This is a genomic window from Aeromonas ichthyocola (assembly GCF_046087985.1).
Classification (GTDB): domain Bacteria; phylum Pseudomonadota; class Gammaproteobacteria; order Enterobacterales; family Aeromonadaceae; genus Aeromonas; species Aeromonas rivipollensis.
In genome coordinates this window covers 458,185-573,527 of record NZ_JBJSWH010000002.1, presented here as the reverse complement: position 1 = coordinate 573,527, position 115,343 = coordinate 458,185, and the positions used below count along the sequence as shown (strand labels likewise).

The window sequence follows — 115,343 nt, the reverse complement described above, 5'->3', positions numbered from 1 at the left end:
GGAATGGGGAACTTGTGTCCTCATGCCATCACCCTTAATCAATAACACACACACATCGACACCTGTACCGGGGTGCCCCTTTGGGGTCGGTTACATGGGATGTGTGGAGGCCTAACCCCAATACAGAGGTATAAAATGGCTAAAGTTTCTATGCGCGACATGCTGCAAGCCGGCGTTCACTTCGGTCACCAGACTCGTTACTGGAACCCGAAAATGAAGTCCTACATCTTCGGCGCCCGCAGCAAGGTTCACATCATCAACTTGGAAAAAACCGTTCCGATGTTTGACGATGCCATGAACTTCATCAGCTCCGTAGCTGCCAAGAAGGGCAAGGTCCTGTTTGTAGGTACCAAGCGTGCCGCGTCTGAAGCCGTAAAAGAAGCCGCTGAGCGTTGCGACCAGTTCTATGTTAACCACCGCTGGCTGGGCGGCATGCTGACCAACTGGAAAACCGTTCGTCAGTCCATCAAGCGCCTGAAAGATCTGGAAACCCAGAGCCAGGACGGTACCTTCGACAAGCTGACCAAGAAAGAGGCGCTGATGCGTACTCGCGAAATGGACAAGCTGGAGAAGAGCCTGGGTGGTATCAAGAACATGGGCGGCCTGCCTGACGTTCTGTTCGTTGTCGATGCCGACCACGAGCACATCGCTATCAAAGAAGCCAATAACCTGGGTATCCCGGTAGTTTCCATCGTTGATACCAACTCCAACCCGGACGGCGTTGACTATGTCATCCCGGGTAACGACGACGCTATCCGTGCCGTACAGCTGTACCTGAATGCTGCTGCTGACACCGTACTGGAAGCTCGCGCTCAGGACATCGTTGTTCAAGCCGAACAAGATGGCTTCGTTGAAGCTGAGTAATTGATAAGGACTGTAAAGCCCTTATTAACCAAGCTGATGTAATTGGTTAGCAGGGGCCCTTGTGGCCCCTGTTTCTTGTCAATTCAAGACCGAGGATACTGGACATGGCTAACGTTACTGCCGCCCTGGTAAAAGAACTGCGCGAGCGCACTGCCGCTGGCATGATGGATTGCAAAAAAGCGCTGGAAGAAGCCGCTGGTGACATCGAGCTGGCAATCGAGAACATGCGCAAATCCGGTCAGGCCAAGGCCGCCAAGAAAGCGGGCCGTATCGCCGCTGAAGGCGTGATCTTCGCCCGTACCGAAGGCAACATTGCCGCCATGATCGAGCTGAACAGCGAAACCGACTTCGTCGCCAAAGACGCCAGCTTCATGGCCATGGGCCAGAAGATCGCCGACATCGCCGCGACCCAGAAAATTGCTGACATCGACGCCCTGAAGGCCGCCGATTTCGGTAACGGTGAGTCCGTCGAGCTGACCATCACCAACCTGATCGCCAAGATCGGTGAGAACATGAACCTGCGTCGCGTGATGCTGGTTGAAGGTGACAACCTGGGTACCTACGTACACGGTTCCCGTATCGGTGTTATCACCAAGCTGACCGGCGGTACTGCCGACCTGGCCAAAGATCTGGCCATGCACGTCGCTGCCAACAGCCCGCAGTTCGTCAAGCCTGAAGACGTGTCTGCTGAAGTCGTTGCCAAAGAGCGCGAAATTCAGATCGACATCGCCATCAACTCCGGCAAGCCGAAAGACATCGCCGAGAAGATGGTTGAAGGCCGCATGAAGAAGTTCACCGGTGAGGTTTCCCTGACTGGTCAACCCTTCGTGAAGGACCCGTCCATCACTGTGGCTGAGCTGCTGAAGAAAGAAGGCGCTGACGTTGTTTCCTTCACCCGTTTCGAAGTGGGCGAAGGCATCGAGAAGCAAGAGACCGATTTCGCGGCTGAAGTTGCAGCCCAGATCGCGGCCGCTCAGAAGGCTTAATCGAACCGGTTTTTCCGTTTCCCCAGACCGCGACTTATGTCGCGGTCTTTATATGACCAGGAATCAGTGACATGAGTACCAATCCCAAGCCTGCATACAGACGTGTTCTTCTGAAGTTGAGTGGTGAAGCCCTGCAAGGATCCGAGGGTTTTGGCATTGATCCAGCGGTGCTGGAGCGGATGGCCCAAGAGATCAAAGAGCTGGTTGAGCTGGGTGTTCAGGTCGGTCTGGTCATTGGCGGCGGCAACCTGTTCCGTGGTGCCGGTCTTGCCAAGGCGGGCATGAACCGCGTGGTGGGTGACCACATGGGCATGCTGGCGACCGTCATGAACGGCCTGGCCATGCGTGATGCCCTGCATCGTGCTTATGTGAATGCCCGTCTGATGTCTGCCATCTCCCTGCAGGGTGTCTGCGATTCCTACAGCTGGGCCGAGGCCATCAGCCAGCTGCGTGCCGGCAAGGTGGTGATCTTCTCCGCCGGTACCGGTAACCCCTTCTTCACCACCGACTCCGCAGCCTGCCTGCGCGGCATCGAGATCGAAGCCGACGTGGTGCTCAAGGCCACCAAGGTCGATGGTGTGTTCACCGATGATCCGGTCAAGAACCCGGATGCAGTGCTCTATCAAGAACTGAGTTATGATGAAGTTCTTGAAAAAGAACTCAAAGTGATGGATCTTGCTGCTTTTACCCTGGCCCGCGACCACGATCTGCCGATCCGGGTGTTCAACATGAACAAACCGGGTGCATTGCGTCGGGTTATCATGGGTGAGCCGGAAGGTACCCTGATCCACCACGTCAGCAAGTAAGACAAGCCTGAGCCGCCTGGCGCGCTTGTCCATTACGCCAGTAAACAAGATAGATACGGGCCGCATGCCGGCTCGTTCGCCAAAAGGAAAACCACTGTGATCAACGAGATTAAAAACGACGCCAAGGACCGCATGGCCAAGAGCGTAGAATCGCTCAAGACCCAGATGTCCAAGATCCGTACCGGCCGTGCTCATCCGAGCCTGCTCGACGGTATCCAGGTTGAGTATTACGGTGCCGCCACTCCTCTGAAACAGTTGGCTAACGTAGTGGCAGAAGATGCCCGCACCCTGTCCATCTCCATCTTCGATCGCTCCATGATCCAGGCGGTGGAAAAAGCCATCCTGACCTCCGATCTGGGCCTGAACCCGTCCAGCAATGGCCAGACTCTGCGCGTCCCCTTGCCTGCGCTGACCGAAGAGCGTCGCCGCGATCTGACCAAGATAGTCCGTGCCGAAGCCGAAGGTGCCCGGGTTGCCGTGCGCAACATCCGTCGCGATGCCAACGCAGACCTGAAGGCGCTGCTGAAGGACAAGGAGATCTCCGAGGACGACGACCGTCGTGCCCAGGAAGAGATCCAGAAACTGACCGACGCCTTCGTCAAGCTGGTGGATGACGCCCTGGCCGCGAAGGAAAAGGAGCTAATGGAAATCTAAGCCTCCGACAGGTATATTACGAGCGCCGTGTAGTGCCCCTGCACGGCGCTTTTGTCTTTGTGGGAGAAATGAATGTCGCTTTTGGCAGCGCTAGGCGATAGCGCCAGCTCGTCCTTGCCTCGTCACGTCGCCATCATCATGGATGGCAATGGTCGCTGGGCTCAGAACCGTGGCAAGATGCGGGTCTCTGGCCACAAGGCGGGCGTGAAATCCGTGCGTGAGGCCGTGGCCTTTGCCGCCCGTGCCAAGATGGAGGCGCTGACCCTGTTCGCGTTCTCCAGTGAGAACTGGCGCCGCCCGGAAGGGGAGGTCAATGCCCTGATGGAGCTGTTCATGACGGTGCTTGGCCGCGAGGTGAACAAGTTGCACAGCAATGGCATCCGGCTCAAGGTGATCGGCGATACCGCCCGTTTCAGTGAACGGCTGCAGGCCAAGATCGCCAAGGCCGAGGCCCTGACCGCCGGCAACCAGGGACTCACCCTCAACATCGCCGCCAACTATGGCGGTCAATGGGACATAGCCCAGGCGGCCCGCAGGCTGGCTCGCGCCGTGGCAGCGGGCGAGCTGGATGCAGAGGCGGTCGATGAAGAGGCACTGGCACGTCAGGTCTGCATGGCCGATCTGCCTCCGGTGGATCTGCTGATCCGTACCGGCGGGGATCATCGCATCAGCAATTTTGTGTTATGGCAGCTTGCTTATGCCGAGCTCTATTTTACCCCGGTCTTGTGGCCCGACTTTGACGAGGCCGAGTTCAGCGGGGCAGTTGCCTCCTTCGTTGCTCGCGAGCGTCGCTTCGGGTGTACGGGTGAACAGATACGGGAATTGATCGCCGCGCAACAGACCGGCTAAACCCCGCTCCCAAGAGAGAGGTTTCTTTTGCTAAAACAACGAATTATTACCGCATTACTGTTAGTACCCCTGGTGTTGGGGGCACTGTTTTTCCTGCCATTGAAATTCTTTGCCCTGCTCGCTGCCCTGGTCTTTCTGCTGGCCAGCCGTGAGTGGAGCGCCTTCGTCTCTGCCCAGCCGCAACAATGGTTGCCGCTGGTGTTCTGCCTGTTGCTCGGTGCCAGCCTGTTCTGGGTACCGGTAGAGCAACTCTGGATCCCCCAGCTGCATCCGCTGGTGATGGGCGTGCTCTGGACAGCCATCAGCTGGTGGCTGCTCGGGCTGCTGCTGGTGCTGCGCTACCCCCGCAGCGCCAGGCTGTGGAAAGAGTCCGTCTGGCTCAAGTCCCTGTTCGGTCTGGTGACCCTGGTGCCCTTCTTCTGGTCTCTGGTGGCCATCCGTGGGTACAACTTCTATCACGACCCCATGATGGGGGCCTGGATCCTGCTGTTCGTGATGGGCCTGGTCTGGGCGGCAGATTCTGGCGCGTATTTTTTCGGCAAGGCGTTCGGCAAGCACAAGCTGGCCCCGGCCGTCAGCCCGGGTAAAACCATAGAGGGCATGCTGGGCGGCCTCTTTACCGCCAGCGTGCTGGCCATAGGCGTGACCTGGTTCATGGGCTTCGTGCCTGCCAAGATGGGGGTGGTGCTGCTCTGCTCCCTGCTGGCGGTGCTGGCGTCCGTGCTCGGCGATTTGACCGAGAGCATGTTCAAGCGGGAGGCCGGTATCAAGGATTCCGGCACCCTGCTGCCGGGTCACGGCGGCATCCTCGATCGCATCGACAGCCTGACGGCGGCGCTGCCCGTCTTCCTGCTCAGCTATCTGCTACTCGGTCAGGAGTTCTGATGCGCAATCTGGTCATTCTGGGAGCCTCCGGCTCCATCGGTCAGAGTACCCTCAAGGTGCTGCGGCAGAACCCGGGGCGCTGGCAGGTGCTGGCGCTGACCGCGGCTCGCAGCGTGGATGCCATGGTGCGGGACTGTCTCGAATTCTCCCCTCGTTTCGCCGTCATGGTGGATGAGAGCGCCGCCAGCAATCTGGCCGGTCGCCTCAAGACCCACGGCTGCGCCACCCGGGTACTCTCTGGTCAGGCTGCCCTGTGCGAAGTGGCCGCTCACCCTGACGCCCACAGCGTCATGGCGGCCATCGTCGGTGCGGCGGGTCTGGCACCCACCATGGCCGCCGTGCGTGCCGGCAAGCGGATCCTGCTGGCCAACAAGGAGGCCCTGGTGATGTCCGGCGCCTTCTTCATGGAGGCGGTGCGCCACCATGGGGCCGAGCTGCTGCCCATCGACAGCGAACACAATGCGATCTTCCAGTGCCTGCCCGAGGCCATTCAGCGCGAGCCTGGCTTCTGCGATCTGGCCGGGGCGGGCATCAGCAAGATACTGCTTACCGGCTCAGGGGGCCCCTTCCGCTATACCGACATCGACGAGCTGGCCAGAGTCACGCCGGCCCAGGCGGTGGCGCACCCCAACTGGTCCATGGGGGCCAAGATCTCGGTGGACTCCGCCACCATGATCAACAAGGGGTTGGAATACATAGAGGCGCGCTGGCTGTTCAACGCCCTCCCTGAGCAGATCCAGGTGGTGATCCACCCCCAGTCGGTGATCCACTCCATGGTGCAGTACAAGGACGGTTCAGTGCTGGCCCAGCTCGGCAACCCGGACATGTGTACCCCCATCGCCCACGCGCTGGCTTATCCCAATCGCATCCCCTCCAGTGTGGAACCTTTGGATTTCTTCAGTGTCGGAGAGTTCAGCTTTATCCGGCCTGATTACGATCGCTATCCCTGTCTGGCGCTGGCCATCAATGCCTGCCAGAAGGGACAAGCGGCGACCACTGCGCTCAATGCGGCCAACGAGGAGGCGGTTGCCGCCTTCCTGGCCGGGCGCATCGGCTTTATGGATATTGCCCGGTCAACGAGACCGTGATGCTGGCGCTGGAGAGCAGTGCCGTCAGCTCGCTCGATGATCTGTTTGCTGCCTGGACGGTGCGGCTGATGAGTGCCCGTGCTCACACCTTGATTGAGGAGCTTGGCTGATGGGCGGTGTGTTGTGGAATATCGGTGCCTTTGTTGTCGCCCTGGGCCTGCTGGTCGCGGTGCACGAGTTTGGCCACTTCTGGGTGGCCCGTCGTTGCGGTGTCAAGGTTGAGCGCTTCTCCATCGGTTTTGGCAAGGCGATCTGGCGCCGGATGGGCAAAGATGGCACCGAATATGTGCTGGCGCTGATCCCGCTCGGCGGCTACGTCAAGATGCTGGATGGCCGGGTCGATGAACTCAAGCCCGGTGACGAGCAGTATGCCTTCAACCACAAGAGTGTCTGGGCAAGGATGGCCATTGTCGCCGCAGGCCCCATGGCCAACTTCGTCTTTGCCCTGTTTGCCCTCTGGCTGATGTTTATCATCGGGGTGCCGAGCGTCAAGCCGGTGATCGGTGAGGTGCGTCCTGCCTCCATCGTGGCCGAGGCGGGTGTGCTGCCCGGCATGGAGATTGTCGGGGTCGGCGATGAGCAGACCGGTGACTGGGAGAGCGTCACCTACGCCCTTATCAGCCATCTGGGTGATGATGCGGTGACTCTCAAGGTGCAGGCACCCGCCAGCTATGCCACCGACAAAACCTTGTCGCTGACCGGCTGGACCTTCGATCCGGATAAAGAGTCGCCCATCGGCAGCTTGGGAATTGTCCCCTGAGTGGCAAAGTGCTGCCAGTCGTGGCTGCCGTGGTGGCCAAGAGTGCCAGTGAAAAGGCGGGGCTGCAGGTCGGTGACCGTATCAAGCGGGTCGGCGAGCAGCCTATTACCGCGTGGGCCCAGTTTGTCGAGCTGGTGCAGCAGGCACCGGGCAACCCCTGCAAGTGGTGGTGAGCGCAACAACAGTGATCTCAACGTGACCCTGACCCCGGATAGCCGCAAGGTGCAGGGCAAGCTGGTCGGTTTCGTCGGCTTGTCGCCGCAACTGGTTCCATTACCGGATGAGTATCGAGTTCTGTTACAGTATGGGCCTTTGCAAGCCCTGTGGCATGGGGTCCAGAAGACCTGGAGCCTGATCACGCTGACCTTCGACATGATCGGCAAGCTGATCGGTGGCATCGTCTCCCTGGACAACCTGAGCGGCCCCATCTCCATCGCCAAGGGGGCTGGCAGCAGCGCAGATTACGGGTTGGTCTATTTCCTCGGTTTCCTGGCGCTCATCAGCGTCAACCTGGGGATCATCAATCTGTTCCCCCTGCCGGTGCTGGATGGGGGCCATTTGGTCTACTTCCTCATCGAGGCAGTCACCGGCAAGCCGGTACCAGAAAAAATTCAGGAAATTGGGTTCAGGATAGGCGCCGCCATTCTGATGTTACTGATGGGCATTGCGCTGTTTAATGATTTCGCTCGCCTCTGAGGCTAGAGCATCAACAAGGACACATAAGAACAAAATGGCTGTTAAAAAAGCATTGGTGTTGAGTTGCCTGCTGGGAGCCAGCTTCCTGGCTCAGGCGGCCCCTGCCTCTTTTGTGGTGCAAGACATTCAGGTCGAGGGTCTGCAGCGGGTGACCCTGGGCGCCGCCCTGTTGAATCTGCCGGTCCGGGTCGGTGACTCCGTGGACTCGGTGGCCCTGGCCAACGCCATCAAGAAGCTCTATGCCTCCGGCAACTTCGAGGACGTCAAGGTCTATCGTGACGGCCAGGTGCTGCAAGTCGTGGTGAAGGAACGCCCGACCATCTCCAGCATCGAGTTTTCCGGCAACAAGGACATCAAGGAGGAGCAGCTGACCCAGAGCCTGGAGTCCTCCGGCATCCGCGTCGGTGATCCCCTGGATCGCACCGTGCTGAGCTCCCTCGAGAAGGGACTGGAAGATTTCTACTACGGCGTGGGCAAGTACTCCGCCAAGGTCAAGGCCATAGTCACCCCGCTGCCTCGCAACCGGGTCGACCTCAAGTTCACCTTCGTGGAAGGGGAAGCGGCCAAGATCCAGCAGATCAACATAGTCGGCAACCAGGTGTTCCCGGAAGAGAAACTGCTGGCCCAGCTCTCCTTGAAGGACGACGTGCCCTGGTGGAACTTCACCGGCGATCAGCGCTATCAGAAGCAGAAGCTGGCCGGTGACATCGAAGTGCTGCGCTCCTACTACATGGACCGCGGCTACATACGTTTCGCTCAGGAGTCCACCCAGGTTTCCATGACCCCGGACAAGAAGGGCGTCTACGTCACCCTGAACATCAAGGAAGGGGATCAGTACAAGGTCTCCGGCGTGCAGCTCAAGGGCGATCTCATCGACCGTGGCGGCGATATGAAGGGGCTCATCCCCATAGAGGCGGGCAGCGTCTACTCCGCCAGCCAGGTGACCCACACCGAAGAGGTGCTCTCCAAGTTCCTCGGCCGTTATGGCTATGCCTACCCCAAAGTGGTCACCTTCCCCCAGGTCAATGACCAGACCAAGGAAGTGGAGCTGATCGTCAACATAGAGCCGGGCCCCCGTGTCTATGTGCGCAACATCAACTTCAGCGGCAACGTCACCACCAAGGACGAAGTGCTGCGTCGCGAGATGCGTCAGATGGAAGGCACCTGGCTCTCCTCCGACAACGTCGAGCAGTCCAAGACCCGTCTCAACCGCCTCGGCTTCTTCGAGACCGCGGAAGTGGATACCAAGCGGGTGGCGGGGAGCGACGATCAGGTCGATCTCGACTTCAAGGTCAAGGAGCAACCGGCAGGTTCCATCAACGCCGGCATCGGCTACGGTACCGAGTCTGGTCTGAGCCTGCAGGCGGGCCTGCAGCAAGACAACTTCATGGGGACCGGCAAGAAGATCGGCATCAATGCCAGCACCAACGACTACTCGAAGAACATCGATCTCAGCTACAACGATCCCTACTTCACCGTCGATGGCGTCAGCCTGGGCGGCCGCCTCTACTACAACAAGTTCAGCGCGGCCGATGCCAACATAGTCGACTACGAAAACACCACCATAGGCTTCCGCCTCTCCAGTGGTTTCCCGGTCAACGAGAACAACCGTCTCGACTTCAGCCTCGGCTACGAGAACAACAAGCTGTCCCAGCCCAACCCCTATGTGCAGGTGGATGAGTTCTGGAAGGTGTACCAGGCCAACCTGGACGGCGACAACCGCATGGTGTTCAACACTGTGGATGTCACCGCCGGCTGGACCCGTTCCACCCTCAACAAGGGTCAGTTCCCGACAGCGGGTGACCGTCAGCGGGTGAACGCCAAGGTGACTGTGCCTGGCATGGATTTGCAGTACTTCAAGCTCAACGCCGAAGACTCCCATTACTTCCCGTTTGATGCGGACCACCAGTGGGTCATGCTGGCCAAGGCCCGCGCCTCTTACGGCAATGGCTATGGCAGCAACGGTGACTACGACCACGTGCTGCCCTTCTTCGAGAACTACTATGCCGGTGGCTTCGATACCCTGCGCGGCTTCAAGAGCAACACAGTCGGTCCTAAGGCGCTCTACTACTACAACCTGGGCGGTAACGACGTGATCCAGGGCACCGACAGCTCTGTGGGGGGCAATGCCCTGGCGGTGGCCTCCCTCGAGATGATAGTGCCGACGCCGTTCGCGTCTGAAAGCTACCAGCCCCAGCTGCGGACCAGCTTCTTCATCGATGCCGGTACAGTGTGGGACACCACCTTCGAATATGGTCAGTACCAGAACCGTTGCTTCAGTGGCTGTAACTATCTGATGGACTATTCTGACCCCACCAATATCCGGATGTCGGCGGGTCTGTCACTGCAGTGGCTCTCCCCCATGGGCCCCCTGGTGTTCGTGATTGCACAACCGCTCAAGAAATACGAAGGGGACGATACCGAAGTCTTCTCCTTCAACATCGGCCGTACCTTCTAAGGGCGCGGACGCTCCCCCACTTCGGTGGGGGTATTCAATGATGGGACGCGCAGCTTGCGTGCCTCACCAGGTAACAAGCCGGTCCCAGAGATCGCTTGCACAATCAGGTAAATCAGGTAGCCCTCAACCGAGGGACCAAGGAGTAAGTGTGAATAAAGCGTTGAAAGTAGCTGGTTTGAGTTTTGCACTGATGGCTGCCGGTATGGGCTCCGCCTGGGCTGAGACCAAGATCGCCGTGGTAGACATGGGCGAAGTCTTCCAAAAGCTGCCCCAGCGTGAAGCCGTGGCCAAAAAGCTGAAGGGTGAGTTCGAGCCGCGCATGCGCGAGCTGCAGAAACTGGAATCCGACGGTCAGGCTCTGGTCGAGAAGTTCAAGAAGGACGAAGCCTTCATGAGCAACGAGCAGAAGAAGCAGAACCAGGAGAAGCTGGCCAAGCTGCAGATGGAGTTCAACCAGAAGCGTCAGGCGTTCGAGCAGGACAACGGCCGTCGTCAGGCTGAAGAGCGCAACAAGATCCTGACCAAGGTACAGGCTGCCATCGACTCCATCGCCAAGAGCAATGGCTATGATCTGGTGCTGGAGCGCAATGCTGCTCCCTATGCCGCCAGCAAGCTGGACATCTCCAGCCAGGTTATCTCTCAGGTAAGCAAGAGCAACTAATTGATGGCATTCACTCTCGCACAGCTGGCCCAGCAACTGGGGGCCGAGGTCCATGGGGATGGGACCCGGGAAATCCGCAAGGTAGCGACACTGGAAAAAGCCGGGGAGGGGGAGATTGCCTTCCTGTCCAACAAGAAGTACCGGCATTTCCTGGAGCAGAGCAAGGCGACTGCCGTGCTCATCACTGAGGCGGACCTGCCGTTTTGCCCCACCAATGCCCTGGTGCTCAAAGATCCCTATGTGGGGTTTGCCCGGGTAGCCCAACTGCTGGACACCACACCGCAGCCGGCCACGGATATACATCCGAGTGCCGTCATAGCGGCGGATGTGCAACTGGGCGAGAGAGTGGCCATCGGCGCCAATGCGGTCATCGAATCCGGCGTCGTGCTGGGGGATGATGTCCGCATAGGTCCGGGCTGTTTCGTTGGCAAGAATACCCGACTGGGAGCACGCTCCCGGTTGTGGGCCAACGTCACCCTGTATCATAACGTGACCCTGGGCACGGACTGTCTGGTGCAAGCCGGCACCGTGATCGGGGCCGACGGTTTCGGTTATGCCAACGAGCGTGGCGAGTGGATCAAGATCCCCCAGCTCGGCGGCGTGACCATAGGCAACCGGGTGGAAATCGGTGCCTGCACCACCATAGACCGCGGTGCCCTGGAAGACACCCGCATCGCGGACAACGTCATCATCGACAACCAGTGCCAGATCGCCCACAACGTCGAGATTGGCTACGGCACCGCCGTGGCGGGCTCGACCGTGATGGCCGGTAGTCTCAAGGTCGGCAAATACTGTATCATTGGCGGCGCTTCCGTCTTTAACGGGCACATGGAGATCTGCGACCAGGCCACCGTCACCGGTATGGCCATGGTGATGCGACCCATTACCGAGCCCGGCATCTACTCTTCCGGCATCCCCCTGCAAACCAATAAAGAGTGGCGCAAGACCGCCGCCCGGGTGATGCGTATCGAAGAGATGCACAAGCGGTTGAGCCGACTTGAGAAAAAGCTGGATCAAGAATAATCACGATTGGTATAGGGTACTGTTTTGACTACTGAAAAGAAAAGCCTGGGGATCCAGGAAATCATGGATCTGCTGCCCCACCGTTATCCGTTCCTGATGGTGGACAAGGTGGAAAATTACGAGATCAGCGATGAGCGCAAGACCCTGCGCGCCATCAAGAACGTCTCGTTCAACGAGCCGATCTTCCAGGGGCACTTCCCGGCCAAGCCGGTGTTCCCCGGTGTGCTGATCCTGGAGGCCATGGCCCAGGCGACCGGTATCCTGGCCTTTACCATGGTGGGCAAGCCGTCCCCCAATGAGCTCTATTACTTCGCCTCCATCGACAATGCCCGCTTCAAGCGTCCGGTCGGCCCTGGCGATCAGCTGGTGCTCGACGTAGAGTTCCTGAAGGAGCGTCGCGGCATCGCCAAGTTCACCGGCGTTGCCACCGTCGACGGTGAAGTGGTCTGTACCGCCGAACTGATGTGCGCCAAACGCGAGGTGTAACCGTGATTGACCAGACTGCCATCATCCACGATACCGCCATCGTCCATGAGTCTGCCGTGATCGGCAAAGGGGTTGAAATCGGCCCCTTTACCGTCATTGGTGCCGAGGTGGAGATAGGTGACGACACCTGGGTGGGTTCCCACGTGGTGATCAAGGGCCCGACCAAGATCGGCCGTGGCAACAAGATCTTCCAGCACACCTCCATAGGTGAGGATTGCCAGGACAAGAAGTACGCCGGTGAGCGCACCTTCCTCGAGATCGGCGACAACAACGTGTTTCGTGAGAATTGCACAGTGCACCGCGGCACCACCCAGGATCAGAGCCTGACCAAGGTGGGCAGCGGCAACCTCTTCATGGTCAACGTCCACGTGGCCCACGACTGCATGATCGGTGACAACTGCATCTTCGCCAACAACGCGACCCTGGCGGGCCACGTTCACATCGGTGACTTCGTGATCTTCGGCGGTCTGTCTGCCATTCACCAGTTCGGCCGCGTAGGCTCCCACGCCTTCGTCGGTGGCTGCGCCGCCCTGAACAAGGATGTGCCGCCCTACGTGATGGCCGCCGGCAACTACGCCAAGCCATTCGGGGTCAACTCCGAAGGGCTGCGTCGTCGTGGCTTCAGCGCGGAAGCCATTTCGGCCGTCAAGCGTGCCTACAAGGAGATCTTCCGCTCCGGCAAGACCATTGAAGAGGTGCTGCCGGTACTGAGCGAGATGGCGGCTACCGAGCCGGCCGTCCAGCTCTATGTGGATTTCCTCAAGGGCAACGAGCGCGGGATCATCCGTGCCTAAGCCTATCCGCATCGGCATAGTCGCCGGAGAGACCTCCGGCGACATCCTGGCTGCCGGTCTGGTGCGCGAGCTGCTGGCTCGCTATCCCGATGCCCAGTTCGAAGGGATCGCCGGGCCGCGGATGCAGGCCCTGGGCGTCAAGGCCCTGTTCGAGATGGAAGAGCTTTCCGTCATGGGCATCAGCGAGGTGCTGGGGCGTCTGCCCCGGATCCTCCAGGTACGCCGCGAGCTGCTGCGCCACTTTATTGCCAATCCTCCTGACATCTTCGTCGGGGTGGATGCACCTGATTTCAATATCGGGGTGGAGCTGAAACTGCGCCGCGCCGGTATCAAGACGGTCCACTATGTCAGCCCCTCTGTCTGGGCCTGGCGTCAGGGCCGCATTCACAAGATAAAGGCCGCCACCGACATGGTGCTCGCCTTCCTGCCGTTCGAGAAAGCCTTCTACGACCGTTTCGATGCCCCCTGCCGCTTCGTCGGCCACACCATGGCGGACGACATTCCCCTGGTACCGGATCAGCAGGAGATGCGTGAGGCACTCGGCCTGGAGCCGGGCCGCCGCTGGCTGGCGGTGTTGCCGGGCAGCCGCAGCGCCGAGGTCGGCTTCATGTCCCCGGTCTTCCTCGAGGCGTGCAAGCACCTGACGGTGCACTGCCCGGATCTCGGCTTCATAGTGCCGCTGGTGAACGAGACGCGGCGCGAGCAGTTCCTCGCCATCAAGGCCGAAGTGGCGCCGGATCTCGATATGGTGCTGCTGGACGGTCAGGGCCGTGAGGCCATGATCGCCGCCGACGTGGTGATGCTGGCGTCCGGCACGGCCGCGCTGGAAGCCATGCTGGTGAAGCGGCCCATGGTGGTGGGTTACAAGCTCAAGCCGCTCAGCTACTGGCTGGCCCAGTGGCTGGTGAAGACGGAGTACGTCTCCCTGCCGAATCTGCTGGCAGACCGGATGCTGGTGCCCGAGCTCATCCAGCATGAGTGCACCCCGGCCAATCTGGTGGAAGAGGTCAGCAAGTTGCTGGAGCACGACAACAGCGAGCTCATCGCCACCTTCACCAAGTTGCACCAGAAGATCCGCTGCAACGCCGATGTGCAGGCCGCCGAGGCGGTGGCCGAGCTGCTCGACAGCTAGGGTGGCTGGCGGCGCGCTTTTGGCGTTATGTTGTGCTGATACTGGCCCTGCGGGGCCGGTTTTGATTCAAGGCCTGTGATATGACGATCGATATTCCACAAGACAAGCTGGTAGCAGGGGTTGACGAGGTGGGCCGTGGCCCCCTGGTGGGTGACGTGGTCACCGCCGCGGTGATCCTGGATCCCGCCAATCCCATTGAAGGCCTCGCCGACTCCAAGAAGCTCTCCGAGAAGAAGCGCCTCGCCCTGTATGGCGAGATCAAGGCAAAGGCCCTGGCCTGGTCCATAGGCCGCGCCACCCCGGATGAGATCGACCAGCTCAACATACTGCACGCCACCATGCTGGCCATGCAGCGGGCCGTGGCGGGCCTCTCCATGACACCCGAGCTGGTCTTTATCGATGGCAACCGCTGCCCGGCATTGCCGATGGAAGCGCGCGCCGTGGTCAAGGGCGACAGCCTGGTGGCCGCCATCAGCGCCGCCTCCATCCTCGCCAAGGTGACCCGGGATGCCGAGATGACCGAGCTGGACAGCCGTCATCCCGAGTACGGCTTCGCCCGTCACAAGGGTTATCCCACCGCCGAACACCTCGCCATATTGGCCGAGCGCGGCCCCCTGCCCGAATATCGGCAGAGCTTCAAACCGGTGCGCCGGGCGCTGGGGATCGAATAACCATGGCCGATCCTCGCTTCGTCCACCTGCGGGTCCACTCTGACTTCTCCATGGTCGATGGCCTGCAAAAGATTGGCCCCATCGTCTCGGCAGCCGCAGCCAACAACATGCCGGCCCTGGCCCTGACCGACCAGATGAACATGTGCGGCCTGGTGCGCTTCTATGGCTCGGCCCATGGCAAGGGGATCAAGCCCCTGGTCGGGGCGGATTTCTGGGTGCAGAGCGATGAGCTCGGCGACGAGCAGTTCCGCCTCACCCTGCTTGCCATGGACAACGACGGCTACCAGAACATCACCCTGCTCATCTCTCGCGGCTACCAGCGCGGTCACGTGCAGGGGCGCCCCGTCATCGACAAGGGCTGGCTGGTCGAACATGCCAAGGGGGTGATAGTGCTCTCAGGCGGTCGCGAGGGGGATCTCGGCAAGTTCCTGCTCAAGGGCAACCGCCAGATGGTGGAGCAGAGCCTCGCCTTCTACCGGACTCACTTCCCGGATGCCTACTACCTCGAGCTGCTGCGTACCGGTCGACCCGATGAAGAGGTCTATCTGCACATGGCGGTGGCCATCGCCGCCGAGTTCGAGCTGCCCGTGGTGGCCACCAACGAGGTGGTGTTCCTCGGGGCCGACGACTTCGATGCCCACGAGATCCGGGTCGCCATCCACGACGGCTACACCCTGATGGACAAGCGCCGTCCGCGCCGCTACAGCCCGCAGCAGTACCTGCGCAGCCAGGAGGAGATGTGCGAGCTGTTTGCCGACATTCCCGAGGCGCTGGAAAACACGGTGGAGATCGCCAAGCGCTGCAACGTGACTGTGCGTCTGGGCGAATACTTCCTGCCGAACTTCCCGACCGGTGACATGAGTACCGAAGACTTCCTGGTGATGAAGTCCAAGGAGGGACTGGAGGACCGTCTGGCCTTCCTGTTCCCGGATCCGCAAGTACGCGCCGCCAAGCGCGGCGAGTACGACGAGCGCCTCGACATCGAGCTCAAGGTGATCAACCAGATGGGCTTCCCGGGTTACTTCCTCATAGTGATGGAGTTTATCCAGTGGTCCAAGGACAACGGCATCCCCGTTGGCCCGGGCCGGGGCTCGGGGGCGGGATCCCTGGTGGCCTACGCCCTCAAGATCACCGATCTGGATCCCCTCGAGTTTGATCTGCTGTTCGAACGTTTCCTCAACCCCGAGCGGGTCTCCATGCCCGACTTCGACGTCGACTTCTGCATGGACAGACGGGACGAGGTGATAGAGCACGTCTCCGAGATGTATGGCCGGGAGGCGGTGTCCCAGATCATCACCTTCGGCAGCATGGCGGCCAAGGCGGTGGTGCGGGATGTGGGCCGGGTGCTGGGCCACGCCTACGGGTTCGTGGATCGCATCTCCAAGCTCATTCCGCCGGATCCGGGCATGACGCTTGCCAAGGCATTCGAGGCCGAGCCCAAGCTGCCGGAGCTCTACGAGCAGGACGAGGAGGTCAAGGACCTCATCGACATGGCGCGCCGGCTGGAAGGTGTGGTGCGCAACGCCGGCAAACACGCCGGTGGTGTGGTGATAGCCCCCACCAAGATCACCGACTTCGCGCCGCTCTACTGCGACGACTCCGGCCATCACCCTGTTACCCAGTTCGACAAGAACGACGTGGAGTATGCGGGCCTGGTGAAGTTCGACTTCCTGGGGCTGCGGACCCTCACCATCATCGACTGGGCGCTCGGCATGATAAACCCGCGCCTGGCCAAGGAGGGCAAGCCGCCGGTCGACATCGCCGCCATCCCCATCGACGACAAGAAGTCGTTCGCGCTGTTGCAGCGCTTCGAGACCACGGCGGTGTTCCAGCTCGAATCCCGTGGCATGAAGGATCTGATCAAGCGGCTGCAGCCCGACTGCTTCGAAGACATGATCGCCCTGGTGGCCCTGTTCCGTCCGGGCCCGCTGCAGTCCGGCATGGTGGACAACTTCATCGAGCGCAAGCACGGCAAGGAGGCCATCTCCTACCCGGACGAGAAGTGGCAGCACGAGAGCCTCAAACCCATACTGGAGCCCACCTACGGCATCATCCTCTACCAGGAGCAGGTGATGCAGATAGCCCAGGTGCTGGCGGGCTACACCCTGGGCGGCGCGGACATGCTGCGCCGGGCCATGGGCAAGAAGAACCCCGCCGAGATGGCCAAGCAGCGTTCCGGCTTCGAGGAAGGGGCGGTCAAGAACGGGGTCGACGGCGAGCTGGCGATCAAGATCTTCGATCTGGTGGAGAAGTTTGCGGGCTACGGCTTCAACAAGTCCCACTCCGCCGCCTATGCACTGGTCTCCTACCAGACCCTCTGGCTCAAGACCCACTTCCCGGCCGAGTTCATGGCGGCGGTGATGACCGCCGACATGGACAACACCGACAAGATAGTGACGCTAGTGGACGAGTGCCAGCGCATGGGGCTGACCGTCATACCCCCTGATGTGAACACAGGTCGCTATCGCTTCTCGGTCAACGAAGATGGCCATATCGTCTACGGCATAGGCGCGGTGAAAGGTGTGGGCGAGGGCCCCATAGATGCGATTCTCAGCGCGCGGGATCAGGACGGGCCCTTCCGGGATCTGTTCGACTTCTGCAACCGGGTCGACATCAAGAAGCTCAACAAGCGGGTGATGGAAAAACTCATCCTCTCCGGCGCCATGGACAGACTCGGCCCGCACCGGGCGGCGCTGATGGCGACGCTGGAGGAGGCCATGCGCGCCGCCGAGCAGCACGCCAAGGCGCAGGCGGTGGGGCAGGTCGACATGTTCGGGGTGCTCACCGAGGAGATAGACGACGTCAAGAAGGCGTTCGCCAACGTGCCGCACTGGCCCGACAAGGTGTGGCTGGAAGGGGAGCGCGAGACCCTCGGGCTCTACCTCACCGGTCACCCCATCAACCAGTACAGCAGCGAGCTGCGTCGCTACACCTCGGGCCGTCTGTGCGATCTGCATCCCACCTCCCGGGATACGGTGACCACGGCGGCGGGGCTGGTGATCGCGGCCCGCAGCATGGTGACCAAGCGCGGCAACAAGATGGGGATCTTCACCCTGGACGACAGATCCGGCCGTCTGGATGTGACCCTCTTCAGTGAAGCGCTGGAAAAATACGAAGAATTGATGCAAAAAGACCGTATTTTAGTGGTTTCTGGACAGGTCAGCTTTGATGACTTCTCCGGTGGCCTTAAAATGTCGGCCCGCGAATTGCTGGATATCAACGATGCGAGGGAGCGTTTCGCCAGGGCGATCCGCATTTCCCTCGATGAACAACGCATTGACGAACGCTTTTTCCCGCGTTTGTGCGAGATTTTGGAGCCCGCCCGTGCCGGAGTCTGTCCGGTTCAGGTAAACTATCGTCGGCCCGGCTCCCGGGCGCGATTGACGCTCGGTACCGAGTGGCGGGTGACGCCCACCGATCAACTGATAGATGACTTGCGAGTCCTGCTTGGACGAGAGCGGGTTGAATTGGTTTTTGATTAGAGGATCTATTGTCCCTATGAGTCTTTTTCTGGATTTTGAACAGCCGATCGCCGAATTGCAGGCTCAGATCGATGAACTTCGCCATGTGAGCGAGCACAACAGTGCCGTGGATCTCAGCGAAGATATCCGTCGGCTGGAGAAGAAAAACGAAGAGCTGACCAAGAAGATCTTCGGCGATCTGGGTGCCTGGCAGGTGTCCCAGATGGCGCGTCATCCCCAGCGCCCCTACACCCTCGACTACATCGAGCAGATCTTCACCGACTTCGACGAGCTGGCCGGTGATCGCGCCTACGCCGATGACAAGGCCATCGTCGGCGGCATAGCCCGCCTGGACGGCGAGCCTGTGATGGTGATTGGTCAGCAGAAGGGTCGCGAGACCAAGGAGAAGATCCGTCGCAACTTCGGCATGCCGCGCCCGGAAGGGTACCGCAAGGCCCTGCGCCTGATGCAGATGGCCGAACGCTTCAAGATGCCGATCATCACCTTCATCGACACCCCGGGCGCCTACCCCGGCGTGGGTGCCGAGGAGCGTGGCCAGTCCGAGGCCATCGCCCGCAACCTGAAAGTCATGGCCGGCCTGACAGTGCCGGTAGTCTGCACCGTGATAGGTGAAGGCGGCTCCGGCGGCGCGCTCGCCATCGGTGTCGGCGATCGCGTCAACATGCTGCAGTACTCCACCTACTCCGTCATCTCGCCGGAAGGTTGCGCCTCCATACTGTGGAAGAGCGCCGACAAGGCACCGGTGGCCGCCGATGCCATGGGCATCACGGCCCAGCGCCTGAAGGAGCTCAAACTCATCGACAGCATAGTCGAAGAGCCCCTCGGCGGCGCCCACCGCAACGTGGAGCTGATGGCCCAGCGCCTGAAGGATCGCATCAAGCAAGACCTGGCTGCCTTGCGCCCGCTGGACAGCGACCAGTTGCTGGAGCAGCGCTATCAGCGCCTGCTGGGTTACGGCTACTGCTGATGCCCGGCCTTGTGCCCTGAAGAGTGCCTGAAAAGTGCCGGAAGGCCCCTGCTGATGCGGGGGCCTTCTTTTTTTGGGCTGAACCTTGGGGCCTTGTTGGCGGGGTACTTTATCGCCCTTGATGGTGCGTGGCATTGAGTGGGGTGGGTTCGGCGGAACCCGGGTGGAAAAGCAGGACGGCTGTGTTCGCCAGCGTACAGACGGGGAGGGGGAAGGGGAATAACCTGGCTGTCAGGTATACAGGTTGCCGTCAATGCGCCAGTCAGCGTGCAGCAACGGTAACAGCTCTGTGGTGTGAGAGGCAGGGCGCCATGGCTGGTCATTCTCCAGATGTTGCCAGCGTCATGTTCACTCGAGAGGGAGTCAGATCGTCATGAAAAACCCTAACCATGTTACCAATGCCTTCGTTGCCGCCCTGTTGCTGGCCGCCATCGCCATGGGCTGCGCCTCAACGGCCAACAAGGAAGGAACGGGAGAATATATCGATGATTCCGTGGTCACCACCAAGGTGATCTCTGCGATATTTTCCGACCCTGAACTCAAATCGGCAGAAATTAATGTAGAAACCTTCAAAGGGGTGGTGCAATTGAGCGGTTTTGTCAGCTCCAAGGCGAGTATCGACAGAGCCAGCAGGGTGGCCAGCGGGGTTAATGGCGTCACATCAGTCAAAAATGACCTGCGTCTGAAATAATGACCTGACCCAACCGTTGAACAATGAAATATAAGGGGTGGATATAGCCACCCCTTATTCACATAGATCCCCTGAAAAATCTCTTCTGTCGTCTTTACGATATGGCCATCGATATCCTTGCCGGTCTATGCTGGCTCCTCTTTTGCTAGGTTGAGATGCATGACGAAATGGCCCCGAGGCCCATGATGATGGGCCTCGGGGCTTTTCGCTAGAAAATGGCTATCAACAACCAGCTTGCGATAAAGCCGATGGCGATCGCTATGCCGATGCTGCCCATGGGGTTGCTCTTGATCTTGCCGCGCAGCTCCTTGAGGTTGGAGGCTCTGGCCTCCTTTATCTCATTGCCTTTCTCGCTCAAGACGTTGGCGGTTGAATTGACCGCCTTGGCGACTTTGTCGACCGCCTCGTGGGTGTTCTCGGTCATCTGCTTCACCGTGGAGTTGATGTTGTGAGCGGCATGGTCTGCCTCTCTCTTCTCCCCGGCAGGGATGACGCTGGCGTCCTCTTTGGTGACTGAGGCGCTTTTTTCAGCTGGGCTCATGATATTTCTCCATATCCGCTGTGTGCCGGGGGAGAGGCGCTCCCTCTGGCATCTCTAGGTGGATGGGGTGGCAGTCCCATTGCGCCCTGATGTCGAGCAATGACTGCGATTGGCTGTGAGATGCAGTGGCACCCGAACAAGCATGCCGCCCACTGCGTCTGTGGGTGTCAGAACGACCTCAATATGCCTCATCCGTATTGTTGTGTCGGTACGTTAGGACACATAACAGGGTGTGTGTGAATGACGGACATATGGCCGCTCGGGGATTGCGGGCGATTCAGTGGTGATGGCGTCGATACGTTAGCCCAGGTCGTGGGTTTGCCCTATCTTTAGCCTTGATTGAATTGTCGTGTGAGTCGCCACCTGGAGAGAGACATGCCTGAGCATCATCCGCGGTTGAACCATTTGCTGGCGGCCCTGCCCCCCGAGGTCTACACGCGTCTGCTGCCGCACCTCGAATACATAGATTTACCCCTGGGCAAGGTCTTGTACGAATCGGGCGACGCCCTGCGCCATGTCTATTTCCCCATCGACTGCATCGTCTCCCTGCTCTATGTGATGAAAGACGGCGCTTCGGCGGAGATCTCCGTGGTGGGCAACGAGGGGCTGATCGGGGTGGCCCTGTTCATGGGGGGCGAAAGCACCACCAGCCGCGCCCTGGTGCAGAGTGCGGGCCATGCCTACCGCCTGAAAGGGCAGTTGCTCAAAAGCGAATTCAATCTGCACGGCGACATGCTGCACCTGGTGCTGCGCTACACCCAGGCGCTCTTGACCCAGATGGCGCAGACGGCGGTGTGCAATCGTCACCACTCCATCGATCAGCAACTCTGCCGCTGGCTGCTGCTCTCCCTCGACAGGCTCTCGGGCGACAAGCTCTCCATGACCCAGGAGCTGATCGCCAACATGCTGGGGGTCAGGCGGGAGGGGGTGACGGATGCGGCGAGCAAGTTGCAAAAGCTGGGGGTGATAGAGTACCGCCGTGGTCACATCACAGTGCTGGACAGGCCCAAGCTGGAGCAGCTCAGCTGCGAATGCTATGCGGTGGTCAAGGCCGAGACGGACCGGCTGCTGCCCTACCTGCCCATAGTCCCCAAACCCTGAATACACCCCATACCCGGACTCCGATAGCCTCCCCTGACGGCCATGGGATGGCCGTCAGCGCGCCAGCGTGATCTCGACCCTGTGCTGCCCCTCCTGAAAAGGGATGCGCAGTGGCAGGGGGGCGGGCGCCAGGAGCACGCCATCGAGTCGCACGCTTCCCCCTTGCTGCCCTGATGGGGGCTCGGCACTCACCTCTATCCTGTAGTGGCAGTTCTCCAGGGTGATCGCCACGCTGAACCCGGGCCAGTGGCTGGGCAGTCTGGGGGTGATGAGCAGAGCCTGCCCCTCACGTGTGATGCCCAGTATGCCGTCGAGCCCTGCCTGATACATCCAGCCTGCCGCTCCCGTGTACCAGGTCCAGCCACCCCGGCCCTGATGGGGGGCGACCGAATAGATATCCGCCGCCATGACATAGGGCTCCACCTTGTAGCGCGCCATGGCCGAGCCATTCAGGGCGTGGTTGATGGGGTTGAGCAGGGCAAATTGCCGGCAGGCCTTGTCCGTCTCCCCTAGGCGGGCAAGGGCCAGGACGGCCCAGACGGCGGCATGGGTATATTGACCGCCGTTCTCGCGAAGCCCCGGGGGATAGCCGCGAATGTAGCCGGGGTCCTGGGTCAGGGTGTCGAATGGCGGGCTGAACAGCAGGGAGAGGCCCTCCTCGTAGCGCACCAGATGGCGCTCCAGGGATTGCATGGCCATCCTGGCCCGGGCCGGATCGGCGGCGCCGGAGAGAACGGCCCAGGATTGGGCGATGGCGTCTATCTGGCACTCGGGGCTCTTTCTCGCTCCCAGCCAGGTACCGTCGTCGAAGGTGGCCCGGCGATACCAGGCACCATCCCAGGCGTGCTGCTCCAGGGCGGCCCCGACCCGCTCGGCGTGAGCCAGCCAGCGCTCGGCACGACCGTCGTGACGGGCCCGGGCCAGGGGAGCGAACAGGCTGATGGTGCGCAGCAGCAACCAGCCCAGCCAGACACTCTCTCCCTTGCCGGCACTGCCGACCCGGTTCATGCCATCGTTCCAGTCCCCCGATCCCATGAGCGGCAGCCCCAGGCTGCCGGTGAGCGCCATGGCCTGATCCAGGCCGCGGGCACAGTGCTCATAGAGGGAGGCGACCTCCTCGCAGACCTGGGGCAGGAAGAAGGCATCCTGCTGATCCGGCCCAAGGGAGGGGCCCTCCAGGAAGGGGATCTGCTCCTCGAGAACTGCGTCATCGGCGCTGCTGCGCACATAGGTGGCCGTGGCGAGTGCCAGCCAGACCCTGTCATCCGAGATCCGGGTGCGTACCCCCTGACCGGAGTGGGGCAGCCACCAGTGCTGCATGTCCCCTTCCACAAACTGGCGAGCCGCCGCCCGCAGCAGGTGTTGCCGGGTATCCCGGGGAGCGGCGAACCCCAGGGCCATGCCGTCTTGCAGCTGATCGCGAAAACCATAGGCCCCTCCCGCCTGGTAGAAGGCGGAGCGGGCCCAGAGTCGGCAGGCCAGGGTCTGGTAGAGCAGCCAGCCGTTGAGCATGATGTCCATGGCCAGATCTGGCGTCTTGACCTGCACGGCGCCAAGCAGCCCCTGCCATTGGGCTTCGACCTGTTCCAGTACCTCATCGAGATCCTGGCGATAACGCAGCATGAGGGCAGAGGCCTGCTCGTCCGACTCCCCCTGACCGAGCAGCACCAGGATCTCCAGCCGTTGGCCCGGCGCCAGATCAACGTGAGTCTGCAGCGCCGAGCAAGGGTCTATGCCGGCCCCGGTTCTGCCGGACAGGGGCCGGCCGCCCTGCAGCGCCGCCGGGGCGGCGAGCTGGCCCTGGTATCCGAGAAACTCGCTGCGATCGCCGGTCCAGCTGGTCTGCCTGCCACCGAGGTCGAGGAAGGCCACCCGCTCGGGGAAGGCGGCGTTCCAGGGATTGCGGGCCAGCATGGCCCCGGTCTGCTCGTCCATCCTGGTGGTGATGAAGGGGGCGCTGGCAGCGCGGGAGGCCCCCAGCACCCACTCCGCATAGCAGGTGATGCAGAGCCGGCGGGCGTTGCCGGTCAAATTGTGCAGCGTCAGGCGAGAGATCTTGACGGGGTCCGCCACCGGCACGTATTGCAGCAGCTCGCTGTGGATGCCGTGGGCCTGGTGTTCAAAGCGGCTGTAACCAAAGCCATGACGGGCGACATACTGGCCCCCGTCGCGGATGGGCTGGGCTGTGGGGCTCCACAGCGCCAGGCTATCCTCGTCGCGAATGTAGATGGCCTCGCCGGCGGGATCCGTCACAGGGTCATTGGACCAGGGGGTCAGCTGGTTCTCCTTGCTGTTGTCGGCCCAGGTGTAGCCACTGCCGAGGGTGGAGGCCTGGAAGCCAAAGCCGGGGTTGGCGATCACATTGATCCAGGGGGCCGGCGTGGTCTGCTCGCCGCTGAGCAGGGTGACGTATTCGCGCCCCTCCCTGGCAAAGCCCCCCAGGCCATTGAAAAACGCCAGCTCGGGGTGATGGGGGGGCTTGATGGGCGCCTGGCCGTGGGCCTTGGCGGGGGTGACCGGGAAGGGCCGCGGTGGCGGCTCCTTGAGGCGGGCGAGCTGCTCTTGCAGGGGGCCGCGGCGCGCTATCAGCACGACCCGCGCCGCGGCGTACAGCAGCTCGCACAGCTCGCCGCTCATCAGGTCGCGGCGCACAGTGTAGACGGAGCCCTGGGCCAGCTCGGCATGGAAGCGCGGCCGGGACTGGCTGCTGCGCACTGCGGTGTCTATGCCGTTTTGCAGATCCTGCACATAGGTGGAGACATGCTCGTTCATGATCACCAGATCCACGGCCAGCCGCTTCATCCGCAGGTATTCGTGGGCCAGCAGCAGCTCATGCACCTGGGCCAGATCCTCCACATCGTCGATGCGCAGCAGCATGATGGGCAGATCCCCCGAGATGGACTGTTGCCAGAGGGCCGATTGCCGCGTCAGGCCACGGGCTATGGTGGCCGAGGCGGCGCGGAATCGGGCATCCCCATAGAGCAGGGGGGCGGCCAGCCGCTGGAAGTTGGCCCCGTCGGAGGGCTGGATGTTGAGATGGTGCAGTTGCACCTGGGCCTGGGTCCAGGCCAGCGTCTTGGCCCGCTGGAAGGCGTGGCGGTTGTGGTGCTGGTCGATGAGATCGAGCAGCGCCGGCCGAGAGGGGGCCACCAGGGTCCAGAAGGCGACATGGGTGCTGCTGCCAGGCAGGACATGGACCCGCTGGCGCAGGGCGAAGATGGGGTCGAGCACTGTGCCCGTGGTGTTGAAGAGGGGGACATGGCGCTGCAAGGCGTGGGCGGTGGCCAGGGTGCGCCCCTGGCCGATGAAGCGGGCACGGTCGGATTCATATTGCAGGGTCCCGGCCAGATGGTCCTCGACGATGATGAAGTGGGCGGCCCACACCTCCACCTCCTCGGGGGATCTGGGCCGCCGGGTGGCAATCAGGGCCCCCAGCTCGGCCAGGTATTCGGTGACCACAAAGAGCTTGCTGAAGGCCGGGTGGGCGCGATCCGCCTCCGGTGTGGTCAGCACCAGCTCGGCATAGGAGGTGAGCTCGATATGACGAAGGCGGCGACCGCGGTTGCTCAGGGAGATGCGCCTCACTTCCCCGTCCGCCTCACCGGAGACCAGCACCTCCAGGGTGGTGGTCAGGCGATCGTGATGATGAACGAACTGGGCGCGATCCTCGGAGAAAACCACCTCTCCCTTCGGATCCGAGTTGCCAAGAGGATGAGCGCAGGGGGACCAGGTCTCACCGCTCTGGACATCATGGAGGAAGAGGAAGGAGCCCCAGTGGTCGCGGGTGGCATCCTCCTGCCAGCGGGTGATGGCGATGTGGCGCCAGCGGCTGTAACCCGCCCCGGCTCCGGTCAGCATGACGCAGTAGCGGCCATTGGAGAGCAGGTGGGTGACAGGGGCCCCCAGGCTGGCCGAGGAGAGGCGGCGCACCGAACTCACCTCGAAGCCGCCCTGGGTGAGGGAGGCCTTGATCTCGGCGGCGTGGGGCCGAACGATGGCCATGTCCTGGGGGATCCGCTCCTGCAGCAGCAGATCGCAGGCCTGCACCATGGGGTCTTCATGGAAACGGGCGCGCATCTGCCCCCCGTGAAGGGCGTTGGCGAGGGCCACTATGGTCATCCCCTGGTGGTGGGCCATGAAGCTCTGCACTATGGCAACCTGCTGGCTGTCGGGCAGGCGCGAGGGGGTAAAGTCGAGGGCCTCGTAGAAGCCGTAACGGCCGCGGCCTCCCATGGCGGCCAGCCGCTGGAAGTTTGCCAGGGCCGCTCCCGGGTTGATCATGGCGGCCAGCCCGGTGGCATAGGGGGCGACCACTTTGTCCTCGGCCAGCCCGCGTTTGAGGGCGAGCTGGGGGATGCCGAAATTGGAGTACTGGTAGGTGAACTCCATGTCCCTGGCGTTGTAAGCGGACTCCGAGATGCCCCAGGGGATGCCGAGGGCGTGGCCGTAGCGGATCTGGGCGTCGACGATCAGCCGGCTGGTCTGCTCAAGCTGCGAGCCGACCGGGGCCCGCATCACCAGGGCGGGCATCAGGTACTCGAACATGGAGCCGGACCAGGAGATGAGGGCGGCCCCTGTGCCCAGGGGGGTAGCCGCCCGTCCCAGCCTGAACCAGTGGCTGGTGACGACATCCCCCTTGGCGATGGCAAACAGGCTGGCCAGCCTCGCCTCCGAGGCGAGCAGATCGTAACAGCTGCCGTCGAGCCTGTTGTCGGAGAGGGAGTAGCCGATGGAGAGCAGGCGGCGCTCCTCATTGAGCAGGAACCCGAAGTCCATCCCCATGGCGAGGGCGCGGGCCTGGGCTGCCAGGGCGTGCAGCCGTCGCTGGCGCATCTCGGGGTCGGCGGCCTGATCCTGCAGATGTTCGGCCACCACCCGCTTGAGGGCCTCCAGCCAGAAGAGGAGCTCCTCCCCCTCCCGTTGACAGGCCTGCAGATCGAGCTGGTGCGCCGTGTGGCTGGCTTGCACCGTCAGCCGGGCGAGCACCGGGAGCTGGTGGGTTGCCGACAGGGGGCGGGCGAGCTGGCCACGGATCTCCTTGAGGCTGGCGCCGAGGGCCTGCACCTGGCCGCTCTCCTTCATGGCGTAGGCCTGCAGGGCCTGCTCCGCCAGCAGGCAGGTATCCAGGATGCCGCTGCAAATGGCGCCGTCCCCCGCCTGTTGCTGCCATCGATCGCAGCCGGTGGCGACCACCAGCAGGTGGCCGGCCAGGTTGCCGCTGTCCACCGAAGAGACATAGGCCGGCTCCAGGGTGAGCAGGCTGCGGGTATCGTACCAGTTGAAGAAGTGACCCTTGAAACGGGGCAGACGCTGCATCACGGCCAGGGTGGCTTCCAGCCGCTTGAGGGTGGCGCAGCACCCGGCCCAGCCAAAATCATTGGCCGCCAGGGCGGAGAGCAGATAGAGCCCCATGTTGGTGGGGGAGGTGCGATGGGCGATGATCTCCTGCGGACTCTCCTGCACGTTGTCCGGCGGCAGCTGGTTGTCCAGATCGGTGACCAGGGTCTCGAAATAGCGCCACGTCTGGCGGGCGACCAGGCGCAGCTCGGCGGCCTGGGCGGGAGTGCAGCTCATCTGTCTGGCGAGGTCGGGGGGGCGGCTGGTCCAGTAGGCCACCAGCGGAGCCAGCAGCCAGAGCAGGCTGACCGGCAGCACCAGGGGCCAGGCGGTGGGGGTTCCCAGCAGGGTGAGGCCGCTGACCCCAATGGCAAGCACCACCCCGGCCGTCATCAGCCGATAAAACCCGGTCCAGGCCAGGCGCGGTGAACCCGAACTCTGGGCCGAGGTGGTCCACTCCAGCAGGTGGCGATGGGAGAGGAAGAGGCGAAACAGGGTGCGCACTATGGCATCCGTCATGCGCCAGGCCTGATCGGCCAGAAACACCAGGCTGAGCAGGGCCTGCATGAAGGCCCGCTGCAGCCGCTGGCCGACCATCCCCAGGTAGTGGCGCCACAGGATATCCCGCTTGCGGGGGATCAGGGTGAAGAGCAGCGGCAGGAAGAGGGGCAATGCCTGGGCAGCGAACAACAGGAGGCTGGCGATTGTTGCTGTGCCCAGCGGCAACTGCCAGCCGGCCAGCAGCGCCAGCAAGGTGCTGGGTGCCAGCAGGGAGCGGCAGAGGTTGTCAAACATCTTCCAGCGCCCGATGAGCGGCAGGGCGTCCTGCCCGCGGCTACGCCGGCAGATCCAGGCGAGCAACTGCCAGTCCCCTCGGGTCCAGCGATGCTGGCGCTTGGCACTGACGTCATAACGGGAGGGAAACTCCTCGACGACCTCGATATCCGAGGCGAGCCCCGCCCGGGCGAAGATCCCCTCGAACAGATCATGGCTCAGGTGGCTGTTGTCCGGCACGCGCCCCGCCAGGGCGGCGGTGAAGGCATCCACGTCATAGATGCCCTTGCCGGTGAAGGAGCCCTCCCCGAACAGATCCTGATAGAGGTCGGAGACGGTGGCGGCATAGGGATCCATGCCCCCGGGCCCCGAGTAGAGCCGCTGATAGTAGGAGCCGTCCTGACCCAGCGGCAGCGAGGGGGTGACCCGGGGCTGCAGTATGCCGTAGCCATGGGTGACACGCTGGCGTCCGGCGTCGAGGTGGGGATGATTGAGAGGATGGGCCATCTTGCCAATCAGCCGGCTGGCGGCATCTCTTGGCAGGCGGGTATCAGCGTCCAGGGTGATGACATAGCGCACCCCCTGGGGGATGGCGGGGGGCTGGCCGTCCGTCGCCATGAAGCTGGTATCCGCCGCGCCGCGCAGCAAGCGGTTCAGCTCGTAGAGCTTGCCCCGCTTGCGCTCCCACCCCATCCAGCACCCCTCGCCCGGGTTGAACCTGCGGTGGCGATGGAGCAGCCAGAAGCGATCCCCCGAAGGGCCAGGGCCATATTTTTCGTTGAGCCGGGCAATGGCCTGGCGCGCCGCCACCAGCAGGGCCTCATCCCCCGGCAGCCGCTCTTGCTGCGCATCCACACCGTCGCTGAGCAGGGCAAAGCTGATATCGCCGCTGACCCCGGAGAGATGATGCACCTCCAGCTGCTCGACCTGTGCCAGCAGCTCGGATGGCGACACCAGCAGGGTCGGCATGACCACCAGGGTGCGCAGCGAGGGCGGGATGCCGTGGGTGAGATCCATGGCGGGGAGGGGGCTGGGAACCAGGTGCGCGCTGATGAGGTAGTTGACCAGGGCCAGGGCCACGGCATGGGCCGGCAGGAGTGCAAACAGGAAGAAGAGCCCCATCCAGAGTGACCAGGGTTCATCTGGGGAGACCAGCAGGCGATGGCTCAGGGCCAGCAGAAAGAGGGTCAGCAAAGTGATGATGCCGATGTAACCCTGGATGCCGAGCCGGGCGTAAAAGCGGTGCAGGCGAAGGCGCAGGGGAGGGCGAAATCCGAGCTCGGCCTCGAGGGCGGGTCGCCCCTCTGCGATCAGGTGGTAGCCGGGCTCCGCTGCTCTTCGCCGGATCTCGTCCTGCTGCTCCTCCGGTGGGAGCCGGGTCGCGGCCAGGACCCTGGCCGTGACCGCCAGCTCGCCGTGGTCGGAGTAGCGGGCCAACTCTTCTATGGCCTGGCGATAGAGGTTGCGGGTGGGGAAGTCCATCTCGGCAAAGGGGCTCTCTGCGCGCAGTTGATGATCCACCAGGCTCATCCCCTCGACGAGTTCACTCCAGTCCATGCCGGAGATGAGGCGCATGCTGGTGATGACGTTGCGAATGGTGACGTTGGAGGCGCCCTGGCGCTGCTGGGCATGCTGCACCACCTCCTCTACCGACAGGCCTTGCCGGGTGAGGCGCTCCTCCAGCCAGCCGAGTGCCGGTGTGGTGTTGGGGTCCTGATCCCGCAGTTGCTTGACCAGTTGGGCGGCAAACAGCTCGGAGAGCGGGCCGCTCGCCCGGGAGGCGATGTCTTCGTTGAGCGCCGAGACGGCGCAGCCCTCCACGAGCAGCCGGGTGCAGAGGGCATCGGCATCGGCTCTGATCTGCTGGGCCAGGGTGATCTGCTCCACCAGGCGGCGCAGGTTTTCAATGAGCACGATCCTGAGGGTGATGGGCACGGCCCACAGCTCCCCTATGGTCAGGGGCTGCACGCGCTGATAGGCGAGGATGAAGCGGCTCAGGATCTCGGCGTCGAAGTGGCTGTCGTTGTGGGCGATGAAGGCCCAGGCGATGCCAAAGACCCTGGGGTAGCCCGCGAAGGGGCCGGCGGCGAGCTTGGGCAACTGACGGTAGTAACCGCCGGGCAGGCTGCTGCGGATCTCGTAGAGCTGGGCCTCGACCAGGTGATAGTTGTCGAGGAACCACTCGGCCGCGTGGGTCAGATCATGACCCAGCTCGAGCTCGGCGGCGCTGCTCCGGTAGGCGCGGGAGAGGACGGCCTCGTTGGCCTTGAGCCGCAGATGCAGGGAGGGCACAGAGATGGGGGTCGCCGTCACCGGCTGCGCCTCGGCCAGGGTAGTGGCATGGAGCTCCAGCCGCTCTATGCCGAACAGCTCTTCACGAATGGGCTCCTTGCTCAGCCAGGGGCCGGTGGCGCTATGCACGCCAAGCCATCCGGCTAACCACTCATTCATGGGCCCTCTCCTGCTCGTTCAGGGCGGGGGCAGACTCGCCACTGCATGGCCGTTGGGACATGGGCAATCCTCGCAGGCAAGGGGTGACGGGGCTGCTGTCATCGGCATGCCGGATGAAGTGAAAACCCCGCCCTGGTCATGGGCAAGGGGGGCTGCCACAGTGCCGGGGCTATGGGCTCCCGGGCCGGCAACCGCGATGGGTCGCCGCGCCCCCGGCCTGACAAACGCAGGGGAAGGGGGCTGGCAACATTGAGAGGCGCAGCCACTCGCGCCACAGCAGCCAGCAGAGCGGCGGGGTCAGCAGCAGCACGGTCGCGGGTTGGGCCAGCAGCACGCCATCGCGGCCCCACCAGAGCGGCAGCAGGAAGATGAGGGGCAGCAGCAGCGCCGTCTTGGCGGCCGAGATGACCAGGGCCTGACGGGTGCGCGCCATGGATTGCAACAGCACTATGCCGAACATGATGATCCCCTCCAGCGGTATGGCGGCGAGGTTGAGGGTCAGGCTGCTGACGGCGGCGGCCAGCAGCTCGGCATCCTGCTCCCCGGTGTAGAGCATGGCGACCTGGCGGGGCAGCAGCTGGATCAGCAGCCAGACTCCCATGCCATAGACCAGCGTGATCTTGAGCCCCATGGCCATCAGGAATCTGAGATCCCGCAGGCGCCCGGCCCCGGTGGCCTGGCTGATCAGCGGCTGGATGCCGAAGGCCAGCCCCTGCAGGATCACGATGAACACCGCCTCTGTGTAACCCGCCACAGTGAAGCCCGCCAGATCCTTGACCGAGCCGTGCACCATCAGCTGGCTGTTGTGCAGCAGCAGCAGCAGCCCCAGGTTGAACTGGGCGATCAGGCTCGGCAGACCGGTAAACAGCAGGTTCGGCATGGCCGGGAAGGTTGGGCACCAGATCCCGCCATGCTAGGCGCAGCCGCGCCCAGGGGGTAAAGAAGTAGCCAAGGCCGATCAGGCTCACCGCACCCTCTGCCATCAGGGTGGCCTGCGCTGTACCGATCAGTCCCAGCCCCAGCCGACCCACCATGATGTAGTTGAGGATGATGTTGAGCACGGCGCCGCTGCTCACCAGCACCATCGCCAGTTTCGGGCGGCCATCGTTGCGCAGCAGATAGGGCACCGCCAGATTGCTGGCCAGCAGCAGGGTACCGCCGCCGATCCAGGTGAGGTAGTCGCTCGCCTGCTTCCAGGTGTCGGTGCCCTGTTCAATCCCCAGTCCCAGCAGGATATCGGTGTGGGTGTAGTGCAGCAGCAGCGGCGCCAGGCGCCCGAGTCCTGCCAGCAGCCAGAGGGCATTGACCAGCGCCTGACGGGCCAGCTTGTCGTTTTTCGCCCCTGCTGGAAGGAGATGGCGGTGGCCGCCCCCATGCTGATCATGGCGGCCAGACCGATCAGCACCATGATGACCGGATAGACCAGGTTGATCCCGGCGAGGCCCGCGGCACCGACATAGTGGCCGACGAAGATGCCATCGATGAGGTAGTAGGCCCCCGAGACCAGCATGGCAAGAATGGAGGGGAGGGCGTAAGCCCAGAAGCGGCGGGTCATGGCCCGTTGCCGCAGTGTTAAATAGGCAGACATATCTGTTCTCTTGGGGAGTCGATTATCGAACAGCTAGTGTAGATTAATACTTATTTGGTGATAATCAGGGTTTCACTTGATGAATTGCTGAGTATTACTCATTAATCCGGGGTAGGTGGGCCTTGAGCATGTCGATCAGGATGCGCAGGCCGCTGCCCAGTTGATGGCGGCTGGGATAGAAGAGGTAGAAACCGGCAAAGGTGGGGCACCAGGGCTCCAGCACGGTGAGCAGTTTCCCCTCCGCCACTTTTTGGCTCACCTCCTCTTCCAGACAGTAGGCCAGCCCCAGCCCCGCCTCGGCGGCGCCCAGATAGAGGGCCGGGGTGCTGGTGGTGAGCGGCCCGGTCACTTCGATCTCCAGCAGCTCGCCGTCGGCGGCAAAGGCCCAGCGATAGTGATGGTGCGGGGTGAGGCGATAGCCGATGCAGGCGTGGCGGCTCAGCTCGCTCGGGTGCTGCGGTGGATGCCGTGCTCGGCCAGATAGTCGGGGGAGCCCACCACCAGATAGCGCTGCAGCGGACCCAGGGGCACGGCTATCATCTCCTGGGGCAGCAGATCGCCGTAGAAGAGGGCTGCGTCATAACCATCCTCGATGAGACGGGGCATCAGCTCCTGCTCCACCACCTCCACCTGCATGCGCGGATAGCGCACCAGATAGTCGATAAGCACCGGTGCCAGCAGGCTGTCGATGGCGTTGCGCGGGGCGCAGAGCTTGAGCCGGCCCACCGGCTCATCGCTGTTGCGAGCCAGCTCGCTGAGCGCCTCTTCCAGGGTGTCAGGGTCGGCAGCAACTGCTTGAGCAGCCGCTGGCCCGCATCGGTCGGCACCACGGCGCGGGTGCTGCGGTTGAGCAGACGGACCCTAACGGGCTCTCCAACCCTTTCAGGCTGTGGCTAATGGCGGAGGCGGAGACCCCGAGTTCGAGGGCGGCCTTGCTGAAACTGCGGTGACGGGCGACGGCGGCAAATACCGCCAGTTCGGCGAGATCGGTACGGGTAATGGTCATCATCAATCAACAAAAAGGCGTGAGTCACAAGGGTACGCCAAGGCTGTGCTGCACACAATCCGCGCGCAATGGGTGGCTTGTAACTGTTTTGTTGCTATTCCCAGGGGGCTGAAAGGGGGCTGAAACTATTTTTAATTTGTTAAAAAATTTTCGCAACACGGGGCCTGTAATGTGATCTTGCTCGTTTGAAAGGCGACTGAAGTCAAACTTTGGTTGATTAATTCAAAAAAACGCTGTGATTAATAGGGCCTTTTAACTAGAGTCAGCTCATCGGATGAGGTGGCCGTTGCCAGTTTGTTAAATGGCGCGAGCAACACCCTCAGCATCACGATCTCATGCCTTCGTTTGTTGCAATTTGGTTGTCACATGGAGTGATGGCCGGATAGCCGGGGCCTGAGAATAAAAAAAGGACGAACAGCAGGTGTTCCAGGGAGAGGAACCGGGCCCATGCCCACTGACTAGTAAGAATCCACCTTCCTTGATGACAGGAACATCCCTATGTCTGACATGAATATTGCAGTTGAAGGCAGCTTGAGCAAAGCCTCCTCCCGTGGCATCAACAAGGCCGACCTGGTCTGGATGCTGGGCCTGTACGGTACCGCCATCGGTGCCGGTGTCCTCTTCCTGCCGATCAATGCCGGCGTCGGTGGCCTCTGGCCGCTGGTGGCCATGCTGGTGCTGGCCCTGCCGCTGACCTTCTTCGCACACCGCGGCCTGACCCGCTTCGTGCTGTCCGGCTCCACCCGTGATGGCGACATCACCGAAGTCGTGGAAGAGCACTTCGGCAAGACCGCAGGCAAGTTCATCACCCTGCTCTACTTCTTTGCCATCTACCCCATCCTGCTGATGTACTCGGTCGCCATCACCAACACCGTCGAGAGCCTGATGGTTCACCAGCTGGGCATGACTGCACCTCCCCGTGCCATTCTGTCGCTGGTGCTGATCCTGGGTCTGATGGCGATCGTTCGCCTCGGCGGCCAGGTGATCGTCAAGGCGATGAGCGTGCTGGTATTCCCCTTCGTGATCACCCTGATGGGCCTGGCGCTCTACCTGATCCCGCACTGGAACGGTGCCATAGTGACCGAAGCGCCTGCGCTGTCCGAGGCCTTCAACGGTGACTTCATCAAGACCCTGTGGTTGGCCATTCCGGTCATGGTGTTCTCCTTCAACCACTCCCCGATCATCTCCTCCTTCGCGGTGGACAATAAAGGTCGTTACGGTGAAGGTGCCGAGAAGAAGTGCAGCAACATACTGCTGGGCGCCCACGTCATGATGGTGATGACTGTGATGTTCTTCGTATTCAGCTGCGTACTTAGCCTCTCTCCGGCTGATCTGGCGGCTGCCAAGGAACAGAACATCTCCATCCTGTCCTACCTGGCCAACCACTTCGACAACCCGGTGATCGCCACCGTGGCACCGCTGATCGCCCTGGTTGCCATCAGCAAGTCCTTCCTGGGTCACTACCTGGGTGCGCAAGAAGGCATGAACGGCCTGATGGCCAAGGCGCTGCGCGAGAAGGGCAAGAAGGTCGAGATCAAGCAGCTGAACAAGGTGACCGCTGTCTTCATGATCCTGACCACCTGGGCCATCGCCACCATCAACCCGAGCATCCTCGGCATGATCGAAGACCTGGGCGGCCCCATCATCGCCATGCTGCTGTTCCTGATGCCGATGTACGCCATCGCCAAGATCCCGGCCATGCGCAAATACGCTGGCAACCTCAGCAACGGCTTCGTGACCCTGATTGGCCTGATCGCCATGTCCGGCATCATCTACAAGCTGATTGCCTGATAATTCCGGTTACGCCGTTGAATGAAGAAGCCGCCTCCCAAGAGGCGGCTTCTTTATTTGCGGCGCAGAGTGCTTAACAAAGCCCTGGCAGCGGCCTAACATGGCGGGATGTTTTTCTAGACAGGACAAAAGGATATGTCTGGGTTGAAAAAGGATCTCGGGCTCTGGCAGGGGATGGGGCTGCTCGCCACCTCATTGCTCGGCACCGGGATCTTCGTGGTGCCGGCCACCGCGGCGTCGCTGGCGGGGGGCGCGTCGCTGTGGGCCTGGGTGCTGCTCATCGTACTGGTACTGCCCATCGCCTTCACCTTCGCCCGCCTCGGTCGCCGCTACCCCCATGCGGGCGGGGCGCCGCACCTCATCGGGCTTGCCTTTGGCAACGGCGCCGAGCGCTTCTCCGCCTTCCTGTTTCTGGCTGTGCTGCCGGTGGGGCTGCCCGCCGCCCTCACCATAGCCGCCGGTTTCTGGCACGCCCTGTTCGACATGGGAGAGTGGACCCTGTGGGCCATCCAGCTGCTGACCCTGCTCGGGGTCTTCCTGCTTGGCCTGCGGGGGGCGCGTTCCTCCGGCAACCTGCAACTGCTGATTGCCCTGGCCATATTGGGGCTGACCCTGCTCATCTGGTTCAAGGGGGATCTAAGCTGGCGTGACGGGGCCCAGCCGCTGCCGACGGCCGCCGAGTGGCCTGCCATGGGCACGGCGCTGGCGGTGATGTTCTGGTGCTTCGTGGGGCTGGAAGCCTTCGCCCACATGGGGGAAGAGTTCAAGCGACCGGAGCGGGACTATCCCCTGGCCCTGCTCGGCGGCGTCTTGCTGGCGGGGCTCATCTACTGGGTGCACTCCCTGGTGGTGCTCAAATACGGTCTCTATGGGGACGAGGCGACCAATGCCACCGCCATCCCTGCCCTGCTCTCCCTGCTGTTCGGCCCCACCGCCAAGTGGCTGGTGGCGGTGCTCGGCTACCTCTCCTGCTTTGCCAGCATCAATATCTATCTGCAAGGGTTTGCGCGCCTGATCTGGAGCATGGCGCGGGAGGGCAAGCTGCCCGCCTCCCTCTCCCGCCTCTCGGCCCGTGGTGCACCCCTCAATGCCCTGTGCTGGGTGCTCGCCATCTGCCTGGTCTCCATCACCCTGATCCTCTGGCTCAAGCTGCCGCTCGATGAACTGATCCGCTACGCCAACGGCAACTTCGTGCTGGTCTATCTGCTCTGCATGGCGGCGGGCTGGCGTCTGCTCGGCGGCATGGGCAAGGGGCTGGCGGGGGTGAGCGTCTTGCTCTGCGCGGCCGTGCTGGTGGCGCTCGCCTCCCAGGTGCTTTATGCGGTGGTGCTGAGTGCGGGCTACGGCTGCTTCTCCCTGTGGCGACGCAGGCGCCGTCGCTCGGCATCAGGCGAGCGAGTCTGCGCCATCAAGTAGCCACCCGAAAAGAAGCCCCGCAGTGCGGGGCTTTTTACTGGCTATCAGATGTGGTGGTGCTCAAAGGTCTGGCAGGTCGCTGCGCAGCAGGGCGAAGTGGTGCAGGGAGATGAAGCCATCTCCCTTCCACTCGCACTCCCACGCCGTGCCTTCGTAGCGAAAGCCGGCTCGCTCCAGCAGGCGGGCGGAGGGGAGGTTGGGCTCCTCCACCACCGCCAGCAGCCGGTGCAGCGCTGTGGTGCGGTAAGTGAGCGGGAGCCACAACCGCAGCGCCGCGCTCATTACCCCCTTGCCCCAGTGTTCGGGATAGAGCCAGTAGCCGATCTCGGCCCCTTTGTGCTGCGGGTCGGCATCGTGGTAGCCGATGGCTCCCAGCGGCTCTTTGGTGCGCGGATTGCGAATGAGGTGCCAGGCACCGCGGCCCGTGCGGGTCAGCTCGGCGTACCACTCCATCTGGGCCTGACATTCTGCCAAGCTGTCGTAGCTGATGCCGTAGTAGGCGATGACACGCTGATCCGACAGGCCACGATAGATGTGGGGCAGGTCGGCATCGATGACGGGATCCAGCCTGATCTCCGGTGGTGAAGTTGACGTCATGGAGGCTCCTTGCGGCCAGCCGTGGCTGGCCGCTTGTGTTGAGTCAAACAGGGGGGATGGCCAAGGTGGTTCATGGCTGCGCTCATGAGCCGGCAAGCCCGAGCAAGCCGGCAAGCCTTGCCAGCTCATGGCGCCACTCCTGCTGCAGCCGCGGGGTCTGATGCCTGGGCTTGCGGGCGAGATCGGCGGCCAGCAGGGCATCGAGCTCATACCAGCGGGCCAGCAGCGCCTCTTCGTCATCCTCAGTGCAGGCAGTGGCCTGGCGGGAATCGTGCCCGGATGACTCCTCAGCCACCACTCTCTGCTGGTGGTCGATCAGCTCGGCATAGGCCCGCTCTGCACTGTGGGCCTCCTGGATGCGGCCGTCTCTGATCAGCCAGAAGCGGTTGCAGCTGCGCTCGATCAGATCCCGGTCGTGGGAGACCAGCAAGACGCCCCCGGGGAAGGCGTTCAAGGCCTCGGCCAGCTCCTCCTTGCCCGCCAGATCCAGGTGGTTGGTGGGTTCATCGAGCCAGAGCAGGTGGTGACTCGCCAAAGAGAGGGCGAGAAACAGCAGCCTGGCCCGCTCCCCCCCGCTCAAGGCGTGCACCCGCTGGCCATGGCGGGAGTAGGGGAAGCCCGCGCGGATCAGGGCCTGGCGCCGCGTCACCTCGGGCAAGCGCGTCAGGGGATAGAAGGCGTCGCTCAGGGTGGCGTCGCCGTCCAGCTGCTGCAGGGACTGATCGTAGTAGGCGATGCTGGCGCCGGGGTGGCGATACCAGCCCTCACCCGGCTGTTGATCGCGCAGCTCGCGCCAGCACTGGCGCAGCAGGGAGGACTTGCCGGTGCCGTTGGCGCCGAGCAGGGCGACCCTGTCGCCGGCCCGCAACCAGAGATCCTCGGCCCGCAGCAGGGGCGGCAAGCCGGGGGCGGGGCACACCTCCAGGGCTTCCAGTCGCAGCAGGGCATCGGCGGGCAGTGCCTGCCCGTGCAGCTCGAGGCGCCAAGGGGCTGGCGCCGCGACCTGGCTCTGCTCCTCCTGCAGGCGGGTGATGCGTTTTTCCATGGACTTGGCCTGGCGCACCAGCTTCTCGTTGTCATGCTCCCGCCCCCAGGTGGCGAGGCGCTTGCTGCTGGCGCTCAGGCGGTCAATCTCCTTCTGCTCGTCGGCCCGGCGCAGGCGGGCCTGCTCGTCCTCCTCGGCCAGCGCCACCCTGGCCTGACTGCAGGGCAGGGCGAAGCGATGGAGTCGTCCATCCCGCAGGATCAGGGTCTCGCGGGTCACCCGATCGAGCAGGCGGGCATCGTGGGAGACCAGCACCAGGGCGCCCCGCCAGCCCAGGAGAAACTGCTCCAGCCAGAGCAGTGCGGGCAGATCCAGGTGGTTGCTAGGTTCATCGAGCAGCAACAGGTTGGGCTGGCGCAGCAGGGCGCGGCCTAGCTGCAACCGGGTGTGCTGGCCGCCGCTCAGGGCGCTGACGGGGAGCTCGGCCTGCTCTTCGAGCTGCAGCTCGGTCAGCATCTTGTCTACCTGCCAGTCGGCGGCAGGATCACCCGCCAGGGCATCCTGCAGCACGGCGCGGGAGCCTAGCCCTTGCAGCCTTGGGGGCAGGTGCTGGGCCACGAACTCGCAGCGGCAGGGGGCGGCCTGCTGCACCCGTCCGTCATGGGGTTGCAGCTCACCGGCCAGCAGGGCGAGCAGTGTGCTCTTGCCGCAGCCATTGGCGCCAATCAGGCCGAGGCGATCGCCGCTCTGGATGCCGAGATCGATGTTGTCAAACAAGGGGAGTTGTCCCGCAGTCATCTGCAGGGAGTGGGTACTCATCAGTGTCGTCATGCTCTTGCTCTCTTAAATGGCGGGATCGGAAATCCCTGTCATCAGGAGCGCTGGCGACAACGGTCGAGAAAGGTCTCGGTGTGGAAGGAGTCGGCTTTGCTCGAACCCGCTATCGCAGCGCGATGGTATGCAGGCAAGAGCGGGCGAATGTGCCGAACAGGCGAGCCGAGAACATCGGACACGCTTGGATAACCATTTTTTACCTCCTTGTGTTTCGTTATGGTCAGGTGCGGCGATTATAGGCGTAGAAAAAATAGCCGTCTATCGGGGAATAGGGGGGATATCGGGCTGTTATGGGGGCATCTGGCAGTGAAAAGGGGTCTTCATCGTAGCCTCCGGCAAAACAAGAGCCCCGCAGGGCGGGGCTCTTGAATCAGGTATGCGGGTGCATCAGATGAGAGGGATCAGTCGCGGGGGGTCTTGAGCGCCTGGATCACATCGTCATTGGGGGCCAGCCCCTCCACGTGGTTGAAGCTCTCCAGCCCCTCCTGCGCATTGATGGTGAAGGCGTCGGCGCTCTGGTAGCTGCCGCTGCCGGCGCTCTCGACCAGGACGATGAGCTCGGGCTGCTTGTCACCGTTGAGATCCAGCAGTTTGAGCGCCTTGATGCTGCCATCGCGGGGCATCACCTTGCCGTCGATGAACTGATCCAGGGGAAACTCGGGGTTGGCGCCTGAGTAGAGGCGCACGTCGTAGCTGCCGGTGGAGGCGGGCTCGCCGCGCCCCTCGTTGACGGTGAGCACCTGGCCCGTGGGCAGCGTCAGCTGCTGGAAGAATCCCTCCGCCGCCTGGCTGGTCAGGGGCAGGCTGAGCAGGCCGAGAGTAATGAGTAAGGCTTTCATGGATGTGACCCTTGTTGCTGCTTGTGTTGCGGTGTCAGTGGGCAGGGGCCTGGCCCCCGCCTTGTCTGTGGCCGACCGGGGGCTGGCGCTTGGCCAGCCCCTGTCGACCTCGTGTTTACCATATCTTGACCCGTTTGGCCGGGTCCAGATAGAGCTTGTCACCCGGCTGTATGTTGAACGCCTCGTAGAAGGCGGGGATGTTCGGCACCACGCCGTTGACCCTGTACTCGGGCGGAGAGTGGGGATCCGAGGCGAGCAGCATCTGCATCAGCTCGGGACGATACATGCCCTTCCATACCTGGGCCCAGCCGAGGAAGAAGCGCTGCTCGCCGGTGAAGCCGTCCAGCACAGGGGCTTCCTTGCCATCCAGCGACAGCAGGTAGGCCTTGTGGGCTATGGTGAGGCCACCGAGATCGCCTATGTTCTCCCCCAGGGTGAACTGGCCGTTGACGTACTGCCCCTTGATGGGCTCGAAGCGGTTGTACTGGGCCACCAGCCGGCTGGTACGGAAGCGGAACTCCTTGAGATCCTGGGGCGTCCACCAGTCGCGCATCACGCCGTCACCGTCGGATCTGGCCCCCTGATCGTCGAAACCGTGGCCCATCTCATGGCCTATCACCCCGCCGATGGCGCCGTAGTTCACAGCGTCGTCCGCGCTCATGTCGAAGAAGGGGGGTTGCAGTATGGCGGCCGGGAAGACGATCTCGTTGTTGCTCGCGTTGTAGTAGGCGTTCACCGTCTGGGGCGACATGTGCCACTCGTCCCTGTCCACCGGCTTGCCGAGGCGGGCCAGGCTGTCGGCATATTCGAAGGCGCGGGCGCGCTGCAGGTTGCCCACCAGGTCATCGGCGCGGATCTCGATGGCGCTGTAGTCCTTCCACTTGTCCGGATAGCCTATCTTGGGCCTGAACTTGGCGAGCTTGGCCAGCGCCTGGGTCTTGGTGGCCGGCGACATCCAGTCCAGCTCCTGGATGCTCTGGCCGTAGGCGGTGCGCAGGTTCTCCACCAGCTGCTCCATGCGGGCCTTGGCCTCTGGCGGGAAGTAGCGCTCCACATAGAGCTTGCCCACCGCCTCCCCCAGGTTGTTGTCCAGTACCCCGAGGGCACGCTCCCAGGGGGCGCGCTGCTTGGGCGTACCGCTCAAGGTGGTGCCGAAGAAGGCGAAGTTCTGGGCATCGGTCTGGCTGTCGAGGTAGGGGGCGAAATCGGTGATGAGCTGCCACTTGAGGTAGGCCTGCCAGTCGCCCATGGGGGTCTGCTTCATCACCTCGTCCAGGGCCGTCAGGTAGCTCGGCTGACCTATGATGAGGCTCTGCTGGCCGCTCAGGCCGGCCTGATCCAGATAGCTGTTCCAGTCGATGCTGGGGGCGAGGCGCTTAAGCTCGCCGATGGGGGCCTTGTTGTAGTTCTTCTGCCGATCCCGCAGGGCGACGTTGTCCCACTGGATCTGGGCGAGCCGGGTCTCGAGGGCCAGGATGCGCTTGGCCTTGGCCCCCGCATCTGCCTCGCCGAAGCGGCTCAGCATGCCGGCGATGTGTTGCTCGTATTTCTGCCGCAGTGCCTGGCTGGCGGCATCCTGCTTGAGGTAGTAGTCCCTGTCCGGCAGGCCGAGCCCGGATTGATAGAGGTAGACCGCATAGCTGTCCGGCGCCTTGGCGTCCGCATCTATCCAGAAGCCGAAGGGGGCGCTGCCCCCCAGCTTGCCGGCGCGGGCGAAGGCCTGGGCCAGACCCTGCTTGTCATGGATCTGATCGATGTCGCCAAGCAGGGGCAGCAGGGGCGTAGTGCCCCTGGCGTTGCGGGTCTGCTGATCCAGATAGCTTCGGTAGAGGTCGTGGATCTGCTGGGCCGGGGTGCCGGTGGCGGCCTTGCCGTCCAGCCCCTCCACCAGCACCCGCACGTCTGCCAGGGACTTGTCCCGCAGCAGGTAGAAGGCGCCGTCGGCGGGCCTGTCATCCGGGATCTTGGCGGTGGCCAGCCAGTGGCCGTTCACGTAGCGGAAGAAGTCGTCACCGGGCTTGACCCTGGTGTCCATGTTGGCCAGCGCGAGGCCGGAGTGCTTGTCTGCCTGGTCCGGCCCCTGACTGCAACCGGCCAGCAAGGCCAGCCCGATGAGGGCGGCCAGTATGCTTTTCTTATTGTTCATTGTCTTATTCCAATTCGGATTACTCAGCGTCCCGGCCCAGGTCGGGAGGAGACTCACTCTAGCAGTCGGGTTAGCGCTTGATAAGCCCGACTCTGCTAAGATCGGCCTGGTCGTATAGGGGAAGCCTATGATTTCTCGTGTTTATTCTCGTTTTTGTCAGACTCTGCCCGCGCCGGAAGGTTCCCGGGGCCTGCTGGTAGCCTTCAGTGGCGGGCTCGACTCCACTGTGCTGCTGGTGCTGGCGGCGCGTTTTGCCCTGGAGCAGGGCCTTGCTCTGCGTGCCCTGCACGTCCACCACGGCCTGAGCCCTCACGCCGACCACTGGGTGGCCCATTGTGAAGGGGTGTGCCAGCAACTGGCGGTGCCCCTCATTACCCAGCGGGTGCAACTGCAACGGGGCAACGGCGATAGCCTGGAGGCCCAGGCGCGGGAGGCCCGCTACCAGCGTCTGGCCGCCTGCCTGGGGGAGGGGGAGTGGCTGCTCACCGCCCATCATCAGGACGATCAGCTGGAGACCCTGCTGCTGGCGCTCAAGCGGGGCGCCGGATTGCGGGGGCTGGCGGGTATGGTACCGAACCAGCCCTTTGCCGGCGGCCGCTTGCTGCGCCCGCTGCTCGAGGTGAGCCGGGCCGAGCTGGCGGCGCTGGCGGAGACCCTGCCCTATGGCTGGGTGGAAGATGAGAGCAACCAGGACGTGAGCTACGATCGCAACTTCCTGCGCCAGCAGCTCATTCCCCAGCTCAAGGCGCGCTGGCCCGCCATGGCCCAGACGGCGGCGCGCAGCATGGCACTGTGCGCCGAGCAGGAGGCGCTGATCAGCGAGCTGGCGGAGGCGGACTGGCAACGGGCAGGTGAGGGGGAGGCGCTGCGCATCGAGGCGCTGCTGCCGCTCTCCCCGGTGCGGCGCAACAACCTGCTGCGCCACTGGCTCCGCCGTCAGGGGGGGGAGATGCCGTCCCGGGAGCTGCTGGGGCTGCTCTGGCAGGAGGTGGCGCTGGCGCGGGAGGATGCCAACCCCAGGCTGAGCCTGCAGGGGCTGGAGTGCCGCCGCTTTCAGGGACGACTCCACTTGGTGACGCCCGGCCTTGCCCCCCGTGAGGAGGTGTTGCCCATCCGGGTGGGGGAGACGCTCTGCCTGCCGGACGGACTGGGGGCCTTCAGGTTGCTGTCATCGGATGGGGGGGAAGGGCTGCGCCCGCCACGGGAGGACGAGCCCCTGTCGGTGCGTTTTCAGGTGGCGTCCGGCGTCATGCTCAAGCCGGTGGGACGGGTTGGCAGCCGGCGCCTGAAAAAGCTGCTGCAAGAGTACGGGGTGCCCTCCTGGCAACGGGGGCGTATTCCCATCCTCTATTACGGGGAGCAGGTGGCACTGGTGGCCGGACTCTTCGTCTGCGACGGATTTCTGGCGCCCGAGGGGGGCATCAAGGGAGACTGGCGGCGAGCCGTCACCCCGGCTCTTGACTGAAGGCCGCCGCCGAGGGACTGCCAGGCCGCCCTATTCGGAGGGCCCTGTCACGCCGGCCTTCTTGCGGGCGTAGAGGTGGGCATCCGCCGTGGCATAGAGGCGCTGCACGTCCATGCCCGAGTGCCAGCTGGCGGCCCCCAGGCTGCAGCCCACCGAGAAGGCACTGAGCTCCTTGTGGCTGTGCAGCACATGTTGCAGCCGCAGCCAGACCGGGCGCCAGGCCTCGGGATCGGCGGGTTGCAGCAGCAGGGCGAACTCGTCGCCGCCGAGGCGAAACGCCTGATCCGTGCCGCGAATGCAGCCCTGCAGCAGCTGGGCGAAGCGGCTCAGCACCAGATCCCCCACCGGATGACCCCAGGTGTCATTGACCTGTTTGAAGCGGTCGAGATCCAGCAGCACCAGCACCAGACCGTGGGGCTCCCGGCAGTGTTGCTCCACCGCCCGGCCAATGGCCTCGTCGAAATAGGAGCGGTTGCCAAGCCCGGTCAGGTGATCGAGCCGCACCTGCTGCTCCAGCCGGCTCAGCCGCAGATAGAGCGGCAGGGGCAGGCAGAACAGCTGGTGATATTGCCCCAGCTGTCGCCGCTGGCCGTCGCTCAGGGGCTGCTCCAGCTCGTATTGCAGCTGTCCGAGCAACTGCTCGTGCTGGCCGCGCAGCTCGAAGCGGTAGCTATGCAGCACCTGCCTGGCCTGGGGGGCGTGGGCGATGAGGCTATGGGGCTGACCGCAGTCGAGGTGGAGCGTGTGGATCCGGACAATCTTTGCCACCCGCTCGGCAAAGATTGCCAGCAGGGCGTCAAGATCCCGTTGCCTCAGCAGCTCCTGAAGCTGCTGATAAGTATCCTGCCCGGTCAGCGGCGTGAGCCGCTCCATCTGCTGTACCCACTGCTCTATGCCATGTCCGAAGCCGTTCAAAGACGATGTGTTTTCCACGTTGCAGCCTTACACCTCTCCACTCATTGGGCGGGTTCTTGCAATCCTCGTGCCCAAAATATGTTCGATGGAAAAAACAAAGGGGCTGGCTAGGCTTAGCAACATGAAATGGGAGGGCAAACAACCCCGTGCGCCGCTGGCCGCGCGTCAACATCAAGGGCGGGGTCCTGCCCCGCAGCGACGAGGACCGGAGAGTGCCAGTGGCCTGAGGCGCCGCTTCTTAGGGCCATGGGGACAGATAAAAGGGAGGGATGTGTGTACGCCGATGTGTTGATCCTGCTGCTCTCCGCCGTTCTGCTGGTGGCCATCTTCCGACGCCTGGGCCAGCCGGTGATCCTCGCCTATCTGTTCGTCGGCATGCTGCTCGGCCCCCATGGCGCGGCCATCGTCACCGGGCAGGCCATGATGCAGACCATAGGGGAACTCGGCATCGTCTTCCTGATGTTCTCCCTGGGTCTCGAATTCTCGCTGCCGCGCCTGCTCGCCATGCGCAAGCTGGTGCTGGGGGTCGGCGGTCTGCAGGTGCTGCTCACCTCATTGCTGTTCTTCTGGCTCGGCTGGTGGTGGGGGCTGAGTCTCCCCCAGGCGCTGGTGGTATCCGGCACCCTGGCCCTCTCCTCCACCGCCGTGGTGATCAAGCAGCTCGGGGAGTTGCAGCAACTCCATACCCGGCGTGCCCAGCTCGGGGTGAGCGTCTTGCTGTTTCAGGATCTGGCGGTGGTGCCGCTCTTGGTGATGATCCCCATACTGGCCAGCCCCGAGGTGCAGGGCAGCGCCCTGCTGGCGGAGGTGGCCTGGGCCTCCCTCAAGGGGCTGTTCGCCCTGATCGTCCTGCTCGCGGTGGGAAAGTGGCTGCTGCCCATGGTGTTTCACGAGGTGGCCCGGGCGCGCTCCGACGAGCTGTTCGTGCTCAGCACCCTGCTGGTGGCCCTGCTGGCGGCGTCGCTGACCCAGTGGATGGGGCTCTCCATGGCACTCGGGGCCTTCCTGGCCGGCATGATGCTGGGGGAGTCCCACTATCGCCATCAGCTGGAGGTGGACATCAAGCCGTTTCGGGATGTGCTGCTGGGGCTCTTCTTCATCACCATCGGCATGACTATGGAGTGGGCGCTGGTGGCGAACGCCTGGTGGCAGGTGCTGCTCTGCGTGCTCGGGCTCATCTTGTGCAAGTCGCTGCTGGTGCTGCTGGCGGGCCGGCTGATGGGGGAACGCAAGCGTGATGCCATGGCTGCCGGCATCATGCTGAGCCAGGTCGGCGAGTTCGGCTTCGTGCTGCTGGCGCTGGCGAGCCACCATGGCCTGCTCGGTCACGAGATGGTCTCCCTGCTCATCGGTATCGGCGTCATCACCATTTCTCTCACCCCCTGGCTGGTGCAGCGGGCCCTGGGGCTGGCCCACTCCCTCACCGATGCGACCCTGCTGTCCCGCGCCGGAGTCGCCCAGTCGGGGCTCAGCAAGCACCAGCATGTCATCATCGCCGGCTTCGGGCGCACCGGGCAGACCTGCGCCCGCTTTCTCAAGTTAGAGGAGATCCCCTTTCTCGCGCTGGATCTCGATCCCGAGCGGGTGAGCGAGGCCAAGCTGGCGGGGGAGCAGGTGGCGTTCGGCGATGCCAGCCGGCGCGACATCCTGCTGGCGGCCGGTCTGATGCGGGCCCGCCTGGTGATCATCACCTTCGACGATCGCAAGCGGGTCGATGCCATGCTGATGCAGATCCGGGCGCTGGCGGGGGATCTCAAGGTGCTGGTGCGAACCCGGGACGACAGCTTCCTCGAGCACTACAAGCAGGCCGGGGCCTTCGAGGTGATCCCCGAATCTCAGGAGGGGGCCCTGATGCTGGTCTCCCACCTGCTGGTCAACTGCGACATCCCCATTGGCCGGGTGATCCGGCGCATGGAGCACGAGCGCAGCAGCCAGTACCGCTTCCTGCACGGCTTCTACTGGGGAGATCAGAGTGCGGGCAACCTGGAGACGGATCAGTTGCTGGAGCGGCTGCATCCCGTGCTGCTGCACGAGCAGGCGTGGGCGGTGGGCCGTGAAGTGCGCGAGCTGCCGCTCGATGAGGTGCGGATCAAAGAGGTGCAGCGCGGCGATCAGAGTCTGGAGCCCAGACCCGAGCTGGTGCTGGCGGCCGGCGATCGGCTGATCCTGTTTGGCACCGTGGTGGCGATGGAGCAGGCGGAGCAGCGTTTGCTGGAGGGGCGCTGAGTCCCCTCGCACTCATCGGCCGCCCCCGGCCTCCCTAAAGAGGCCATTTCAGGCTTCGTTTGGTAGCCCTTCGATATCGAGGAAGGCGACGACCCGCTCCCGCTCCCTCAGGGTGTCCTGATAGCCCAGCTTGATCAGCTGTTGGCAGTAACCCGGATGAACATCAAAAAGCTGGCCAGACTGCTGCTCTCATCCCCTTCACGCCCAGCACCCGCAGCAGGCGGCGCAACTGCACGGCAGCTTGCGCAGATAGGTCAGCGCGATGGTGTCAAGATCCTGGCTCGGCCTGAGCACGCAGGTCTCCACCCGTTTCAGCTTCAGGCGGTTGCGTTCCCGCTCCGGGATAAGATCCAGGGTCTGGTTGATGCGCCACAGCCGCTCCAGATCGGAGTTGAGGGTGTCGGTAGAAGACGGTGTATCGAGCAGATGGCTGGCGATATTGGAGCTGGTGAGATGGCCGTGATGATGGGTGGGGGCCGAGTGGGCGGCGAATACAGGGTGATCAGCAGGATCCGCTCCGCCCCCAGATGGATGGCGGGGCTGAGCGGGCTCAACTGGTGGATGGAGCCGTCGCCGTAGAACTTCTCGCCGATGTGGGTGGCCGGAAAGACAAAGGGCAGCGCCGAGGAGGCGAGCAGGTGCTCCGATGTAAGCACGGTGCGCAGGCCGCGCCGCCTGGCCCGCTCCCAGGGCAGATGCTCGGCCCGACCCTGGAAGAAGGTGGTGGAGAGGCCGTCGTCATAGTCGGAGGCGGTGATGGCGATGGCCTCCAGACTGCCATAGAGGATGTTGTCATCGATGCGGTGATAGTCGATGAGCTGATCCAGCAGGCGGCGCAGGGGGGCGTTGTCGAACAGGTGGAAGGCGCGGTTGCTCTGGGGGCTGATGAGACCGGCCGAGCCCTGATACAGGGTGCGCCACAGCAGCTGGCAGGGGCGGAAGTCGAAGATGTGATGGGTCTCGAAACGGCGCCAGACCCACTCCAGCTTGCGCACCCCCAGGTGAAAACAGGAGGCGTAGCACGCCAGTGCCGTGATGTTGAGGGCCCCCGCCGAGGTGCCGCACAGTATGGGGAAGGGGATGCCGAGGTTGCGGGGATAGAGCTCGGCCACTGCCTTGAGTACGCCGACCTGATAGGCGGCGCGAGCACCACCACCGGTCAACAGGAGAGCTGTATTGGGTCTGGCCATATGCTGGCGCCTTATTGTTGGCCCGAGAGGGGTGTTCCCACTGACAAGTTAACTATAAGGCGCTGTATCAAATATAAAAATGGGCGCTGCCAACCATTTTTTCATGGCCCGCTGTCAAAGGGCGCGGTGAGGATTTCCGGCCGTGCCAGCTGATTGAAGGCGGCGAATACCGGGGCGCTGGCGAGGATGCGACCGTGGCCCAGACCCCGGGTGCTCACCAGCCGGGTATGACCATCCTGGCTGGCTCGCAGGGAGTCGCCGTGCGGGCAAATCTGTCCTCCTCGTCGTGCACTATCATAGCCGCGCCGCTGCGGCTGGCGAGCCGCCCCAGCGGATCGACCGTGCTCAAGGGGTGCTGGTACTCCTGCTCAATCTCCTTGACCACCGCATCGAACAGCCGGATGGAGTAGCCGGAGCGCGCCACCATGCCGTAGAGCTGGGGCACATAGTCGAGCACCGGCGAAATCAACAGCAGCGGCAGGGTATCGATACCCGGCTGACGGCTGGAGAGGGTGACGGCGCCCATGCTGTGGGCGATGACCCCGTGCAGCGGGCCCACGTCGCTGGCCGATGGTCCACCAGCTCGTCGAAGGCGCGCACGAAGCGGGGCAGGTGGCCGGTGTTGCCTGCGCTCTGGCCGTGGGCCGGATGATCGTAGGCAATGGCGGTGAAACCCTGGGCGGCGATATGGCTCATCAGCGGATAAAACTGGCTGGCGCTGCCGGACCAGCCGTGCATCAGCAGCCACAGTGGCCCCTGACCAAGCCGATAGCTCATCAGGGTGCCCCTTCGCTGGTGTGGACGGCCTGCTGCACCAGTCCGGCCGGCGCCGTGCCATCCCGCTGGTTGCGCTGGGGGGTGAGCAGCAACTTGCTGGCGGTGCGCTTGGCATGGCTGGGGCCAGGGTGTGGTGCAACCGGGTGCCGATCCCCAGCAGCCATTTGCTCGGGCTGAAGCGGCGGGTGTTGAAGTAGATCTTGCTGCTCATGGTCATCCTGTGGTTTTTATGTGCGAACGGTCGTGCTTTTTTGTCGGTTTTTAAAAAGGCATGTTGAACGGGTCAATTCATCAGCGCCAGCTGCATCCAGCAGCAACTCCACTTCGGGCCAGAAGTGGCGGGCCGGATCCTGACACAGTTCGAGGGCATTGAACACCTGATCCGCCAGATAGAGGCCATAGAGCCGGTAGACGGCGCGCCAGGGATCCAGGTCCCCGCGCCACTCTCCCTTCTCCTGGCCCTGCACCACCTGGCGAGCCAGGTAGTCGAGCCAGAAGCGCACCAGCTGGCGGGCCGCCTGCTGCACCTCCCCTTCCTGGGCCGAGGTCCAGGCGTCGAGGAACATGCAGCGTCCGGCAAAGCTCTGGTTCCAGGCCAGCCAGGCCCGCAGCAGGGCCTGCAGTTTCTCCTGCTGGGTGCCGTGCTGCTGCTGACGCACCGGCTGGATCACCCGCTCCCGGAACACCTCGGCGGAGTAAGTGAGCACGGCGATCTGCAGGTTGTCGCGAGACTGGAAATGGGCGAACAGACCGCTCTTGGACATCTCGCACGCACTGGCCAGCGAGCCTATGGTCAGGCTCTCCAGCCCCTGCTGGCTCGCCTGCTCGAACGCTGTCTGCAAAATGTTGTCGCGGGTCAGGCGGCCCTTGCTCATCGCACTCTCCTCTCTGGGTCCTGCAGCATAAAGTACGATCGTGCTAATTGTCGAGCAACAAACCGTTGTTGTGGTGGAGACAAGGGGTTGACTAAGTTGCCCTCGGCGCCGAATGTGCGATGGGTTTGTGGCTACGGCTCAGTTGTCCTTGATGTCCATCTGCTGCAGGGCGATGACCGCCTGGGTGCGATTCTTGACGCCGAGTTTGCGGAAGATGGCGGTGATGTGTGCCTTGATGGTGGCCTCGGAGACGTTGAGCTCCCAGGCGATCTGCTTGTTGAGACTGCCGTCCCGCAACATGATCAGCACCTTGTATTGCTGGGGGGTTAGGCTGGCCAGCTTGCTGGCGAAATCGGGGCCATCCTCGGACTCGGGGTGAAGGGAGACCCCTTCCGGTACCCAGTTATCCCCCCCGATCACCGTATTGAGGGCGCTGACCAGCTCCTTCATGGGAACCGACTTGGGAATGAAGCCCAGGGCCCCGAGGCGCAGCACCTGCTGGATGATGGCGGCATCTTCCGAGGCGGAGACTACCACTATGGGCAAATCCGGGTACTGGCCGCGCAGATAGGCCAGCCCCTCGAAGCCGTTGGCCCCCGGCATCTTGAGATCGAGCAGCAGCAGATCGACTTCGGGGTGCTCCGCGAGCAGGTGGGTCAGGCTGTCGATGGAGTCGGCCTCCAGCAGCCTGGCCTCGTCGATGGCCATGTGCACCGCTTGATAGAGGGCGCCCCGAAACAGGGGGTGGTCATCTGCGATGACGATGGTAAATTGGCTGTCCATTGCTCACATTTTTGCTAACTGATTGTTTTGAAAAATCAAACTAGCACTGCTCCCCAAGGGGGTCAAACTCGCAGGTGTGCAAATGTGAGGCGACCATGAGATGTCGTGCCCGCGGGGCCGATGCCGGGTCATGAACAACCCCAACGCAGGAGGCAATAAATGGGATCCTTGGTATTGACGGTAGGCACAGGTTCCACCTGGGCGATGCGGGCGTCGCTGGTGCTCGCCATGAGCGGACTGGAGTGGCAGGAGCAGGTGTTCGATCTGGAGGATGCCAAGGCGTTGGCGCGGCTCAAGCGCACGGCGCCGGCCGGGCTGGTGCCCTGGCTGGATGACGGCGAGCTGCGGATCCACGACTCCCTCGCCATCGCCGAGTATCTCCACGAGCTGTGCCCGGCGCGCCACCTCTATCCGGTGGATAGAGCCGAGCGGGCATTGGCCCGCAGCCTCTGCGCCGAGCTGCACTCGGGCTTTGGCCAGATCCGCAGTCGCTTGCCCTTCTTCCTCGGCGCGCCGACCCAGAGCGAGCCCCCGGTGGAGACCCTGGGAGAGCTGGCCCGGCTGCAGACGCTCTGGTCCCAGGCTCGGGGGCCCTTCTACTTTGAGGAGGCGGGGATCCTCGATGCCTTCTATGCCGTGATGGCCTATCGGCTGGCGAGCTACGGCATAGGCTTGCCCGGTCAGGCGGGGGCCTATCAGCAAGCCTTGCTGGCCTGGCCCCTGTGGCAGGAGACCCTGGTCAAGGCGCGGCTGCAGTGGCCGACCATGGCCCGGCAGCCGGCATGAGGTGAAGGGGCCTGTGCAATGAGAGAGGGGAGCCACTGGCTCCCCTCTCGTTTGTCTGGGGCGGGACCTGTTATGGCTGCCGGCCGGCGAACACCACCACCACCTTGTCCTCCCCCTTCTCCCGCACGAAGCTGTAGGGGGCATCGGAGAGTTTCTGGTGGCTGCCTGCCGCCACCGCCGGATGGGCGGCGCGGAACTGGCCTAGCCTTTGCCAGTGCTTGACCAGCTCGGCCTTCTCGCCGCTCCCCAGCTCCTGCCAGTTCATGTCGGATCGCACGCTCTGATCGAACACGCCGCCATCCTTGGCCAGCCCCCGGCCAGACTCGTCCCCGTAGTAGAGCTGTATGCCCCCCGGCAGCAGCATGAAGCTGTTGGCGACTCTGCGTTGCAGCGGCACGTCCTGATAGTCGCCAAAGAACAGCTTGGTGTCGTGGGAGCTGATGTAGCTCAGCACGTTGAACTCGGGATCCTGGTTGATGCGGCTGGCGTAGCTGGCATAGGTGGGTTCGGCGCCGGCCATGCACTGGGCCTGGGGCAGGGCGAACTCCCGCTGATAGTCGAAGTTGATCAGGGAATCGAAGCCGTTCTGGTACCAGAAATCCTTGGCGACCCCGTGATCCCACACCTCGCCCACCATGTAGAAGGGCAGATCGTCGAGTGCCTTGCCCGGGTTGGCGGCCTTCCACTCCTTGAGCGCGGCCGTGCCCGCCTGCTTGAGCTTGGCCCAGACCGCGGGCTCCAGGTGCTTGACGGTGTCGGCCCGGAAGCCGTCGATGCCGAAGCGGCGTACCCAGTCGGTGTGCCAGGCGATGAGGTAATCGCTGACGCTTGCGTTGGGGAGCGCCTTGGCCCGGGTATCCTGCTTGGCGGCGAGCAGGGGCGGCAGCCCCACCGGCTTGCTGGACTCGGTCAGGAAGTCCGGCAGCCCCGCCACCGAGCCGGTGACGTCGTCGGTGCCGGGCTGCGGGTAGCCGGGCAGGCCGGCGCGCACCCAGTCAGGGCCCCACCAATTGCTCCACTCGCTCGATTGGTAGTCGATAAACTGGTTGTAGCCATGCCAGTTGAGGCCACCGCTCGGGCGCCACTGGTTCCAGGTGGTCGGCAACTTGCCGCTGTTCTGGGTGAGGTCGGTGAGCCCCAGATCCTGCAGATCCGCCAGGGTGGCGTAGCCTGCGTGGTTCATCACCACGTCCAGGATGATCCGCATGCCGCGCTTGTGGGCCTCGTCCACTAGCGTCTTCAGGCTCTCCTCGTCGCCGTAGTTGGGATCAATTTTGGTGAAATCGAGCGCCCAGTAGCCGTGGTAGGCGTAGAAGGGGAAGTTGCCCTGCTCGCCGCCGCCGATGAAGCCGTGCACCTGCTCCACCATGGGGGTGATCCAGATGGCGTTCATGCCGAGGCTCTTGATGTAGTCGAGCTTCTCGGTCAGCCCCTTGAAGTCGCCGCCATGCCAGGTGGCGACCTCGTCCTGTCCATCCTTCTGGCGGCCGAAGCTGTGATCGTTGGCCGGGTCGCCGTTGTGGAAGCGGTCGGTCAGCAGGAAATAGACGCTCGCCTGATCCCAGCTGAAGGGGGCCGCCTTGGCCGCCTTGACCGGCTCGAGCAGCAGCAGGCCGCCGCTCTCCTTGCTCGGGGTCAGGGTCAGCTTGCCCTGGGTGACCACGGCCTCCTGCCTGGAGTAGGCATCCCGCAGCCGGGTGCCGTCGGGCCAGACCCCCTTCAGCGATACCGTCACCGGGCCGCCATCCCAGGCGATGCAGGGCTCTGTCGGGGGCTGGCGCTTGAACTCGCTCTTCTTGGTCGCCCGCAGCACCTTGAGGCTGGGGGTGTCCGGGTTGAAGGTGAAATCGTAGTCCCCCGCCAGCATCACCCTCAGGTTGAAGCTGGCCCCCTTGCTGCACTTGTCCATGGGCTGGGCGGTGCCGAAGGGGAGCGGCCTGGCCTCAGGTGGCCCGAAGCTGGTGCCGCAGTTGTTGCCGGCATCGGCGATGCGGATCTGGTGGCTGCCCTTGTCCAGCTTGTGGGTCAGGGTGATGGTGCCCTTGTCCAGCGTCAGCGCCTCGGCCACCGGTTTGCCATCCACATAGAGATGCACTTCGGGGGCGGCCAGCGCCTGACCGACGAACAGTGGCGTGACCAGCAGGGCGAGCCACAGGGAGGAGGGGCGGAGATCGAAACGAGGCGAGGGACGCATAGGCCATTCCTTGAACTGAGTGGGGTCCGTTGAGGCACTCATTCTAGGGGGCGCAGGGCCGGGGTTGGACCGGTAAAACACCGATTTGTGACGTCAGTTCAAATGGTTACGTTTTCAAGAATGGAAAAGTGTGAAGCGGGTGTCGCGGCCATAAAAAATGCCGGTCGATGGACCGGCATGTTCAGGTGGGGCTGTTCGCCTGCGTGCGAGCGTTCGTCAGACGGTAAAGAACTTGAAGTTGACGAAGGCCACCGCGATGAAGGAGGCGACCATGCCGCTGACGCAGAGCACCGCAGGGCGGATGGCGGGCCAGCGATGGCTCAGCAAGATGATGGCCAGCAGGGTCGGGTAGAGGCCGAACATGTAGCGCGGCATGGCATTGAGGCCGGTCATCAGCGGTATGGTGCAGCAGATGAACATCAGGGTCGCCTCGGCCCAGCGCTTCTGGCTGAACAGGTAGCCGTTCAGGCACCAGCCGAAGATCACCATGATGGAGAGGTAGGCCTTGCGACCGCCCAGCTCGAAGCCGCTCAGCCACCAGTCCAGGGGGCTGTCCATGTAGCGACCCCAGGCGACCTGGATGTGCTTGAAGGCGAGCGCATCCCCGGTCAGGTGATAGAGGTAGACCATGTAGGAGAAGAGGCCGAGGGGGATGAGCCAGAGGGTGAACACCACCTTGAAGGCCCGCTCGGTGAAGCGGAAGAACTCGCGCCAGCCATAGGCCTGCAGCGCCAGGATCAGCACGGGGAACACCATCATGACCCCCAGGTTGCGGGTGCCTGAGATGAAGATGCCGAGGAAGGCGACCATCAGCCACTGCTCGCGGTAGGCGAACAGGAACATGCCCAGCATCAGCGCCATGAACATGGGTTCCGTGTAGCCGGACACGAAGTAGGCGGAGAAGGGGGAGAAGGCCAGCAGCCAGACCCCGAAGCGGGCGGTCTCATCCCCCAGCTTGAGCTGGCGCAGCACCAGCAGCATCAGCGGCAGGCTGATGAAGAAGGCGATGTTGGCCACCAGCATCAGGCCGATCAGGCTCTCCATGTTGAGCAGGCTGGAGAGCCCGCCAGCGAGCATGGGGTAGAGCGGCATGAAGGCCCAGTTCGCCGCGTTGCCCTTGCTCAGCCAGCGCGGGTAGAGGTCGTAGCCGTTCTCTATGATGCGCTGGAACCAGACGCAGTCGAACTGGCAATAGGCTTGCAGCGGGCCTATGTCGGGGGCGCCGTAGAGCTGGACACCGAAATAGCCCATGCCGTACAGGGCCACCCGGCTCAGCACGAAGGCGGCGATGATCATCAGCCAGTCGCGGCTGCTGATGCGCAGTGACGGGCGATAGGGGAGTGCATCCCCGGCGAGGGGAGGAGTATTGGTCATGTCATTCATCAGGCAAAAACCCAGACGCGAGAGAGTATGTAGGTGAGTACGGTAACGGTCAGGGTGGCAATCACCACCGGCAGCAGCCCGGAGAGACCCGCAAACAGCAGGCCGCTCAGGATGAGGTTACGCACCGCCAGGGAGAAGAGGGCGACCAGCAGAAACTTGCTGGCGGCACCTTGCTTCTGGAAGGTGATGTAGCGATGGCCGAAAAACGAGAACCAGAACGCGATGGCAAAGGCCAGGGTCGTGACCAGATGTTCCGAGATGGCAGGCCAGGTGTGGAACAGGGCGATGGAGGTGCCCAGATCGACGAGGGTGGCACCCCCGCCGACAAAACCGAAGCGAACCAGCCGCCAGAATTCCTCGCGGGAGATCATTGGGACGCCGGCTCCTGCTTGTCCGCATCCTGCGCTTTTTCACTCTGGGTTGCCGCCGCATCCGGCTGCTTGCCTGCGTCCTGCTGGGCATACTGGCCGTAGATCCCCTCGATGAGGTAGACGGGGCGCTGCTTCACTTCCACGAACATGCGGCCTATGTACTCGCCTATGATGCCGAGCGACAGCAGCTGAATGCCGCCGAGGAACAGCATCACCGACATCAGGGAGGCGTAGCCCGGCACGTCTATGCCGAAGAAGAGCACCTGGGTGATGATCTTGAGGATATAGAGGAAGGCGATGAAGGAGACGCCGACCCCGACGTAGCTCCAGACCCGCAGCGGCCAGCTGGAGAAGCTCATCAGGCCGTCGAGGGCGAAGTTCCACAGCTTCCAGTAGTTGAACTTGGTCTCGCCGGCGTGACGGGCGGGACGCTCGTAGGGGACGCCGACGGCACGGAAACCGGCCCAGGCGAAGAGCCCCTTCATGAAGCGGTTGCGCTCCGGCAGTTGCTTGAGGGCCTCGACCACCTTGCGATCGATGAGTCGGAAGTCACCGGCGTTCTCCGGCAGCTTGGTGCTGGTGGAGAGGGCGTTGAAGAAGCGGTAGAAGCCGCCGGCGGTGAGGCGCTTCATCGGGGTGTCGGCGCTGCGATCGACCCGGATGCCGTAGACGGTGTCGTAGTCACCTGTCTGCCACAGCTTGACGAACTCCAGGATGAGGGAGGGGGGATCTTGCAGATCCACGTCCATGGGGACCATGGCATCGCCCTTGGCCTGATGCAGGCCTGCGGTCATGGCCGCTTCCTTGCCGAAGTTGCGGGCCAGGTTGACCAGGGTCACGCGCGGGTCGCGGGCGATGGCCTGCTCGACCACTTCGCGGGTACGGTCGCGGCTGCCGTCGTTGACGAACACGATTTCAAGCCGGTCTTTGAGGGGGGCCAGTTCGGCATCTATCGCGCTGATGAAGGCGTCTATGCTCTCTTCCTCGTTGTAAACGGGCACGACCAGAGAGAGTCGAAAATCGGCATGCGACATGGGAACTTCCTTATTGAAAGAATTATTTTACAAGACAATGGATTCGAGCTTCACTGAGCGACGGTCAGACGTACCGACTGGACGTTGAGCGGTGTCGGAGCGGAGAGCGCCAGGAAGTTGGGATGCTTGGGATCGGCGGTCAGCGATTCGCCCGGCAGGTTGAGCCGGATCTCGTTGATGCCCGCCTTGGCCAGCTTGACCGTGGTAGTGAAATCATGACCCAGGGCCACCTTGAGCAGGGTGCCTGCTTCCGGGCTGTTGATCCTGGCCTGGATGGTGAGCTGATCCGGATTGGCTGCTGTTTGGGCAGCACGAAGTAGAGACCGCCCTTGCCACTGAGCTGGGTGCCTTCGGCACTGGGCTTCTTGGCCCAGCCTTCGCTCGAGAGGAAGCGGCTCGGTTTGGTCAGGTTGAGCTCGTTGCCCGGCTGGTAAGTCATGCTGGAGTTGTGCTCCCAGAAGCGGGTCTTGCCTTCCAGGTAATAGAGCTTGTAAGCCAGGCTCACGTTGGGGTGAGCGGCCAGGTAGAGGGTGTAAAGGTAAAAACCGCTCAATGCCAGTATGGCAGCCAGAAAACCGAACTTTTTGTAGGTCATATTACTCACTCGACGCCCGACGGATAGGTAGGCTGGATTCGCGCATATGCTAATCCAATTGCAAAAAAAGCATAGTGGATCACAAAAATAAATTTGCTCACATATTAACCCCTTTTGCCCTTGTGCCAAATAGCGCAGTTTTTCCAATATACAGCGTTGGCGAGGCGCCAGTGACCGCATCCGGGGGCATTTCACACAAGTAGATTGGCAAGCATCACCGTTTTGCTGTGCCATTTTTTAGGCATGCCATCGCTGTGCCCTCTATCGCCATTTTGCCTGGGGCCGATTTATGATGGCGTATCACGTCAAGGATGACCCATGAAGTGGAACTCTCTGCTGTGCTGTTGCTGGCGCCGCTGGCCTCGGCAAACAGTCTGTGTCCCTCGCCCTTGCGGGTCGGTTTTGACAATAACTGGCCCCCCTATCACTATTACGCCAGGCACGACGGCCGGGCAACAGGTGCGCGGTTTTGCCGTCGAAGTGCTCACGCCGTGCTCTCTTCCATGGGTGCAAGGCCAGCTATGTGGAGCTGCCCTGGAAGCGGGTACTGCACGAGATGGAGTACGGCGAAATAGACATGGCGATGGAGGCGAACATCAACGAGGAGCGCGCTCGTTATGCCTGGTTTTCCGACGCCTACAATCCCGGGTACGCAGTGTTCTGGGTCCGCAAGGACAGCAACTACTCCGAGCCGGATCTGGCGAGCTGGCTGGCCAGCGGTCATACCCTGGGCATCACCAAGGAGTACTTTTATGGTGATGAGGTGATGGCACTGCTCGCCGTTATGCGAAACAGGTGAGCGAGGTCAATGACAAGCAAAACTATGGCAAGCTGGTGCTGGGGGCGCATCGACGGCTTTCTCGGTGACATGTTGGCGACACCCAGCGGGCTGAAGGAAGGAGGGGCAGAGTGGTCAATCTCATATCACCCCATGGTGGTGTATGAATCGCCGACCTTCTTCATGTTGAGCAAACGCAGCTTGTCACCGGAGTTCTTGCAACAATTTAATCAGGCGTTAACCGCGAATTTAAAGCAACAGATGAGTATGACATTATCTGGCAACGTTATGCGCCCCGGGCGCTAGCAAAGTCGCGGGCATTCACGCATCATGAGCGCCTTGACCGCCGGGTCCTGACAGGCTGAAGTGAACCGATTTGAGGTAAGCATGGGGAAGAAGTATTGGCTGGCATTGGCAAACCTGATCTGGCTGGGATGTGGCCGGCGGCCATAGTACAGGCCAGCGAGGGCCAGGTGGTGGTGGCCAGTGCGATGCAGCATGACTGGTATCAGAACAGCACCGCAGAGCAGGCCAGGCGTGAGCTGGAACTGCAGCTGCAAGAGGCCGTGCTGGCCCAGCTGCACCCGGATTTTTTCACGCTCTGGAAGAAGCTGCAGGCCAAGCCGGCGGATCAGCGTGGCGCCCTCTATGACGAGGCGTTTGCAAGCTGGCCCGTTTCCAGCAGGCCTGGCGGGCCATGGATCTGGTCTCTCGCGAGCAGATGCAGACCCTCAAGCTCAATTTGAGCAAGCCGTGGTGGCCCACGAGCCGGCCGGCGACAACCTGCTGGAGCAGGTCAAATCAGCTCAGACCTCAGGTCGCGGAATATGACGCGGTGCGCGAGGAAGTGCGCAAGCTGCTGGCGATGCCCATGGCCAGCAAGTGGCCGACCCTGACCATGCCGACCCTGCGGGCCGGAGAGAGCTCCCCGAACTTCGCCCAGATCCGCGCCATCCTCAACGAGCTGGGCGACAGTGCGCCGAGCCATACACGCCACCTGATCTACGACGCGGACACCGAGCAGGCCATCAAGCAGTTCCAGCGCCGCCACGGCCTGACCGCAGACGGCATCATAGGTCGCCAGACCCGCTCCTGGCTCAATACCGGGCCGCAAGTGCGTGCCAGCCTGCTGCTGCGCAACCTGTGGCGCCGGGATCTGGTGGATCACCTCGCCGGTCGCTACGTGCTGGTCAACATCCCGGATTACCGCCTGAGCGTGGTGGAGTCCGGCAGCGAGGTCTTCATCAGTCGGGTCATCGTCGGCAAGGAGCAGCGGGCCACTCCCATACTCGCGAGCGAAATTCGTTCCATAGTGCTCAACCCCGCCTGGCATGTGCCGCGCTCCATCCTGAGCAAGGACATTCTGCCCAAGCTGGGTCGGGATCCCGCCTATCTGGATCGCGAGCAGTTCGAGGTGATCGACGGCGAGGGCAACCCGGTGCAGTTCAGCGAAGATGGCTGGCACCATGCGCTGGCGTCCGGCTTCCCTTACCGGTTGCGGCAAAAGCCGGGGGATCACAATGCCCTGGGGCGCTACAAGTTCTATCTGCCGAACAATGACGCCATCTACCTGCACTCGACGCCGCGCAAGGCCTTGTTCGAGCAGGGGGCGCGCGCCTTCAGCTCCGGCTGCATCCGGGTCGAGCACGCGGACGATCTGGCCGAGCTGCTGCTCGCCGACTCCCGCTATCAGCCGGACAAGGTCGCCAGCATATTGAAAGAGACCCAGACCAAGTGGCTGCCGTTGACCACCCCTATCCCTGTCTTCACCGTCTACTGGAGCAGCTGGATCGACGAAGAGGGGCGCCAGCAACTGCGCAATGACATTTACGGATTCGATCGAGTGAGCTTCCAGAGCCGCTTGCTGTGATCCCCGCCACAGAGTGAAGAGCCCGGCTCATGCCGGGCTTTTTCATGGGCGCTTGCGGTTTGACATGACTTTTACGGGCGGGTAGTTTCGGCCTCTGTATCATTTTCATTCACCACTGTTACATCACTCTGGAATGGACGGACAACGGATGCTGGAACAAGAGATAAGCCGACGCCGTCTGCTGCTGGGGGCCGGTTGCCTGATGGGGGCCAGCCTGCTGTCGTTCCCGGCCTCGGCGAGCCGCAGCACGACAGGGCGTGAACTCAGCTTCTTCAACCTCAATACCGGCGAGCGGGTCAACGCCAGCTATTGGGAGAATGGCCGTTATCTGAACGATGGCCTGGCGGAGCTCAACCATATCTTCCGCGACTATCGCCGCAACGAAGTGTTCAACATCGACAGGAAGCTGTTCGATCAACTGTTTCTGCTGCAGCACAAGCTGGGCCGCAAGGGGGAAATTCAGCTCATCTCGGGCTATCGCTCCCCGGCCACCAATCGCCAGAAGCGCCAGCGCAGCCGTGGGGTCGCCAAACACAGCTACCACACCCTGGGGCAGGCGGTGGATGTGCGCATCCCCGGCGTGCAGCTGGCGCACCTGCGCAAGGCGGCCCTGAACCTCAAGGTCGGCGGCGTGGGTTACTACCCCTCCGACAACTTCGTCCACCTCGATACCGGGCCGGTACGGAGCTGGTAACGGGTTGGCACAGGGAGGCCCCGAGCTGCTAGGCTCTGGACACTATCCAGAGGAGAGACAGATGAAGCATATTTTGCTTGGCGGGCTGATCGCCCTGCTGCTGACCGGGTGCAGCAAGCTGAACCGGGAAAACTACGACAAGCTGAAGATGGGGATCACCTATGCCGAGGCGAGCGCCATCTTGGGCAAGGCGGAGCGTTGCGACGATGCGCTCGGCACCACCAGCTGTGTCTGGGGTGGGGACGGCAAGAACATCAAGATCCGTTTCATCGCCGACAAGGCCACCTTCTTCAGTTCGGAAGGGATCAACTGAGTCAGTTTTTCACTGTCATCAGCAACAAAAAAGCGCCATCCGGCGCTTTTTTGTTGCGCGCAATCCAGCCAATCTGGCCAGAAACTGGCGCGCTCAATGGGTGGCGTACTGGTAATTGAAGGTGGGGAGTCCCCACTTGAAGCGCACCGCCAGCAGCCGCAGCACGAAGCCGATGCCGATGGCCCCGAAGGCGGCCCAGTCATTGGGCAGGCCCTGATCCAGTGCGAAGCAGTAGAGGGCGGCCGTCACCAGGGAGACGGCGGCGTAGAGCTCGCGCTTGAACACCAGCGGGATGCGCTGGCACAGGAGATCCCGCAGCACACCGCCAAAGACGCCTGTCACCACCGCCATGATGCAGGCGATGCCGGCCCCGTGTCCCATCTCGAGCGCCCGGGCGGCGCCAAAGATGGAGAAGACCACCAGCCCCAGGGCATCGAGCGCCAGGAACAGCTTGCCGAGATAGCGCATCAGCGGGGCAGAGATGACTCCCACCATGGCAGCCCCGGCTACCAGCACCACGTATTCAGGGTGCTCCACCCAGAGCAGGGGATAGTGGCCCAGCAGCACATCCCGGATGGTGCCTCCCCCTATGGCCGTCGCCGAGGCGATGATGACGACACCAAACAGATCCATCCGCCGCCGGCCCGCCGCCAGCGCGCCAGTCATCCCTTCGGCCACCAGGCCGAGCAAGAAGAGTGCATGTAACATGAGTTATCCCAGGGTGCGAGAAAGGCCCGCATCCTAACAAGCCTGGTCTGGCACGACAAGCACTCTCACCTTTGCATTAGATTAAGTAATGAAAAGGGGGCCTATGCCCCCGTTTTTGGTTATGACTGCGTGGCTCAGCGGCGTAGCTGTTCGCTGCGATACTGATCCACCCACATGGCGGTGGCGCCACAGATGGCGACCGGCATCACAAACAGATTGACCACGGGAATGGCGGAGAAGAGGGTGACCAGGGCACCGAAGCTCAGGCACTTGCCGCGGCGCTGCTTCAAGGCATCGCGCATGGTGATGAAGTCGATCTTGTGGTTGTCGAACGGATAGTCCACATACTGGATCGCCATCATCCAGGCGCTGAACAGGAACCAGAGCACAGGGGCCAGGGTCTGGCCCACCACGGGAATGAGGAACAGGATCAGGCAGCCGATGGCCTTGGGCAGGTAGTACTTCAGCTTGGTCCACTCCCGGCTGAAGGTGCGCGGCACGTCCTTGACCACGTCCAGCATGCCGGTGTCGCTCACCGCCTCGCCGGTGAGGATCTGCTCCACCTTCTCCGCCAGCAGGCCGTTGAAGGGGGCCGCTATCCAGTTGATCACCGAGCTGAAGATGAAGGAGAACACCACCAGTATGGTGATGAGGGCGATGGGCCACAGCAGGTAGTCGAGCCAGGAGAGCCAGGCCGGGATCTGCTGGTGCAGCCAGGCGAACAGGCCGTCGAGTTGCAGCAACAGGGCATAGAAGGCGCCGGCGAACAGCACGAAGTTGACCAGCAAGGGGATCAGCACGAAGGTGCGGATGCCCGGCTGGCGGATGAGGGAGAAGCCGCGCAGGAAGTAGTCTGCACCGCTGACCGAATCTTTGACCATGTGAGGAGATTGGCTCATCTGAGATCCATCAATGAAGGGGTAGGGTGCCAGCATATTACAAACAAGCCTCCAATTTGGTAAAGTCGCCTGCCCGCCTCCTCTTTATTTCGCTACCCACATAGGCCGCCATGCGTCTGAAACTGATCAAACTCGCCGGCTTCAAGTCGTTCGTCGAGCCGACCCGCATCGAACTGTCGGCCGACATGACCGCCGTGGTGGGCCCCAACGGCTGTGGCAAATCCAACGTCATCGATGCGGTGCGCTGGGTGCTGGGGGAGAGCTCGGCCCGCCACCTGCGCGGCGAGAACATGACGGACGTCATCTTCAACGGCTCCATCAACCGCAGCCCCCATGGCCGTGCCTCGGTGGAGCTGGTGTTCGACAATCCCCACAACCGGGTGCCCGGTGAATTTGGCCGTTATACCGAGATCTCGGTGCGCCGCGAGGTGCTGCGGGACGGCTCCAACCACTACCAGATCAACGGCCAGAAGTGCCGCCGAAAGGACGTGACCGATCTCTTCCTCGGCACCGGCCTGGGTCCGCGCAGCTACGCCATCATAGAGCAGGGCACCGTCAGCCGGCTGGTGGAGTCGCGCCCGGCGGACCTCAAGCTCTTCATGGAGGAGGCGGCGGGGGTCTCCCGCTACAAGGAGCGGCGCCGGGAGACGGAGCAGCGCATCCGCCACACCCAGGAGAACCTGGAGCGCCTCGGCGACATTCGTGGCGAGCTGGGCTCCCGCCTCGAGCACCTCAAATCCCAGGCCGAAACCGCCGAGCGCTACAAGCAGCTCAAGGGGCGTTCGCGCGCCGCAAGGGCCGAGCTCATCGGCTCCGAGCTGTGGGCGCTGGAGACTCGCCTTGGCGAAGCCAAGAGCGAGCTGGCCCAGGCCGAGCAGGCGCTGGCGGCCCTCGATGCCAAGCGTACCCAGGATGAGGGGCGCCACGTCACCCTGTCGGTGGCCCGCCAGGAGGCCCAGGCCGAGCAGGCGAGTCGCCAGCAGCAGATCTTCCTCGGCGGCCAGGCCATCGCCCGTCTCGAGCAACAGCAGCTGCACCAGACCGAGCTCGGTCGCGACTGGCAAGTGCGGCGTCAAGCCCTCGGCGAGCGCATCGAGGCCATCAGGGGGGAGCTAGGGAGCCAGCAGGAACAGCTGACCGAGGGCGTCCTCCAGGGAGAGGTGGAGTCGGCGCGCCTCGAGCAGTGTGAGCAGTTACTCGCCGACCAGCAGGCCGTTCGCCTCGCGGCCGGCGAGCGGCTGGAGCTGGCCCGCCAACGCCAGCAGCAGTGGCAGCAGCAGCTCGGCCAGGCACAGGGCAGGCTCAACCAGACCCGCACCCAGGTGAATGGCCTGCAGGAGCTGCAGGCCAAGACCCGGCTGGCGCGACTCAAGCTGGCGGATGAACAGGCTGGCCCCCTCGGCGGGGAAGGTGAGAGCCTGCAACCCGCGCTGGATGCCCTGTCGGCCGAGCTGGCGCTCTCCCGGGCCCGCCACGGGGAGCTGGAGGCGCAATGGCAGGCCAGCGTGGCCAGCCACGAGGCTCTCAAGGGAGAGCGGGATCGGCAGGGCGGCCTGCTGCGCGAGCTCGGCGCCCGCCTCACCACTCTTAATCAGATGCTGGGGGAGCAGATGCTGGGCGCCACCCTGGCGGATCGGTTGCAGGTCGCCCCCGAGTGGGCCCAGGCGCTGGACAAGGTGCTCGGGCGCTGGCTCACCGCCCAGCCGGGGGACCAATGCAACCTCGAGCAGGGCGGGCTCTGGATAGGCCCGGCTCATCCTGCGGTGCCCGGCACCCTGGCGGCCCGGCTCGAGGGGGATCACATCCCCGCCTTCCTCAACGTCATCTGGCTGGCCGATGACAGGGAGGCGGCGCTTGCCCGCCAGTCATCCCTCTTGGCCGGTGAGTCTGTGCTGACCCCGGCGGGGGAGTGGTTTGGCCCGAACTGGGCCGATCTCGGCCAGGGGGGCGCCCTCGGCACCCTGGCGCTGCTCGGTGAACGTGAGCGGTTACACACCGAACTGACCGCAGGGGAGCAGGCGCTGGTTCAGCTGGATGCCCAGTTGAAGGCAGCAGATGCCGATCGTGCCCATTTGCACAGCGCCTTTGAGGCGAGCCAGCGCACCCTGCGCGAGCAGGAGCAGCAATGGCAGCAACTGCGGGAAGCCTGGAGCCTGCAGCAGGGTCAGCGTCAGGAGCGGCTGCTGCGCCTCGGCCAGCTTGGGGAAGAGTTGATCCGGCTGGACAAGGAGCAGGCAGAGGAGGCCGAGCGACTGGCTGCGGCCCAGCAGCGGCTCGAGTTGGAAGAGGCGCACCTTGCCGAACTGCAGGAGCAGGGAGAGCCCCTTGCGGAGGCACTCTTGCTGGCCCAGGAAGGGGTCACGAGTGCCGAGCGGGCGCTGGAGGAGGCGCGTGCGCGCCGGGAGCAGCAGCAGGCAAACTGCCAGCGCTGGCAACTGGCGCAGCAAAATCTGGCGCAGCTCATCGCCCTGCGCGAGCAGGAGCTGGCCCGGCTCGGGCTGGAACTGGCCGAGCTCAAGGGGCCGGACGCCCAGGCAGTGCAGGACATCTCGCCCCTGCTGGCGGAGCAACGCAACCTGGAGGCGCAGCAGCTGGCCTGCCATCAGCGGCTCGCCGAGCTGGAGCGTCAGCTGACCGAGCTGGAGCAGGCCAGAAGCGCCGACCACAAGCAGCTGGTGACCCTGCAGGAGAAGCTGGCTCAGCTCAGACTGGAGCGGGAGCGCAACCTGACCCGGCGCCAGGGGCTGCACGAGCAGTTCGAAGAGCTGGGGGTGCGCCTGGTGGATCTCGATCAGGCCGTGCTGATCGCCGCCGATCGCGGCAAGTTGCGCCAGGAGATCCAGACCCTGGAGACACAGGTGGAGGCACTTGGCGCCATCAACCTGGCGGCGCTGGAGGAGTATGAAGAGGCGAAAACCCGCGCCAGCTACCTGGAAAACCAGTGCCAGGATCTGGAGCAGGCGCTGGAAACCTTGAGCCAAGCCATTAAAAGAATTGATAAAGAAACACAAATACGCTTCCGCGACACTTTCGATAAGGTCAACGAAGATTTAAAATCCCTGTTCCCGAAAGTGTTCGGGGGGGGGAGTGCCTGGCTTGAGCTGACCTCGGACGATCTTTTGGAAGCCGGAGTGAGCATCATGGCAAGACCTCCGGGCAAGAAGAATGCTACCATTGCCCTGCTTTCCGGGGGGGAGAAGGCGCTAACCGCCCTTGCGCTGGTTTTTGCCATCTTCAGACTCAATCCAGCACCCTTCTGTCTGCTGGATGAGGTGGATGCACCGCTCGATGAAGTGAACGTGGGTCGCTTCTGTTCTCTTGTCAAAGAGATGTCGAGCACAGTACAGTTCGTTTACATCAGTCATAATAAGGTCTCCATGGAGATGGCCGAGCAGCTGATAGGCGTCACGATGCAAGAGCCCGGGGTTTCTCGCATCGTGTCGGTTGACATCGGTGAAGCCGTCGCTTTGGCTGAGCAAAACTAGAAAGAGAAGCAGCTAATGCAGGAATTGCGTTACATCTTGGTTGCCCTGGGCGGTATTGCCATCGCGGCATTGCTCATTCACGGGTTGTGGAGCAACAGAAAGAACCGTCAGGCACCGATCAAGGAAAAACCCCTGGGTCGGATGGAGTCCAAGTCACGGGATCGTGACAGCGATGCGTTTGACAGCGATGGCATTGGCCAGGTGCGCGTGGTCAGCGGTGGCCGTCGTGCCGAGCCCAAGCTGCGCAGCGACGAGGCCCATCAGCCGGAACCCCGCCGTGCCGCCACAGTGCCCGCCTTCGATGACGACGAGGATGACGAGCTGCCGCCGCCCGTGGTTCGCAAGCCAGCCCCTCGTCCGGTGACGCCGCCGCCCGTCTATGAAGAAGAAGACGAGTATGAGGAGCCGAGCGCCGAGCCTGTCGAAGAGGTGCCTGCCGCGCCGGTACGCAAGCCTGCCCAGGTGATCCGCCGTACCCCGGTGCACCGCTCCCGCCCCCAGCGCGAACCCATGATGCAGCCACTGGATGACGAGCCGCTGGTGGAGCCGGCCTACGCCCAGGCGCCGACCTTCGGTGCCCGCGAGCCCGCGCCGCAGCAGCAAGTCCGCTATGCCCAGCCCGTGTCTGCGTATGAAGAGCCCGATTATGATGACGAGCCCGCCTACGAAGAGCCGGTCCAGGTGGCCGAGCCCGTCCAGGAGCTGCCGCCGGTCGAGAAGATCTGGCAGGACGTCTATGTCATCAACCTGATGGCCCGTCCTGGCCACGATCTGCAAGGGGCTACCCTGCTCTCCTCCCTGCTGGCGCTGGGCTTCAAGTTTGGCGAGATGGACATCTTCCACCGCCATGAAGATCTCAACGGCAAGGGTGAGGTGCTCTTCTCCATGATCAACATGGTCAAGCCGGGTACCTTCAACCCCTATCGCATGGAGCAGTTCAGCACCCCGGGTGTGTCCCTCTTCATGCAACTGCCCCTGCGCAGCAACGCGGCCTTTGCGTTCGAGCACATGTTGCAGGCGGCGGATCAGCTGGCGAGCGATCTCGATGCCATGCTGACCGATGCCTCGCGCAGCCCGCTGAGCGACGACGACATTGCCCGTTATCGCCATGAGCTGGCGGCCTACGAGGCCAGCCGCGACTGATGCGCCGTGGGGCCTCAGCAATGAAAAGTGCGGTACCCCGGTGCCGCATTTTCATTTCTGCCCCAGACTGATTGTTCCATCACACTTCGAGACTTCTTCATGAGCGACATCCTCTCCCGCCACCGTCAATTGTGTGAACTGCTTACCGAATATGGTCATCAGTACTATGTGCTGGATAACCCCACTGTGCCGGACGCCGAATACGATCGCCTGATGCGCGAGCTGATTGCGCTGGAGGCCGAGCACCCCGAGCTGAAAACCCCGGCCTCCCCCAGCGTGCGGGTCGGCGGCCAGCCGCTCTCGGCCTTCAGCCAGGTGCGCCACGAGATCCCCATGCTGAGCCTGGACAACGTCTTCAGTGACGAAGAGCTGCAGGCCTTCGAGCAGCGCATGCGCGATCGCCTCAAGCGCGAGCTGAACTTCACCTTCTGCTGCGAGCCCAAGCTGGATGGTCTGGCGGTCAGCCTGCTCTATGTGGACGGCCAGCTGGTGCAGGCGGCCACCCGGGGGGATGGCACCACGGGGGAGGAGATCACCGAGAACGTGCGCACCATCAAGGCCATTCCGCTCGTCCTGCGGGGCTCGGGCTGGCCCGCCCGTTTAGAGGTGAGGGGGGAGGTCTTCATGCCCAAGGCCGGTTTCGAGGCGATGAATGCCAAGGCGCTGGCGGCAGGGGAGAAGGTGTTCGTCAACCCGCGCAACGCCGCCGCCGGCAGCCTGCGCCAGCTCGATTCCCGCATCACCGCCAGCCGTCCCCTGAGTTTCTACGCCTATGGCGTGGGCGTAGGCGGCGACGAGCTGGGGAACTCCCACTATCGTCGCCTCACTCAGCTCAACGCCTGGGGGCTGCCGCTCAGTCCCGAGGTGAAGCTCAAGGAGGGGGCTGCCGGCTGCCAGGCCTTCCACGACGACATCCTGGCCCGCCGCAGCGAGCTGCCCTACGAGATCGATGGCGTTGTCTACAAGGTGGACGACATAGGGCTGCAACAGGAGCTGGGCTTCGTGGCCCGGGCCCCGCGCTGGGCCACGGCCCACAAGTTCCCGGCAGAAGAGGAGATGACCCTGCTGGAGAATGTCGAATTCCAGGTCGGCCGCACCGGCGCCGTGACCCCGGTAGCCAAGCTCAAACCGGTGTTTGTCGGCGGCGTCACCGTTTCCAACGCCACCCTGCACAATGCCGACGAGATTGAACGGCTCGGCGTCATGATCGGCGACACCGTGATAGTGCGCCGGGCGGGGGACGTGATCCCGCAGATAGTGGCCGTGGTAGAGGCCCAGCGCCCCGCGGATGCTCGCGCGATCCTCTTCCCCACCCAGTGTCCTGTGTGCGGCTCGGCGGTGGAGCGGCTGGATGGGGAGGCGGTGACCCGTTGCTCCGGCGGCCTCTTCTGCGAGGCCCAGCGCAAGGAGGCGATCAAGCACTTCGCCGCACGCCGCGCCATGGACGTGGATGGCCTCGGTGACAAGATAGTGGAGCAGCTGGTGGACAAGGGGCTGGTGAAGACACCGGCGGATCTGTTCAGCCTCAACGCCATCCAGCTGGCCGGTCTCGAGCGGATGGGGCAAAAATCTGCCCTCAATCTGGTGGCTGCCATCGACAAGGCCCGCAGCACCACCTTGCCCCGCTTCCTGTTTGCCTTGGGCATTCGCGAGGTGGGGGAGGCGACCGCCCTCAATCTCGCCAACCACTTCCTCACCCTGGAAGCCCTGCGTGCAGCCTCGGTGGAGCAGTTGCTCGAGGTGGCTGATGTGGGCGACATAGTGGCCAAGCATGTTTACTACTTCCTGCGCCAGCCCCACAACATCGAAGTGCTGGAGGCCCTGCTGGCGGCCGGTATCCACTGGCCGGCCATCGAGAAGAAGGAGGCAAGCGATCAGCCCTTCGCCGGCAAGACCTTCGTGCTGACCGGTACCCTCACCACCTTGTCGCGCAACGATGCCAAGGCGGCGCTGCAGGCCCTGGGGGCCAAGGTGGCGGGCTCGGTGTCGGCCAAGACCGATGTGCTGGTGGCAGGGGAAGCCGCCGGCTCCAAGCTTGCCAAGGCGCAGGAGCTCGGCATCACCGTCTGGACCGAAGCCGAGTTGCAGGCGGCGATCCAGCCCTGAGTCGGCAGGCACACAATAAAACAGACCCGGCCAGATGGCCGGGTCTGTCGTTTTCGGGCTCAGTCGACATAGGTCACCCGCCCCTGCCATCTTGATGGCGCCTCAAGCTGCCAGCGTGCCAGCTCGCTCTTGCTGAACAGGTATTCGCCACGCTGGGCGGCGCGGGGTGAAAGAGCCTGTGGCGCCGTGCCCGCCAGTATGGCATTGGCCAGCTCGGCCGCCTTCTCCCCCTGGGTGTGGCCGTCGAGCACCAGGCCGCCTATGGTGCGGTGCGGCCCCACCGCAAACTCCCAGAAACCAAACAGGGGCACAGGGCTGTTGGCGCTGGTCCAGGCCAGCACCTGCTGCTCGCTCACATGGAGCCCCTGCTCGTCCGTGAGGGTGTGATAGAGGCCGAGGAAGATAGCTTCATAGCCGTTCTGCCGACTGGCGAGCACCACCTCCTGCCAGCGCCGGTAGTCATCGATCTGCTGGTTGTTGACCCTGGTCTGGCCGACCCGCTGCTCGTCGGGGGTCGTGAACTCATCCTCTATGGCGGTGCGCGACACCCCGCTCGCATCGAATAGCACCAGCGCCTTGCCCAGCCCCCCCATCAGCTGGCTCATCTCGCTGATGTTGCGCTTGAGCAGGGGCCGCTCCAGCACGCCTGTGATCTGGGGATGGCCGACCAGCCCCTTGTGGCGCGGGTTTTCGTTCATGCCGAGAAACACCACAGGGGTGCCCAGAGCGGCGATGGGGCGGGCGAGGGCGTTGATGGCGTTGTCATCGCCGAGCACCACCAGGGCCGGTTTGCGCGCCTGATAGGCCGCCATCCCCTGGCTGACGAGCTGCTCCCGGGTCTGGTGAGGTTGACGCTTGGTATCCAGGTAGAAGTGGCTGATGTGATGCTCGCCCTTGAGGTGCTTCTTCAGGCCGGCGCTGTAGCTTTGATCCCACAGATTGGCCTGATGGTAGCTGCTGATCACCAGGATCTCGGCGGCCATCAACTGGAGCGGGAAAAGGGCTAGCAGGAGCAACACCTTGGTCACGTTCATCTTCCATTGGCAGGACACTGCACCCATTATGTGCGTTCCGGCTCCTTGATGCCTTAGTCAATTGTTGTCAGATGGTGCCATTCTTTCTTGGCACCCCTCATCGGGCGCCAGCCCGCACCCCGTCTGGGATGCACAGGAATAGCCTCTTTTGGCGCTGGTTGTGAACTGCGCCACTCCTTCCAAAACCTGTTCTGGATCAAGAAACGGGCAATCGCTTTGGGGCCTAATAGCTACCACATATAGGGGTCAGCATAAAAAAAATGCCCATATATAGTGTTATCAAGCTGTGCATAAGTCGTCTCTCTCTCAGCGTCAGCCCTGGCCTCTCACGCCTCGGCTGAATGCATGTGCGCCGGGGCTAGGGTGTGGAGAAGGGGACTCAACAAGGGTGAGCCCAGGGTGGCTGCCAGGCCTTTAATGCGGGGAAAATCGATGAAACCGGTAGTGATCAAACGTGATGGATGTCGCGCACCATTCAATGGCCAGCTGATCGCCGAGGCAGTGAGCCGGGCGGCGGAAGCGGTCAATCAGGCCAATCCGGCGCTGGCCGAGCGTATCTCAAGCGCGGTCAGTCAGGAGCTGGAAGGGCGGGGTGAGGTGGATATCCACGAGATCCAGAACCGGGTCGAGAACCACCTGATGGCTTCCGACGACAAGGCCATCGCCCGTGCCTACATCGAATACCGTCACGACCGGGATCAGGCACGCGAGGCCCGCGGCCGGCTGGCCCAGGAGATCCGTGGCCTGGTGGAGCAGACCAACGCGGCCCTGCTCAACGAGAACGCCAACAAGGACTCCAAGGTGATCCCGACCCAGCGCGACCTGCTGGCGGGCATAGTCGCCAAGCACTACGCCATCAGCCACATGCTGCCCCGCGAGGTGGTGCAGGCCCACGAGAGCGGCGATCTGCACTTCCACGATCTCGACTACTCCCCCTTCTTCCCCATGTTCAACTGCATGCTGATCGACTTGCAGGGGATGCTGACCCACGGCTTCAAGATGGGCAATGCGGAGATTGATACCCCCAAATCCATCAGCACAGCCACCGCCGTCACCGCCCAGATCATCGCCCAGGTGGCGAGCCACATCTATGGCGGCACCACCATCAACCGCATCGACGAGGTGCTGGCCCCCTATGTGACCATCAGCTGGCAGAAACACAAGGAAGTGGCCGAGGAGTGGGGTATTGCCGATGTGGACGCCTACGCCATGGCCCGCACCGAGAAGGAGTGCTACGACGCCTTCCAGTCCCTGGAGTACGAGGTCAACACCCTGCACACCGCCAACGGCCAGACCCCCTTCGTCACTTTCGGCTTCGGCCTGGGCGACAGCTGGGAGTCGCGGATGATCCAGGGGGCCATCCTCGGCAACCGCATCGCTGGCCTTGGCAAGAACAAGAAGACAGCCGTCTTCCCGAAACTGGTGTTCGCCATCAAGGATGGCCTCAACCACAGGCCGGGGGATCCCAACTACGACATCAAGCAGCTGGCGCTGGAGTGCGCCTCCAAGCGGATGTACCCGGACATACTCAACCATGACCAGGTAGTGAAGGTGACCGGCTCCTTCAAGACCCCCATGGGCTGCCGCTCCTTCCTCGGCGCTTATGAGGAGAATGGCGAGCTCATTCATGAAGGGCGCAACAACATAGGGGTGGTGAGCCTCAACCTGCCGCGCATTGCCCTCAAATCCCGTGACGAGGCGGATTTCTGGGACAAGCTGGATGCGGCCCTGCGCGTGGCCAAGCAGGCGCTGATGTACCGCATCGAGCGACTGGATGGCGTCAAGGCGCGGGTCGCCCCCATCCTCTATATGGAAGGGGCCTGCGGTGTGCGGCTGAAAGCGGACGACAACGTCAGCGAGATCTTTAAAAATGGCCGCGCTTCCATTTCCTTGGGCTATATCGGGGTGCACGAGACCATCAACGCCCTGTTCGGCACGCAGACTCATCTGTTCGATAGCGATGTGCTGCGGGAGAAGGCCATCGCCATCATAGCGCGGCTCAAGGCGGCCACCGACGAGTGGAAGGAAGAGACAGGCTACGGCTTCAGCCTCTACTCCACCCCGAGCGAGAACCTCTGCACCCGCTTCTGCCGCATCGACGCCAAGGAGTTCGGCGTGGTGGCCGGGGTGACCGACAAGGGTTACTACACCAACAGCTTCCACCTCGATGTGGAGAAGCAGGTGAACCCCTACGACAAGCTGGACTTCGAGGCGCCCTATCCGCCCATCGCCAGCGGCGGCTTCATCTGCTACGGCGAGTACCCCAACATCCAGCACAATCTGGAAGCGCTCGAGAACGTCTGGGACTACAGCTATGACAAGGTGCCCTACTACGGCACCAACACCCCCATCGACGAGTGCTACGACTGCGGCTTCACCGGCGAGTTCGAGTGTACCTCCAAGGGCTTTACCTGCCCGCGCTGCGGCAACCACGATCCGGCCAAGGTGTCGGTGACCCGCCGTGTCTGCGGCTACCTCGGCAGCCCGGATGCGCGCCCCTTCAATGCGGGCAAGCAGGAAGAAGTGAAGCGCCGGGTTAAGCATATGTAAGTGCGGCGATGAAGCAGCTGGCCCCTGTCAAGGGGCCATTTTCATTGGATACTTGGCATGAAGGGCACCCAATTTTTCTATCGGCATGCCTATGTGACCATGCCGCCTTCCCCATGAAGGAGGCAGGAAACAAGCGATGCACTATCACCAATATTATCCGGTCGATGTGATCAATGGCCCCGGCACCCGGGCCACCCTGTTCGTGTCGGGCTGCGAGCACCAGTGTCCGGGTTGCTACAACCAGAGCACCTGGCGGCTCGATGGGGGCAAGCCGTTTGATGAGGCGATGAGCGATCGCATCATTGGCGACCTCAACGACACGCGCATCAAACGGCGGGGTCTGTCGCTCTCGGGCGGCGATCCGCTCCACCCGGCCAACGTCCCCCAGGTGCTGGCGCTGGTGCAGCGGGTGCGGGCAGAGTGCCCCGGCAAGGACATCTGGTGCTGGACCGGCTATCTGCTTGGCGAGCTCAGCCCGGCCCAGCGCGAGCTGGTTTGCTTACTGAATGTGCTGGTGGATGGCAAGTTCGAGAAGGAGCTGGCCGACCCCGGCCTGCTCTGGCGCGGCAGCAGCAACCAGATCATCCACGACCTCGACGCCTGGCGTGAGCAGGGGTGAGCGAATTCCCTGTCTGGTTTGCAGTTGAAGCCCGGGATGTTTATGGTTAGCCCATCCAATCCATGACATCTTTCATGAGGAACCCTGAGATGAACAATCTGCTCAAGATCCTGCTGGCCATCTTCCTGCCGCCGGTCTGTGCCTTTATCCAGGTGGGCTTAAGCCTGCACTTCTTCATCAACATAGTGCTGACCCTGCTGGGCGGCCTGCCCGGCATGGTGCATGCGCTCTGGCTGGTGGTGAGCGACAAGCGCGGCTGATGCCAGCGGATGGTTAGTGAGCTTATTGACGATAAAAGGGCCAACCTCTCGGGGTTGGCCCTTTTGTTCATGTTCATACGAATACTTTTTCGTTAGGATGGGTGACTGACCAATGGGCCGCGGTTGACACTGCCCCCTGCAGCCGGCAACAAGCACCGGCACAGAACAAGGAGTGTTACATGAAGTGGAAAGTCGCAGTATGGTCAGGTCTGGCAGTGACACTGTTGCTGGGGTGCTCATCCCGTCAGGAGGTGGCGCACGAGCCGCCCGATCGGATCCTCCGAGCAGCTTGTCCAGCTACTGGGTTCAGGAGAAGCAGTGGTCATGGCTTGGCAACCGGTGACGAGCCGCGCCCTGCCGGCCAAACCGGTCAAGGGGTATGTGGAAGTGCGCTATCAAATCGACTCCAGCGGCACGCCGGTCAAGCCGGAAGTGGTGGCGGCCGAGCCCCCGGCGAGCTGGAGCAGAGCGCGCTGGCGACCCTCTCGCGGATCCGCTATAGCCCGGCAGAGGGCAACCCGGATGCCATTCCGGTCGAGGTGATGGGCTTCGACACGAGATTGAAGTGGATCCCCCATCACTCTGATGCCAGCGAAAGAGAGACCCCGGCCAGGCCGGGGTCACGTTTATTGCTGTTTGCAGTCGTTGTAGGCGGTCTGCCACTCGCCATCCTTGTCGCGCATCTCGACAAAGCCCTCATCCCCTTGTTCCACCAGACGGCCTCATGTTCGTCCGTATAGCGGGCACCGGAGGCCGAGACGGCCTGGGGCAGGGTGTAATCCTTGCCATCGGGCAGTGACAGCTTGATAAAGTTCAGGCTCTCGTCGGAGAGGGAGAAGTAGCGCACCTGCACCTTCTTGCCCTGCTCGCACAGATAGGTGACCGGCTCGCCACCGGTCACGCTCAGGGTGCCGGCGCCGCGTTCGCAGCCGCTCAGCAGGGTCAGGCTCGCCCCCCCATGCCCAGCAGCCGAAGGTTGGCTTGCTTTCATGTTGCAGTCTCCATCGGTGTCATCCGGGCATGAGACTAACAGCTTGCCAAAGGGGCGCAATGCGCCTCGACCCGGCGTCTGCGTCGATATGCGTCCATGGGCGTCAAAAGAAGCGCAGGCCGCGGCTCGATGCAGGCCGAGTCTGGCCTCGAAGGCGCGCACCAGCGCCTCGTAATGCCGAGGATCTGGCTGTCGATGGTCTCATCGAACTGCAGCCCAGATGATCGCTTTGCAGCAGGGCGCTTGGCCATTGCCTCGCCCTGGGGATGGGCGCGGCCTTAGCTTGATGTCTCCCAGAAGCCGTCGATGGCCCGCTTGTCCACCTTGACCACCTTCCCGCTAGCTGTTTTTGCTGATCACCGTCTGGAAGAACCCGGCATCTCGTTCATCAGGATGTAGTCGACCCGGCCTGTGCACCAGCATCTCGATGATCTGGGCGTCGGATCATGGCCTGGTTGCCAATGCGGGTGATCCTGGGGTTTTCCATGAAGTCGGTGGGGTAGGTGTTCACAGATCATGCCCACCGTCTTCTGTTCCAGCGAGGTGAGCGGTGCAGATCCCGGCGCGGTTCGCGGAGCACTTTGAGGAAATGCCGCTGTGGTCGCGCAAGAAGCTGTGAACATGGGCCTGGTGCGCAGCGGAAGTCCTGGGCGCTCAGCGGTTCTCCTCGGTGATGGTGCTCCAGCAACGCCGCTATGCCGCGCAGCTCCGCATCCACCAGGCTGTAACCGCCCCAGAGCGCATTCTTGCTGGGCAGCATGGCGGCGTTGGGGTAATCGGTCAGAAAGTCGGCTATCTCCTGCTGCAGCTCGGGGCCAGAGCGCTTGTCCACGTGGATCAGGTAGTGGTTGCTGTGGTGGTAAATCGCCTTGAACAGGCGCTTGAACTGATCGGGATAGCGATGAACCAGAATGAGGTAGGCAATCATGTCTATGTGTCCTGTGTGGGCGGCAGGGCGGCGCCAACCAGAACACAGCCTCAGGCCGCAGGCTTGATGCCGGTTCTCGTGGTCTGGCCGCTGTCGCAGAAAAAACGGGTGGATGCAGATAACAACAGTGAGAGCCGGCTGCGACAGGGAGGGATGCGCCTTATGGCATCGGGTCAATACAGCGGGTCTGGCGACATCAGGTTGAGGGTGAGAGGTGGGCAAGGGCTGCCCTGGCTGGCGACTCTTTTGCATGACAAGCCTGTCATCAGGTGCAGAGCGCAATCGGCCGGTGAGTGAGGGGCCACAGTAGCACGGTTCCGGCCAGGTTCGGCATTTATCGCCTGCGCTGCAAAATCGTCACTCAATGGAGCCAAGATCTGCTCTCCATATTCACCTCAGTCTCGCAGGCCAGCACCTTTGTCACAAAAAAACGCCCCGCAGGGTTGCGGGGCGAAAGACAGCACATCCTTGGCCATTGGAAAGGGGATCAATAACCGAAGCGGGTTGCCTCGAAACGGTTGAGCAGACGGTGGATGAGATAACAGGCCAGCAGGGTGGCGACGATGGCGAACAGGATGCTGCTGACCCGGTAGAGGGCGCTAAACACCAGATCGTTGCCCGGGGTCAGGTACTGACCAAACAGTATGCCGAGGGTGGTGAGGGCGCCGAAGCCGACCCCGGAGCCGCTCGCCTCCTTCACATGGGCATGGCTGAACAGCATGGCGCCGAGCCAGAGCAGGGGGGTCACCAGCAGCAGCAGACCAGACCAGTCATAGAGCACCAGCTGCCCCAGGATGCCGAAACTCACCCCCAGCAATGTGCCCATGGCGCGCTTGCGGGCATAGCTCAGGGCCCCGTCCCAGTGCATGGGGAAGAGCACCAGCAGTGTGGTCGCCTGGGCGGACATGGAGTCGCGCAGATCGAACAGCTGGAATACCAGGAACGACAGGGTGGCGATGCTGGCACCGAGCAGGGCCTCGTGGCGCATCCGGTGGGGGGCCTTGGGAGAGGGTGCGGGGGCGGGCCGCGGCTCCACATCCGGGATCAGGGCCGTCATCAGGTAGGCGATGAGCACCGACAGTATGCTGGCCCAGAGGTTGCTGAAGATGAGATCGTTCAGATCGGTTCCGGGGTAGCTGGCAAAGTGCAGCATGATGCTGAGGCTGAGCACGCCGTTGGCGCCAAACAGGAAGAGGCTGCCCCGGGACATGGCGGCGAAACGGTAGAGGAACAGCAAAAAGACCAGGGGGGTCATCAGCCCGGGATGACTGCCGAACAGGCCGCCCAGCAGGCCGACCTCCAGCCCGCACATGGCGGCGGAGGCGATAAGCTGGCGGGCGGCGTGGCCGTTCATCACCGGGATCATGCCGAGCAGCAATACCGGGGTGACGGTGAAGAAGACCCCGTTGCTCCAGCCGAAGATCTTGCACAGTACAAACCCCAGGGTGCAGCCGAAGGCGATGCGCAGACACTGGCGCAGCTCGTTGGCGGTGAGGGGTCTGTGCCACAGGTTCATGGTCGTCATCTCAGTAGATGTAGTGCAGCAGGCTGAGCAGGCGGATCTGGCCGCGGGCAAAGAGCGCGCTCAGGGCGTTGTCCGGCAGCAGCTGGACGGTGGCGCGGGCCCCGGCCGGCAGATGGGCGGGCAACTGATCCAGGGTCAGGTGCAGGCGCAGTCGCTGGGCATCCCGCACCCAGCGATCGGACTCGATGGGGTTGGCCAAGAGGCCGTTGGCGTCGAACTGGCCGGCGCTGACCCCGGCGTCCAGGCTGGCGACCCGGGCGGCATAGAGGCGGCCGGGCTCGCCGTCGAAGGCGACCAGCGCGCGGCTCTGCGGGGTGATGTTGCGCAGGCTCTTCTCGCGAAAATCGGCGATCACGTCCACCTGCTCCGAGACCAGGGCCAGCAGGGGAGAGCCCGCCGTGGCCACGCTGCCCGGCTTGAGCTGCAGGTTGGTGATGATGCCATCCTGGCTCGCATGGACCTGGCTGTAGGTGAGGTTGAGCTCTGCCTGGGCGAGACGGTTGCGCGCCTGGCGCAGCAGCAGGTTGTCATCACCGGCCAGGCCACGGTTGACGCGAGCCTGCTCCATGCGGGCCTGGCTGGCCAGCAGGTTGGCACGGGCGGTGCGGGCGGCGCTGTCGGCGTCATCTTTCTGCTGCTCAGAGACCATGTGACGGCGATAGAGGGTATCGATGCGCTCGGCCTCCCGCTGCTTCTGGGCGGTCTGGGTCTGCAGCGAGCTGAAGTCGGCGGCGGCGGCGTTCAGGGTCGCATCCAGCTGGCGATTCTGTTGCTCGGCCTGATCCAGAGCGAGTCTGGCCTGCTCGACCGCGAGCTCGAAGGGGGCCGGATCCAGCATGAACAGCAGATCCCCCTGTTTGACGTGCTGGTTGTTCACCACGGCAACCTCGACCACCTTGCCGCTGACCTGGGGCGCCATCTTGGTGACGACCCGGGTGGCCATGGCCTGGGGGGTGAGGGGCATCTTGATGTCGGCCAGCAGGAAGTAGCCGAACACCAGGATGAAGCAGGCCATGGCCCACTTGATCCAGCGTTTGAATTGTTGATCCGGGGTCATCTTATTCTCTCTCTTCATGCTGGGCACCGATCTTGCCGAGGGCATTGGCGGAGATGCGGTGCACTATCTCTTCAAACTGGGCCAGCTCCTGCTGGCTGATGCCAGCCAGCAGATCCCGGCGGACCTCCATGATGCGATCCTCGATCTTGTCGAGCAGCGCCTTGCCGGCCGGGGTCAGGGTGACGATGCGGGCGCGCTTGTCCTGGCTGCAGCAGTGGCGCTCGATAAGAGCCAGCTCTTCCAGCTGACCCAGGGTGCGCATCAGGGAGGGCAGCTCTATCTCCAGCGCCTCGGCCAGGGTCTTCTGGCTGAGGTGGCCGCCGAGGCGGCTCAGCTTCCAGAGCGCGGTCCAGCGCGGATGGGTCAAACCCAAGGGGGCCAGCTCGATATCGGCCACGGTGCGCCACAACCGGTGCAGTCGCCCCAGCTGTTCGGCGAGGGAGAGCTCGCGCAACATCTCCAGATCCTTTTTCATGGCAGACACCTCATATACTTAGCCTGCTAAGCATTATATTTATTTCGCAGGCTAAGTAAAGCGTGATTCAGCTCACATTCAGTTTCGGGGGCAGGGGACGCGGGGAGGGCAATGGTGCTTAAGGTTTCAATGTTTTTATATGGCTTTGCAGGCCCGCTAACCGACAGCGCAGGAGGGGATACGTAGAGTGGCGCCACACCACAAGCTGGAGCATAACAATGAAAAACCTCTCTACCCCCGAAGTACAGATGAAGGGCGCCTGGAGCGACCAGCAGATCGCCGGCATGCCCATGATGATTTTCCTGGGGCTCGCCACCTGCGTCCTCTACGCCGGCTGGAACGGCTCCCTGCCGCTCGGCATGGTCGGCGCCCTGGCGCTGATGTTCGTGCTCGGCACCCTGCTGAGCGAGCTGGGCGAGCGGATCCCCCCCATTCGGGAATACCTGGGGGGCGGCACCATACTCGCCATCTTCGGCGGCGCCGCGCTGTTCGAGTACAGGATTCTGCCGGTCGAGGCGGGTGAGGTGATCACCCGCTTCATGAAGGAGGGGGGCTTTCTGAACTTCTTCATCGCCAGCCTGGTGACAGGGTCTGTGTTCGGCATGAGCGGCGCCCTGCTCAAAAACGCCGCCATGCGTTACCTGCCGGTGATCCTGGGGGGCGTGGCCCTGGCGCTGCTGAGCGTCGGTCTGGTCGGCTCCCTGATGGGATACGGCTTCAAGAATGCGGTGCTGCTCATCGGTCTGCCCATCATGGGTGGCGGCATGGGCGCTGGCGCCGTGCCCCTGGTGGAGATCCTCTCCGGCCCCTTGCAGATGTCCAGCGCAGACCTGCTGTCGCGCATGGTGCCCGCCGTGGTGATCGCCAACACCCTGGCCATACTGGTGGGCTCCCTGCTGGCGCGCCTCGGTCGTCGTTACCCCTCCCTGACCGGTAACGGCAAGCTGATGGTCAAGGAAGACAGCCAGAGCGTCGCCGACGAGCAGGCTGAGGCGCCGACCCTGCAGAGCCTGGGTCTCGGCCTCTTCATCAGCTCCAGCATGTTCGTGCTGGGATCCTTGCTCGGCAACTTCATCCCCATGCACCCCTTCGCCCTGATGATACTGGCGGTGGCCCTTATCAAGGTGAGTGGTGTATTGCCCCGTCGTTATGAACAGGCGGCCGCCGACTGGTACCAGTTCGTGGTGAGCAACCTCACCCCCTCCCTGCTGGTGGGCATAGGGGTGGCCTACACCAGTATCCCCGAGCTCATCGGCGCCTTCTCGGTCAACTACTTCATCATGGTGCTGACCACTGTGGTCGGCGGCGCGCTGGGGGCGGCCCTGGTGGGGCGCCTGATAGGTTTTTATCCCATAGAGGCGGCCATCACCGGCGGCCTGTGCATGGCCAACATGGGGGGCACCGGCGACGTGGCCGTGCTGTCGGCAGCCCAGCGCATGAAGCTGATGCCCTTCGCCCAGATCTCCTCTCGCCTCGGTGGGGCCGTGATGCTGATCCTGGCCACCGCCCTCATCTCTCTGCTCGCCTGACGACCGGATACAGGAAAACGACATGAACGACATCATGATGGGCACCAGCCTGCCCTATGCCGAACGCAAGCGTCAGGGGCTGATGGGGCGCATGCCCCACAAGGAGGAGTCCCTCTCCCAGCAGCGCCGCCGCATCTACCGCCTGGTCTCGGCCATGCAGAGCCCCTTCGATCAGCACCTGCTGCTGCGCCAGTTGCAGGAGGACAACCCTGTGCTGTTTTACGATCTGGTGCGCCACCACCTGCCGGAGCTGCTGCCCATCATCTACACCCCTGTGGTGGGGGAGGCTTGCCAGCGCCACAGCGATCTCTACCTGCGCAGCCACGGTCTCTACCTCTCCTGGCACGACAGGGACGAGCTGGACGCCATCTTCGCTGCGGTGGAGCAGGAGGTGGACGTCATCGTCATCTCCGACGGGGAGCGGGTGCTGGGGCTCGGCGATCTCGGCATCGGCGGCATGGGGATCTGCATCGGCAAGCTGGCGCTCTACAGCGCCGCCGGTGGCATCAACCCGGCCCGCACCCTGCCCCTGTGCGTGGACGTGGGCACCAACAACCCGGCCCTGCTGGAGGATGACTCCTACCTCGGCTGGCAGGCCCCGCGCATCGACGGCGAGACCTACTACCACTTCATGGACAAGGTAGTGGTGGCCATCCATAAACGCTGGCCCCAGGTGGTGCTGCAGTTCGAGGACTTTGCCGGCAAGCATGCCGCCAACCTCCTGGCCCGCTACCGGAACGAGCTCTGCATGTTCAACGACGACATCCAGGGCACGGCGGCGGTGGCTTCCGCCTGCGTGCTGGCCGGGTTTGCAGCAGGCGGGCACCTCTTGAGTGATGCCCCGTGCTGATCGTCGGCGCGGGCTCGGCCGGTTGCGGCATCGCCGCCATGCTGGCCCAGCTGGCGGGGGGCAGCAGTGATGGCGTCTGGCTGTTTGATCAGGATGGGGTGGTCTGTGGCGATCGTCCCGCCTGACCCGCGCCCAGCAGCCGTTTGCCCGTGCCGTGGAGGAGGCCAACAGCTCGCTGCTGGAGACCATCCGCCAGGTGCGCCCGGCGGTGCTTATCGGGGTAAGCGGCCAGGGTGGCCTCTTTACCCGCGAGGTGTTGCAGGCGATGGGGGAGGTGTGCGAGCAGCCGGTGATCCTGCCGCTCTCCAACCCGACCCGCAGCGCCGAGGCCACCCCCGAGCAGGTGTGGGAGGCCACCGCAGGCCGTGCCCTGCTGGCCACCGGCAGCCCCTTTGCGCCGGTGATGGTGGCGGGCGAGCGGCGGGTGGTCTCTCCAGTGCAACAACGTCTATGTCTTCCCGGGCATTGGTCTGGGGGCCTGCGCGGTCAAGGCGCGCCGCATCAGCGATGGCATGTTGCTGGCCGCGGTGCGGGCGGTCGGCGCCTATCCGTTGCTGGCGGGCCGGCTGCTGCCCCCCATCGAACAGGTCGGGGAGGTGGCCCGGCGGTCGCCAGCGCGGTGGCACTGACAGCCCGTGAGGAGGGATTGGCCGATTTTGTGGCGATCCGGCACCTTTGATTGACCAGACCTGGTGGCATCCGCACTATTGGGCTGCATCCTGACGTTTTAAGGTATGTGCATGAAACTTCGCCACCAGCTGGTCACCCTGTCGCTCGGGCTCTCCCTGCTGCTGATCCTCATTTTGGGCAGCCTGCTGGCCCTCTTTATCCGTCATCTGCTGGAGAGCAACCTGCAGGATAAGGGGAGCGATTTGGCACGGGTCATGGCGGCCGATACCCGGGTGGTAGGCGCCTGCGCAGGGCGGTGATCCCGACCCTGCGCGACTATGTGGAGGCGGTCTGCAACCGCACCGATGCCACCTATATGGTGGTGACCGACGAGCATGGTCGCCGTCTCAGCCACCCCAACCCCGAGCTGGTGGGGCAGCAGTTCCGCGGCGAGGATATCTGGCCCGCGCTGCAGGAGCGGCGCAGTTACTGCTCCAGGGACAAGGGCACCATGGGATTGGCGATCCGCTGCTTCTCGCCCGGTGGTAGGTAGTGATGGCCGCGTCATGGGGGCTGTGGTGGTGGGCTATCTGATGCAGCAGGTGGAGGGCATCTATCATGGAGCGGGTGGCCCTGCTCATCAGCGCCATCGTGCGCGGTGCTGGGCTGCGGCCTGCTGCTGGCGCTCTGGGTGCAATACCTGCTGCGCAAGACCCTGCTGGATCTGGAGCCGGAGGCGATTGTGCGCCGCTTCACCCTGCAGGATCTGGTGCTGGAGCACATCACCGAAGGGGTGATTGCCCTCGATGGCCGCGGCATCACATCAAGATGCTCAACAGCGCCGCCAGCTATCAGCTGCGGCTGCCGGTCACCGGGCGCCACGCCCTGCTGGGGCAGTCCCTGGCCGAACTGGTGCCCCCCTGCCCCGTCTGGAGCAGGAGGGGGGGAGGTGAGCTTCACCATTCAGGGGGAGTCCTTCGTCGGTCGCTGGCAGGCGGTGCAGGGCAAGGCACCGGGGCGGTTGTGATCTTCAGTCGTCCCGAGGTGGCTGCCAGCCTGGGGATGCAGGTGACTCACCTGCGCCAGTATGCCGAGATGCTGCGGATCCAGACCCACGAGTTCGCCAACAAGCTGAGCAGCCTCTCCGGCCTGCTGCAGCTCGGTCATGTGGATCAGGCGGTGGAGCTGATCCAGCAGGAGAACGAAGCGTGCCAGACCATGCTGCAGGAGCTGCTGCGGCTGATCGACAACAAGCCGGTGGCGGGGCTTATTCTCGGCAAGTTTAGTCGAGCCCGCGAGCTGGGGGTGACCCTGGTAAGCTCGATCCCGACTCGGCGCTGGCGGAGTATCCGGCTGCCGTCTCGGTGGATCTCATCACCTGATCGGCAACCTGCTGGACAACGGCCTGCAGGCGGCCTGGCGCAACCGCCAACAGCGGCCGCCCCGGGTGCTGCTATCCCTGTGCGATGTGGGGCGGCGGTTGGTGATAGAAGTGGAGGACAGCGGCGAGGGGGTCGACGAGGAGCTGGCCGATCATCTGTTCGATTACGGAGTGAGTCGTCAGAGTGGCGATCACGGGGTAGGTCTGTTCCTGGTCAAGGAGACCGTGGGGCGGCACGAGGGTGTGATAGAATGGCGGCGAACCGCCGAGCAGACCACCCTGTTTGGTATCTACTTGAATAAAAACCAATTAATGTGAGCCATGGACCCAATTTTCACTCTTGTTATTGAAGATGACGAGCGGATCGGTGCCATCCTGTCAGAACTGGTGGCGGCGACCCCAGGCTTCTCCCTGCTGGGGCGGGCTGCCACCCTGGCCCAGGCCGATCTCATGATGCGTGCCACCGAACCCCAGTTGCTGGTGGTGGACATCTCCCTGCCGGACGGCTCGGGTCTTGAGTGGGTGAACCGGCTGCGCAGCCACAATCGGGAGGTCTTCGTGGTCATGGTGACCGCTTCCTGCGACGTGGAAACCATACAGCAGGCCCTGAATCTCGGGGTGCAGGACTACATCATCAAGCCGCTGCGGCTGTTTCGCATCCAGCAGAGCCTGGACGAGATCCTGACCCTGCATCGCCGCCTGTGCGAGCGCGGCCTGCTGGAGCAGAGCGATCTCGATCGCCTGATGGGCAAGGGGCGCATTCAGCCGAGGGAGGTGCGCGACACCCCCAAGGGCATAGACGCCATCACCTTGCGCCAGGTGCTGGAGCTGCTGGCGGGGGAGCCGGACACCGCCTTCTCCACCGATACGGTGGCGCTGCGCCTGTCACTCAGCCGCACCACGGCGCGCCGCTACCTGGAGTTTCTGGAGTCCGAAGACAAGCTGGACGTGGATCTCAACTACGGCCAGCGCGGTCGCCCCGAGCGGCGCTACCACTGGCGCCGGGCAGGTTGAGCCTCCGGTTGCTGCCAAAAAGCACGTGAAAACAACAAGGGAGCCAGCGGCTCCCTTGTTTTTGGGCGATGTTCGTTTTCAGGCGGCTTCCCGTTCGGCTACCGGTGTCCGCCCCTTTCAGCTGGGAGGCCATCACTCCGCCCAGGATTAGGCCGCCGCCTATCAGGTGATGGCCATGGATGGGCTCCCCCAGGGAGATGACGGCGATCAGCGCCGTGCACAGGGGCATCAGGTTCATGAACACAGAGGTGCGCTCCGCCCCCATGGCGGCGAGGCCACGCATCCAGCAGTAGGCCGCCAGCAGGGAGGAGGCGAGCCCGGCGAACAGCACCAGACCCCAGCCTTCGGCGGGCACCGCCAGGGAGTCAGCACTCAGGGCGACCGGGATCAGCAGCAGCACCGCCAGCAGGATCTGCAGATAGAGGTTGAGCCAGGGGCCGAACGGCAGTTGCCAGCGGCGGATCAGCAGGCCATAGAGCGCATAGCTGGCGGAGCCCAGCAGCATGAGGCCATCCCCCGGATTGATGCCGTCGTGCAACAGCGCCAGGGGCTGGCCCTTGCCGAGCAGCCAGAGCACCCCGAACAGGGAGAGGCTCATGCCGAGCAGCGCCTGCTTGCCCGGACGTTGGCCGAAGAAGAGGGCGCTCTGCAGCAGGGTCAGCAGCGGTATGAGGGAGCCGATGACCCCCATGTTGGTGGCCGAGGTGCTGTGGGCGGCGTAGTAGGCCAGGCACTGGTAGAGCACCATGCCAAGGGCCGCCAGCACCAGCAGCTTGCCGAGCCAGGGGCGGATCTCGGCGCGGCGGCGCCACAGTTGCGGCAGGCAGAAGGGGGAGAGCGCCAGGGCGGCGATCACCCAGCGGTAGAAGGAGATGGCGGCGGGATCCAGCACACCGGCGGCGGCCTTGGAGACCACGGTATTGGTAGCCCAGATCAGCACAGCTATCAGCGGGAAGAGAAGGGGGAAAAGATTTCGCATCAGAGGCTCCTTATTAACAGATGGCCAAGTCTAGCCTTGTCTTTATATTATCAAGTAGCGTAAATACAGACATGACTTAGTGGAAAAGACAACTCTTTCTGATGCACCTTATTCCGGCCCACAGGGGTTGCGTTTTCCCGCAGCTGATGGCTGCCTTTAACCTGTGCCAGAGATCGTGTCAACAGGACGTTGCATCACGCGTATTCTTCTATCTCGCAAGAGGCGCTGATGGCCACACACCAGTTTCAGCCGGTAGATGTCGTTCTGCCCGCTCCCAATCCGCTCTATTTCAGTTACCAGCAGATGCTGGCCGACAGCGCGACCTTGTTGCACTCCCACCCCTGGGGCCAGCTCAGTATGATCAGTCTGGGGATCATGGAGATAGTGCTGGGGGATCACCGGCTGGTGGCGCCTGCTGACTACCTCATCTGGGTACCGGCGGATCTCGAGCACACCTCCTACAACCAGCAGGCCCTCGACTACACCTCCATCTACGTCAGCCACCAGCTGGCGGCCAAGCTGCCGCCAGAGCCCAGATTGCTGCTGCTCACCCCGCTGATCCGCGCTCTGTTGAGCGATTTTTGCGAACGGCGGGTGAGCCATATGGCGGATGAGTGGGATCAGCGCCAGGCCGAGTTGCTGGTGGAACGACTGGCGCGCACCCGCTGTCAGGAGAGTTACCTGCCGATGAGTCAGGACAAGCTGCTGGCTCCCATGCTGGCGGTGCTGCACAGCGATCCTGCCGACCCTCGCACGCTGGCCCAGTGGGCCGGGCAACTGCACACCACCGAGCGCACCCTGGCACGTCGCTGCCTGCGCGAGCTGGGGATGAGCTTTGGTCAGTGGCGGGCGCGGCTGCGGCTGCTCAAGGCGCTGGCCTGGCTCAAGGGGGACATGCCCATTCAGGAGATCAGCTGGCGGCTCGGTTACGGCTCCACCTCGGCCTTTATCGCCATGTTCAACCGGGAGCTGGGCAGTGCTCCCCCCAGCGTTATCGCCAGCAGTCGGGCCAGATAACAAATCGCCGAGGTGTCATCGGTGAAGCAAAACAAGAAGGGCGCCCGCAGGCGCCCTCTCTGATGGCATCTGCTGGCAGGTTCAGAAGAAGCCGAGGGGGTTGATGTCGTGGCTCACCAGCAGGTTCTTGGTGTTCTGGTAGTGATCCAGCATCATCTTGTGGGTCTCGCGGCCTATGCCTGACTTCTTGTAGCCACCGAAGGCGGCGTGGGCCGGGTAGGCGTGGTAGCAGTTGACCCAGACCCGGCCGGCCTGGATGCCGCGCCCCATGCGCCAGGCCAGGTTGCTGTCCCGGGTCCAGAGCCCCGCCCCCAGGCCATACTGGGTGTCGTTGGCAATGGCCAGGGCATCCGCCTCGTCCTTGAAGGTGGTGACCCCGAGGGCCGGCCCGAAGATCTCCTCCTGGAACACCCGCATCTTGTTCTGACCCGAGAAGATGGTGGGCTGGATGTAGAAGCCCCCCTCAAGGCCGCTCACCTTGGCCGGGCCGCCGCCTATCAGCATCTTGGCCCCCTCGCCGCGGCCAATCTCCATGTAGCTCAGTATCTTGTCGAACTGCTCCCGGGACGCCTGGGCGCCCACCTGGGTGGCGGTGTCCAGGGGGTTGCCCTGCACTATGGTGCGGGCGCGGGCCAGCACCCTGTCCATAAAGTCGTCATAGATGCTGGCCTGCACCAGGGCGCGGGAGGGGCAGGTGCACACCTCGCCCTGGTTGAAGAAGGTCATCAGCATGCCTTCCACCGCCTTGTCGATGTACTGGCTCTCATGCTGCATCACGTCGGCGAAGTAGATGTTGGGGGACTTGCCGCCGAGTTCGACGGTGGAGGGGATCAGCTTGTCGGCGGCGCAGCGCAGTATATGGGCGCCGACTTCGGTCGAACCGGTGAAGGCCAGCTTCTGGATCCTGTCGCTGGTGGCCAGCGCCTGACCGGCCTCGGCACCGAAGCCGTTGACCACGTTGACCACGCCGGGGGGCAGTATGTCCTTGATGAGATCCATCATCAGCATGATGGTGACCGGGGTCTGCTCGGCGGGCTTGAGCACGCTGCAGCAGCCGGCCGCCAGCACAGGGGCCAGCTTCCAGGCTGCCATCAACAGCGGGAAGTTCCAGGGGATGATCTGGCCGACCACGCCTATGGGCTCCTTGAAGTGGTAGCTGACGGTGTGTTGATCCAGCTCGGCGGCCGAGCCCTCCTGGGCACGGATGCAGCCGGCGAAGTAGCGGAAATGATCCACCACCAGCGGCAGGTCGGCGGCCAGGGTCTCGCGCACCGCCTTGCCGTTCTCCCAGGTCTCGGCGACGGCGAGCACCTCTATGTTCTGCTCGATGCGATCGGCGATGCGCAGCAGCAGGTTGCTGCGCTCGGTGACGCTGGTCTTGCTCCAGCTGGCAAACGCCTTGTGGGCGGCATCCAGCGCCAGCTCGATGTCGGCGGCGTCGGATCTGGCCACCTCGCAGAACACCCGGCCATCCACCGGCGAGACGTTCTCGAAATAGCGGCCGGCGCGGGGGGCCACCCAGTCGCCACCGATGAAGTTGTCGTAACGGGACTTGAAGCTGACCAGGGCGCCTGCCTGACCGGGAGCGGTGTAAATCATCTCATCATCCTTATGTGTGTGGTCCTGACCGGCCCGGGGCCGGTGACCAGCTGCTATCGCAAGGGCCGTGCCAGAGGGTCTGACCAGAGCGACAAAAGTTACAAAAACGTTATCAAACAGGGTGCGGCGGCGTATCTTGATTAACCAGTGACCGCGGTCGTGGCGATGAGACTGTGCCGTTTCTGGACAGTGGTCGTGACACTGTGCCCTTTGTGAACAGGAGGCGTGATGAGCGAGTTACCTCAGTCCATTCCCAGCCCCAGCCCGATCCAGCGCTCCTGGCAGCGCTGCCTGCATCAGGGCCTGCTCCGCCAGCAGAGCGCCGAGCTGGATCTGCTGCCCCAGGGAGAGCTGTCGGCCCGCCAGGAGCAGCACAGAACGCTTATCACCTGCTTCCAGCGCTTCGTGTTGCCGCTGTTTGCCCAGTTACTGGCGGGCAGGCCCTGTCGCCTGCTGCTGTGTGACGGCGAGGGGGCCATTTTGGCCGCCAGCGGTGACGATGGCTTCGCCCGCCACGCCGAGCGGATCTTTTTGCGCAGCGGTGCCCGCTGGGGGGAGGCGAGCAAGGGCACCAATGCCATAGGCACAGCGCTCGCCGAGCAGAGCGAGGTGCAGGTGCTGGGGGCCCAGCACTTCTTCGCCCAGCACAGCTTCCTCAGTTGCAGCGCCTGCCCCCTGCTCGGGCCGGACGGGCAACTGCTGGGGGTGCTCGACATCTCCACCGATGCGGCCCACCACGACGGCGACATGCTGGGCACTGTGCGGCTCTTGGCGATGACCCTGGAAAACGCGCTGCTGGCGCGTCAGCCGGGCTGGCTGGTGGATCTCGATCCCCAGAGTCTCTGGTCAGCCCGCCTGCTGCTGGGGGAGGGGGGCGAGCTGCTCGGGGCCAACCGGGCCGGACGGCTCTGGCTCGGCCAGCACCCCTTCGATGGCCGGCAGCTGCTGAGGGATCGTCGCGGCCTGCGGCTGGAGCCCGAACCTGTGGTGATTCAAACCGAAAACCAGCCCCAGCCAGCCGTTACCGCCGGGGTGCCCCTCAAGATGCTGGAGCGGGGTATCTCGCTGCTTATCGAGGGGGAGACCGGCAGCGGCAAGGAGCACCTGGTGCGCGAACTGCACGGGCAGTCGAGCCGACGGGGCAAGCCCCTGGTGTGCGTCAACTGCGGCGCCCTGCCGGCGGAGTTGGTGGAGGCCGAGCTGTTTGGCTACGTGGGCGGGGCCTTCAGCGGTGCCCGCAGCCAGGGCAGCCAGGGGTATCTGCGCGCCGCCCATGGCGGCATCCTGATGCTGGACGAGATCGGCGAGTTGCCGCTGCTGGCCCAGACCCGGCTGCTGCGGGTGTTGCAGGAGCGCAGCGTGACGCCGGTTGGCAGCCACAAACCCGAGCCGGTGGATTTCTGGCTGGTCAGCGCCAGCCACCGGGATCTGGCGGCCATGGTGCAGGATGGCGGCTTTCGCGAAGATCTCTATTACCGCATCTGCGGCTGGCGCCAGCAGCTGACACCGCTGCGGGCCTGGCCCCAGGGCGAGCGCCTGGGGCTGATCCGGCGCCTGCTCTCGGAGATGGACCCGGCCCTGCAACTGACGCCGCAGGCGGAGCGGCAACTGCTGGCCCACCCTCTGCCCGGCAACGTGCGCCAGCTCAAGCAGGCGCTGGAGGTGGCCTGCGTGCTGGCGGAAGGGCAGGGCTGGATTGAACCCGCCCACCTGTATCTGCCCGAGGTGGCCGCCATGCCGGCTCCCCGGGGCGTCACCACCTTGCGCGAACAGAGCCGGCTGCGGGTGCAGCAGACCCTGACGGAGTGCGGCGGCAACGTGAGCGAGGCGGCGAGGCGGCTTGGCATCAGCCGCACCACCCTCTACCGGGCGCTGCGGGAAGAGGGATAGGGGTGTTGCCACACCGCTTGCTTGTGTAGACTGGGGCTCTGCGATGATTTTTCTTTATTTTTCCATGGCATGGAGCGCTCAGTGGTGAAAGGAATGATGACATCGGGAACCCGTTTCCCCAGGAGCTGGCGTCCGCCTCTTGCGGTGCAATGCCGACAGGACTCAGCCCGGCGGATGGCAGGCGACGCCCTGCTCGCGGGCTGAGCCGACCAATGCCCCGGCGCCCGTGAGGGCGCGTGTAATAACCTTGGATCTGGATCAGCACGGTGCAGAATTACAAGGTGTAGAGTAAAAGCTCTTTTTCAGGTGTGATCGCCATGACCCCATCCTATTCCCGCGTGACCAATATGCTGTTCTGGAGCCTGCTGCTCGGCAGCCTGTTGGCCATCTTGGTGTTCGAGTTCGGGCCAGAGCGGCGGCTGGACATCCTGAGCCAGGCCAGCCTGGCCGCCAGGGCCCAGGATGATCGCGCCCATGGGGGCCAATCGGTCACCACGCTGATCCCTGGGGGCGACAAGCCCGCCATCGACTGCAAGCTGCGTGCGGGCCACAGCTCCCCCTTCTGTGAACTGATCCTGACCCTGTCAGCCCCCGAGTGGGGGCTGGATCTCTCCCACTTCAACGGCGTGCGGGTCAAGCTGAGGGTGGAGGGGAGCGAGCCGCAGAGCTGGCGCCTCTATCTGCGCAACTATGATCCCGCCTACTCGATAGCCGGGGACGAGATCTCCCACAAGTTCAACGAGGTGCTCTTTCGTCCCGACGATTACGGCCGCATCCAGGACGTCCCCCTCAAGGTGTTCGCCCCCAGCTCCTGGTGGGTGCAGCAGTACCGGATCCCGCTGGCGCAGCAGGGGGCGGATCTGCACCATGTCTATGCCATCGAGCTTGCCACCGACGACAGGATGCAGCCCGGGGACTACCGGTTGATCCTGGAAAAGCTGGAGTTCTATGGCCGCTGGGGCAAGCCGGGGGACTTCTACCGCCAGCTGCTGCTGGGCTGGCTGATATACGGAATACTGCTGTTTCTGACCCAGTACCTGCTGATGGGGGACAAGCTGCGCAAGGCTCGCGAGGCGCGGCTGGCGGCGGAGGCGCTCAGCCAGAGCCTGTCCGAGCAGTACCGCCGCACCGAGGAGGAGGCCCGCTACGATCCCCTGACCGGGGCCCTCAACCGGCTCGGTGGCGAGAAGCTCTTGAGCGAACTGGGGGAGATGCCGCTCTCCTTCATCTATATCGACATCGATCACTTCAAGGGGGTCAACGACACCCACGGCCACCCCATGGGGGACGAGGTGCTCAAGCACATGGTGAGCGAGCTGCTGCGCCATTGTGACAGCCTGTGCCGCCTGGTGCGCTGGGGAGGAGAGGAGTTCGTGCTGGTCTGCCTGCACCATGAGCAGGCGAGGGCAGAGCGGCTGGCCGAGCGACTGAGGGGGGCGCTGGAGGCCTACAGGGACTGGCCCCTCGGGCTCAGGATCACCGCCTCCTTCGGGGTGGCGGAGCGGCGCGGGGACTCCCTTGAGCTGACCCTCAAGCGAGCGGACGAGGCGCTCTATCAGGCCAAGGAACGGGGGCGCAACCGGGTCGAGGTGGGTTAGGGCGCAGGCTTGCCCACCGACTAAGGGCCTTGCCTTCGCTAAGGTGATTGCGGCTGGAGCCCCGGCCTCCCAGCCGTTATGATGCGCGCCAGCCGGGGCGCGGGCCCCCTCATCAGTCAAGGAGTTTCCCATGTCCCAACACCTAGGTGCCCTGACCCTGCTGGTGGCCGACTACGATCAGGCCATTCGCTTTTTTACCGAGGGGCTCGGATTTGAGCTGCTGGAAGACACGCCCCTCGACGAGCCGGGCAAACCGGGCAAGCGCTGGGTGCGGGTTGCCCCTAAAGGTGCCCCAGGGTCGGCCCTGCTGCTGGCCCGGGCCGCCAATGCGCAGCAGCAGGCCGCCATCGGCCAGCAGGGGGGCGGCCGGGTCTTCCTGTTTCTCGAGACCGACGATTTCTGGGGCGACTACCAGCGCATGCAGCAGTACGGCGTGCATTTTTGTGAACAGCCCCGCCACGAGCCCTATGGCACTGTGGTGGTGTTCGAGGACATCAGTGGCAACCGCTGGGACCTGCTGCAACGCATTGCTGCCAACTGAATCTGAAAACGTTTATCATCCCGCCTGTCATAAAGTCATAAAAGTGTCACAGAAAGTTCTAATAATTGGCGCACCCATCTTCACAGAGGAGAGAGAAGGGATATGGCTAAGCGAATTCTGGTGGTCGAGGACGAGGCACCAATCCGCGAGATGCTCTGCTTCGTGCTCGAGCAAAAAGGATATGAGACGGTTGAGGCAGAAGATTATGCCGATGGACTGGCGAAGGTGCGTGAACCTTACCCCGAGCTCATCGTACTGGACTGGATGATGCCAGGCGGCAGTGGCATCCAGTTCATCAAGCAGCTCAAGCAGGACGAGGTGACCCGCCAGATCCCCGTGGTGATGCTGACCGCCCGTGGTGAGGAAGAGGACAAGGTGCGCGGCCTCGAGGCGGGCGCCGACGACTACATCACCAAGCCGTTCTCTCCCAAGGAGCTGACCGCCCGCTTGCACGCCGTGATGCGCCGGGTCTCCCCCACCTCGGTGGACGAGGTGATCGAGGTGCAGGGGCTCAAGCTGGATCCTGTTTCCCACAGGGTCAGCGCCGAAGACAAGGCGCTGGACATGGGGCCGACCGAGTTCAAGCTGCTGCACTTCTTCATGACCCATCCCGAGCGGGTCTACAGCCGCGAGCAACTGCTCAACAACGTCTGGGGCACTAATGTGTATGTGGAAGACAGGACGGTGGACGTGCACATCCGTCGCCTGCGTAAGGCGATCGAAGAGACCGGGCACGACAGATTGATCCAGACGGTGCGTGGAGCCGGATACCGCTTCTCAACCCGTCTCTAGGGGATAACATGTTGCAACCTTACGCCTGGCGGCGACAGTTGTGGCGAATGGCGTTCTTCTACGCCCCCTTCGTCTTGGTAGGTTGGTTGATTGAACACCTCTCCCTCTGCCTGCTGGTGGCGACCGTGCTGCACCTGGGCTGGCACTACCGCTTCCAGAAGCGGCTGTCGGACTGGCTGTGGCACGATCGCAGCCTGGTGCCGCCCCATGGCAGCGGCAGTTGGGAATACATCTTCAATGGCATTTACAAGTTGCAGCAGCGCCACCGTGCCCGGCGCCGCGAGCTGGCGGGGCTCATCCGCCGGTTCCGGGAGGGGGCCGAGGCCCTGCCCGACGCCGCCGTGGTGTTTCGCGCCGATGGCAGCATCCTCTGGTGCAACCGGCTGGCGGAGCAGTTGCTCGGTTTTCGCTGGCCCGAGGATGCCGGCCAGCACATCGGCAACCTCATCCGTCACCCCGGTTTCGTCGCCTACCTCGGCAAGGGGCAGTATGACGAGCCGTTCGAGATGAGCTCCCCCATCAACGAGGAGAAGTTTCTCGAGTTTCGCATCATGCCCTATGCCGAGGATCAGGCCATGCTGGTGGTGCGGGACGTGACCCGGCTGCGCAGCCTCGAGAAGACCCGCAAGCACTTCGTCTCCAACGTCTCCCACGAGCTGCGCACCCCGCTCACAGTGCTAAAGGGGTACCTGGAGATGACCGAGGAGCCGCCGCCCCCCGCCATGTGGGCCAAGGCGCACAAGGTGATGATGGAGCAGACCATCCGCATGGACAACCTGGTCAACCAGCTGCTCACCCTGTCGCGCATCGAGGCGGCCCCGACCGTGGATCTCTCCCATCTGGTGGACATGCCCGCCATGCTGGGGCTGCTGGAGCAGGAGGCGCGTGCCCTGTCGGGAGAGAGTGCCCATCAGATAGAGTTTCAGGTGCAGTCCAATCTGTTCGTGAAGGGTGACAGGGACCAGCTGCGCAGCGCCGTCTCCAACCTGGTCTACAACGCCATTCACTACACCCCCGCCGGTCGCAAGATCACTGTGGAGTGGCGCAAGCAGGGGGCCATGGCGCTCTTTGTGGTGCAGGACCAGGGGGAGGGGATAGCCCCGGAGCACCTGGCGCGGCTCACCGAGCGCTTCTATCGGGTCGACAAGGCGAGATCCCGCCACACCGGCGGCTCCGGCCTTGGCCTCGCCATCGTCAAGCATGCCCTGAGCCATCACGATGCCCAGCTCGAGATAGAGAGCCGGGTCGGCCAGGGCAGCCGTTTCAGCTTCCTCATTCCTGCCAGGATGGTGGTGGTAAAATAGTCTTTATTGACAACTGGTTAGCAATAAAAAAGGGGGCGGCGAGAGCGGCCCCCTTGGCATTTGTTCCGCGCTGGGCCCATGTCATCAAAGTGTCATATAAATTCCATAAATTTGTCACTGCCAGGTCAGATACTGGCGCCGTCTTAAGAACAGACCCAGCGTCACCTTGGGAAAGAGGGGACGGATAAAACTCAACAAGCTGACTGACGCAGTCAGCTTGATCACCGCAAGACAGTGTTAATCGGCGCCATGTATTGGCAATTGCCTTCTGTAACTTTGGAGAGATTGGATGAAACTCAACAAACTGGCTGGTGTAATCGGATTCACCGCAGCAACCCTGTTTTCTGTCAGCGCCCTGGCTGCCGGTGTGGATAAAGATCTGCCGGATTACACCCCGACCAGTGGCATCTCGGGCAACCTGTCCTCTGTCGGCTCGGACACCCTGGCCAACATGATGACCCTGTGGGCCGAAGAATTTAAGCGCGTCTACCCCAACGTCAACGTGCAGATCCAGGCCGCCGGTTCTTCCACTGCCCCGACCGCACTGACCGAGGGCGTCGCCCAGTTTGGCCCCATGAGCCGTGCCATGAAGGCCGGTGAAGAGGAAGCATTCGAGAAGCGCTACGGCTACAAGCCGACCGCCATCCGCGTCGCGGTCGATGCCCTGGCGGTGTTCGTGAACAAGGACAACCCCATCAAGGGGCTGACCATGGAGCAGGTTGACTCCGTCTTCTCCAGCACCCTCAAGTGCGGCGAAGCCAAGGCCGCCACCAAATGGTCCGATCTGGGTCTGGATGGCAACTGGTCCAGCAAGGACCTGCAACTGTTCGGTCGCAACTCTGTCTCCGGTACCTATGGCTACTTCAAGGAGCACGCCCTGTGCAACGGTGACTTCAAGAGCGGCGTGAACGAGCAGCCGGGCTCCGCCTCAGTGGTGCAATCCGTCTCCGCTTCCCTGAACGGCATCGGCTACTCCGGCATCGGCTACGTCACCTCAGGCGTGCGTGCCGTACCGCTCTCCAAGGATGGCAAGACCTTCGTTGAAGCGACCGCAGAGAACGCCTTGACCGGCAAATACCCGCTGTCGCGCTTCCTGTACGTTTACGTGAACAAGGCTCCGAACAAGCCGCTCTCCCCGATGGAGCAAGAGTTTGTGAAGATGATGCTCTCCAAGGCCGGTCAGACCATAGTGGCGAAGGATGGCTATGTGCCGGTTCCCGCCAAGATTGTCCAGGCCGACCTGAAGAAGCTGGGTATCATGTAATCCCGCTTTCGCTCAGCAGACAAACTAGCCTCCAAACGAGCCCAAGCGGGCTCGTTTTTATTTTGGCGCCACGGGATCTTTTTGGTCGCATGGGGTGGCGCCTGGCTTGCACCGGACGGCGGCATTCCCGAGAATAGGGCAACTTCACGGTAAAGGACCCTCTCATGCGTGCATCTTCCCTGTCCAAATTCGGCCTGGCGGCCTTGTGCAGCGCCCTGCTGGCCAGTTGTGCCCAGTCGCCGACCGGCCGCAGCCAGATGCTGCTCTTCTCCCCCCAGCAGATGAACCAGCTGGGGGCCGACTCCTTCGAGCAGATGAAGAAGCAGGAGAAGGTAAGCAAGGATGCCAAGGTGAATGCCTATGTCTCCTGCGTGGCCAAGGCGGTCACCGCCCAGGTGCCTGCCAGCTATGGCATCACCAGCTGGGAGGTGGTGGTGTTTGACTCCAAGGAGGTCAACGCCTTCGCCCTGCCCGGGGGCAAGATCGGCGTCTACAGCGGCCTGCTCAAGGTCGCCAAGAATCAGGATCAGCTCGCCACCGTCATCGGCCACGAGCTGACCCACGTGCTGGCACAACACTCCAACGAACGCCTCTCCCGGGATCAGCTGACCGGCATAGGGCTGGCGGTGGCCGATGCCGCCATCGGCAGCAGCCAGGGGGGCGGTGCCACCATGGCGGCGCTCGGGCTCGGGGTTCAGGTGGGGATCGCCCTGCCCTATGGCCGGGCTCAGGAGAGCGAGGCCGACCGGTTGGGGCTGGATCTGATGGCTCGCGCTGGCTTCAACCCGGCCGAGGCGATTCCCCTGTGGCAGAACATGAGTGCCGCCGCCGGGGGCAAGGCGCCGCCCCAGTTGCTCTCTACTCACCCGAGCGATGAGAACCGCATTACCGAGTTGCAGGCCCAACAGGCTCAGGCAGAGCCCCTGTATCGGCAGGCCCGTGCCGCTGGGTTGACTCCCCAGTGCAAGGCATAACACTGCGTCTGGCCCGTCCCGCCGATGCCGCCGCCATGACGGTGATGCAGCGGGCCAGCTGGCTGGCGGCCTATGGCAGCGTGCTCGGTGAGGATCTGCTGGCCCAGCTGGCGGTCACCGAGCATCTGCAGATCTGGCGCCGCCGGCTCGCCGAGCCGGCCCCCATCCCCATGCTGCTCTGTCAGGACGAGGTCGTCATCGGCCTGCTCTATTGGCACCCGGCCCATGAGGAGGGGCTGATGACGGCGCGCATCCGGGCGCTCTATCTGCACCCGGATCACTGGCGTCGGGGCCATGGCAAGCGGCTGTGGCAGGCGGTGGCGGTGCAGATGCGCCGTGCCGGTTGCGAGTGCGTCAGGCTATGGTTGCTCGATGGCAATCATATCGGCGAGGGGTTCTACCTGCGTCGCGGCTTCGTGTTTGACGGCCAGGAGCGCACCCTGACGAGCCTGGGACAACCCTGTCTGCAGCGGCAAATGTTCCGTTTGCTTTGAGCTGGCTCCCGTTTTTCGCCCATAGTTACTTTATTTTTTTGGCGAATTAATACAATGTGCCCCATCTGGACAGACTGAGGTGACCCGGTTCACCGGCAAGGGAGTGTGGCATGTATTACGGATTTGATATTGGTGGTACCAAGATTGCCTTCGCTGTGTATGACGGTGGCCTGAATCTCTGTCACGAAGAGCGCATGAGCACCCCCGGCAATGATTACGAGGGGCTGTTGCAGCTGATCCTGACGCGGGTCGAGGCGGCGGACGCCCGCTTCGGCGCGAAAGGCGCCGTCGGCATCGGGTTTCCCGGCATCATCAATCGCCTGGATGGGAGCATAGTGGCGGCAAACCTGCCCGCCATTCACGGTCGTCATCTGGGCGCGGATCTGGCCGCACGACTGGCACGCACCGTCAGCGTCGACAACGACGCCAACTGCTTCCTCTGGTCCGAAGTGCATCAGGGGGCCGCCGCCGAGGCCGAGAGTGCGCTGGGGGTGACCATTGGCACCGGCATAGGTGGCGCCGTCTATCTGGCGGGCAAGCTCATCCAGGGCCGCAACTGGCTGGCGGGGGAGATAGGCCATTACCCGCTGCCGGCCACCATATTGATGAAGTATCCCGATCTGCCCCGTCCCCGCTGCGGCTGTGGCCGCCTGGTCTGTTTCGAAACCTATGCCTCGGGCACCGGCCTGGAGCGGCTCTATCACCACTTCAACGGCGAGCGCGCCAGTGGTCACCAGATAGTCGCCCGTGCCGAGGCCCGGGAACCCGCGGCGCTCTCGGCCATCGACTGCTGGCTGGAGATCCTGGCCGCCGGGCTCGCCACCGCCATCTCGGTGATAGACCCCGAGGTGGTGGTGCTGGGGGGCGGCCTCAGCGGCCTGCCTGCCCTGTATGAAGAGCTGCCCAAGCGTCTGCCCGGCCACCTGCTGCCCGGCGTCGCCCTGCCGGCTATCCGCCAGGCCCGCTTCGGCGGCGCCGGTGGCGTGCGTGGCGCCGCCCTGCTGAATTTATGAGATCAGGCACTGGGTCTGATCTCCCTGGATAAGGAGTCATCATGACCCGTCTTGAAATCTGCATCGACAACCTGGAATCCCTGTTCACCGCCCAGCAAGCCGGGGCGGATCGCATCGAACTCTGCTCTGCGCTGGGGCTGGGCGGTCTCACCCCCTCCTATGGTTTCATGCAGCAGGTGGCGCGCCACGCCACCATTCCCGTCTACGCCATGATCCGCCCCCGTGCCGGGGATTTCTGCTTCAGTGCCGCCGAGTTCGAACTCATGTTGCTGGACATCGCCGCCGCCCGGGCAGCAGGCTTGCAAGGTGTGGTGGTGGGTCTGCTGGACGAGGGGGGCAGGGTGCCTGCCACCCAGTTGCAACAACTGGTCGAAGCGGCCGGTCCCCTGGGGGTCACCTTCCATCGCGCCATCGATCTCAGCTCCAACTGGCGCGCCGATCTGGAGACCATAGTGGCGGCCGGCTGTGAGCGTATCCTGAGTTCCGGCCATGCCCCGACCGCCCTGGCGGGTCTGGAGACACTGCAGGCGATGCAACAGACCCTGGCGGGCCGCGCCAGCCTGATGCCCGGCGCCGGGGTCAATGCGGACAACGTGCGCACCATACTCGAGTTCACCGGGGTGAGCGAGGTGCACATGTCCGGCATGGGCTGGCGCGGCGGCATGGTGCCCCACGGCGTCAACATGGGCACTTCGGACGACGGCCGGGTCAATATCACCGACGGCGCCAAGGTGGCAGCGGTGAGAGCCCTGCTGGATCGCGCCTGAGTCAGGGTGTGGCCGGGCGGCATGGTGCCTCTCTATGGGATGTGAACATGGGCACTTCGGACGACGGTCGGGTCAATATCACCGACGGCGCCAAGGTGGCAGCGGTGCGGGCCCTGCTGGATCGGGCCTGAGTCAGCCTGTGGTTGGGTCGTCTCCTCTCCCTTCTCCCCTCGCGGGAGAAGGGCCGGGGATGAGGGGGGTGTGAAGTCTCTCCCACGGGCGGGGAAATCAGGACGGCAGCCGGCAGCACCTCGCCAAAAAGTCTGATATTATCTCGACTCTTTTACTCTCAGGACCCGGAGCAACATCTCAATGTCCCAATACGACTCTATCGAACAGAAGGCCAGCTATGGCATCGGCCGCAACATGGGTGATCAGCTGGCGCAGCAAGCCTTCGCCGGTCTGGATATCCCTGCCCTGCAACAAGGTCTGGCAGATGCCCTGAATGGCCTGGAGTTCGCGGTCAGCCGTGACGATATCAATGATGCCTTCCAGGTCATCACCGCCCGCATGCAGGAAGAGCAGGAAGCCGTTGCCAAGGCGGCTGCCGCCGATGGCGAAGCCTTCCTGGCCGACAACGCCAAGCGCGCCGACGTGAAAGTGACCGACTCCGGTCTGCAATACGAAGTCATGGTAGAAGGCAACGGCGCCGTGCCGGTGGCCGGTCAGTCCGTACGCGTGCACTACCACGGTACCTTCACCCACGGTGGCGTGTTCGACAGCTCGGTCGCCCGCGGCCAGCCTGCCGAGTTCCCGGTCACCGGCGTCATCGCCGGTTGGGTGGAAGCGCTGCAGATGATGCCGGTTGGCTCCAAGTGGAAGCTCTACATTCCGCAGGATCTGGCCTACGGTGCCCGTGGCGCTGGCTCCATCCCGCCCTACTCCGCACTGGTATTCGAAGTGGAGCTGCTGGACATCCTGTGATCCGGCTGGCGTGATGCAAACGGCGACCTCTGGGTCGCCGTTTGTTTTTGCGCGCCGCCACGCCCTGGTGGATGAACCATGGTCTTCTCGGGAGATTTGGATATAGTCAGGACGTCGCACTCTCGGCCACCCAGGGAGACAGGCCATGGCCGCCATCATCGAAGTCGTCGATCTCATCAAGCACTTTCCCGGTGTCAGGGCGGTGGACGGCCTCAGCTTTGCCATTCCCGCCGGTAGCTGTTTCGGCCTGCTCGGTCCGAACGGGGCGGGCAAGACCACCACCATAGAGCTGCTCGAGGGGATCCTCACCCCGGACAGCGGCCAGATCCTGTTTCATGGCGCCCCTCGTGGCCCCGACTATCGCTCCCGCATCGGCATCCAGTTCCAGCACACGGCGCTGCAGGATTTTCTGACGGTGCGCGACACCCTGCGCCTGTTCGCCAGCCTCTATCCCAACCCCCTGCCACGGGAGCTGCTCATCGAGCTGTGCGCCCTTGGCGAGTTCATCGACAGGGACAGCCGCAAGCTCTCCGGCGGCCAGCGTCAGCGCCTGCTGCTGGCCCTAGCCCTGCTCGGCGACCCCGAACTGTTGTTTCTGGACGAACCCACCACAGGGCTGGATCCCCAGGCTCGTCACCACTTCTGGCAGCGGATCGAGGCGATCAAGGCCCAGGGCAAGACGGTGGTGCTCACCACCCACTACATGGACGAGGCGCAGCAACTGTGCGATCGCATCGCCATCGTCGATCACGGTCATCTGCTCAGCCTGGACACGCCGGCGGCCCTGCTGGCGCGGCACTTCGACGGCGTGCTGGTGCGCCTGGCGGATCACCCGGCCCTCGCCAGCCTGGGTTATCCGCTGCGGCCCCATGGCGATCAGGTTGAGCTGAACTGTCCCGACGTGGCGGCCTTGCTGCCACGGCTGCTGAGTCTGGGGGTACCGCTGACCGGCATGCAGGTGCGCTCCCCCAATCTGGAAGATCTCTTCCTGCACCTGACCGGCCACAGCCTCCGGAGCGGCGCATGAAAAATCCCATCAAGCGCAATGTCGTCGCGCTCTGTTACCAGCGAGCCTTGCCATGGCCACTGGGTTTGTCATCTCGACTGGGTTCGAGCCCGAGGAGGGGAACATGAAGGGCGTCATCAAGCGCAATGTCGTCGCGCTCTGTTACCCGCGAGCCTTGCCATGGCCACTGGGTTTGTCATCTCGACCTGGGAGCGGAACATGAAGGGAGCATTCAAGCGCATAGGTGCGCTCTTTTACGCCCGCACCCTGGAATTCGTGCGCGACAGGGCGGCCCTGGTCTGGAACCTGCTTTTTCCGCTCTTGCTGGTGATCGGCTTCTCCCTCATCTTCTCGGGCCCCCCCAAGCCGCTGGTGCAGATAGGGGTGGTGGGGGAGCTGACGACGGCCTATCAACCCCTGACCCATATCCCGTTGCTCAAGCTGATCCCCTATGACGACGAGGCGAGAGGCGTCCTCAAGGTGCGCCACCATCAGCTGGACTTGCTGCTGTCACCGGCGCGCGGCCACTACTGGGTCAACCCGGATGCGCCCCAGGGGGCCATGGCCGAGTACCTGCTGCGCCAGGCGGTGCACGAGCCCTTGCAAAGAGAGGCCCTGAGCGGACGGGCCATCCGCTATGGTGACTGGTTGCTGCCCGGGGTGATCGGCATGAACCTGATGTTCTCCGGCTTGTTCGGGGTGGGGTTCGTCATAGTGCGCTATCGCAAGAACGGGGTGCTCAAGCGCTTGCGAGCCACGCCACTCTCGGCCGCCGAATTTCTCTGCGCCCAGTTGCTGTCGCGGGTGCTGATCACCCAGGTGGTGAGCCTGCTGGTCTTCCTGGTGGCTTACTGGCTGCTGGATGTGCCCCTGCTCGGCTCCGGCTGGCTGCTGCTCTTCATCGCCCTGGTCGGCGGGACCGCCATGGCCTCCCTCGGGCTGCTCATCGCCGCCCGCATTCAGAACGAGGAGCTGGCGAGCGGTTTGCTCAATCTCATCAGCTTGCCCATGATGTTCTTATCCGGCGTCTGGTTCTCGCTGGAAGGGTCTCCCCCCTGGTTACAGGCAGTGGCGGCCCGCTTACCGCTCGGCCAGATCATCACGGCGGCCCGCGCCGTCATGCTGGAAGGGGCTGGCTGGGCCGAGGTGGCGGCGCCACTGGGCTGGGTCCTGCTGTTTACCTTCTGCTGCATCACCCTGGGCAGTGCCCTGTTTAAATGGAGTCACCATGAAGTCACTACCGCTGGTTGGGGGCCCTGCTGGCCCTGCTGTTGAGTCTACCGGCCAGTGCCGATGCCATGCGCTGCAAGAACGCCCTCATCACAGAGGGGGACAGCACCGCCGAGATGCTGCTCAAGTGCGGCGAACCCATGCTGCGCGAAAGCTGACCCGCAACGAGGAGAACCAGTTTGGCAACCTGGTGCAGGTCAATATGGGAGCGCTGGACCTACAACTTCGGCAAGAACGAGTTCATGCGCTTCGTCACAGTGCGCAACGGTGTGGTCACCGACATAGAAAATGGCCCGCGCGGCGAATACAGTGCTGCCCGACCGGATGCTGCGCGCCAGTGCGGTCGTGTCGCTGCGGTTCTTCTTCCGGCTTTTACACCCCGTTCCTACGCTCAGTTCCTCTTCCTCCGGTTCCCGATATTGGTTCATTCCCCCAATAACCAACTGTAAAAATGAACCTGATAAATGAGTCGTCAGCGCTTTTTTCTGCCCCGAATCCGGTGCGTCCGATTTTTTGCGAAAAATAATCCTAGCACACTATCGGCGGCTTTGAACGGTCGGCCATTTTGCGAATAAGGGTCTATTTTTAATTCTAAGAGTGCATATCAGCCCATTTAAATATTTTGTGCTGCTGCACCAAGGAAATGGAGTCAGGCTTCGCATTTTTGACAGGTTTTTGGCTGGCTGGATGACTGCGAAAAAGCAGGAAAAACACATGGCGTCTTGCAAGTTTTGGTGCCGATTTGAATCAAACCACAGGAAGAGTGACATGAAGCAGATACACCAAGGCAGGTATGGTGATAGTGCTGTCGCTGGCGGCAGCCAATGTCTGGGCAGATGGCACCCTGGATGCAGTCAAGAAGAAGATCGTGCAGTGCGGGGTCGGCGATGGCCTGCCCCGGCTTCTCCAGACCCCGGATGCAAAGGGGACCTGGACAGGCCTTGATGTTGACGTGTGCCGCGCCGTTGCCGCCGTGCTCGGGGATGCCGGCAAGGTCAAGTATGTCTCCCTCACCGCCAAGGAGCGTTTCACCGCCCTGCAATCCGGTGAAGTGGACTTGCTGTCGCGCAACACCACCTGGACCCTGACCCGGGACGGCTCGCTGGGCCTGACCTTCGCCGGGGTGAACTACTACGATGGCCAGGGCTTCCTGGTCAACAAGTCCCTCGGGGTCAAGAGCGCCAAGGAGCTGGACGGGGCCGCCGTCTGCATCCAGTCCGGCACCACCACCGAGCTCAACCTGGCGGATTATTTCCGCGCCAATGGCGCCATGAAATATACCCCAGTGGTGTTTGACACCTCGGATCAGACCGTCAAGGGCTTCGAGGCGGGGCGTTGCGACGTGCTGACCTCGGATCAATCCCAGCTCTACTCCCTCAAGATCAAGCTGACCAAGCCGGAGGATGCCGTGGTGCTGCCCGAGGTCATCTCCAAGGAGCCGCTGGGCCCGGCGGTGCGCCAGGGTGACGAGCAGTGGTTCAAGGTGGTGCGCTGGAGTCTTTACGCCATGCTCAACGCCGAAGAGGCCGGTGTGACCAGCGCCAACGTGGACGAGATGCTCAAATCCACCAACCCGGACATCCGTCGCCTGCTGGGGCTGGAAGAGCCCAAGGGCGCTGTGCTGGGGCTGGATGACAAGTGGGCCTACAACATAGTCAAACAGGTCGGCAACTACGGAGAGTCCTTCGATCGCAACGTCGGCGCCGGCTCCCCCCTCAAGATCGACCGCGGCATCAACGCGCTCTGGAACAAGGGTGGCCTGATGTATGCCCCGCCCATCCGCTAAATAGACTGCAGTCGGGGGGCCTGGCCCCCCATTTCCCCTTGCCCTGGCTTTGTCGGAGTCATCCTCATGGCGATACAAGCATCAAACCATAGGAAAGAACAGGGCCGCTGGTGGTATGACGCTAAGGTGCGGGCGCAGATCTTCCAGTGCCTGGCCATTGCGGCCGTTCTCGCGTTTCTGTTCTACATCATCAACAATGCCCTGACCAATCTGGCAACCCGTGGCATCACCACAGGTTTCGATTTTCTGGGCAACACCGCCGGGTTCGGCATCTTGCAGAGCCTGATCCCCTACGATGAGACCTATACCTTCGGTCGCACCTTCGTGGTCGGCCTGCTCAATACCCTGCTGGTCTCGGTGCTCGGCATCCTGTTTGCCACCCTGCTCGGCTTCGTGCTCGGGATAGCGCGTCTGTCCCGCAACTGGCTGGTGGCCAAGATAGCCACCGTCTACATAGAGACCTTCCGCAACATTCCGCTGCTGCTGCAGATCTTCTTCTGGTACTTCTCGGTGCTGCGCACCCTGCCGTCGCCCCGTGAGAGCGTGGAGTTGGGAGGGCTCGCCTTCTTGAACGTGCGGGGCTTCTATCTGCCCAAACCCTTGTTTGAAGAGGGTTTTGGCTATGTGATCTGTGCCCTGCTGCTGGCAGTCGTCCTGAGCTGGGGGCTGAGCCGCTGGGCAAGGCGCCGTCAGGCGCTGACCGGCAGGATCTTCCCGTTCTGGCGCTGTGTGGCCGCTCTGGTGATCCTGCTCCCCGCCATCGCCTTCCTGCTGGCAGGCAGCCCGCTCTCCTGGAGTGTGCCCATACTGCAAGGCTTCAACTTCCGGGGCGGCTTGACGGTACTGCCCGAGCTCGCGGCGCTGCTGCTGGCGCTCACCATCTATACGGCGGCCTTCATCGCCGAGATAGTGAGATCCGGCATACTGGCCATCAGCAAGGGGCAGACCGAGGCCGCTTCCGCCCTCGGGCTCTCGCCCACCAAGACGCTGCGGCTGGTGGTCATTCCCCAGGCGATGCGGGTCATCATTCCCCCGTTGACCAGCCAGTATCTGAACCTCACCAAGAACTCCTCGCTGGCCACCGCCATCGGTTATCCGGATCTGGTCTCTGTGTTCATGGGCACCACCCTCAACCAGACCGGGCAGGCCATCGAGGTGATCGCCATGACCATGGGGGTCTATCTCATCATCAGTATCACCACCTCAGTCCTGATGAACATCTACAACCGCAGGATGACGCTGGTCGAGCGCTAGGGAGCTGTCATGTTTGTGAACGAGTTGCAGGAGGCGTTGCCGCCTCCCAATCATCGCCGGGGGCTGGTCGCCTGGATCAGGCAGAACCTCTTCCCCAACTGGTGGAACGGCCTGCTGACCCTGGTGCTGGCCTACCTGCTGCTGCCACTGCTCTGGTCGGCGCTGGACTGGGCTATCTTCTCCGCCAACTGGCAGGGGAGCAGCCGTGCCGACTGCGCCCAGGGTGGTGCCTGCTGGGTCTTTATCGAGAGCCGTCTGGGGCAATACCTCTACGGCTTTTACCCGGTCGACCAGTATTGGCGCATCAATCTGGCCTTCGCCGGCCTGGCCGTGCTGCTGGCGCTGCTGATCTGGCCGCGCACCCCGCGCAAGGGCTGGCTGGCGCTTTTCACCCTGCTGGTGTTTCCCATTATCGCCTTCGTGCTGATCCACGGCGGGGCGGGTCTCGAGGTGGTGGAAACCAACCGCTGGGGCGGCCTGATGCTGACCCTGGTGCTGGCGGTGGTGGGCATAGTGGTTGCCCTGCCATTCGGGATCCTGCTGGCGCTGGGGCGCCGCTCCCACATGCCGGTCATCTCCAGCCTCTCCACTGTCTACATCGAGTTCTGGCGGGCGGTGCCGCTCATCACTGTGCTCTTCATGGCCTCCGTCATGCTGCCGCTGTTCATGACCAGCGAGGTGGAGCTCGACAAGCTGCTGAGGGCGCTCATCGGCATCATTCTGTTCCAGGCGGCCTATGTGGCCGAGGTGGTCAGAGGGGGGCTGCAGGCGATCCCCAAGGGGCAGTACGAGGCGGGTGAAGCCTTGGGGCTCTCCTACTGGAAGGTGATGGGACTGGTCATCATGCCCCAGGCCCTCAAGATCACCATTCCCTCCCTGGTGAACACCTTTATCTCCCTGTTCAAGGACACCAGCCTGGTGCTGATCATAGGGCTGTTCGATCTGCTGGCCATCTCCAAGGTGGCGCTGGCGGATCCGGCCTGGCTCGGCTTCTCCACCGAGGCCTATGTGTTTATCGCCATGATCTTCTGGATGTTCTGTTTTGGCATGTCCCGCTACTCCATCTATCTGGAGCGCAAACTCAACACCGGTCACAAGCATTAGGAGTAGTTTCGAGATGAAAACGGACGCTGTGGTAGAACTTAAGGACGTCAACAAGTGGTACGGTGAGTTTCATGTGCTGCGCAACATCAATCTGCAGGTAGGCAGGGGGGAGAAGATCGTCATCTGCGGGCCCTCGGGCTCGGGCAAGTCCACCATGATCCGCTGCATCAACCGGCTGGAGGAGCATCAGAGTGGTGACATCCTGGTCAAGGGCACGGCCCTGACCTCGGATCTCAAGAACATAGAGACGGTGCGCCGCGAGGTGGGCATGGTGTTCCAGCACTTCAATCTCTTTCCCCATCTGACGGTGCTGGAGAACTGCTGCCTGGCCCCCATCTGGGTCAAGCAGTTGCCGCGCAAGGAGGCCGAGGAGATCGCCATGACCTTTCTGCGCCGGGTCAGGATCCCGGAGCAGGCCCTCAAGTACCCGGGCCAGCTCTCCGGTGGCCAGCAGCAACGGGTCGCCATCGCCCGCAGTCTCTGCATGAATCCCCAGGTGATGCTGTTTGACGAGCCGACCTCGGCGCTGGATCCCGAGATGGTGCGCGAGGTGCTGGATGTGATGGTGGAGCTGGCCCACGAGGGGATGACAATGCTCTGCGTCACCCACGAGATGGGCTTTGCCAAGCAGGTAGCGGACAGGGTGATCTTCATGGACCGCGGCCAGATCATCGAGGAGAACGTGCCGGACCAGTTCTTCGACCATCCCCAGTCGGAGCGGACCAAGCTGTTTCTCTCCCAGATCCTGCAGCACTGATGCTGCGGGTCAGACGCGGCCCGTCCCATGGAAAATAGCCCGCACGCTCGGTGAGCGGCGGGCAAAGACATGCATGAAAGCAGACTACAAACGGAAAGGAGTATGTCAGCCCGGCAACAGGGTGGTGGTGCGCAGATCGCGCACGGCCAGATTGATCTGCCGGGCCAGGCTCAGCGCCTGACGGCAGTCCAGCGTCTTCACATTTATGACTCCCCCTTGAAACTCGAATCGTCCCAGTGCCTCGACCATGAAGCTGCCGTGATGGAAGCTTTTGATATAGCGGGCAATTCGACGAGGAGACAACTGCTTGAACACCTTCATGGCAAGACACCCTGTTGTTTGGACAGGGCACACTATGCCGCCTCACCGTGACACTGATGTGACACTTTATAAAGGTTTGTATGAATCCTTGTTATGGCGGGCTGGCGTCCTGTTCCCGGCGTTGAAAAAGTAGTGCCGCCCCTGGCCCCGGCCCCGATATACTGCGGCCATCGCAGGTTGGACAAAGGTGCCGCACGTGGAGTGGGTGGACGTAGTAGACGAGCATGACAGGGTGATCGGGGTGGCCGAGCGCGCCCGGGTGCGTCAGGAAAATTTGCGCCATCGCGCCAGTTACATCCTGGTGCTCGATGAGGCCGGTCGAATCCTGGTGCAGCGGCGCACCCCGAGCAAGGATTTCTGCCCCGGCATGCTGGATGCCTGCGCCGGTGGCGTGGTGACCACTGGGGAGGCGATGGAGCCTTCCGCCCGGCGCGAGCTGGCCGAGGAGCTGGGTATCTTTGATGTGCCCCTGCACGACTTCGGCACCTTCTACGCCGAGGGGGAGGCGAGCGGGGGAGGCTATCGGGTCTGGGGCGGTCTGTTCAGTTGCCAGTATCAGGGGCCGCTGCAACTCCAGGCGGAGGAGGTGAGCGAGGTGCACTGGATGAGCCTGGCCGAGATAGCCGAGCGGGCCGCCGAGTTCACGCCGGATTCCCTCCTCGCCATCGCAACCTGGCAGGCACGGCGGCACGGGTGAGGCAGCGATGTGAGACGTCGAGTTCACCCTGGGTTTCCTGCTCGCCATCGCCACCTGGCAGGCGCGGCGATCGCAATAAGGGCGAGGTGCGGGCGGCGACAGGAGAGCCGGTGTCGTCTCTTTCCGGGTTGGAGTAGACTGGGCCTCTTTCAGTCACTTAAGGACGAGACAACATGATCACGGTCGGACAATCCCTGCCTGCGGGGGAATTTACCTTTATCACCGCCGAGGGCAAGCAGGTACAGGATATCCAGGCCCTGTTTGCGGGCAAGAAGGTGGTGCTGTTCGCGGTGCCGGGGGCCTTCACTCCCACCTGCTCCAACGCCCATCTGCCGGGCTATGTGGTGCTGGCGGACGAGTTTAAGGCCAAGGGCGTCGATGCCATTTGCTGCCTCTCGGTCAACGATGCCTTCGTGATGAAGGCATGGCAGGCAGCCCAGAATGCCGATGCCATCACCATGCTGGCGGATGGCGACGGTAGCTGGACCCGGGCCCTGGGCCTTGCCAAGGAGACAGGCGCCTTCGGCGGCCTGCGTGCCCAGCGCTTTGCCCTGATCGCCAATGATGGTGTGGTCGAGCAGCTGTTCGTGGAGGCTCCCGGCAAGTTCGAGGTGTCGGATGCCGAGAGTCTGCTGGCCGCCTTGTGAATTGTTAATCATCGTTTGATTTCAGCTTGAAATAGCAAGGCGGCTCGCTACACTGAGCCACCTTTGGATGGAGCCAGGCTGACCCCTGGCTCTCGTGTTTGCAGCCGATGAGATGGAAGAATATGACCCTGGCTTTTGTTGCCCTGATTGCCGGACTGGCGTTGCTGGTCTGGAGTGCGGATAAATTTGTGGATGGCGCCGCCGCCACCGCCCGTTATGCCGGCATGCCGCCGCTCTTGATCGGCATGGTGATCATCGGTTTTGGTACCTCGGCCCCCGAGATGGTGGTCTCGGCCCTGGCATCCATGCAGGGTAACCCGGGCCTGGCCCTGGGCAATGCCTATGGCTCCAACATCACCAACATCGCCCTCATTCTCGGTCTGACAGCCCTCATCAGCCCCATCGCCGTCTCCTCCCAGGTGGTGCGCAAGGAGATCCCCATACTGCTCGGCATCACCCTGCTGACCGGTGCCTTGCTCATCGATGGTCACCTGGGGCGTGGCGACGCCCTCATTTTGGGTGGCGTCTTTATCGTACTGCTGGGCTGGTCCATCTGGACCGGGATCAAGGGCAAGGGAGACGCCCTGGACGCCGATGTGAATGTGGAGATCGACAGCGAAGCCATGCCGCTCAAGAAGGCCATCTTCTGGTTGATCGTGGGCCTGGTTCTCCTGGTCGGCGCTTCACGCCTGCTGGTGTGGGGCGCCGTGACCATAGCCCAGGCATTCGGCATCAGCGACCTGGTCATCGGTCTGACCATAGTGGCGGTGGGCACCTCGCTGCCTGAGCTCGCCTCTTCCCTGATGGCCATCAAGAAGAAGGAGCACGATCTGGCCCTCGGCAACGTGCTCGGCTCCAACCTGTTCAACACCCTGGCGGTGGTCGGCATCGCCGCCGGCATAGCGCCCCTGGATGTGGATCCTGCGGTGCTCTCTCGCGACTGGAGTCTGATGATGGGGCTGACCCTGCTGCTGCTGGTGATGTGCCTGGGCCGCAAGGGACAGGGCCGCATCAACAGGGTGGAAGGGGGCATCTTGCTCTGCATCTTCGTCGCCTATACAGGTTGGCTGTTGACCAGCCAGTTCTGATGCAGGCACGACGATACACACAAGAAGGGGAGCCCATGGCTCCCCTTCTCTATATTTCTGGCGTGGTCAAAGCGTTCAGGCCACCGCCACCAGCTTCTGCTTCTGGGCGCTGTCCAGGATGAGGATGCTCGCCTTGGGGAAGAAGTTGAAGGTGGAGGCCGACGCCCAGGTGTAGGCCCCCATCACCCGGCCTATGACCAGCTCGCCGATGGCCAGATCCGGCAGCATGATGCCGTCGCGAATCACGTCCACGCTGTCGCAGGTGGGGCCGGAGAGCACGGCATTGTGCAGCGGGCCTTGGGCGTAGGGGGTGCTCACCGGGTAGGTGACGTGGTCATAGAGCTGACCGTTGTAGCTGCCGTAGAGGCCGTCATCCAGGTAGTACCAGATCTTGTCGCCGCGGTGGGCCTTGCCCATCACGCTGGACACCGAGGTCATGGCCGGTGCGCTGATGAAGCGGCCCGGCTCGGCGATCTTCTGCACAGTGGCGGGCAGCTTGGCCAGCGCTTCGCGGATCGGGGCGCAGAAGCCGTCGATGTCGAACTCGCCGCCGTCATAATCCACCGGGAAACCACCACCGATGTCCAGCACCCAGGGCTTGAGCCCCAGATCCCAGGCCTGCTCCATGATCTCGCGGCAGGCGTCTATGGCCTGCACGTGGCGACGGGCGTGGGGCACCTGGGAGCCGACGTGGAACGACAGCCCCATCACCTTGATCCCCTTGGCCTGGGCCAGTTGCAGCAGCGGCAGCGCCTGCTCCGGGGTGCAGCCGAACTTCTTGGAGAGATCGACCTTGGTCTCGGGATTCGGGAAGCTGACGCGCAGCAGCAGCTTGACCTCGTCCTTGTAGGGCAGGAACTTCTCCAGCTCCAGCGGGTTGTCATAGACGAACACTGTGCAGCCGAATTCCAGCGCATAACGGATGTCGCTGTCGCGCTTGATGGGATGGGTGTGAATGCAGCGTCCCGGGCGAACCCCTTGGCTGCGCACCAGATCCACTTCGCCATTGGTGGCCAGATCGAAACAGGCCCCCTCTTCCTTCAAGACAGAGACCACGGCCTCATGGGGCAGGGGCTTGAGTGCATAATGCAAGCGCACATCGGGCAGGGCCGCGGCCAGGGCCCGATACTGTTTGCGGACGGCTGCCTTGTCGAGCAGCAGCAGGGGGGAGCCAAATTGTTCAACCAGCTGACGGTAATCTTGTGCGACCAGGGTCTCGTTCATTCTCTTTTGATCATCCTTAGGGGGCGTGATATGCCCAAGCCATATGCGATTGAACCGGCGACGGCCGGCTCAGGCGAGTGGTCCGGAGGGACCGACCAGGCACAATGCATAACTCCCTTGCAAAGTGCTTAGTTATGCGCGGGATTATCGACTTATTGAGTTTGTGTGCAAGCATTTTGATTGGATATGTTGGCAAGTATTTCTGGTCGAGACGAAACATCATCTTGATATGGGGCAGTCTGCCCCAGCCGGTGCGCGCCATTGGCAGAGAAGTCCTCATAAGTCATTGATAGTTAACGAACATTTAACATGTGTTCCGCTCATGGTCGGGGCAGAAAAAAGCGGCGCTGAGGCTGGCCGAGTGGGAGACAGCTCACATTTTTTGGATTAACATGCCCGCTTCCTAATCCAAACTAGTTCGGATGAAGGTAGCAGGAGAGCGATGGGGGACCATCCACCGAAGAAGTGAATCTTTCAGGTACCGGGCAACCGGTGTGGACTGCTACTGGACGATACTCTGGAGAGACCCGTTAGATCGGGCGCCGAAGGAGCAAGGCACCATGATGACCCGCAAGGGCTGGCTGGTGCCGGAAACTCTCAGGCAAAAGGACAGAGGGGATGGGATGGTTGTACCTGAGCTTGGAACTGTTCACGATCTGTAACGAGAGGCCGTCAGCAAGGTAAAGAGCAGCGCAGGAACTGGAGCGTATAGACATACGTGAGGATTCCGAGCAGCGCATGAGCCTTGATCACGACCTCGCAGTAAGAGTGTGAACATGTTCTTGGCCCGCATCCGATCGCCTCTGGGGATCGCGACACCTATGGGAAGATCATCCTTCTCCTCCTTAATCGTTGTTTTTTAAGGAGGATGCATGTCATCAATTCAATCGGCGCTCGCCGCCATCGATAGCTTTGTCTGGGGGCCGCCCCTGCTGATCCTGCTGGTCGGGACCGGTATCTATCTCACCCTGCGTCTGGGTCTGCTTCAGGTGGTGCGCTTGCCGCTCGCCCTCAAGCTGGTCTTTGGCCGGGATCAGGGCCAGGGCAAGCAGGGGGATGTCTCCAGCTTCGCCGCCCTCTGCACCGCGCTCTCCGCCACTATTGGTACCGGCAACATCGTCGGGGTTGCCACCGCCATCAAGCTCGGCGGCCCCGGCGCCCTGTTCTGGATGTGGATGGCGGCCCTGTTCGGCATGGCCACCAAGTACGCCGAGTGCCTGCTGGCGGTCAAGTATCGCGAGCAGGATGCCAATGGCCAGATGGCAGGCGGCCCCATGTACTATCTGGAGAAGGGGCTCGGCTCCAAGCCGCTGGCCAAGCTGTTTGCCCTGTTTGGCATAGGTGTCGCCTTCTTCGGCATCGGTACCTTCCCCCAGGTCAACGCCATCTCAGACGCCATGAGCCTCTCCTTCTCGGTGCCCCGTGAGGCGACCGCCGTGGTGCTGACCCTGATAGTGGCCCTGGTGACCCTGGGGGGTATCCAGTCCATCTCCAGCGTGTCGAGCAAGGTGGTGCCCTTCATGGCCATCTTCTACATACTCGCCTGTGCCGGCGTGCTGGTGAACAACGCCAGCGCGCTGCCCGATGCCGTCATGCTGGTGATCGAGAGCGCCTTTACCGGCCATGCGGCCACCGGCGGTTTCGTCGGGGCCGGCATCATGCTGGCGATCCAGTCCGGGGTAGCGCGCGGGGTCTTCTCCAACGAGTCGGGGCTGGGCTCTGCTCCCATAGCCGCGGCGGCGGCCAAGACGGACTCCTGCGTGGAGCAGGGGCTGGTCTCCATGACAGGCACCTTCATCGACACCATCATCATCTGTACCATGACCGGTCTGACTCTGGTGGTGACAGGGGTGTGGAGCGGGGACTTGAGCGGCGCCGCCATGACCAGCCAGGCCTTTGCCCAGGGGCTGGATGCCCACATAGGTCAGTATCTGGTGAGCATAGGACTGCTGTTCTTCGCCTTTACCACCATCCTCGGCTGGAACTACTACGGCGAGCGCTGCACCGAGTATCTGTTCGGGGTCAAGGCGATCAAGCCCTATCGCCTCATCTATCTGGTGCTGGTGGCGAGCGGTGCCTTCCTCCATCTGGACATGATTTGGCTCCTGGCCGACATAGTCAACGGCCTGATGGCGGTGCCGAACCTCATCGGCCTCATCGGCCTGCGTCACGTGGTGATCGCCGAGACCCGGGCCTACTTCAGCCGGGACCAGGACACAGGGTCGGAGCCCGAGCCGCAGACGGCCTGAACCCCCCACCTTCCACGTTCGCCTTGAAAAGAACAAGCCACGACTCGGGTCGTGGCTTTTTTGTGCGCGGCGTTATTTCCATGGACGGGCGTTTTCCCTCTCCCTCCGGGAGAGGGTCAGGGTGAGGGAGATAGCCCCTCGCTCAGCAGGCTATCCAGGCGTGCTCGCACCTTGTCCACCAAGGCCTGGTCGCCACCGCGCCAGCCAATGCAGTTTGCCAGCGTGGTGGAGGTTCCTGCCATGAAACGCAGCTCCCCGCCCGCCAGCTCGTAGAAGCGACTCGCCATCCGGGTGCCCTCGTCCACATCCCCCGCCACCAGCAGCATTGCCTGAGCCAGCACGGCGCCGCCATGATCCTGGCCCGGCGCCAGCCAGCGTTGGGCTGTGCCGGTGACCTTGCGACCCCCGATCACCAGATTGTACTGGCCGTCGCAAAAGGATCCGGGCACGAAGTCATAGCTCCCCTCAAGGCCATGCTCCGCCAGCAGGGCCAGCAGCGGCGCCCCCAGCAGTCGGTAGTAGTGGCCAAGATCCGTGGCGGTACGGGGCAGCAGCAGGGAGAGGTTGAGGATGCCGGCCCCGTGGGGCACTGCGGTGCCGCCGCTGTCACGCACATGAACGGGCCAGCCTTCGGCGGCTAGCTGCTCGCAGGCCACCTGATAGCGGGGCAGACGCATGTCCTTGCGGGTGACAATCAGGCACTGGGGCGCCTGCCAGAGGTGGGCGCGGGGCAGGCCGTCATGGGCACAGTCCCGCAGCCAGCGCTGCTCCTCGGCCAGTATCTGATCCGGGGTGTGGCGGGTGGGCAGGGGGGGAAGCAGGGTATAGGGCATCAAGGGCATCCTGAGCAGAGGCTGCCCTGCACAGTACCCGGGGCGGTAAACAAGGTAAAGCCCCGTACAGCGGGGCGCTACCTGTTTGTTGACGAGAGAGTCAGGCCTGCGCGGCGGCGCGCTTGGGCAGCAGCAGGTTCATCACTATGGCGGTGATACCGCCGGTGGCGACGCCGTAGGAGAGCACGCTCCTGGCCAGCTCCGGCAGGTGTTGCAGCACCTCCGGCACTTGCGCGACCCCCAGCCCCATGGCGAGCGACACCGCCAGTATCATCAGGGCGCGGCGGTCGAGCTCCTCGCGGGAGATGATGCGCACCCCGGCCGCGGCTATGGTGCCGAACATGACGATGGTGGCACCACCCAGCACGGGTTCGGGGATCTGCTGCACCAGGCTGGCGACCGCCGGGAAGAGGCCGAGCAGGGCCAGCATGGCGGCGATGAAGAGGCCGACGTGGCGGCTGGCGACCCCGGTCAGCTGGATGACGCCATTGTTCTGGGCGAAGGTGGACATGGGGAAGGTGGAGAAGAGAGCCGCCAGCATGGAGTTGGCGCCGTCGGCCAGCACGCCCCCCTTGATCCGCGCCATGTAGACGGGCCCGTCCAGCGGCTCGCCAGAGATGTCCGAGGTGGCTGTCATGTCGCCTATGGCCTCCAGCGCCGTCACCACGAAGATGATGGCGAGCGGCACAAACAGCTGCCAGTCAAAGCCGATGCCGTAGTGAAGCGGAATGGGCACCATCACCAGGGGGCCCTCGAAGGTGGGAGGGCTGACCTTGCCCAGCAGCAGGGCGACGGCGTAGCCCGTCAGCATGGCAATCATGATGGCGGAGAGGCGCAGCCAGGGGTTGCGGCTGCGCTGCAACAGTACGATGAGGCCGAGCACCAGCAGGGAGAGGAAGAGGTTGCTGTGGCTGGCGAAGCTGCCGTCAGAGAGGGCCGCATAACCGCCCCCCATGCTGATGAGGCCTACCTTGATCAGGGTCAGGCCGATGAGCAGCACCACTATGCCGGTCACCAGGGGGGTAATGATGCGCTTGACCAGATGGAGGAAGCGACTCATCACCACTATGGTGAGGGCCGCCGCCAGCATGGTGCCAAACAGGGTGCCCAGCAGATCCTCGGTGGGCATGGCGGCCTGTTTGAGGGCGAGACCGGAGGCGATGATGGGGCCGAGGAAGTTGAAGCTGGTGCCCTGCACCGAGAGCAGGCCCGAGCCGAGGGGGCCGAAGCGGCGGGTCTGGATGAAGGATGCGATGCCGGACATGACCAGAGACATGGAGACTATGTAGCGGGTGTCGGCGGCCGGGAGGCCCAGGGCATTGGCGATGATGAGGGGCGGGGTGATGATGGCGACAAACATGGCGAGCATGTGCTGCAGGGCGGCGAACAGGGTCTGGGGCAGGGGTGGGACTTCGTCGATGCCGTAGATGAGTTCGCTGTGGGCTCGCCTGGGGGGGTGGGTCTCTGGGGTCGCGCGCACGGCGGCAGCCTGTTCCATAAATACCTCTAAGTGTGGGGAGGGGGAGAAAATTGGGCGCTATTCTAGTGGCTGAGTCTGGGCTGACCAGCGCTAATTGGAGCAATAAAGGGTTTATTTTTCGATGGGTTGAAACGTTTGCGCGCGGCGATTATGATCCGCCGGTTTGTGTGAGGCAGTTCTCGTTATAAATAGGGGACATGCTGATGCATCCAGGGAGGGACGGTGTAGAATGAGCCCTCAGTTGTAAAATGGAGGCTCTGGATGCTGAAGCTGTCGGAGTTCTGGAGTGCCCGTGCCCACTCCGAAGATTTCACCCTGACCCGCATGGGCTTTATGACGGTGCGTCTGCGCCTGCTCACCTGCCTGCTGATGGTGGGGCTGCCCGCCTGGGCGCTGGTGGATTGGCTGACCCTGCCCGCCACCCAGTTTGACGAACTGTTTCAGGTCAGGATCTTCTGCCTGCTGGCCCTCTCTCCCCTGATCCCTCTTTCGTATCTCATCCACTTCAAGCGCGAACGCATGAGGCTGGCGCTGGGCTACCTGATGGCGGTGATGATGCTGTTCTCCCTCATCTGTCTGCACAGCTTCGGGACGGATCAGGAGCTGCAGGCTGGCTACATGGCCTTCCCCTATCTGCTCATCAGCCTGTTTGCCATCTTCCCCATACCGCTCTCCCTCAGCCTGCAACTGGCGGGGGGCATTCTGATCACCATGCTGGCGGGCAACTGGCTGCTGGTGGGCCAGCCGCTGCTGAGCGTGCAGACCCTCAACCAGGTCTGGCTGCTGGGGCTCTTCACGGTGGCGAGTGCCTGGGTGCAGTGCGGCCAGCTCAACATGCTGCTGCAGCTCTATCGGGAGTCCACCACGGACGAGCTGACCGGCATGATGAACCGCCGTCTGCTGATGAAACGGCTCGAGAAGGCCAGGGTCACCATGATCCGCAAGCAGGCATCCTTTGCCGTGCTGCTGCTGGATCTGGACAGATTCAAGCGCATCAATGACAGCTTCGGCCATCTGGCGGGGGATGCCGTGCTCAAGGAGGTGGCGGCGACCCTGGCGGAGCAGCTGGAGCCCGGCATGGTGCTCGGTCGCTACGGTGGCGAGGAGTTTGCCATTCTGCTGCCCAACTGCGCCGATCTGGCCCAGGCGAAACGGGTCGCCGAGCGACTGAGGGTAGCGGTGGAGGCGCGGCTGGTGAAGAGCCCGACGTCGGATGAGCTGCTGGAGGTGACGGTGAGCATAGGCCTGACCCTGTCCCTGCGCGGGGAGAGCGTCGAGGAGCTGCTCAACCGGGCGGACGAGTGCCTCTACATGGCCAAGATGGCGGGGCGCAACTGCGTGGTGGGCGAGCTGGCGAAGATGCCGGACCAGCCCGGACCCACAAAGACGGATGCCGCCTGAGGGCGGCATCTTGTCTGGTGGCTATATCAGTTCAGCCGGTACTTGCCTGACAACTGCTGGGCCAGCAGCTTGAACATGTTGAACACCGCCATTGTCTTGCCGGTCGGGGTGCCATCCTCGGCCAGGAAGAACTCCCCCTTGAACACCAGGATCTCCCCCTTCTGCTCCACCGAATCGGCACGCATGCCGTGGATGAAGTCTTCGTGGCTCTTGATGATGCCGTTGGCCATCTCCAGCAGGGCAGTCTCGGTGATCAGCTCTTTTTGTGGTTGCATGTGCGTCTCCTTAAACGACTACTGGCAGGGCGTGGTGTGCCCCGCCGCTGATTGAAGAGGCGGT

General features: G+C 63.1%; 80 protein-coding genes, 17 pseudogenes and 1 riboswitch. Of the genes and pseudogenes, 64 read left to right on the top strand and 33 right to left on the bottom strand.

What is annotated here, in order from left to right; all coding sequences use genetic code 11:
- Positions 1-135: 135 nt before the first annotated feature.
- The 18 genes and pseudogenes from rpsB (at position 136) to ACF2JD_RS07205 (ending at position 19,953) form a co-directional block, all read left to right on the top strand.
- The gene (gene rpsB / locus ACF2JD_RS07290) at positions 136-864 is read left to right on the top strand and encodes a 30S ribosomal protein S2 (RefSeq protein ID WP_025327917.1); all 729 of its coding nucleotides are present in this window, start codon (positions 136-138) and stop codon (positions 862-864) included.
- Between the two features lie 104 nt (positions 865-968).
- Complete coding sequence (gene tsf / locus ACF2JD_RS07285) at positions 969-1,850, top strand: translation elongation factor Ts (protein ID WP_025327916.1); 882 nt, start codon at positions 969-971, stop codon at positions 1,848-1,850.
- A 71-nt stretch (positions 1,851-1,921) separates the two neighbouring features.
- The gene (gene pyrH, locus ACF2JD_RS07280; RefSeq protein ID WP_025327915.1) at positions 1,922-2,656 is read left to right on the top strand and encodes a UMP kinase; all 735 of its coding nucleotides are present in this window, start codon (positions 1,922-1,924) and stop codon (positions 2,654-2,656) included.
- A gap of 96 nt (positions 2,657-2,752) precedes the next feature.
- Positions 2,753-3,310 (top strand): ribosome recycling factor, encoded by a 558-nt coding sequence (gene frr, locus ACF2JD_RS07275; protein WP_106886072.1) that lies wholly within the window; start codon positions 2,753-2,755, stop codon positions 3,308-3,310.
- 72 nt (positions 3,311-3,382) lie between these two features.
- A complete protein-coding gene (gene uppS / locus ACF2JD_RS07270) occupies positions 3,383-4,159 on the top strand; it encodes a polyprenyl diphosphate synthase (RefSeq protein ID WP_025327913.1) in 777 nt (258 codons plus the stop codon).
- 27 nt (positions 4,160-4,186) lie between these two features.
- Positions 4,187-5,044 carry a phosphatidate cytidylyltransferase gene (locus tag ACF2JD_RS07265; protein WP_041206258.1) on the top strand — a complete coding sequence of 286 codons (858 nt, stop codon included), beginning with the start codon at positions 4,187-4,189 and terminating at the stop codon, positions 5,042-5,044.
- Positions 5,044-6,242 (top strand): annotated as a pseudogene (gene ispC, locus ACF2JD_RS07260) (1-deoxy-D-xylulose-5-phosphate reductoisomerase). The gene ACF2JD_RS07265 and the pseudogene ispC overlap by 1 nt, the downstream one beginning before the upstream one ends.
- A pseudogene (gene rseP, locus ACF2JD_RS07255) lies at positions 6,242-7,588 on the top strand (sigma E protease regulator RseP). Before ispC ends, rseP begins: the two co-directional pseudogenes overlap by 1 nt.
- 34 nt (positions 7,589-7,622) lie before the next feature.
- Entirely contained in the window at positions 7,623-10,046 is a 2,424-nt protein-coding gene (gene bamA, locus ACF2JD_RS07250; protein WP_111909928.1) for an outer membrane protein assembly factor BamA, read from the top strand.
- A gap of 148 nt (positions 10,047-10,194) precedes the next feature.
- Positions 10,195-10,707 (top strand): OmpH family outer membrane protein, encoded by a 513-nt coding sequence (locus ACF2JD_RS07245; RefSeq protein ID WP_025327908.1) that lies wholly within the window; start codon positions 10,195-10,197, stop codon positions 10,705-10,707.
- Between the two features lie 3 nt (positions 10,708-10,710).
- Complete coding sequence (gene lpxD, locus ACF2JD_RS07240) at positions 10,711-11,730, top strand: UDP-3-O-(3-hydroxymyristoyl)glucosamine N-acyltransferase (protein ID WP_106887881.1); 1,020 nt, start codon at positions 10,711-10,713, stop codon at positions 11,728-11,730.
- Between the two features lie 24 nt (positions 11,731-11,754).
- The gene (gene fabZ / locus ACF2JD_RS07235) at positions 11,755-12,216 is read left to right on the top strand and encodes a 3-hydroxyacyl-ACP dehydratase FabZ (RefSeq protein ID WP_010673414.1); all 462 of its coding nucleotides are present in this window, start codon (positions 11,755-11,757) and stop codon (positions 12,214-12,216) included.
- A gap of 2 nt (positions 12,217-12,218) precedes the next feature.
- On the top strand, positions 12,219-13,010 hold the full coding sequence (gene lpxA, locus ACF2JD_RS07230) for an acyl-ACP--UDP-N-acetylglucosamine O-acyltransferase (RefSeq protein ID WP_307764113.1): 792 nt from the start codon (positions 12,219-12,221) through the stop codon (positions 13,008-13,010).
- Positions 13,003-14,142: a lipid-A-disaccharide synthase gene (gene lpxB, locus ACF2JD_RS07225; RefSeq protein WP_111909930.1), complete on the top strand. Its 1,140-nt coding sequence runs from the start codon at positions 13,003-13,005 to the stop codon at positions 14,140-14,142. The genes lpxA and lpxB overlap by 8 nt, the downstream gene beginning before the upstream one ends.
- Before the next feature lie 80 nt (positions 14,143-14,222).
- A complete protein-coding gene (gene rnhB / locus ACF2JD_RS07220; RefSeq protein ID WP_139745757.1) occupies positions 14,223-14,813 on the top strand; it encodes a ribonuclease HII in 591 nt (196 codons plus the stop codon).
- A 2-nt stretch (positions 14,814-14,815) separates the two neighbouring features.
- Complete coding sequence (gene dnaE / locus ACF2JD_RS07215; protein WP_139745758.1) at positions 14,816-18,295, top strand: DNA polymerase III subunit alpha; 3,480 nt, start codon at positions 14,816-14,818, stop codon at positions 18,293-18,295.
- A gap of 16 nt (positions 18,296-18,311) precedes the next feature.
- The gene (accA, locus tag ACF2JD_RS07210; protein ID WP_025327902.1) at positions 18,312-19,262 is read left to right on the top strand and encodes an acetyl-CoA carboxylase carboxyl transferase subunit alpha; all 951 of its coding nucleotides are present in this window, start codon (positions 18,312-18,314) and stop codon (positions 19,260-19,262) included.
- Positions 19,263-19,635: 373 nt separating this feature from the next.
- Complete coding sequence (locus ACF2JD_RS07205; protein ID WP_440987090.1) at positions 19,636-19,953, top strand: BON domain-containing protein; 318 nt, start codon at positions 19,636-19,638, stop codon at positions 19,951-19,953.
- A 208-nt stretch (positions 19,954-20,161) separates the two neighbouring features.
- Here the strand turns inward: ACF2JD_RS07205 and ACF2JD_RS07200 are convergent, their stop codons facing one another.
- Entirely contained in the window at positions 20,162-20,494 is a 333-nt protein-coding gene (locus ACF2JD_RS07200) for a hypothetical protein (RefSeq protein ID WP_290027596.1), read from the bottom strand.
- A 375-nt stretch (positions 20,495-20,869) separates the two neighbouring features.
- On the opposite strand from ACF2JD_RS07200, the gene ACF2JD_RS07195 reads away from it, so the two are divergent.
- Positions 20,870-21,595 (top strand): Crp/Fnr family transcriptional regulator, encoded by a 726-nt coding sequence (locus ACF2JD_RS07195; protein ID WP_106886082.1) that lies wholly within the window; start codon positions 20,870-20,872, stop codon positions 21,593-21,595.
- 54 nt (positions 21,596-21,649) lie between these two features.
- Here the strand turns inward: ACF2JD_RS07195 and ACF2JD_RS07190 are convergent, their stop codons facing one another.
- From ACF2JD_RS07190 to ACF2JD_RS07180, 3 genes and pseudogenes are all read right to left on the bottom strand, one after another.
- Positions 21,650-30,157, bottom strand: a complete 8,508-nt coding sequence (locus ACF2JD_RS07190; RefSeq protein WP_440987089.1) for a GH36-type glycosyl hydrolase domain-containing protein — start codon at positions 30,155-30,157, stop codon at positions 21,650-21,652.
- 169 nt (positions 30,158-30,326) lie between these two features.
- A pseudogene (locus ACF2JD_RS07185) lies at positions 30,327-31,745 on the bottom strand (MATE family efflux transporter).
- A gap of 94 nt (positions 31,746-31,839) precedes the next feature.
- Positions 31,840-32,751, bottom strand: a pseudogene (locus tag ACF2JD_RS07180) (LysR substrate-binding domain-containing protein).
- Between the two features lie 498 nt (positions 32,752-33,249).
- Here ACF2JD_RS07180 and ACF2JD_RS07175 point away from each other — a divergent pair.
- On the top strand, positions 33,250-34,542 hold the full coding sequence (locus ACF2JD_RS07175) for an HAAAP family serine/threonine permease (RefSeq protein WP_162520220.1): 1,293 nt from the start codon (positions 33,250-33,252) through the stop codon (positions 34,540-34,542).
- A gap of 135 nt (positions 34,543-34,677) precedes the next feature.
- Complete coding sequence (gene yjeH / locus ACF2JD_RS07170; protein ID WP_429165655.1) at positions 34,678-35,958, top strand: L-methionine/branched-chain amino acid transporter; 1,281 nt, start codon at positions 34,678-34,680, stop codon at positions 35,956-35,958.
- Between the two features lie 60 nt (positions 35,959-36,018).
- On the opposite strand, the gene ACF2JD_RS07165 is transcribed toward yjeH, so the two are convergent.
- The 4 genes from ACF2JD_RS07165 to ACF2JD_RS07150 all read right to left on the bottom strand — a co-directional run bounded on the left by ACF2JD_RS07165 (position 36,019) and on the right by ACF2JD_RS07150 (position 41,359).
- A complete protein-coding gene (locus ACF2JD_RS07165) occupies positions 36,019-36,555 on the bottom strand; it encodes a GNAT family N-acetyltransferase (protein WP_440987088.1) in 537 nt (178 codons plus the stop codon).
- A gap of 82 nt (positions 36,556-36,637) precedes the next feature.
- Entirely contained in the window at positions 36,638-38,371 is a 1,734-nt protein-coding gene (locus ACF2JD_RS07160; protein ID WP_440987087.1) for an ATP-binding cassette domain-containing protein, read from the bottom strand.
- Positions 38,372-38,775: 404 nt separating this feature from the next.
- Complete coding sequence (locus tag ACF2JD_RS07155; protein WP_163147702.1) at positions 38,776-39,213, bottom strand: PliI family lysozyme inhibitor of I-type lysozyme; 438 nt, start codon at positions 39,211-39,213, stop codon at positions 38,776-38,778.
- Between the two features lie 115 nt (positions 39,214-39,328).
- Positions 39,329-41,359 (bottom strand): M13 family metallopeptidase, encoded by a 2,031-nt coding sequence (locus tag ACF2JD_RS07150; RefSeq protein WP_393937420.1) that lies wholly within the window; start codon positions 41,357-41,359, stop codon positions 39,329-39,331.
- 127 nt (positions 41,360-41,486) lie between these two features.
- Here ACF2JD_RS07150 and tilS point away from each other — a divergent pair, with 127 nt between their 5' ends.
- Positions 41,487-42,824: a tRNA lysidine(34) synthetase TilS gene (gene tilS, locus ACF2JD_RS07145; RefSeq protein WP_440987086.1), complete on the top strand. Its 1,338-nt coding sequence runs from the start codon at positions 41,487-41,489 to the stop codon at positions 42,822-42,824.
- 30 nt (positions 42,825-42,854) lie between these two features.
- Here tilS and ACF2JD_RS07140 read toward each other — a convergent pair whose 3' ends face one another.
- Positions 42,855-43,757 carry a GGDEF domain-containing protein gene (locus tag ACF2JD_RS07140; RefSeq protein WP_106886089.1) on the bottom strand — a complete coding sequence of 301 codons (903 nt, stop codon included), beginning with the start codon at positions 43,755-43,757 and terminating at the stop codon, positions 42,855-42,857.
- A 255-nt stretch (positions 43,758-44,012) separates the two neighbouring features.
- Here ACF2JD_RS07140 and ACF2JD_RS07135 point away from each other — a divergent pair, with 255 nt between their 5' ends.
- On the top strand, positions 44,013-45,965 hold the full coding sequence (locus ACF2JD_RS07135; RefSeq protein WP_440987085.1) for a cation:proton antiporter domain-containing protein: 1,953 nt from the start codon (positions 44,013-44,015) through the stop codon (positions 45,963-45,965).
- A 48-nt stretch (positions 45,966-46,013) separates the two neighbouring features.
- On the opposite strand, the pseudogene ACF2JD_RS07130 reads toward ACF2JD_RS07135, so the two are convergent.
- The 4 genes and pseudogenes from ACF2JD_RS07130 to ACF2JD_RS07115 all read right to left on the bottom strand — a co-directional run bounded on the left by ACF2JD_RS07130 (position 46,014) and on the right by ACF2JD_RS07115 (position 49,590).
- Positions 46,014-47,155: pseudogene (locus tag ACF2JD_RS07130) on the bottom strand (patatin-like phospholipase family protein).
- A gap of 114 nt (positions 47,156-47,269) precedes the next feature.
- Positions 47,270-48,143, bottom strand: a pseudogene (locus ACF2JD_RS07125) (alpha/beta hydrolase).
- An 80-nt stretch (positions 48,144-48,223) separates the two neighbouring features.
- A pseudogene (locus ACF2JD_RS07120) lies at positions 48,224-48,807 on the bottom strand (TetR/AcrR family transcriptional regulator).
- 138 nt (positions 48,808-48,945) lie between these two features.
- Complete coding sequence (locus tag ACF2JD_RS07115) at positions 48,946-49,590, bottom strand: response regulator (RefSeq protein ID WP_106886093.1); 645 nt, start codon at positions 49,588-49,590, stop codon at positions 48,946-48,948.
- Between the two features lie 159 nt (positions 49,591-49,749).
- Here ACF2JD_RS07115 and ACF2JD_RS07110 point away from each other — a divergent pair, with 159 nt between their 5' ends.
- On the top strand, positions 49,750-50,376 hold the full coding sequence (locus ACF2JD_RS07110; protein ID WP_440987084.1) for a glutathione S-transferase: 627 nt from the start codon (positions 49,750-49,752) through the stop codon (positions 50,374-50,376).
- Positions 50,377-50,446: 70 nt separating this feature from the next.
- Here ACF2JD_RS07110 and ACF2JD_RS07105 read toward each other — a convergent pair whose 3' ends face one another.
- The 5 genes and pseudogenes from ACF2JD_RS07105 to ACF2JD_RS07085 all read right to left on the bottom strand — a co-directional run bounded on the left by ACF2JD_RS07105 (position 50,447) and on the right by ACF2JD_RS07085 (position 55,953).
- Positions 50,447-52,570 (bottom strand): alpha-amylase, encoded by a 2,124-nt coding sequence (locus tag ACF2JD_RS07105; RefSeq protein ID WP_440987083.1) that lies wholly within the window; start codon positions 52,568-52,570, stop codon positions 50,447-50,449.
- 216 nt (positions 52,571-52,786) lie between these two features.
- Positions 52,787-53,953 (bottom strand): hypothetical protein, encoded by a 1,167-nt coding sequence (locus tag ACF2JD_RS07100; RefSeq protein WP_368170422.1) that lies wholly within the window; start codon positions 53,951-53,953, stop codon positions 52,787-52,789.
- Positions 53,953-54,324 carry a GtrA family protein gene (locus ACF2JD_RS07095; RefSeq protein WP_005324511.1) on the bottom strand — a complete coding sequence of 124 codons (372 nt, stop codon included), beginning with the start codon at positions 54,322-54,324 and terminating at the stop codon, positions 53,953-53,955. The genes ACF2JD_RS07100 and ACF2JD_RS07095 overlap by 1 nt, the downstream gene beginning before the upstream one ends.
- Positions 54,321-55,358 (bottom strand): glycosyltransferase family 2 protein, encoded by a 1,038-nt coding sequence (locus tag ACF2JD_RS07090; RefSeq protein ID WP_025327878.1) that lies wholly within the window; start codon positions 55,356-55,358, stop codon positions 54,321-54,323. The genes ACF2JD_RS07095 and ACF2JD_RS07090 overlap by 4 nt, the downstream gene beginning before the upstream one ends.
- A gap of 50 nt (positions 55,359-55,408) precedes the next feature.
- Positions 55,409-55,953: pseudogene (locus tag ACF2JD_RS07085) on the bottom strand (hypothetical protein).
- 311 nt (positions 55,954-56,264) lie between these two features.
- Here ACF2JD_RS07085 and ACF2JD_RS07080 point away from each other — a divergent pair.
- From ACF2JD_RS07080 to ACF2JD_RS07065, 4 genes and pseudogenes are all read left to right on the top strand, one after another.
- A pseudogene (locus ACF2JD_RS07080) lies at positions 56,265-57,096 on the top strand (substrate-binding periplasmic protein).
- Between the two features lie 22 nt (positions 57,097-57,118).
- A pseudogene (locus ACF2JD_RS07075) lies at positions 57,119-58,601 on the top strand (L,D-transpeptidase family protein).
- Positions 58,602-58,749: 148 nt separating this feature from the next.
- On the top strand, positions 58,750-59,295 hold the full coding sequence (locus ACF2JD_RS07070; protein WP_440987082.1) for a DUF882 domain-containing protein: 546 nt from the start codon (positions 58,750-58,752) through the stop codon (positions 59,293-59,295).
- Between the two features lie 61 nt (positions 59,296-59,356).
- Positions 59,357-59,608, top strand: coding sequence for a DUF3862 domain-containing protein (locus ACF2JD_RS07065; RefSeq protein WP_106886101.1), 252 nt, complete (start codon positions 59,357-59,359; stop codon positions 59,606-59,608).
- Positions 59,609-59,701: 93 nt separating this feature from the next.
- Here the strand turns inward: ACF2JD_RS07065 and ACF2JD_RS07060 are convergent, their stop codons facing one another.
- Both ACF2JD_RS07060 and cysZ read right to left on the bottom strand, forming a co-directional pair.
- The gene (locus ACF2JD_RS07060) at positions 59,702-60,316 is read right to left on the bottom strand and encodes a trimeric intracellular cation channel family protein (RefSeq protein ID WP_025327872.1); all 615 of its coding nucleotides are present in this window, start codon (positions 60,314-60,316) and stop codon (positions 59,702-59,704) included.
- Positions 60,317-60,450: 134 nt separating this feature from the next.
- Positions 60,451-61,215 (bottom strand): sulfate transporter CysZ, encoded by a 765-nt coding sequence (cysZ, locus tag ACF2JD_RS07055; protein ID WP_234676441.1) that lies wholly within the window; start codon positions 61,213-61,215, stop codon positions 60,451-60,453.
- Positions 61,216-61,325: 110 nt separating this feature from the next.
- Here cysZ and ACF2JD_RS07050 point away from each other — a divergent pair, with 110 nt between their 5' ends.
- From ACF2JD_RS07050 to ligA, 3 genes are all read left to right on the top strand, one after another.
- A complete protein-coding gene (locus ACF2JD_RS07050) occupies positions 61,326-64,700 on the top strand; it encodes an AAA family ATPase (RefSeq protein ID WP_440987081.1) in 3,375 nt (1,124 codons plus the stop codon).
- A gap of 15 nt (positions 64,701-64,715) precedes the next feature.
- Positions 64,716-65,843: a cell division protein ZipA gene (gene zipA / locus ACF2JD_RS07045; RefSeq protein WP_440987080.1), complete on the top strand. Its 1,128-nt coding sequence runs from the start codon at positions 64,716-64,718 to the stop codon at positions 65,841-65,843.
- A gap of 99 nt (positions 65,844-65,942) precedes the next feature.
- Complete coding sequence (gene ligA / locus ACF2JD_RS07040; RefSeq protein ID WP_440987079.1) at positions 65,943-67,949, top strand: NAD-dependent DNA ligase LigA; 2,007 nt, start codon at positions 65,943-65,945, stop codon at positions 67,947-67,949.
- Between the two features lie 59 nt (positions 67,950-68,008).
- Here ligA and ACF2JD_RS07035 read toward each other — a convergent pair whose 3' ends face one another.
- Positions 68,009-68,983 (bottom strand): ABC transporter substrate-binding protein, encoded by a 975-nt coding sequence (locus ACF2JD_RS07035; protein WP_440987213.1) that lies wholly within the window; start codon positions 68,981-68,983, stop codon positions 68,009-68,011.
- Positions 68,984-69,415: 432 nt separating this feature from the next.
- Between ACF2JD_RS07035 and nrdD the strand changes: the two genes are divergently transcribed.
- From nrdD to ACF2JD_RS07015, 4 genes are all read left to right on the top strand, one after another.
- Positions 69,416-71,533, top strand: a complete 2,118-nt coding sequence (nrdD, locus tag ACF2JD_RS07030; RefSeq protein WP_440987078.1) for an anaerobic ribonucleoside-triphosphate reductase — start codon at positions 69,416-69,418, stop codon at positions 71,531-71,533.
- Positions 71,534-71,669: 136 nt separating this feature from the next.
- Positions 71,670-72,152: an anaerobic ribonucleoside-triphosphate reductase-activating protein gene (nrdG, locus tag ACF2JD_RS07025; RefSeq protein ID WP_440987077.1), complete on the top strand. Its 483-nt coding sequence runs from the start codon at positions 71,670-71,672 to the stop codon at positions 72,150-72,152.
- A gap of 89 nt (positions 72,153-72,241) precedes the next feature.
- A complete protein-coding gene (locus ACF2JD_RS07020) occupies positions 72,242-72,412 on the top strand; it encodes a YqaE/Pmp3 family membrane protein (protein ID WP_042074281.1) in 171 nt (56 codons plus the stop codon).
- Between the two features lie 324 nt (positions 72,413-72,736).
- Positions 72,737-72,955 carry a hypothetical protein gene (locus ACF2JD_RS07015; RefSeq protein ID WP_440987076.1) on the top strand — a complete coding sequence of 73 codons (219 nt, stop codon included), beginning with the start codon at positions 72,737-72,739 and terminating at the stop codon, positions 72,953-72,955.
- Positions 72,956-73,038: 83 nt separating this feature from the next.
- Here ACF2JD_RS07015 and ACF2JD_RS07010 read toward each other — a convergent pair.
- The 5 genes and pseudogenes from ACF2JD_RS07010 to slyA all read right to left on the bottom strand — a co-directional run bounded on the left by ACF2JD_RS07010 (position 73,039) and on the right by slyA (position 77,388).
- Positions 73,039-73,403: pseudogene (locus tag ACF2JD_RS07010) on the bottom strand (MliC family protein).
- 514 nt (positions 73,404-73,917) lie between these two features.
- The gene (locus tag ACF2JD_RS07005) at positions 73,918-74,331 is read right to left on the bottom strand and encodes a beta-1,6-N-acetylglucosaminyltransferase (protein ID WP_440987075.1); all 414 of its coding nucleotides are present in this window, start codon (positions 74,329-74,331) and stop codon (positions 73,918-73,920) included.
- A gap of 487 nt (positions 74,332-74,818) precedes the next feature.
- Entirely contained in the window at positions 74,819-75,847 is a 1,029-nt protein-coding gene (locus ACF2JD_RS07000) for a DUF2955 domain-containing protein (protein ID WP_247627039.1), read from the bottom strand.
- 10 nt (positions 75,848-75,857) lie between these two features.
- Positions 75,858-76,913: an HlyD family secretion protein gene (locus ACF2JD_RS06995; RefSeq protein WP_408818700.1), complete on the bottom strand. Its 1,056-nt coding sequence runs from the start codon at positions 76,911-76,913 to the stop codon at positions 75,858-75,860.
- Between the two features lies 1 nt (position 76,914).
- The gene (slyA, locus tag ACF2JD_RS06990) at positions 76,915-77,388 is read right to left on the bottom strand and encodes a transcriptional regulator SlyA (RefSeq protein WP_042040713.1); all 474 of its coding nucleotides are present in this window, start codon (positions 77,386-77,388) and stop codon (positions 76,915-76,917) included.
- Positions 77,389-77,606: 218 nt separating this feature from the next.
- Between slyA and ACF2JD_RS06985 the strand changes: the two genes are divergently transcribed.
- The 4 genes and pseudogenes from ACF2JD_RS06985 to ACF2JD_RS06970 all read left to right on the top strand — a co-directional run bounded on the left by ACF2JD_RS06985 (position 77,607) and on the right by ACF2JD_RS06970 (position 82,771).
- The gene (locus ACF2JD_RS06985) at positions 77,607-78,917 is read left to right on the top strand and encodes a 2-hydroxycarboxylate transporter family protein (RefSeq protein ID WP_440987074.1); all 1,311 of its coding nucleotides are present in this window, start codon (positions 77,607-77,609) and stop codon (positions 78,915-78,917) included.
- A gap of 22 nt (positions 78,918-78,939) precedes the next feature.
- Positions 78,940-80,490 (top strand): annotated as a pseudogene (gene maeA / locus ACF2JD_RS06980) (oxaloacetate-decarboxylating malate dehydrogenase).
- 17 nt (positions 80,491-80,507) lie between these two features.
- Positions 80,508-82,075, top strand: a pseudogene (locus tag ACF2JD_RS06975) (ATP-binding protein).
- Positions 82,076-82,078: 3 nt separating this feature from the next.
- On the top strand, positions 82,079-82,771 hold the full coding sequence (locus ACF2JD_RS06970) for a response regulator (protein ID WP_440987073.1): 693 nt from the start codon (positions 82,079-82,081) through the stop codon (positions 82,769-82,771).
- 115 nt (positions 82,772-82,886) lie between these two features.
- On the opposite strand, the pseudogene ACF2JD_RS06965 reads toward ACF2JD_RS06970, so the two are convergent.
- Positions 82,887-83,750, bottom strand: a pseudogene (locus tag ACF2JD_RS06965) (DMT family transporter); the annotation flags it as partial.
- Between the two features lie 228 nt (positions 83,751-83,978).
- Here ACF2JD_RS06965 and ACF2JD_RS06960 point away from each other — a divergent pair.
- Positions 83,979-84,760, top strand: a pseudogene (locus tag ACF2JD_RS06960) (AraC family transcriptional regulator); the annotation flags it as partial.
- 88 nt (positions 84,761-84,848) lie between these two features.
- Here the strand turns inward: ACF2JD_RS06960 and exaC are convergent.
- Entirely contained in the window at positions 84,849-86,366 is a 1,518-nt protein-coding gene (gene exaC, locus ACF2JD_RS06955; protein WP_411650348.1) for an acetaldehyde dehydrogenase ExaC, read from the bottom strand.
- Positions 86,367-86,594: 228 nt separating this feature from the next.
- Here exaC and ACF2JD_RS06950 point away from each other — a divergent pair, with 228 nt between their 5' ends.
- The 19 genes and pseudogenes from ACF2JD_RS06950 to ACF2JD_RS06860 all read left to right on the top strand — a co-directional run bounded on the left by ACF2JD_RS06950 (position 86,595) and on the right by ACF2JD_RS06860 (position 105,064).
- The gene (locus ACF2JD_RS06950; RefSeq protein WP_440987072.1) at positions 86,595-88,256 is read left to right on the top strand and encodes a sigma 54-interacting transcriptional regulator; all 1,662 of its coding nucleotides are present in this window, start codon (positions 86,595-86,597) and stop codon (positions 88,254-88,256) included.
- 317 nt (positions 88,257-88,573) lie between these two features.
- Entirely contained in the window at positions 88,574-89,854 is a 1,281-nt protein-coding gene (locus ACF2JD_RS06945) for a GGDEF domain-containing protein (protein WP_412706196.1), read from the top strand.
- Positions 89,855-89,984: 130 nt separating this feature from the next.
- Positions 89,985-90,395 carry a VOC family protein gene (locus ACF2JD_RS06940; protein ID WP_411668678.1) on the top strand — a complete coding sequence of 137 codons (411 nt, stop codon included), beginning with the start codon at positions 89,985-89,987 and terminating at the stop codon, positions 90,393-90,395.
- Between the two features lie 102 nt (positions 90,396-90,497).
- Entirely contained in the window at positions 90,498-91,187 is a 690-nt protein-coding gene (gene phoB / locus ACF2JD_RS06935) for a phosphate regulon transcriptional regulator PhoB (protein ID WP_043134568.1), read from the top strand.
- Between the two features lie 8 nt (positions 91,188-91,195).
- Positions 91,196-92,491, top strand: a complete 1,296-nt coding sequence (gene phoR / locus ACF2JD_RS06930; protein WP_440987071.1) for a phosphate regulon sensor histidine kinase PhoR — start codon at positions 91,196-91,198, stop codon at positions 92,489-92,491.
- Between the two features lie 289 nt (positions 92,492-92,780).
- Positions 92,781-93,755: a PstS family phosphate ABC transporter substrate-binding protein gene (locus tag ACF2JD_RS06925; RefSeq protein ID WP_025327848.1), complete on the top strand. Its 975-nt coding sequence runs from the start codon at positions 92,781-92,783 to the stop codon at positions 93,753-93,755.
- 164 nt (positions 93,756-93,919) lie between these two features.
- Positions 93,920-94,729, top strand: a complete 810-nt coding sequence (locus ACF2JD_RS06920; protein WP_042648620.1) for a M48 family metallopeptidase — start codon at positions 93,920-93,922, stop codon at positions 94,727-94,729.
- The gene (locus tag ACF2JD_RS06915; RefSeq protein ID WP_303809215.1) at positions 94,717-95,223 is read left to right on the top strand and encodes a GNAT family N-acetyltransferase; all 507 of its coding nucleotides are present in this window, start codon (positions 94,717-94,719) and stop codon (positions 95,221-95,223) included. Before ACF2JD_RS06920 ends, ACF2JD_RS06915 begins: the two co-directional genes overlap by 13 nt.
- Positions 95,224-95,333: 110 nt before the next feature.
- Positions 95,334-96,236, top strand: coding sequence for an ROK family protein (locus tag ACF2JD_RS06910; RefSeq protein WP_163147732.1), 903 nt, complete (start codon positions 95,334-95,336; stop codon positions 96,234-96,236).
- Positions 96,237-96,277: 41 nt separating this feature from the next.
- Positions 96,278-97,003: a copper homeostasis protein CutC gene (locus tag ACF2JD_RS06905; protein ID WP_139744977.1), complete on the top strand. Its 726-nt coding sequence runs from the start codon at positions 96,278-96,280 to the stop codon at positions 97,001-97,003.
- A gap of 47 nt (positions 97,004-97,050) precedes the next feature.
- Positions 97,051-97,134, top strand: a complete 84-nt coding sequence (locus tag ACF2JD_RS06900; protein WP_039039290.1) for a hypothetical protein — start codon at positions 97,051-97,053, stop codon at positions 97,132-97,134.
- Between the two features lie 181 nt (positions 97,135-97,315).
- The gene (locus ACF2JD_RS06895; RefSeq protein ID WP_005324672.1) at positions 97,316-97,927 is read left to right on the top strand and encodes an FKBP-type peptidyl-prolyl cis-trans isomerase; all 612 of its coding nucleotides are present in this window, start codon (positions 97,316-97,318) and stop codon (positions 97,925-97,927) included.
- A 145-nt stretch (positions 97,928-98,072) separates the two neighbouring features.
- Complete coding sequence (locus ACF2JD_RS06890; RefSeq protein ID WP_440987070.1) at positions 98,073-98,954, top strand: ATP-binding cassette domain-containing protein; 882 nt, start codon at positions 98,073-98,075, stop codon at positions 98,952-98,954.
- Positions 98,955-99,152: 198 nt separating this feature from the next.
- Positions 99,153-100,208 (top strand): ABC transporter permease, encoded by a 1,056-nt coding sequence (locus ACF2JD_RS06885; RefSeq protein WP_440987069.1) that lies wholly within the window; start codon positions 99,153-99,155, stop codon positions 100,206-100,208.
- A 23-nt stretch (positions 100,209-100,231) separates the two neighbouring features.
- Positions 100,232-100,612, top strand: a pseudogene (locus ACF2JD_RS06880) (DUF2845 domain-containing protein).
- 319 nt (positions 100,613-100,931) lie between these two features.
- Positions 100,932-101,949 (top strand): annotated as a pseudogene (locus tag ACF2JD_RS06875) (amino acid ABC transporter substrate-binding protein).
- A 66-nt stretch (positions 101,950-102,015) separates the two neighbouring features.
- Positions 102,016-103,203, top strand: coding sequence for an amino acid ABC transporter permease (locus ACF2JD_RS06870; RefSeq protein ID WP_234571033.1), 1,188 nt, complete (start codon positions 102,016-102,018; stop codon positions 103,201-103,203).
- A gap of 9 nt (positions 103,204-103,212) precedes the next feature.
- Positions 103,213-104,307 carry an amino acid ABC transporter permease gene (locus tag ACF2JD_RS06865; protein ID WP_290027627.1) on the top strand — a complete coding sequence of 365 codons (1,095 nt, stop codon included), beginning with the start codon at positions 103,213-103,215 and terminating at the stop codon, positions 104,305-104,307.
- A 13-nt stretch (positions 104,308-104,320) separates the two neighbouring features.
- On the top strand, positions 104,321-105,064 hold the full coding sequence (locus ACF2JD_RS06860) for an amino acid ABC transporter ATP-binding protein (protein ID WP_005328952.1): 744 nt from the start codon (positions 104,321-104,323) through the stop codon (positions 105,062-105,064).
- Positions 105,065-105,169: 105 nt separating this feature from the next.
- Here the strand turns inward: ACF2JD_RS06860 and ACF2JD_RS06855 are convergent, their stop codons facing one another.
- On the bottom strand, positions 105,170-105,385 hold the full coding sequence (locus ACF2JD_RS06855) for a DUF1107 family protein (protein WP_106886128.1): 216 nt from the start codon (positions 105,383-105,385) through the stop codon (positions 105,170-105,172).
- A gap of 196 nt (positions 105,386-105,581) precedes the next feature.
- Between ACF2JD_RS06855 and yfcD the strand changes: the two genes are divergently transcribed.
- From yfcD to ACF2JD_RS06840, 3 genes are all read left to right on the top strand, one after another.
- Complete coding sequence (yfcD, locus tag ACF2JD_RS06850; RefSeq protein WP_163136585.1) at positions 105,582-106,082, top strand: NUDIX hydrolase YfcD; 501 nt, start codon at positions 105,582-105,584, stop codon at positions 106,080-106,082.
- 173 nt (positions 106,083-106,255) lie between these two features.
- Positions 106,256-106,729: a peroxiredoxin gene (locus ACF2JD_RS06845; protein ID WP_440987068.1), complete on the top strand. Its 474-nt coding sequence runs from the start codon at positions 106,256-106,258 to the stop codon at positions 106,727-106,729.
- A 122-nt stretch (positions 106,730-106,851) separates the two neighbouring features.
- Positions 106,852-107,817 (top strand): calcium/sodium antiporter, encoded by a 966-nt coding sequence (locus ACF2JD_RS06840; RefSeq protein WP_408818622.1) that lies wholly within the window; start codon positions 106,852-106,854, stop codon positions 107,815-107,817.
- Positions 107,818-107,892: 75 nt separating this feature from the next.
- Here the strand turns inward: ACF2JD_RS06840 and ACF2JD_RS06835 are convergent, their stop codons facing one another.
- Positions 107,893-109,041, bottom strand: coding sequence for a type III PLP-dependent enzyme (locus tag ACF2JD_RS06835; protein ID WP_025327832.1), 1,149 nt, complete (start codon positions 109,039-109,041; stop codon positions 107,893-107,895).
- Positions 109,042-109,548: 507 nt separating this feature from the next.
- A riboswitch (glycine riboswitch) is annotated at positions 109,549-109,664 on the top strand.
- Positions 109,665-109,913: 249 nt separating this feature from the next.
- Between ACF2JD_RS06835 and ACF2JD_RS06830 the strand changes: the two genes are divergently transcribed.
- Positions 109,914-111,290 (top strand): alanine/glycine:cation symporter family protein, encoded by a 1,377-nt coding sequence (locus ACF2JD_RS06830; RefSeq protein ID WP_408752538.1) that lies wholly within the window; start codon positions 109,914-109,916, stop codon positions 111,288-111,290.
- Positions 111,291-111,406: 116 nt separating this feature from the next.
- Here ACF2JD_RS06830 and ACF2JD_RS06825 read toward each other — a convergent pair whose 3' ends face one another.
- Together ACF2JD_RS06825 and ACF2JD_RS06820 are read right to left on the bottom strand one after the other, a co-directional pair.
- Positions 111,407-112,123, bottom strand: coding sequence for a lipoyl protein ligase domain-containing protein (locus ACF2JD_RS06825; protein ID WP_440987067.1), 717 nt, complete (start codon positions 112,121-112,123; stop codon positions 111,407-111,409).
- Positions 112,124-112,223: 100 nt separating this feature from the next.
- Positions 112,224-113,621: a solute carrier family 23 protein gene (locus ACF2JD_RS06820; protein ID WP_440987066.1), complete on the bottom strand. Its 1,398-nt coding sequence runs from the start codon at positions 113,619-113,621 to the stop codon at positions 112,224-112,226.
- A 243-nt stretch (positions 113,622-113,864) separates the two neighbouring features.
- Here ACF2JD_RS06820 and ACF2JD_RS06815 point away from each other — a divergent pair, with 243 nt between their 5' ends.
- Positions 113,865-115,004 (top strand): diguanylate cyclase, encoded by a 1,140-nt coding sequence (locus ACF2JD_RS06815; RefSeq protein ID WP_440987065.1) that lies wholly within the window; start codon positions 113,865-113,867, stop codon positions 115,002-115,004.
- 26 nt (positions 115,005-115,030) lie between these two features.
- Here ACF2JD_RS06815 and ACF2JD_RS06810 read toward each other — a convergent pair whose 3' ends face one another.
- Entirely contained in the window at positions 115,031-115,279 is a 249-nt protein-coding gene (locus ACF2JD_RS06810) for a DUF2498 family protein (RefSeq protein WP_025327828.1), read from the bottom strand.
- Positions 115,280-115,343: the final 64 nt, after the last annotated feature.

Excerpts from the sequence above, each read along its gene's own strand:
- ACF2JD_RS06995 (WP_408818700.1), bottom strand. The coding sequence starts at position 76,913 with ATGACCCCGGATCAACAATTCAAACGCTGGATCAAGTGGGCCATGGCC.
- nrdG (WP_440987077.1), top strand. The coding sequence starts at position 71,670 with ATGCACTATCACCAATATTATCCGGTCGATGTGATCAATGGCCCCGGC.
- phoB (WP_043134568.1), top strand. The coding sequence starts at position 90,498 with ATGGCTAAGCGAATTCTGGTGGTCGAGGACGAGGCACCAATCCGCGAG.
- ACF2JD_RS06815 (WP_440987065.1), top strand. The coding sequence starts at position 113,865 with ATGCTGAAGCTGTCGGAGTTCTGGAGTGCCCGTGCCCACTCCGAAGAT.
- uppS (WP_025327913.1), top strand. The coding sequence starts at position 3,383 with ATGTCGCTTTTGGCAGCGCTAGGCGATAGCGCCAGCTCGTCCTTGCCT.
- ACF2JD_RS07060 (WP_025327872.1), bottom strand. The coding sequence starts at position 60,316 with ATGTTACATGCACTCTTCTTGCTCGGCCTGGTGGCCGAAGGGATGACT.
- ACF2JD_RS07115 (WP_106886093.1), bottom strand. The coding sequence starts at position 49,590 with ATGGACAGCCAATTTACCATCGTCATCGCAGATGACCACCCCCTGTTT.
- ACF2JD_RS06860 (WP_005328952.1), top strand. The coding sequence starts at position 104,321 with ATGAAAACGGACGCTGTGGTAGAACTTAAGGACGTCAACAAGTGGTAC.
- ACF2JD_RS07155 (WP_163147702.1), bottom strand. The coding sequence starts at position 39,213 with ATGAAAGCCTTACTCATTACTCTCGGCCTGCTCAGCCTGCCCCTGACC.
- ACF2JD_RS06890 (WP_440987070.1), top strand. The coding sequence starts at position 98,073 with ATGGCCGCCATCATCGAAGTCGTCGATCTCATCAAGCACTTTCCCGGT.
- ACF2JD_RS07165 (WP_440987088.1), bottom strand. The coding sequence starts at position 36,555 with ATGACGTCAACTTCACCACCGGAGATCAGGCTGGATCCCGTCATCGAT.
- ACF2JD_RS07000 (WP_247627039.1), bottom strand. The coding sequence starts at position 75,847 with ATGAACCTGTGGCACAGACCCCTCACCGCCAACGAGCTGCGCCAGTGT.
- lpxD (WP_106887881.1), top strand. The coding sequence starts at position 10,711 with ATGGCATTCACTCTCGCACAGCTGGCCCAGCAACTGGGGGCCGAGGTC.
- ACF2JD_RS07205 (WP_440987090.1), top strand. The coding sequence starts at position 19,636 with ATGAAAAACCCTAACCATGTTACCAATGCCTTCGTTGCCGCCCTGTTG.
- ACF2JD_RS06840 (WP_408818622.1), top strand. The coding sequence starts at position 106,852 with ATGACCCTGGCTTTTGTTGCCCTGATTGCCGGACTGGCGTTGCTGGTC.
- ACF2JD_RS06855 (WP_106886128.1), bottom strand. The coding sequence starts at position 105,385 with ATGAAGGTGTTCAAGCAGTTGTCTCCTCGTCGAATTGCCCGCTATATC.
- ACF2JD_RS07090 (WP_025327878.1), bottom strand. The coding sequence starts at position 55,358 with ATGTCGCATGCCGATTTTCGACTCTCTCTGGTCGTGCCCGTTTACAAC.
- ACF2JD_RS06820 (WP_440987066.1), bottom strand. The coding sequence starts at position 113,621 with ATGGAACAGGCTGCCGCCGTGCGCGCGACCCCAGAGACCCACCCCCCC.
- cysZ (WP_234676441.1), bottom strand. The coding sequence starts at position 61,215 with ATGAGCCAATCTCCTCACATGGTCAAAGATTCGGTCAGCGGTGCAGAC.
- ligA (WP_440987079.1), top strand. The coding sequence starts at position 65,943 with ATGAGCGACATCCTCTCCCGCCACCGTCAATTGTGTGAACTGCTTACC.
- ACF2JD_RS07095 (WP_005324511.1), bottom strand. The coding sequence starts at position 54,324 with ATGATCTCCCGCGAGGAATTCTGGCGGCTGGTTCGCTTCGGTTTTGTC.
- ACF2JD_RS06845 (WP_440987068.1), top strand. The coding sequence starts at position 106,256 with ATGATCACGGTCGGACAATCCCTGCCTGCGGGGGAATTTACCTTTATC.
- phoR (WP_440987071.1), top strand. The coding sequence starts at position 91,196 with ATGTTGCAACCTTACGCCTGGCGGCGACAGTTGTGGCGAATGGCGTTC.
- ACF2JD_RS07020 (WP_042074281.1), top strand. The coding sequence starts at position 72,242 with ATGAACAATCTGCTCAAGATCCTGCTGGCCATCTTCCTGCCGCCGGTC.
- ACF2JD_RS06925 (WP_025327848.1), top strand. The coding sequence starts at position 92,781 with ATGAAACTCAACAAACTGGCTGGTGTAATCGGATTCACCGCAGCAACC.
- ACF2JD_RS07070 (WP_440987082.1), top strand. The coding sequence starts at position 58,750 with ATGCTGGAACAAGAGATAAGCCGACGCCGTCTGCTGCTGGGGGCCGGT.
- ACF2JD_RS07160 (WP_440987087.1), bottom strand. The coding sequence starts at position 38,371 with ATGACGACACTGATGAGTACCCACTCCCTGCAGATGACTGCGGGACAA.
- ACF2JD_RS07190 (WP_440987089.1), bottom strand. The coding sequence starts at position 30,157 with ATGAATGAGTGGTTAGCCGGATGGCTTGGCGTGCATAGCGCCACCGGC.
- exaC (WP_411650348.1), bottom strand. The coding sequence starts at position 86,366 with ATGATTTACACCGCTCCCGGTCAGGCAGGCGCCCTGGTCAGCTTCAAG.
- bamA (WP_111909928.1), top strand. The coding sequence starts at position 7,623 with ATGGCTGTTAAAAAAGCATTGGTGTTGAGTTGCCTGCTGGGAGCCAGC.
- ACF2JD_RS07035 (WP_440987213.1), bottom strand. The coding sequence starts at position 68,983 with ATGAACGTGACCAAGGTGTTGCTCCTGCTAGCCCTTTTCCCGCTCCAG.
- ACF2JD_RS06810 (WP_025327828.1), bottom strand. The coding sequence starts at position 115,279 with ATGCAACCACAAAAAGAGCTGATCACCGAGACTGCCCTGCTGGAGATG.
- rnhB (WP_139745757.1), top strand. The coding sequence starts at position 14,223 with ATGACGATCGATATTCCACAAGACAAGCTGGTAGCAGGGGTTGACGAG.
- ACF2JD_RS06910 (WP_163147732.1), top strand. The coding sequence starts at position 95,334 with ATGTATTACGGATTTGATATTGGTGGTACCAAGATTGCCTTCGCTGTG.
- slyA (WP_042040713.1), bottom strand. The coding sequence starts at position 77,388 with ATGAAAAAGGATCTGGAGATGTTGCGCGAGCTCTCCCTCGCCGAACAG.
- ACF2JD_RS06885 (WP_440987069.1), top strand. The coding sequence starts at position 99,153 with ATGAAGGGAGCATTCAAGCGCATAGGTGCGCTCTTTTACGCCCGCACC.
- ACF2JD_RS07195 (WP_106886082.1), top strand. The coding sequence starts at position 20,870 with ATGCCTGAGCATCATCCGCGGTTGAACCATTTGCTGGCGGCCCTGCCC.
- ACF2JD_RS06895 (WP_005324672.1), top strand. The coding sequence starts at position 97,316 with ATGTCCCAATACGACTCTATCGAACAGAAGGCCAGCTATGGCATCGGC.
- ACF2JD_RS06970 (WP_440987073.1), top strand. The coding sequence starts at position 82,079 with ATGGACCCAATTTTCACTCTTGTTATTGAAGATGACGAGCGGATCGGT.
- ACF2JD_RS07175 (WP_162520220.1), top strand. The coding sequence starts at position 33,250 with ATGTCTGACATGAATATTGCAGTTGAAGGCAGCTTGAGCAAAGCCTCC.
- pyrH (WP_025327915.1), top strand. The coding sequence starts at position 1,922 with ATGAGTACCAATCCCAAGCCTGCATACAGACGTGTTCTTCTGAAGTTG.
- ACF2JD_RS07105 (WP_440987083.1), bottom strand. The coding sequence starts at position 52,570 with ATGCGTCCCTCGCCTCGTTTCGATCTCCGCCCCTCCTCCCTGTGGCTC.
- ACF2JD_RS06905 (WP_139744977.1), top strand. The coding sequence starts at position 96,278 with ATGACCCGTCTTGAAATCTGCATCGACAACCTGGAATCCCTGTTCACC.
- ACF2JD_RS06985 (WP_440987074.1), top strand. The coding sequence starts at position 77,607 with ATGAAAAACCTCTCTACCCCCGAAGTACAGATGAAGGGCGCCTGGAGC.
- zipA (WP_440987080.1), top strand. The coding sequence starts at position 64,716 with ATGCAGGAATTGCGTTACATCTTGGTTGCCCTGGGCGGTATTGCCATC.
- tilS (WP_440987086.1), top strand. The coding sequence starts at position 41,487 with ATGATTTCTCGTGTTTATTCTCGTTTTTGTCAGACTCTGCCCGCGCCG.
- ACF2JD_RS07110 (WP_440987084.1), top strand. The coding sequence starts at position 49,750 with ATGGGATCCTTGGTATTGACGGTAGGCACAGGTTCCACCTGGGCGATG.
- ACF2JD_RS06950 (WP_440987072.1), top strand. The coding sequence starts at position 86,595 with ATGAGCGAGTTACCTCAGTCCATTCCCAGCCCCAGCCCGATCCAGCGC.
- ACF2JD_RS07015 (WP_440987076.1), top strand. The coding sequence starts at position 72,737 with ATGGCTTGGCAACCGGTGACGAGCCGCGCCCTGCCGGCCAAACCGGTC.
- ACF2JD_RS07005 (WP_440987075.1), bottom strand. The coding sequence starts at position 74,331 with ATGATTGCCTACCTCATTCTGGTTCATCGCTATCCCGATCAGTTCAAG.
- ACF2JD_RS06945 (WP_412706196.1), top strand. The coding sequence starts at position 88,574 with ATGACCCCATCCTATTCCCGCGTGACCAATATGCTGTTCTGGAGCCTG.
- ACF2JD_RS07050 (WP_440987081.1), top strand. The coding sequence starts at position 61,326 with ATGCGTCTGAAACTGATCAAACTCGCCGGCTTCAAGTCGTTCGTCGAG.
- tsf (WP_025327916.1), top strand. The coding sequence starts at position 969 with ATGGCTAACGTTACTGCCGCCCTGGTAAAAGAACTGCGCGAGCGCACT.
- accA (WP_025327902.1), top strand. The coding sequence starts at position 18,312 with ATGAGTCTTTTTCTGGATTTTGAACAGCCGATCGCCGAATTGCAGGCT.
- ACF2JD_RS06865 (WP_290027627.1), top strand. The coding sequence starts at position 103,213 with ATGTTTGTGAACGAGTTGCAGGAGGCGTTGCCGCCTCCCAATCATCGC.
- ACF2JD_RS06825 (WP_440987067.1), bottom strand. The coding sequence starts at position 112,123 with ATGCCCTATACCCTGCTTCCCCCCCTGCCCACCCGCCACACCCCGGAT.
- ACF2JD_RS06900 (WP_039039290.1), top strand. The coding sequence starts at position 97,051 with ATGGGCACTTCGGACGACGGTCGGGTCAATATCACCGACGGCGCCAAG.
- ACF2JD_RS06830 (WP_408752538.1), top strand. The coding sequence starts at position 109,914 with ATGTCATCAATTCAATCGGCGCTCGCCGCCATCGATAGCTTTGTCTGG.
- ACF2JD_RS07150 (WP_393937420.1), bottom strand. The coding sequence starts at position 41,359 with ATGAACAATAAGAAAAGCATACTGGCCGCCCTCATCGGGCTGGCCTTG.
- yjeH (WP_429165655.1), top strand. The coding sequence starts at position 34,678 with ATGTCTGGGTTGAAAAAGGATCTCGGGCTCTGGCAGGGGATGGGGCTG.
- dnaE (WP_139745758.1), top strand. The coding sequence starts at position 14,816 with ATGGCCGATCCTCGCTTCGTCCACCTGCGGGTCCACTCTGACTTCTCC.
- rpsB (WP_025327917.1), top strand. The coding sequence starts at position 136 with ATGGCTAAAGTTTCTATGCGCGACATGCTGCAAGCCGGCGTTCACTTC.
- nrdD (WP_440987078.1), top strand. The coding sequence starts at position 69,416 with ATGAAACCGGTAGTGATCAAACGTGATGGATGTCGCGCACCATTCAAT.
- ACF2JD_RS06920 (WP_042648620.1), top strand. The coding sequence starts at position 93,920 with ATGCGTGCATCTTCCCTGTCCAAATTCGGCCTGGCGGCCTTGTGCAGC.
- ACF2JD_RS07065 (WP_106886101.1), top strand. The coding sequence starts at position 59,357 with ATGAAGCATATTTTGCTTGGCGGGCTGATCGCCCTGCTGCTGACCGGG.
- ACF2JD_RS06835 (WP_025327832.1), bottom strand. The coding sequence starts at position 109,041 with ATGAACGAGACCCTGGTCGCACAAGATTACCGTCAGCTGGTTGAACAA.
- ACF2JD_RS06870 (WP_234571033.1), top strand. The coding sequence starts at position 102,016 with ATGGCGATACAAGCATCAAACCATAGGAAAGAACAGGGCCGCTGGTGG.
- ACF2JD_RS07100 (WP_368170422.1), bottom strand. The coding sequence starts at position 53,953 with ATGAATGACATGACCAATACTCCTCCCCTCGCCGGGGATGCACTCCCC.
- ACF2JD_RS06940 (WP_411668678.1), top strand. The coding sequence starts at position 89,985 with ATGTCCCAACACCTAGGTGCCCTGACCCTGCTGGTGGCCGACTACGAT.
- ACF2JD_RS07200 (WP_290027596.1), bottom strand. The coding sequence starts at position 20,494 with ATGAGCCCAGCTGAAAAAAGCGCCTCAGTCACCAAAGAGGACGCCAGC.